This is a genomic window from Streptosporangium sp. NPDC023825 (assembly GCF_040639575.1).
Taxonomy (GTDB): domain Bacteria; phylum Actinomycetota; class Actinomycetes; order Streptosporangiales; family Streptosporangiaceae; genus Streptosporangium.
Map to the genome: position 1 here is coordinate 170712 of NZ_JBFAAE010000006.1, position 91605 is coordinate 262316.

At 71.2% G+C, this 91605-nt stretch carries 78 protein-coding genes, 2 rRNA genes and 1 pseudogene; 27 read left to right on the plus strand and 54 right to left on the minus strand.

Going from position 1 to position 91605, the window contains the following annotated elements; all coding sequences use genetic code 11:
• Positions 1-112: 112 nt before the first annotated feature.
• From AB0G15_RS08280 to AB0G15_RS08290, 3 genes are all read left to right on the plus strand, one after another.
• Positions 113-880: an ABC transporter permease gene (locus tag AB0G15_RS08280; RefSeq protein ID WP_362836601.1), complete on the plus strand. Its 768-nt coding sequence runs from the start codon at positions 113-115 to the stop codon at positions 878-880.
• Positions 881-1058: 178 nt separating this feature from the next.
• Positions 1059-2462, plus strand: coding sequence for a glycosyltransferase family 39 protein (locus tag AB0G15_RS08285; protein ID WP_362836603.1), 1404 nt, complete (start codon positions 1059-1061; stop codon positions 2460-2462).
• Positions 2463-2717: 255 nt separating this feature from the next.
• Positions 2718-3635, plus strand: coding sequence for an EamA family transporter (locus AB0G15_RS08290; protein ID WP_362836605.1), 918 nt, complete (start codon positions 2718-2720; stop codon positions 3633-3635).
• A gap of 21 nt (positions 3636-3656) precedes the next feature.
• Here AB0G15_RS08290 and AB0G15_RS08295 read toward each other — a convergent pair whose 3' ends face one another.
• The 11 genes from AB0G15_RS08295 to AB0G15_RS08345 all read right to left on the minus strand — a co-directional run bounded on the left by AB0G15_RS08295 (position 3657) and on the right by AB0G15_RS08345 (position 14681).
• Positions 3657-4337 carry a GntR family transcriptional regulator gene (locus AB0G15_RS08295; protein WP_362836607.1) on the minus strand — a complete coding sequence of 227 codons (681 nt, stop codon included), beginning with the start codon at positions 4335-4337 and terminating at the stop codon, positions 3657-3659.
• A 138-nt stretch (positions 4338-4475) separates the two neighbouring features.
• Positions 4476-5201, minus strand: coding sequence for an ABC transporter ATP-binding protein (locus tag AB0G15_RS08300; protein WP_362685794.1), 726 nt, complete (start codon positions 5199-5201; stop codon positions 4476-4478).
• Positions 5194-6183, minus strand: a complete 990-nt coding sequence (locus AB0G15_RS08305; protein WP_362836609.1) for an ABC transporter ATP-binding protein — start codon at positions 6181-6183, stop codon at positions 5194-5196. Before AB0G15_RS08305 ends, AB0G15_RS08300 begins: the two co-directional genes overlap by 8 nt.
• Positions 6180-7193, minus strand: a complete 1014-nt coding sequence (locus AB0G15_RS08310; RefSeq protein ID WP_362836611.1) for a branched-chain amino acid ABC transporter permease — start codon at positions 7191-7193, stop codon at positions 6180-6182. The genes AB0G15_RS08305 and AB0G15_RS08310 overlap by 4 nt, the downstream gene beginning before the upstream one ends.
• A complete protein-coding gene (locus AB0G15_RS08315; RefSeq protein WP_362685785.1) occupies positions 7190-8083 on the minus strand; it encodes a branched-chain amino acid ABC transporter permease in 894 nt (297 codons plus the stop codon). The genes AB0G15_RS08310 and AB0G15_RS08315 overlap by 4 nt, the downstream gene beginning before the upstream one ends.
• The gene (locus AB0G15_RS08320) at positions 8080-9252 is read right to left on the minus strand and encodes a branched-chain amino acid ABC transporter substrate-binding protein (RefSeq protein WP_362836613.1); all 1173 of its coding nucleotides are present in this window, start codon (positions 9250-9252) and stop codon (positions 8080-8082) included. The genes AB0G15_RS08315 and AB0G15_RS08320 overlap by 4 nt, the downstream gene beginning before the upstream one ends.
• A 292-nt stretch (positions 9253-9544) precedes the next feature.
• Entirely contained in the window at positions 9545-10546 is a 1002-nt protein-coding gene (locus tag AB0G15_RS08325; protein ID WP_362836615.1) for a proline racemase family protein, read from the minus strand.
• Between the two features lie 34 nt (positions 10547-10580).
• Complete coding sequence (locus AB0G15_RS08330) at positions 10581-11474, minus strand: dihydrodipicolinate synthase family protein (RefSeq protein ID WP_362836617.1); 894 nt, start codon at positions 11472-11474, stop codon at positions 10581-10583.
• Positions 11471-13078 carry an FAD-dependent oxidoreductase gene (locus AB0G15_RS08335; protein WP_362836619.1) on the minus strand — a complete coding sequence of 536 codons (1608 nt, stop codon included), beginning with the start codon at positions 13076-13078 and terminating at the stop codon, positions 11471-11473. Before AB0G15_RS08335 ends, AB0G15_RS08330 begins: the two co-directional genes overlap by 4 nt.
• Before the next feature lie 7 nt (positions 13079-13085).
• Positions 13086-13382 carry a (2Fe-2S)-binding protein gene (locus AB0G15_RS08340; RefSeq protein WP_362836621.1) on the minus strand — a complete coding sequence of 99 codons (297 nt, stop codon included), beginning with the start codon at positions 13380-13382 and terminating at the stop codon, positions 13086-13088.
• Positions 13383-13460: 78 nt separating this feature from the next.
• A complete protein-coding gene (locus AB0G15_RS08345; protein ID WP_362836623.1) occupies positions 13461-14681 on the minus strand; it encodes an FAD-binding oxidoreductase in 1221 nt (406 codons plus the stop codon).
• 221 nt (positions 14682-14902) lie between these two features.
• On the opposite strand from AB0G15_RS08345, the gene AB0G15_RS08350 reads away from it, so the two are divergent.
• The gene (locus AB0G15_RS08350; RefSeq protein ID WP_362836625.1) at positions 14903-15913 is read left to right on the plus strand and encodes a COX15/CtaA family protein; all 1011 of its coding nucleotides are present in this window, start codon (positions 14903-14905) and stop codon (positions 15911-15913) included.
• Positions 15914-15966: 53 nt separating this feature from the next.
• Here the strand turns inward: AB0G15_RS08350 and AB0G15_RS08355 are convergent, their stop codons facing one another.
• The gene (locus AB0G15_RS08355; RefSeq protein ID WP_362836747.1) at positions 15967-16683 is read right to left on the minus strand and encodes a hypothetical protein; all 717 of its coding nucleotides are present in this window, start codon (positions 16681-16683) and stop codon (positions 15967-15969) included.
• A gap of 15 nt (positions 16684-16698) precedes the next feature.
• On the opposite strand from AB0G15_RS08355, the gene tnpA reads away from it, so the two are divergent.
• Both tnpA and AB0G15_RS08365 read left to right on the plus strand, forming a co-directional pair.
• Positions 16699-17127, plus strand: coding sequence for an IS200/IS605 family transposase (gene tnpA / locus AB0G15_RS08360; protein ID WP_362836740.1), 429 nt, complete (start codon positions 16699-16701; stop codon positions 17125-17127).
• A gap of 189 nt (positions 17128-17316) precedes the next feature.
• Positions 17317-17997: an ElyC/SanA/YdcF family protein gene (locus AB0G15_RS08365; protein ID WP_362836627.1), complete on the plus strand. Its 681-nt coding sequence runs from the start codon at positions 17317-17319 to the stop codon at positions 17995-17997.
• 17 nt (positions 17998-18014) lie between these two features.
• Here the strand turns inward: AB0G15_RS08365 and AB0G15_RS08370 are convergent, their stop codons facing one another.
• Positions 18015-19274 (minus strand): PrsW family intramembrane metalloprotease, encoded by a 1260-nt coding sequence (locus AB0G15_RS08370; RefSeq protein WP_362836629.1) that lies wholly within the window; start codon positions 19272-19274, stop codon positions 18015-18017.
• 406 nt (positions 19275-19680) lie between these two features.
• Positions 19681-20634 (minus strand): heme o synthase, encoded by a 954-nt coding sequence (locus tag AB0G15_RS08375; RefSeq protein WP_362836631.1) that lies wholly within the window; start codon positions 20632-20634, stop codon positions 19681-19683.
• Positions 20635-21017: 383 nt separating this feature from the next.
• Between AB0G15_RS08375 and tkt the strand changes: the two genes are divergently transcribed.
• The 8 genes from tkt (at position 21018) to AB0G15_RS08415 (ending at position 30246) form a co-directional block, all read left to right on the plus strand.
• Positions 21018-23051, plus strand: a complete 2034-nt coding sequence (tkt, locus tag AB0G15_RS08380) for a transketolase (protein ID WP_362836742.1) — start codon at positions 21018-21020, stop codon at positions 23049-23051.
• Positions 23052-23053: 2 nt separating this feature from the next.
• Positions 23054-24157, plus strand: a complete 1104-nt coding sequence (gene tal / locus AB0G15_RS08385) for a transaldolase (protein WP_362836633.1) — start codon at positions 23054-23056, stop codon at positions 24155-24157.
• A gap of 7 nt (positions 24158-24164) precedes the next feature.
• A complete protein-coding gene (locus tag AB0G15_RS08390) occupies positions 24165-25793 on the plus strand; it encodes a glucose-6-phosphate isomerase (protein ID WP_362836635.1) in 1629 nt (542 codons plus the stop codon).
• Positions 25794-25812: 19 nt separating this feature from the next.
• Positions 25813-27537 (plus strand): glucose-6-phosphate dehydrogenase, encoded by a 1725-nt coding sequence (gene zwf, locus AB0G15_RS08395; protein ID WP_362836637.1) that lies wholly within the window; start codon positions 25813-25815, stop codon positions 27535-27537.
• Positions 27538-28449 carry a glucose-6-phosphate dehydrogenase assembly protein OpcA gene (locus AB0G15_RS08400; protein WP_362685742.1) on the plus strand — a complete coding sequence of 304 codons (912 nt, stop codon included), beginning with the start codon at positions 27538-27540 and terminating at the stop codon, positions 28447-28449. It begins immediately after the preceding gene.
• A 57-nt stretch (positions 28450-28506) separates the two neighbouring features.
• Complete coding sequence (pgl, locus tag AB0G15_RS08405) at positions 28507-29280, plus strand: 6-phosphogluconolactonase (protein ID WP_362836639.1); 774 nt, start codon at positions 28507-28509, stop codon at positions 29278-29280.
• Between the two features lie 196 nt (positions 29281-29476).
• Complete coding sequence (locus tag AB0G15_RS08410; RefSeq protein WP_362836641.1) at positions 29477-29749, plus strand: DUF1778 domain-containing protein; 273 nt, start codon at positions 29477-29479, stop codon at positions 29747-29749.
• Positions 29746-30246: a GNAT family N-acetyltransferase gene (locus AB0G15_RS08415; protein ID WP_362836643.1), complete on the plus strand. Its 501-nt coding sequence runs from the start codon at positions 29746-29748 to the stop codon at positions 30244-30246. The genes AB0G15_RS08410 and AB0G15_RS08415 overlap by 4 nt, the downstream gene beginning before the upstream one ends.
• 74 nt (positions 30247-30320) lie before the next feature.
• On the opposite strand, the gene add is transcribed toward AB0G15_RS08415, so the two are convergent.
• Positions 30321-31355 carry an adenosine deaminase gene (gene add, locus AB0G15_RS08420; RefSeq protein ID WP_362836645.1) on the minus strand — a complete coding sequence of 345 codons (1035 nt, stop codon included), beginning with the start codon at positions 31353-31355 and terminating at the stop codon, positions 30321-30323.
• A gap of 185 nt (positions 31356-31540) precedes the next feature.
• Between add and AB0G15_RS08425 the strand changes: the two are divergent.
• A pseudogene (locus tag AB0G15_RS08425) lies at positions 31541-31984 on the plus strand (Clp protease N-terminal domain-containing protein); the annotation flags it as partial.
• A gap of 367 nt (positions 31985-32351) precedes the next feature.
• Here the strand turns inward: AB0G15_RS08425 and AB0G15_RS08430 are convergent.
• Entirely contained in the window at positions 32352-33383 is a 1032-nt protein-coding gene (locus AB0G15_RS08430; RefSeq protein ID WP_362836647.1) for a GNAT family N-acetyltransferase, read from the minus strand.
• A 178-nt stretch (positions 33384-33561) separates the two neighbouring features.
• On the opposite strand from AB0G15_RS08430, the gene AB0G15_RS08435 reads away from it, so the two are divergent.
• The 3 genes from AB0G15_RS08435 (at position 33562) to AB0G15_RS08445 (ending at position 37228) form a co-directional block, all read left to right on the plus strand.
• A complete protein-coding gene (locus tag AB0G15_RS08435; protein WP_362836649.1) occupies positions 33562-34962 on the plus strand; it encodes an FAD-binding oxidoreductase in 1401 nt (466 codons plus the stop codon).
• Positions 34963-35140: 178 nt separating this feature from the next.
• Positions 35141-36754 (plus strand): amidohydrolase, encoded by a 1614-nt coding sequence (locus AB0G15_RS08440; protein WP_362836651.1) that lies wholly within the window; start codon positions 35141-35143, stop codon positions 36752-36754.
• Positions 36755-36814: 60 nt separating this feature from the next.
• Positions 36815-37228, plus strand: coding sequence for an Imm10 family immunity protein (locus AB0G15_RS08445; RefSeq protein WP_362836653.1), 414 nt, complete (start codon positions 36815-36817; stop codon positions 37226-37228).
• A gap of 81 nt (positions 37229-37309) precedes the next feature.
• Here AB0G15_RS08445 and AB0G15_RS08450 read toward each other — a convergent pair whose 3' ends face one another.
• From AB0G15_RS08450 to AB0G15_RS08470, 5 genes are all read right to left on the minus strand, one after another.
• Entirely contained in the window at positions 37310-38524 is a 1215-nt protein-coding gene (locus AB0G15_RS08450) for a cytochrome P450 (RefSeq protein WP_362836655.1), read from the minus strand.
• A 97-nt stretch (positions 38525-38621) separates the two neighbouring features.
• Positions 38622-40244, minus strand: a complete 1623-nt coding sequence (locus AB0G15_RS08455) for an acyl-CoA reductase (protein ID WP_362836657.1) — start codon at positions 40242-40244, stop codon at positions 38622-38624.
• Positions 40241-41635: a hypothetical protein gene (locus AB0G15_RS08460; RefSeq protein ID WP_362836659.1), complete on the minus strand. Its 1395-nt coding sequence runs from the start codon at positions 41633-41635 to the stop codon at positions 40241-40243. Before AB0G15_RS08460 ends, AB0G15_RS08455 begins: the two co-directional genes overlap by 4 nt.
• Positions 41632-47211: a type I polyketide synthase gene (locus AB0G15_RS08465; protein WP_362836661.1), complete on the minus strand. Its 5580-nt coding sequence runs from the start codon at positions 47209-47211 to the stop codon at positions 41632-41634. The genes AB0G15_RS08460 and AB0G15_RS08465 overlap by 4 nt, the downstream gene beginning before the upstream one ends.
• A gap of 130 nt (positions 47212-47341) precedes the next feature.
• Entirely contained in the window at positions 47342-47938 is a 597-nt protein-coding gene (locus tag AB0G15_RS08470) for a hypothetical protein (RefSeq protein WP_362836663.1), read from the minus strand.
• Between AB0G15_RS08470 and AB0G15_RS08475 the strand changes: the two genes are divergently transcribed.
• Complete coding sequence (locus AB0G15_RS08475) at positions 47924-48115, plus strand: hypothetical protein (protein ID WP_362836665.1); 192 nt, start codon at positions 47924-47926, stop codon at positions 48113-48115. The two genes, AB0G15_RS08470 and AB0G15_RS08475, sit on opposite strands and share 15 nt — an antisense overlap.
• Before the next feature lie 236 nt (positions 48116-48351).
• The gene (locus tag AB0G15_RS08480) at positions 48352-49167 is read left to right on the plus strand and encodes an MBL fold metallo-hydrolase (protein ID WP_362836667.1); all 816 of its coding nucleotides are present in this window, start codon (positions 48352-48354) and stop codon (positions 49165-49167) included.
• A gap of 137 nt (positions 49168-49304) precedes the next feature.
• Here the strand turns inward: AB0G15_RS08480 and AB0G15_RS08485 are convergent, their stop codons facing one another.
• Both AB0G15_RS08485 and AB0G15_RS08490 read right to left on the minus strand, forming a co-directional pair.
• The gene (locus AB0G15_RS08485) at positions 49305-50582 is read right to left on the minus strand and encodes a serine hydrolase domain-containing protein (protein ID WP_362836669.1); all 1278 of its coding nucleotides are present in this window, start codon (positions 50580-50582) and stop codon (positions 49305-49307) included.
• 280 nt (positions 50583-50862) lie between these two features.
• Complete coding sequence (locus tag AB0G15_RS08490; RefSeq protein WP_362836671.1) at positions 50863-51105, minus strand: DUF6343 family protein; 243 nt, start codon at positions 51103-51105, stop codon at positions 50863-50865.
• 331 nt (positions 51106-51436) lie between these two features.
• Between AB0G15_RS08490 and AB0G15_RS08495 the strand changes: the two genes are divergently transcribed.
• Positions 51437-51943 (plus strand): SPW repeat protein, encoded by a 507-nt coding sequence (locus AB0G15_RS08495; protein ID WP_362836673.1) that lies wholly within the window; start codon positions 51437-51439, stop codon positions 51941-51943.
• A 167-nt stretch (positions 51944-52110) separates the two neighbouring features.
• Here AB0G15_RS08495 and AB0G15_RS08500 read toward each other — a convergent pair whose 3' ends face one another.
• The 5 genes from AB0G15_RS08500 to gap form a co-directional block, all read right to left on the minus strand.
• Positions 52111-52458: an RNA polymerase-binding protein RbpA gene (locus AB0G15_RS08500; protein ID WP_012892502.1), complete on the minus strand. Its 348-nt coding sequence runs from the start codon at positions 52456-52458 to the stop codon at positions 52111-52113.
• A gap of 77 nt (positions 52459-52535) precedes the next feature.
• Positions 52536-52766: a preprotein translocase subunit SecG gene (secG, locus tag AB0G15_RS08505; protein WP_030905020.1), complete on the minus strand. Its 231-nt coding sequence runs from the start codon at positions 52764-52766 to the stop codon at positions 52536-52538.
• 133 nt (positions 52767-52899) lie between these two features.
• Complete coding sequence (tpiA, locus tag AB0G15_RS08510; RefSeq protein WP_362836676.1) at positions 52900-53685, minus strand: triose-phosphate isomerase; 786 nt, start codon at positions 53683-53685, stop codon at positions 52900-52902.
• A 75-nt stretch (positions 53686-53760) separates the two neighbouring features.
• Positions 53761-54954 carry a phosphoglycerate kinase gene (locus AB0G15_RS08515; RefSeq protein ID WP_362836678.1) on the minus strand — a complete coding sequence of 398 codons (1194 nt, stop codon included), beginning with the start codon at positions 54952-54954 and terminating at the stop codon, positions 53761-53763.
• Positions 54954-55958: a type I glyceraldehyde-3-phosphate dehydrogenase gene (gene gap / locus AB0G15_RS08520; protein ID WP_362685673.1), complete on the minus strand. Its 1005-nt coding sequence runs from the start codon at positions 55956-55958 to the stop codon at positions 54954-54956. Before gap ends, AB0G15_RS08515 begins: the two co-directional genes overlap by 1 nt.
• 215 nt (positions 55959-56173) lie before the next feature.
• Between gap and AB0G15_RS08525 the strand changes: the two genes are divergently transcribed.
• Complete coding sequence (locus AB0G15_RS08525; protein ID WP_362836680.1) at positions 56174-56686, plus strand: hypothetical protein; 513 nt, start codon at positions 56174-56176, stop codon at positions 56684-56686.
• A gap of 36 nt (positions 56687-56722) precedes the next feature.
• Here the strand turns inward: AB0G15_RS08525 and whiA are convergent, their stop codons facing one another.
• The 7 genes from whiA to uvrA form a co-directional block, all read right to left on the minus strand.
• On the minus strand, positions 56723-57703 hold the full coding sequence (gene whiA / locus AB0G15_RS08530) for a DNA-binding protein WhiA (RefSeq protein WP_329079024.1): 981 nt from the start codon (positions 57701-57703) through the stop codon (positions 56723-56725).
• 93 nt (positions 57704-57796) lie between these two features.
• On the minus strand, positions 57797-58714 hold the full coding sequence (yvcK, locus tag AB0G15_RS08535) for a uridine diphosphate-N-acetylglucosamine-binding protein YvcK (RefSeq protein ID WP_350967978.1): 918 nt from the start codon (positions 58712-58714) through the stop codon (positions 57797-57799).
• Positions 58715-58728: 14 nt separating this feature from the next.
• Positions 58729-59601 (minus strand): RNase adapter RapZ, encoded by an 873-nt coding sequence (rapZ, locus tag AB0G15_RS08540; RefSeq protein ID WP_344920849.1) that lies wholly within the window; start codon positions 59599-59601, stop codon positions 58729-58731.
• Positions 59598-61556 carry an excinuclease ABC subunit UvrC gene (gene uvrC, locus AB0G15_RS08545; RefSeq protein ID WP_362836745.1) on the minus strand — a complete coding sequence of 653 codons (1959 nt, stop codon included), beginning with the start codon at positions 61554-61556 and terminating at the stop codon, positions 59598-59600. Before uvrC ends, rapZ begins: the two co-directional genes overlap by 4 nt.
• Before the next feature lie 242 nt (positions 61557-61798).
• Positions 61799-62269, minus strand: coding sequence for a Rieske (2Fe-2S) protein (locus tag AB0G15_RS08550; protein WP_362836682.1), 471 nt, complete (start codon positions 62267-62269; stop codon positions 61799-61801).
• A 246-nt stretch (positions 62270-62515) separates the two neighbouring features.
• Positions 62516-62941 (minus strand): Rieske (2Fe-2S) protein, encoded by a 426-nt coding sequence (locus AB0G15_RS08555; RefSeq protein WP_362836684.1) that lies wholly within the window; start codon positions 62939-62941, stop codon positions 62516-62518.
• A gap of 89 nt (positions 62942-63030) precedes the next feature.
• Positions 63031-65871, minus strand: coding sequence for an excinuclease ABC subunit UvrA (gene uvrA / locus AB0G15_RS08560; protein WP_362836686.1), 2841 nt, complete (start codon positions 65869-65871; stop codon positions 63031-63033).
• A gap of 269 nt (positions 65872-66140) precedes the next feature.
• Between uvrA and AB0G15_RS08565 the strand changes: the two genes are divergently transcribed.
• Positions 66141-66782, plus strand: coding sequence for an MBL fold metallo-hydrolase (locus tag AB0G15_RS08565; RefSeq protein WP_362836688.1), 642 nt, complete (start codon positions 66141-66143; stop codon positions 66780-66782).
• A gap of 76 nt (positions 66783-66858) precedes the next feature.
• Here the strand turns inward: AB0G15_RS08565 and AB0G15_RS08570 are convergent, their stop codons facing one another.
• From AB0G15_RS08570 to AB0G15_RS08630, 13 genes are all read right to left on the minus strand, one after another.
• Positions 66859-67128, minus strand: a complete 270-nt coding sequence (locus tag AB0G15_RS08570; protein WP_362685654.1) for a hypothetical protein — start codon at positions 67126-67128, stop codon at positions 66859-66861.
• A 135-nt stretch (positions 67129-67263) separates the two neighbouring features.
• Complete coding sequence (pssA, locus tag AB0G15_RS08575; protein ID WP_362685651.1) at positions 67264-68097, minus strand: CDP-diacylglycerol--serine O-phosphatidyltransferase; 834 nt, start codon at positions 68095-68097, stop codon at positions 67264-67266.
• A complete protein-coding gene (locus AB0G15_RS08580; protein ID WP_362836690.1) occupies positions 68084-68707 on the minus strand; it encodes a phosphatidylserine decarboxylase in 624 nt (207 codons plus the stop codon). The genes pssA and AB0G15_RS08580 overlap by 14 nt, the downstream gene beginning before the upstream one ends.
• Positions 68708-68858: 151 nt before the next feature.
• Positions 68859-69848: a TerC family protein gene (locus tag AB0G15_RS08585; RefSeq protein ID WP_362836692.1), complete on the minus strand. Its 990-nt coding sequence runs from the start codon at positions 69846-69848 to the stop codon at positions 68859-68861.
• A 410-nt stretch (positions 69849-70258) separates the two neighbouring features.
• Entirely contained in the window at positions 70259-71419 is a 1161-nt protein-coding gene (locus tag AB0G15_RS08590) for a glycosyltransferase family 4 protein (protein ID WP_362836694.1), read from the minus strand.
• Positions 71420-71439: 20 nt separating this feature from the next.
• Entirely contained in the window at positions 71440-73098 is a 1659-nt protein-coding gene (locus AB0G15_RS08595) for a lipid II flippase MurJ (protein WP_362836696.1), read from the minus strand.
• Positions 73095-74015, minus strand: coding sequence for a hypothetical protein (locus AB0G15_RS08600; protein ID WP_362836698.1), 921 nt, complete (start codon positions 74013-74015; stop codon positions 73095-73097). The genes AB0G15_RS08595 and AB0G15_RS08600 overlap by 4 nt, the downstream gene beginning before the upstream one ends.
• 4 nt (positions 74016-74019) lie before the next feature.
• A complete protein-coding gene (locus tag AB0G15_RS08605) occupies positions 74020-75006 on the minus strand; it encodes a copper transporter (protein WP_362836700.1) in 987 nt (328 codons plus the stop codon).
• Positions 75003-76214: a putative cytokinetic ring protein SteA gene (steA, locus tag AB0G15_RS08610; RefSeq protein ID WP_362836702.1), complete on the minus strand. Its 1212-nt coding sequence runs from the start codon at positions 76212-76214 to the stop codon at positions 75003-75005. Before steA ends, AB0G15_RS08605 begins: the two co-directional genes overlap by 4 nt.
• Before the next feature lie 176 nt (positions 76215-76390).
• A complete protein-coding gene (gene recN, locus AB0G15_RS08615) occupies positions 76391-78103 on the minus strand; it encodes a DNA repair protein RecN (protein ID WP_362836704.1) in 1713 nt (570 codons plus the stop codon).
• A 90-nt stretch (positions 78104-78193) separates the two neighbouring features.
• Positions 78194-79099, minus strand: a complete 906-nt coding sequence (locus tag AB0G15_RS08620) for an NAD kinase (protein WP_362836706.1) — start codon at positions 79097-79099, stop codon at positions 78194-78196.
• A gap of 501 nt (positions 79100-79600) precedes the next feature.
• A complete protein-coding gene (locus AB0G15_RS08625) occupies positions 79601-80419 on the minus strand; it encodes a TlyA family RNA methyltransferase (protein WP_362698629.1) in 819 nt (272 codons plus the stop codon).
• A complete protein-coding gene (locus tag AB0G15_RS08630) occupies positions 80416-80817 on the minus strand; it encodes a hypothetical protein (protein WP_362836708.1) in 402 nt (133 codons plus the stop codon). Before AB0G15_RS08630 ends, AB0G15_RS08625 begins: the two co-directional genes overlap by 4 nt.
• A gap of 568 nt (positions 80818-81385) precedes the next feature.
• On the opposite strand from AB0G15_RS08630, the gene AB0G15_RS08635 reads away from it, so the two are divergent.
• Positions 81386-81733, plus strand: a complete 348-nt coding sequence (locus tag AB0G15_RS08635; RefSeq protein ID WP_362836710.1) for an SCP2 sterol-binding domain-containing protein — start codon at positions 81386-81388, stop codon at positions 81731-81733.
• A gap of 352 nt (positions 81734-82085) precedes the next feature.
• Here AB0G15_RS08635 and AB0G15_RS08640 read toward each other — a convergent pair whose 3' ends face one another.
• Positions 82086-83105: an HAD-IIA family hydrolase gene (locus AB0G15_RS08640; RefSeq protein ID WP_362836712.1), complete on the minus strand. Its 1020-nt coding sequence runs from the start codon at positions 83103-83105 to the stop codon at positions 82086-82088.
• Between the two features lie 393 nt (positions 83106-83498).
• The gene (locus tag AB0G15_RS08645) at positions 83499-83930 is read right to left on the minus strand and encodes a tetratricopeptide repeat protein (RefSeq protein WP_362836714.1); all 432 of its coding nucleotides are present in this window, start codon (positions 83928-83930) and stop codon (positions 83499-83501) included.
• Between the two features lie 117 nt (positions 83931-84047).
• Between AB0G15_RS08645 and AB0G15_RS08650 the strand changes: the two genes are divergently transcribed.
• Entirely contained in the window at positions 84048-85463 is a 1416-nt protein-coding gene (locus tag AB0G15_RS08650; RefSeq protein ID WP_362836716.1) for a DUF1015 domain-containing protein, read from the plus strand.
• Positions 85464-85576: 113 nt separating this feature from the next.
• On the opposite strand, the gene AB0G15_RS08655 is transcribed toward AB0G15_RS08650, so the two are convergent.
• Entirely contained in the window at positions 85577-86500 is a 924-nt protein-coding gene (locus AB0G15_RS08655) for a hypothetical protein (RefSeq protein ID WP_362836718.1), read from the minus strand.
• On the opposite strand from AB0G15_RS08655, the gene AB0G15_RS08660 reads away from it, so the two are divergent.
• Positions 86490-87416: an MBL fold metallo-hydrolase gene (locus AB0G15_RS08660; protein WP_362836720.1), complete on the plus strand. Its 927-nt coding sequence runs from the start codon at positions 86490-86492 to the stop codon at positions 87414-87416. The genes AB0G15_RS08655 and AB0G15_RS08660 overlap by 11 nt on opposite strands.
• Before the next feature lie 96 nt (positions 87417-87512).
• Here the strand turns inward: AB0G15_RS08660 and AB0G15_RS08665 are convergent, their stop codons facing one another.
• Positions 87513-88091: a hypothetical protein gene (locus AB0G15_RS08665; RefSeq protein ID WP_362836722.1), complete on the minus strand. Its 579-nt coding sequence runs from the start codon at positions 88089-88091 to the stop codon at positions 87513-87515.
• 33 nt (positions 88092-88124) lie between these two features.
• On the opposite strand from AB0G15_RS08665, the gene AB0G15_RS08670 reads away from it, so the two are divergent.
• Positions 88125-90068, plus strand: coding sequence for a hypothetical protein (locus tag AB0G15_RS08670; protein WP_362836724.1), 1944 nt, complete (start codon positions 88125-88127; stop codon positions 90066-90068).
• A 1263-nt stretch (positions 90069-91331) separates the two neighbouring features.
• Here AB0G15_RS08670 and rrf read toward each other — a convergent pair.
• Together rrf and AB0G15_RS08680 are read right to left on the minus strand one after the other, a co-directional pair.
• Positions 91332-91448 (minus strand): 5S ribosomal RNA (rrf, locus tag AB0G15_RS08675).
• Between the two features lie 68 nt (positions 91449-91516).
• Positions 91517-91605 (minus strand): 23S ribosomal RNA (locus AB0G15_RS08680); the annotation flags it as partial.

A 91605-nucleotide genomic window follows, 5' to 3' on the forward strand; every position in this document is an offset into this window, starting at 1 on the left:
CGGTGACGCTCCCGGAGCCTCTCGCAGCACCCTCGAAACCCCCTCGCCACCGCCCCGCGCGCGTCCGGGTGCGGTCCCGGCCGGAGCGCGGGCCAGACCGCAGGAGAGCCCCATGACGACCCTGGACCTCACGCCGGCTCCCGGAGCCGCGCCGCTGGGCCGGATGGTGGCGGCCCAGACGGGCGCGGAGATCCGGGCGATGCTGCGCAACGGCGAGCAGCTGCTGCTCACGATGATCATCCCGGTGCTGCTGCTCGTCGGCCTCTCCTCCGCCCCGATCATCGACGTGGGCGGCGGTTCCCGGGTCGGCTTCATGACCCCCGGGGTGCTCGCGCTGGCCGTGATGTCCACCGCCTTCACCGGGCAGGCCATCGCGACGGGCTTCGAGCGCCGTTACGGCGTGCTGAAGCGGCTGGGCGCGACCCCGCTGTCGCGGACCGGGCTGATGCTGTCCAAGACGCTCGCGGTGATCGCCGTGGAGGTCGTCCAGGTGGCGGTCATCTGCGCGGTGGCGCTCGCCCTGGGCTGGCGCCCCACGGGCTCGCCGCTCGCGGCGCTGCTGCTGGTCGTGCTGGGCACCGCCGCGTTCAGCGGGCTCGGCCTGCTGATGGCGGGAACGCTGCGCGCCGAGGCCACGCTCGCCGCGGCGAACCTCGTCTACCTGCTCCTGCTCGCCTGCGGCGGGGTCGCCTTCCCGCTGGCGAAATTCCCCGAGGCGGTACGGCCGGTGCTGGAGCTGCTGCCGATCTCGGCGCTGACCGGAGGGCTCCGCGCGGTCCTGAGCGACGGCGCGGGACTCCCGCTCGTCGCCGTGGCGATCCTCGCGGCGTGGGCGGCGGTGTCGCTCCTCCTGACCTCCCGGACGTTCCGCTGGGAATGACCAGGCCGTAAACCCCGTACCGGGAACCACTTAACCGGAAATATCCGCTCTTTTCATCACAAAAGATCAACGAGGGTGATCGGCACCACCTACCATCCTCCAGGTGATCATTACCGGAACGCGGTCTTCGTCCCGTCCGGCGACACGACATACGGGGCAAATCTGGCCAAGTTTGGCCATGGGGATCGTCGCCACGCTTGTCGCCGTCGCAGGCTCGTCCACGGTCTCCCAGTCGGGGGACGAGCTCGCCACCCTCAGCGCGGCCCGCCGCGGCGCCGGAGGACTCTGGGAGCTGGCCCAGCACATCGACGGGCACTTCCTGCCCTACTACGCGTTCATGCACCTGTGGCTGGAGTTCGGGCAGGCCGAGTGGTGGATGCGCCTGCCCTCGGCGCTCGCGACGGGCGCGGCCACCGCGCTCATCGCCGACCTGGGACGCCGGCTCAGCTCGCAGCCCGCCGGGCTGGCCGCCGCCGCCGTCTACGTCTTCCTGCCCTCGGTCTCCTACCACGGGCAGAACATCCGCTCCTACGCGTTCGCCGCCGCCGCCGCGGTCCTGGCCACCTGGACGCTGTACCGGGCGATCGAGGAGCCCGGACGGCGCGGCGGCTGGTGGAGGTACGCGGCCGCCGTCGCGCTGCTGGGCTGCACGCAGGTGTTCGCGCTGCTCGTGCTGGCCGCGCACCTGCTCGCGATCACACTGTACGGGCGGGGCGTCCTGCCCAGGGTGCTGGCCTGCATGGCCCTGGGGTGTGTTCCGGGGACCGTCTGGGCGGCGGTCGGCTTCGCCGAGCGGCACGCGATCAGCTGGATCACCATGCCGGGACCCGACGTGTTCCTGGCACTGCCCAAGATGGCCGGGGGCACCGCCCTGGCGGGGTGCGCGGTGCTGGTCATCGCGGCGGCGGCCCCCTTCCTGCGCCGGCGACACGGCGCCGACCGGCTCTGGATCGTCCTGCTGGGCGCCTGGGCGCTCCTGCCGCCCCTGCTGCTGTTCGCCCTGTCCCACCTGGTCTCGCCGGTCTACGTCGACCGCTACCTGTTCGCGACGGTGCCCGCGTACGCGCTGCTGGCCGGGCTCGCGCTCACCGCGCTGCCCCGCCTGCCCGCCCTGCTCGCGCTGGCGGGCGTGCTGGCGGCCGGGTTCCCCGGCCAGCTGGACTTCCGCAGGGAGGACGGGCACCACGAGAACTTCCCCCGGGCGGTACGGATCCTCGCGAGCGAGGGCCGGCCCGGCGACGCCATCGTCTACGGCCGCTCCTCCCTGCGCGAGGGCTTCCGCTACTACGACGGGACGCGGCACGGCGGGAAGGGGCTGCCCGACGACGTGCTGCTCGCCGGGCCCGGCCCCCTGCCGGACTCCTTCGGCTACCCGGAGCGCTCCGACGTGGCCGCCGCTGTGGCCGGGCGCGAGCGGGTCTGGATGGTCTGGCGCGGCGGATCGGAGGCGGCCTCGCGCGTCGGCCGGGTCACCGCCCTGACCAAGGAGGGATTCGTCCGGGCCAAGGCATGGCGGACGGGCCGCGTACCCGGTATGACCGTGGCGCTCTACACCCGCGAACCCGCGCCGGACGCCGGATAGACGGCGAGGCTCTCCCTCCGGCGGGGGACGATCCGCCGGAGGGCCGCCCTCGCCGCCGGGGCGCGGCCCCCTCGTGAAGCCACCTCCCGCGGGGCCGCGCCGCCCCTTACGGAGCCACCGCTCCCCCCGGAGCCACCACCTCCTGCGGAGCCGTGGCCTTCCGCGGAGTCGTCTCGCATCGCGGACGTCCCGGAAAACGGGCACCCCGATCGGTAAGGTGCCATCTACTAGTTTGCACCTGGCTTGAGGAGAGTCGTGACCGCCGAAGCCCTGCACGGGCCCGCCGAGCCGAACAAGCTGGGGCTGTCCGGGCCCGGAGCGCTGCTGAGAGCGGCCTCCGACGCCATCCCACCCTCGGGGCTGGTGCTGCTGGCCATCATGTCGGTGCAGGTGGGCGCGGGTTTCGCCAAGGACCTGTTCGCCCAGCTGCCGCCGAGCGCCGTGGTGTTCCTGCGGATCGCGACGGGCGCGCTGATCATGGGCGCGGTCGCCCGCCCCCGGCTGCGCGGGCTGTCCAGGGCGGACGTCGGAGCGGGGGTGGCGTTCGGCGTGACACTGGGCGTGATGAACCTGTCGTTCTACGAGGCGCTGGCCCGGCTGCCCATGGGCATCGCGGTGGCGATCGAGTTCCTCGGCCCGCTCGGTGTCGCGGTGGCGGCCTCGCGCCGCCGCCTCGACCTGCTCTGGGTCGCGCTCGCCGGGTCGGGCGTGGTGCTGCTGGCCCCGTGGGGCACGGCCCCGTCCAGGATCAGCTGGGCCGGGATCGCCTTCGCCCTGGTGGCGGCGGTCTGCTGGGCCGGCTACATCCTGCTGTCCGCCTCGGTCGGCCGCCGCTTCCCCGGGACGAGCGGCCTCGCCCTGGCGATGATCGTCTCCTGCGTGCTGGTCGCCCCCGTCGGGATCGCCTCGGGCGGCGCCGACCTGCTCCAGCCCGAGCTGCTGCTGATCGGGCTCGGGGTGGGCCTGCTGTCGTCGGTCATCCCCTACTCGATCGAACTGGAGGCGCTGCGCAGGATGCCCAAGCGGGTCTTCGGCATCCTGATGAGCCTGGAGCCCGCGATGGCGGCTCTGGTCGGGCTGCTGGTGCTGGGCGAGGTGCTCCAGATGCGGGAGTGGGCCGCCATCGGCTGCGTGGTCGTCGCCAGCGTGGGCGCCACCCGCGGCAGCGGCTGACGCCGCCCACCCGGGCCGCCGCTACTCGGGCCGGCTGGCCCAGATGCCGCGGACGTGGTGGATGTGGGCGCGCATCAGCCGCTCGGCACCGGCCGCGTCGCCCTCGGAGAGCAGTTCGAGCAGCGCGAGGTGCTCGCGGGCGGAGTCGGCGAGGGTACCCCGCCGGTGCAGGGAGGACAGGCCGTACAGGCGGGCCCGGTTGCGCAGGTCGCGGACCACCTCCACGAGGTGGGAGTTGCCCGCCAGGGCGAGCAGGTCCAGGTGGAAGCGGATGTCGGCGTCGACGTACGCGAGCAGGTCGCCGCGCTCGGCGGCGTCGACGATCGCCTGGGCCAGCGGGCGCAGCGTCTCGAAGCTCGGCGCGCGCCCGGCGTCGGCCAGTTGCGCCACCGTGGGCACCTCGATGAGCCTGCGGATCTCGGTCAGCTCGTCCAGGTCCCGGTCGGACAGCTCGGTGACCCGAAAGCCCTTGTTGCGCACCGCCTCGACCAGGCCCTCCTTGGCCAGGTCGAGCATGGCCTCGCGCACCGGGGTCGCCGAGACCCCGAACTGGGCGGCGAGGACCGGGGCGGAGTAGACCATGCCGGGCCTCATCTCACCGGTGATGAGGGCCGCCCTGAGCGCGTGGGCCACCTGCTCACGCAGGCTCTGCCGCTCGCTCACGGCCGGCAGGTCGAGCCGGCCGTCCGCCCTAGGAGCCATACCGGAGCCTCTCGTGTCGCTCGCGTCCGCGCCCGATCGGCGGAACCCGCCACTCCCTCATCCTCCCAGGCCATGCGTGCGTCCCCGAACACCCGGGGGCCGATCCGGAGGGCACGACGCCGGTGACGGGTCCGCCGGTCATCCCCCCTCGCTCCCCCGGACCCCGCCGAGGTAGGCCTCGACCACCCGGGCGTCCCGGCGGAGCTCGGCGGCGGGCCCGTCGAGGACGCACTCGCCGTTCTCGATCACGTAGCCGCGGTGCGCGATCCCCAGGGCGGCCACGGCGTTCTGCTCGACGAGCAGGACCGAGGTGCCCTCGGCGTTGATCCCCGCGATGAGCTCCATGACCGAGGCGACCACCAGGGGCGCCAGGCCCATGGACGGCTCGTCGAGCAACAGCAGCCGGGGCCCGGTGACCAGCGCCCTGCCGATGGCGAGCATCTGCTGCTCGCCGCCCGACAGCGTGCCGCCCTGCTGGGCGCGCCGCTCCGCCAGGCGGGGCAGCAGCTCGTAGACCCGCTCGATCCGCGCGCGGATCTCCGCCTGGTCGCGGACCAGGTAGCCGCCCAGCTGGAGGTTCTCGTGCACGCTGAGCGTGCTGAAGATCCTGCGGCCCTCCGGGACGTGCACCAGGCCGCGCGCGGTGATCCGGTGCGGCTTCTCCCTGGTGATCGCCTTCCCGTCGAAGACCACCGTCCCGCCGGAGGGCCTCAGCAGCCCCGAGACCGCCGACAGCGTGGTGGTCTTGCCCGCGCCATTGTTGCCGAGCAGGGCCACGATCTCCCCCTCGGCGACGCCGAGCGACAGGCCCCGCAGGGCGTGCACGCCGCCGTAGTGGACGTCCAGCCCGTCGATGTCAAGCATTGGCGTCTCCCCCGGCCGTGCCGTCGTCCCCCGCGGTCTCTTCTCCGGCTTTCCCGGCTTTCTTGGCTTTTTCGGCTTCTCCGGCGCCGTCGTCTCGCCTTTCGCCGTATCTTTCGCCGTATCTTTCGCCGTGTCTCGCCGCGGCCTCCTCGCCCGAGCCGCCTTCCCCGGTGCCGCCCTTCCCCGCCGTCGCGGTCCCACCGGCCTCGTCCCCCGCGGCGGTGGGGTCGCCGCCGAGGTAGGCCTCGATGACGGCCGGGTCGCGCCGGACGTCCTCGGGACGGCCGTCGGCGATCTCCCTGCCGAAGTTGAGCACGACCACGCGCTCGGAGACCTCCATGACCAGGCCCATGTCGTGCTCGATGAGCACGATGGCCACCCCCAGCGCCTGGATGCGCCGGATCAGGTCGAGCATCTCGGCCTTCTCACCGTGGTTGAGCCCTGCCGCGGGCTCGTCCAGCAGCAGCAGGTCGGGGCGGCGGGCCAGGGCACGGGCGATCTCCGTACGGCGCTGCTCACCGTAGGGAAGGTTGCGTGCCTGCCCGTACCGGTCGCCGCGCAGGCCGACGAAGTCCAGCCAGTGGTGGGCCTGCTCGGTGCACTCGCGCTCGGAGCGCCGGTAGCGCGGGGTGTGCAGCAGCGCGTCCAGGACGCTCTGGCGCAGCCACAGGTGCGATCCGGCGCGCACGTTGTCCAGGACCGACAGCTCGCCGAACAGGCGCAGGTTCTGGAAGGTCCGCGCGACCCCCAGGCCCGCGATGGCCGAGGGCCGCATCCCCGGCAGGTCCCTGCCTCGCAGGGTGATCCGGCCGGAGGTCGGCCGGTAGAAGCCGGTGACGCAGTTGAAGGCCGACGTCTTGCCCGCCCCGTTGGGCCCGATCACCGAGACGATCTCCGCCTCGTCCACCGAGAACGACAGGCCGTCGATGGCCACCAGCCCGCCGAAGGTCAGGCGCAGGTCGGCCACGCTCAGCAGGCTCACGGGACCTCCTTGGAACGAGCCGGCCAGATCCCCTGCGGTCGCAGGAGCATGAAGACGATGAGCAGGACGCCGAACAGGAAGAACCGGTAGTCGGCGAGGTCGCGCAGGATCTCCGGCAGGATGCTGATCACGATGGCGCCGACGACGACGCCGGGCACCGATCCCATGCCGCCGAGGACCACGGCCATGAGCACCAGCGCCGACGACAGGAAGGTGAAGCTGCCCGGCGAGATGGCCGACAGCTGCGCGGCGAACAGCACCCCGGCCAGGCCGCCCCAGACCGCCCCGGCGATGTAGGCGGCGAGCTTGACCCGGTAGGTGTGCACGCCCATCGCCTCGGCGGCGTCCTCGTCCTCCCGGACGAAGCGCCAGGCCCGGCCCAGGCGGGAGCGGCCCAGCCGCGCCGCGCCGAGGACGGCCAGCGAGACGACGGCCACGGTGACGTAGTAGAAGGCCGCGGGGTGCTCGACCAGGTGCGGGATGCCGTAGATGCCGGAGGGGCCGCCGGTGACGTCCAGGTTGTTGGCGGTGATCCGGATGATCTCCCCGAATCCGAGGGTCACGATGGCGAGGTAGTCGCTGCGCAGCCGCAGGGTGGGTGCGCCGATGACGATCCCGGCGACGACCGTGACCACGAGCACGGCGGGCACCGTGGCGAGCAGCGGCAGGTCGAAGCGGGTGGCCAGCACGCCGCTGGTGTAGGCGCCGACCGCGAAGAAGGCGACGTAGCCCAGGTCGAGCAGGCCGCAGTAGCCGACCACGATGTTCAGCCCGGCGGCGAGCATCACGGCGATGGCCGCGCTGGTCATGACCGACAGCGCGTACGGCGTGGCGTTGACGAAGGGGGCCAGCAGCGCGATCAGCAGCCCGGCGATCCCGGCCCAGCGGTTCTGCAGCAGTTTCGACGCCCTGGTGGGGGGCCTGCCGGCGCCGCGGCGGCGGACCTTGGTACCGGTACCGGTGGCTCCGGCGGGCGCGGTTGCTCCGGTGGGCCCTGCGGTCTCGTTCATACGCGCTCCGTGACGCGCTCGCCGAGCAGGCCCGTGGGCCGCACCGTCAGGAACAGGATCAGCACCCCGAAGGCGAACACGTCGCGCCACTCACCGCCCAGCCAGAACGTGCCGAAGGACTCCAGCAGCCCGAGCAGCAGGCCGCCGAGCATCGTGCCGGGGATGTTGCCGATGCCGCCGATGACGGCCGCCGTGAAGGCCTTGAGCCCGATCAGGAAGCCCATCATGAAGTCGATCTTCCCGTAGTAGGCCCCGGCCATCACCCCCGCGGCCCCCGCCAGCGCCGAGCCGATGAAGAAGGTGCGGGAGATCACCGCGTTGACGTCGATGCCCATCAGCGCGCTGGTGCGCGGGTCGAGCGCGATGGCCCGCATGGCCCGGCCCTCACGGGTGCGGGTGACCAGCAGGTTGAGCCCGGCCATGAGCAGCACCGCCACGCCGACCAGGACGACCTGCTGCACGGTGAGCCGGGCCCCGAGGATCTCCAGCGAGGTGCCGCCCAGCCGCACCGGGTAGACGCGCGGATCGGCCCCGGCCACCGCGCGCATGCCGTACTCCAGGGCGAAGGAGGCCCCGACCGCGGTGATCAGCAGGGACAGCCGTGGGGCGCGGCGGAGCGGCCGGTAGGCGATCCGCTCCAGCGCCACCCCGGCCAGGCCGGTGACGACCATGGTCGCCAGGAGCACCGCGAGCAGCAGCGGCAGGGCCATCGAGGAGGACACGCCGCCGACCGCGCCGAGGATGGCGAAACCGGCGAACGCGCCCAGCATGTACAGGTCGCCGTGGGCGAAGTTGAGCAGTTTGATGATCCCGTAGACCATGCTGTAGCCCAGGGCCACCAGAGCGTAGAACGAGCCGACGAACAATCCGTTCCAGACGAGCTGCGTCACTGGAGGGCGTCCTGCAGGGCGAATTTGTCGTCCTTGACGACAAGGATCTGGAAGCCGCCGTTCGCCAGGGTGTGCTCGGGGGTGAACTTCAGCGGCCCGGAGAACATCGAGAAGCCGTCGATCGCCTCGAGCGCCGCGATGACCTTGTCACCGTCGGTGGCACCCGCCTTGGTGATCGCCTCTGCGGCCAGCCGCACCGCGTCGTAGGCCTGGTTGGAGTACGGGCCGGGCTCGGAGGAGTACTTCTTCTTGTACGCCTCGATCCAGCCCTCGGCGCCCTCGAGGGTGTCGGGGGTCTGGGTCATCGTGGCGTAGAGGCCCTCGGCGGCCTCGTCTCCGGCGATCTCGATCAGCTTGGGGGAGACCGAGCCGTCGCCGACCATGATGGAGCCCTTGTATCCGGCCTGCCGTAGCTGGCGCGCGATCAGGCCGCCCTCCTGGAAGTAACCGGTCCAGTAGACGAAGTCGGGCTTCTTGGCCAGCACGTTGGTGATGTTGGCGCTGTAGTCGCTCTCCTTCGGGGTGACCGCCTCGGTGATCGCGGCCTCGGCTCCGTCGGGGGCCTCCAGGAGGGCCTGGGTGCGCAGCGCGATGTCCTTGGAGTAGCTGGTGTTGTCGTGCATCAGCGCGACGCTCTTGGACCCCTGCTTGGCGATCCACTTCTCGGCGGCCGCGGCCTGCTGGGAACCGGTGCCGTTGATCAGGAAGACGTGCTTGAGCTTCTGGTCGACCAGTTCCTGGGAGTTGGCGGCCGGGATGATCATCGGGATTCCGGCCTTGCCGAAGATCGGCAGGGTGGGTAGCGTCGCCCCGGAGCAATAGCCGCCCACGGAGACGTCGACCCCCTCGGTGACCAGCTTGTTGGCGCCCGCCGCCGCGGACTGGGCGTCGCAGGCGTCGTCGGCGGTCCTCAGCTCCAGCTTGCGGCCGAGCACACCGCCCTTGGCGTTGATCTCGTCGATCGCGAGCTGCGCCGCGTTGCTCATGTAGGGACCTATGGCGGCCTCGCTGCCCGACTGCGGGATCAGCATGCCGAGGACGATCGGCTCGTCCTTCGCGGCGGCCGTCTGGCCCCCGCCGCCGTCACCGAGCAGTCCCTGGCCACATCCGGTGACCATGAGACCGAGAACGGCCAGCGAGGTGAAGCACTTCAGGGGGGTGGCACGCATGCGCAGCTCCTCACGTCCGGTGGTGTGTGATATTGCACGTGCAATGCCGGTGCGCGTCAAGGGCCGAAACAAGACCGTTAGCGTTAAGACGCCGTTTCCCCGCGAGCCGCGGCCCACCGGGGTCGCCCCCCGGGGAGGCCGGCGTGTTCGCAGCTCGGAGAGGGGCGGACGGCGCCGGGAACGGCCTCCCGCGAGGATTCTCCGGCGCCGGGGTTGCGGTCGCGGGCCCGCGCGGGAAACGGTCCCGGCCGCCCGGCCGGAAACCGGGGCATCGGCGGCCCGGCGACCGGAGTCAGAGGAGGAAACCTCCCGGGAACGGGTCGCGGGGGTCGAGGAAGTACTGGGCGGTGCCGGTGACCCACGCCCGCCCGGTGATGGCCGGAACCACCGCGGGCAGGCCCGCCACCTCCGTCTCCTCCGTGAGCCGCCCGACGAAGCGGGTGCCGATGAACGACTCGTTCACGAAGGCGGTGTCCAGCGGAAGCTCGCCCCTGGCGTGCAACTGGGCCATCCGGGCGCTGGTACCGGTGCCGCACGGCGAGCGGTCGAACCAGCCGGGATGGATCGCCATCGCGTGCCGCGAGTGCCGGGCGCCGGAACCGGGCGCGGTGAACTGCACGTGGTGGCAGCCCCGGATGCCGGGGTCCAGCGGATGGACGGGCTCGTCCTGCTCGTTGATCGCCCCCATGATCGCCAGACCGGCGTCGAGGATCGCCTGCTTGTGCGACCGCTCGAACGGCAGGCCCACCGACTCGATCGGCAGGATCGCGTAGTAGTTGCCGCCGTAGGCGAGGTCGTAGGAGACCTCCCCGAAACCGGGCACCTTGACCACGCGGTCCAGCCCGGCGCCGAAGGAGGGCACGTTGGTGATGGTCACCTCCGCGGCGGCGCCGTCCTCGACCCGGACCTCGGCGACGACCAGGCCCGCGGGGGTGTCCAGCCGGATGGTGGTGACCGGCTCGGCGACCTCGACCATCCCGGTCTCGACGAGGACCGTGGCGACGCCGATGGTGCCGTGCCCGCACATGGGCAGGCAGCCGGAGACCTCGATGAAGAGCACGCCGTAGTCGGCGTCGGGCCGGGTGGGCGGTTGCAGGATGGCCCCGCTCATCGCCGAGTGGCCCCGCGGCTCGTACATGAGCAGGGTGCGGACGTGGTCCATCTCGGCCAGGAAGTGCTCACGCCGCTCGGCCATGGTGGAGCCGGGGATGACCCCCACTCCCCCGGTGATCACCCGGGTGGGCATGCCCTCGGTGTGGGAGTCCACCGCGTGGAAGACCCTCTTCGTTCTCATCGACTCTCCTCACGGGGAAGGGTAGGGGGTGGATCTACCGCAGGCCCTCGGCCAGCGCCTTCTCCGTGGCGGCGCGCACGGCGGCCTCCTGCTCGGGGGCGAGGCCGAGCCTGGGCGGGCGGCACGGGCCGCCGTTGCGCCCGGCCAGGTCCATGGAGAGCTTGATGGCCTGGACGAACACCGGCCTGGAGTCCCAGCGAAGCAGCGGGTGCAGCGCGCGGTAGAGCGGCAGCGCGGTGGCCGTGTCCCCCGCGGCGGCCGCGCGGTACAGGGCCACGGTCGACTCGGGCAGCGCGTTGGGGAAGCCGGCCACCCAGCCGACCGCCCCGGCGGTGACCAGTTCCAGCAGCACGTCGTCGGCCCCGGCCAGCACGTCCAGCCCGGGGGCGAGTTCGGCGATCTCGTAGATGCGGCGGACGTCCCCGCTGAACTCCTTGACCCCGGCGATCAGACCCTCGGCGTGGAGGGTGGCCAGCAGCCGGGGGGTGAGGTCCACCCGGGTGTCGAAGGGGTTGTTGTAGGCCACCACCGGCAGGCCGGCCCGGGCCACCTCCCGGTAGTGCTCCACCACGGTCCTGTCGTCGGCGCGGTAGGCGTTCGGCGGGAGCAGCATCACCGCGCGGCACCCGGCCTCGGCGGCCTGCTCGGCCCAGCGCCGGGCCTCCAGGGCGCCGTAGGCGGCGACCCCCGGCATGACGCGGTCGCCGCCGACGGCCGCGACCGCGGTCTCCACGACCGAGGCCCGCTCCTCGGGGGTCAGCGTCTGGTACTCGCCCAGCGACCCGTTCGGCACGACGCCGTCGCACCCGGAGGCGACCAGCCACCGGCAGTGCTCGGCGTAACCGTCCAGGTCGACGGAGAGGTCCGCGCCCAGGGGCAGCGCGGTGGCCACGGTCACACCGTGCCAGGGCTTCGCGGGGGTCGTCATGGTTCGTCCTTCCGAGGGTTTTCCAGCCGGTACGGGTCCGGGGGAGATCCCGTACGGTCCCGGCGCGGGGGAGGCTCAGACCCGCCCGGGTCCGGGGAGGTCTCCTGCCGATCCGGGTCCGGCTCCAGATCCGGTTCCGGCTTCGGGTCCGGCTCCAGGTCCATGTCCAGCTCCAGGTCGAGGTCCAGGTCCAGGAGGGTTTCCGGCCCTTCCGCCGCCGGGCGGCCCTCCCGCCGTTCCGGGGCGGACGACGGCCGCGCGGCGAGGTCGCCGAGCCTGACGGGCTGGGCGATCGGGCGCCGGGGCGGCGCGGGGTCCTCCCCCGCGAGGCACGCGACCGCGTAGCCGCACATCCTGCCCTGGCACCACCCCATCCCCGGGCGGGCCAGAAGCTTGACGGAACGCGCGTCGACGGCCCCCATCGCCTGGGCCTCCCGCACGGCCGACAGGGGCACCTCCTCGCAGCGGCAGACGAGCGTGTCGTCGCGCAGCCACTCCCGCCAGCCCGGCCGTACCGGGTAGGCCTCCTGCAGGGCGCGGGCGAAGGCGGCGAGCCGGTCCCTGCGCCGGGACAGGGCCGGGTCGGGCGGCACGGGACGGCCCAGGTCCGCGGCGGCGGACCGGCCCGCGATGCGGCCCTCCACCTCGGCGAGCGCGGCCCCGCCGACGCCGGTGGGCTCCCCCGCCGCGTAGACGCCGGGCACGCTGGTGCGCATGCCCGCGTCGACCGCGACGACCGGGCCGCCGTCGGGGTCGCGGCGGGTGTCGCAGTCCAGCTGGACCGGCAGGTCGAGCTGGGGGACGAATCCGTAGCCGAAGGCGAGGGTGTCGCACTCGACGGTCCTCGTCGAGACCGGCCGCCAGTCCCCGTCCAGTCTCGCCACGGTGACGTGGGTCAGCGCGGTGTCGCCGTGCGCGGCGACCACCGCCTCGCGGACGCGGTACGGGATCCGGTGCCGGGCCAGGCGCGCTCCGTACCCGAGGGCCTCCCCGGCCCGTCCCGCCGCGAGCAGCGGGTGCCTGGCGAGCCCGAACCCGCTGCCGGCCTCGTGGACGCCGAGCACCCGGGCCCCCGCGTCGGCCAGGCCCGCGGCGACGGGGAGCAGGAACGGGCCGGTGCCGGAGACCACGATCCTGCTCCCCGCGAGGACCAGGTCACCCTTGAGCAGCGCCTGCGCGCCGCCCGCGGTGAGCACCCCCGGCAGGTCCCAGCCGGGGAACGGCAGCGGCCGGTCGTGCGCGCCGGTGGCGATCAGCAGCCCGCGCGCGGTCACCGCGCGGGGCCGCTCCTCACGGTCTCCCTCCAGGCACCGTACGGTGATCGCCCCGTCCGCGCGCTCGACCGCCCAGACCCGGTGGCGCAGGAGCACCTCGGCGCGCTCGCGGAGCGTCTCCCACTGGCGGGTGAACCGGTCGAGCCCGTGGTGGAGCGCGCCGGGCCGCGCGGCGCGGAAACCCTCGGCGGGATGCCGGAAATACTGGCCGCCCGGCCTGGCGGCCCCGTCGATCAGTACGACGTCCAGCCCGGACAGGGCCGCGGTGAGCGCGCCCGCGACCCCCGCGGGGCCCGCGCCGACGACGGCGAGGTCGTGGATCCGCGTCATCGGCCGTTCATCCCTCTCCCTCGTCGCCGGTGGTCACCAGGTCTCCCGGGAGGGCCTCGGTCAGGCAGGCGCGCAGGGACGGGGTCCCGTTCACCGTGACCAGGCAGTCGAAACAGACCCCGATGCCGCAGAACAGCCCGCGCGGGCGGCCGCCGAACCTGGTGGTGCGCCAGGAGCGGATGCCCGCGCCGTGCATGGCGGCGCCGACGGTCTGGCCGGGGACCACCGGGACGGGGACGCCGTCCACGCTGATCTCGAACCCCGGCTCGGGCCGCGCCCCCACCAGGCGGTACGGATCCCTCATCGGGCACCTCCGTCCCTCATAGGGCACCTCCGCCGAAAGGATTCCGGTTCCGGCTCCGGCTCCGGCTCCGAGAGAAGGTCAAGACGCCTCCTCGGCGAAGCGGTCCGGGCGGAAGGGGGCGAGGTCCAGGTCGGGGCGGAGCCCGGCCAGGAGCTGGGCGATCAGGTGGCCGGTGGCCGGGGCCAGGCCGATGCCCGCCCCCTCGTGGCCGCAGGCGTGGTAGAGCCCGGGTGCCCGGGGATCCTCCCCGATCACCGGAAGGTGGTCCGGGCAGTAGGGGCGGAAACCGCAGTAGGCGCGGATCGCCCGGTACGCCGCCAGGGCGGGGAACAGCTCCACGGCCTGGCGGGCGAGACGTTCGAGCACCGGGACGGAGACCGTGCGGTCGAAGCCGACCCGCTCGCGGCTGGCGCCGATGAGCACCGGCCCCGACGGGGTGCTCTCCACGACGGCCGACGTCTCCAGCCCCTCCGAGTCGCTGGCCACCGCGGTGACGTAGGCGGCGGTGTAGACCTTGTGCCTGACGAGCGGCCCGGCGAGAGGCTCGGTGACCAGGATGAAGCCGCGCCTGGGCAGGATCGGGACGCGCACGCCGGCCAGCGCGGCGATCTCCCCGCCCCAGGTGCCCGCGGCGTTGACGACGGCTCCGGCGAGGATGTCGCCGTGGTCGGTGGTGACGCCGGTGACCCGGCCGCCGGCACGGACGAAGCCGGTCACCGTGACGCCGGTCCGCAGCATCAGGGCGCCGTGGCCGAACCGCTCGGCGCCCCTCCGGATGAGCCCGGCCGCCGCCAGCATGGGCTGGACCTGGGCGTCCTGCGGGTAGAACACGCCTCCGGCGAGCCCCCTGGCCAGGTGGGGCTCGTAGTCGCCGAGTTCCCCGGAGGCGACGGCGACGTGCTCGACGCCCTGCTTGGCCGCCAGGCCGGTGAGCGCCGCCAGGATCTCGTCCGTCTCGGCGACCACCAGGCCGCCCTTGGCCTCGAACTCGAACCCCCCGCCCGGCTCGAACCCCCCGCCGCCCGCCGTGCCGGCCCCGCCGGCCCCGTCAGCGCTGCCGTCACCGCTGTCACCGCCGGCCCCGGCCAGGTCTCGCCAGAGCCGGTTGGAGAGCAGCGCCAGGTCCAGCTCGGGTCCCGGTTCCTTGTCGGAGACCAGGATGTTGCCCTCACCCGCACCCGTCGTGCCGCCCGCCACCGCGCCCCGGTCGACGACCACCACGTCCAGTCCCGCGCGGGCGGCGTAGTAGGCGCAGGCGGCACCGACGACTCCGGCGCCGATGACCACGACGTCCGGCATGTCCCACCTCGCTCCCGCGCCTCGGACTCGCCAGTACTATGTCACATACCCTCTATCGGATCAATGCACCAAAACAGGCGTGGCAGGCGTGCCGCCGGCTCGAGCGCACCCCTACCCACCGGCCCGGACGGCACGCCGTCTCGCGGCGGGCCGCCCGCTCCGGCGGCCGGTACCCGGGGTCCGCGGTGGGACCGCCCACCTCGCCACCTAGCATGTGAGCCGTGAACCACCTCCTTGACCGGACCCGCCGGCACGCCGTGAAGTCGGCGCGGATCGTGGGGCCGCCGACCCTCCTCACGCTGCGCCGCTGGGCGCTGGCGGCGGTCGTCGTCAACATCGGGATCACGGTGACGGGCGCCGCGGTACGGGTCAGCGGGTCGGGCCTGGGCTGCCCCACCTGGCCCCGGTGCACGCCGGAGAGCTTCACCCCGGTGGCCCACGCCGAGATCTCCCCGGTGAACATGGCGATCGAGTTCGGCAACCGGATGCTGACCTTCCTGGTGCTGGCCGTCGGCGTGGCCTGCCTGATCGCCGCCCTGCGGCTGCCGACCCGCCGCCCCGACCTGGTCAGGCTGGCCTGGCTGCAGCCGATCGGCGTGGCCTTCCAGGGGCTCTGGGGCGGCCTGGTCGTGCGCAGCGCGCTCAACCCGGTGACCGTGAGCGTGCACTTCCTGGTCTCCGTCGGCATGATCGCCGCGGCGTACGCGCTGTACGCCCGTGCCGGTCAGGCCCAGGACGGGAGCGTGTCCCGGCAGCCGGTCCACCGCCACGTCCGCACGCTCGCCTTCGCGCTCGTCGCCGCCGTGTTCGTCCTGCTCGTCGTGGGCGTGGTGGTGACCGGCACCGGGCCGCACTCCGGGGACGAGATGGCCTCCCGGTTCGGCTTCGACATCGAGACCGTGGCGAGGATCCACGCCGACGTCGCCTACGTGGTGGTCGGCCTCACCTTCGCGCTGGCGTTCGCGCTGCACATCACCGACGCGCCCGGGTACGCCCGGCGGGCCGCGTGGACGTTGCTGGCCGTGGAGGCGTCGCAGGGGGTCGTCGGATACGTCCAGTACTTCCTGGGCGTGCCCGCGGCCCTGGTCAACCTGCACGTGCTCGGCGCGACCCTGGTCTGGCTCTGCGCGCTGCGGGTGCTGTTCGCGACCGGCCCGCGCGGGCCGCGCGACCTCCCGGAGGCGGTCGCCGGCGACCGCGACGCCGTCCGCGTGTCAGCTTCTCGGCCGTGAACGACCGAGCTCGCAGCTCCTCGACGTCGATGGCTTCGACGGTCCGGTCCGCGTCAGGCAGCGTGACTCACTGCCCAGCCCGTCTCACCGCGTGCGGCGATGTTGCGGGCTGCGTTGACGGGCTCCGTCGCTGGTGGTGGCGAGGTTGACGATGCCCAGATCCACCCCGGGAAGGCGTCTGGGTCCTTGACGCCGGGGGTGGGCATGTCGCAGGTCGCGATCAGGAACCACATGCCGTCGCGGTAGGCCAGATCTGACTCGCCCTTGCGGCGTGCCGACAGGGTCTTGAGCTGTTGGGCGGAGGCGGTGAACGTGAGGTTCTTCAGCCTCCCGGCCACCGACCAGATCGACACCGTCCGCGCGTCGATCTGCCAGGACAGGCAGCGGTCGTCGAACGGCTGGGCGGCTTCGGCGCGGAAGGCGATCGGCGTGGATTCGGCCCGTACCCGGCGGGCAGGGCCCGCTTTGCCCAGGTTCCTGGCTCGGATGTTGGCGTGCAGGGTGGTGTAGGCGTCGGCGACCTTCTTGATGACGTGCTGCGCGGCTTGATGACGTGCTGCGCGGCCTGGGCGGCCAGCCCGTACTCGTCCTTGATCTGCGTGTAGGTGTGTTTGCGCAGGTCGTAGTTGCGAAACGTGCGGTGCTCGTGGACGTGGCGGGAGACCTGGCAGGCGGCCGTGTTGACCGCGCGCAAGGTTGCCTCCAGCGCCGTCGCCTGCTCGGGTCTCGGCAGGAGTTTCACCTGCACCACCAGTTTCACAATCGAACACATTGTCGTCCGGTCCATGTCACCGCGGCGGGAATCTGATCCTGATGTTCGCAGGGGCCGCGCTGTGGTCTGCCGCCTCCATGCCCATGTGGTCTTCATCCCCAGATACCGGCGGAAGGTGTTCACCGACGAGATGCGGCGCCGCTGCGAAGCCATCATGATCGAGGTATGCGACGACTTCGGCGCCGTCCTGGTCGAGTTCAACGGCGAGCACGATCATGTGCACCCGCTGGTCCGCCACCCGCCCAAAGTGGCGCTGCCGGTCCTGGTCAACTCCCTCAAGGGCGTCTCGGCCCGGCTCCTTCGCAAAGAGTTCGGCCCGCACGTGCGTCAATATCTGTGGGGCGGACGCTTTTGGTCCCCGTCCTCCTGCGGCGGCGCCTCACTGTCGATCGTCAAGGAGTACGTCGAACACCGAAACGGCCGGACTGATCCGCTCACATGAACCGGCCATCACGGCACCGATCGGGCCTGGAGGCCCTCCCGCGCTGTCGTTTCCTCCCGGGCGTAAACGCCCGGGGTTCCACGCCGGATTCCGCTGAACCCCAGTCCGCACGCCTCCCTCACGCCTCCCGGACGCCTCCGGGAGCCGGCCGCGCTCGACGCGGTCCCGGCACGGCCGGACAATGGCCGGATGTCGTTGTCACGCACGATCATGCGGCGTTGCTACCAGGGCGTCGTGCTGCTGAGCGTCCTGGCCGTCACCCCGATCACCTGGGCCTGGCTGTCCAGCTCCGGCCACCGGGCGGTCGCCGACTCCTCCCCCGGCTGGGTGGCCGGGGTTCCCGAGGCCCCGGTGGCGCTGGTGCTGGGGGCGGGCGTCGTCGGGGACGCCCCCTCCCCCATGCTGGCCAGGCGCCTGGACATCTCCGCGCAGCTCTACCGGGCGGGCAGGGTCGAGGCGATCCTGCTCTCCGGGGACAACAGCCGCAGGGAGTACGACGAGCCGACCGTGATGCGCGACTACCTGCTGGCGAGCGGCGTGCCGGCCGGGGCGCTGGTCCTGGACTACGCGGGCTTCGACACCTGGGACTCGTGCGTCCGGGCCCGTACGGTGTTCGGCGCCACCAAGGTCACCGTGGTCACCCAGGTGTTCCACCTGCCCAGGGCGGTCACCCTGTGCCGCACGGCGGGCCTGGACACCTTCGGCGTGGGCGACGACTCGTCCAAGCGGTGGGTGTCCACCTACGGCCTCGCCGCCCGTGAGTTCCTCGCCTCGGCGAAAGGGCTCGTCGACTCCGTGCTCCTCGACTCGCCGCCCGTTTTCCCCGGGCCCCGCGAGACCACCCTGGAGACCGTGCTCCGGCGGGGGTGAACCCCGGCCAGGACGCCCTACAGGCGGAACGCCCCGCCCTGCGGCGGGTGACCGGGACCGGGGTCACCGGCGGAGCCGCCCTGCGGCCAGGGGGAACCGCCCGCGCGGCCGGGGCCGCCGGAGGTGTGGCCCGCCGTGGCGTTCCCGGCCGCGGACGGCGCGGGGAACCGGGCGCGGGCGCCGGCCATGCACTCCAGCAGCGCCCGCTGCTCCTCGTTGAACGTGCGCTCGTCGATCACGTGGCCCCTGGCCCGCTCGTGGAGCAGGCCGAGTTCGGTGGCCGCCAGCTGGTAGTCGCTCATCGCCCGCAGGGCCGTCCTGCCCCCGTGGTTCCTGGCCCACTGCCGGGCCTGGCGGCGGCTGGGCAGGGAGGAGAGCATCGCGACGTCGCCCGAGGAGACCAGCCCCGTCGCCCAGTAGGCGGGCAGGTAGGTCTGGATGAGCCCGATGATGCGCTTGCGGTCGCGGAAGATGATCCAGATCAGCGCGAACAGCACGGTCATCAGCAGCAGGTAGGCGACGGCCAGGCCGCCGATGCCGACGTAGGAGGCGAAGCCGTTCCAGATGCCGTGCAGCAGCATCGCGCCGATCCACCCGGCGGCGATGACGAAGATCCGGCCCGGTCCCCGGCGCTGCGCCGCGTAGGCCACCGCGACACCGATCATGGAGGTGAACAGCGGGTGCGCGAACGGCGAGAGGATCCCGCGCAGCACGACGGTCACCGCCAGGCCCTGCGCGCCCAGCTCGTCGAGCGCGGCCACGTAGTAGCTGACGTTCTCGCTCATGGCGAAGCCGAGGCCGACCATGCTGGCGTAGATGATGCCGTCGGTGGGCCCGTCCAGCTCGGCGCGCTTGAACCTGAGCAGGCCCAGCAGGACCAGGCCCTTCATCGTCTCCTCGACCACCGGGGCGCCGAACGTGGCGGTGATGTTGCGCGCGTAGTCGTAGCCCAGCTGGACGGTGTTCTCGATGTAGAGCAGGTTGAAGGAGTTGATCACCCCCGCGACCAGGACCGCCACGCCCGCGCCCCAGGCGAACGCGAAGAGCAGGTTGGCGCGCGGCTCGGGCTCGATGCGGTCGAGCGCCAGCACCGCGGCCAGCAACACCGGGACGGGCGCCAGCGCGAGGCCCAGGGCGATGAAGAAGTAGACCGGGTCGCCGTTCAGCACGTCGAAGGAGAACGACACCAGGGCGCACAGGCCCGCCAGGACGAGCCCGACGATCAGCGTGACCGACGGACGGTCCCTGAGCACCCAGCGGGGGTCATGGCCGGCCATGTGGCCACCGTAACCGCTGGTACCCGCCCCACGGTTGGAACCGGGAGATTACCGCTCGAAGGTTGACGAACCCCGCGCCGGTACCGGACCGCCCCCCGCCGCCGGACCGCGGCCACGCCCCGCCGGCCACCCCGCGACCCCCGCGAATCCGTCCGGCCGCCGCGAATCCCGGGACCATACCGAGTGATGGGCCGCCCCCGCGGCCGGAGCCGGAATCCGGCTCCCAGGATTTCCCGAAGACCACGAATCACCCTCCCCACGACCAGGCCCGCCCCGGGCCGGTCAAGAAAACGTCTTCCCCCCGGGAGACGTCTCCCCCGTGGCCGGGGCGCGGAAACGGGCGCACCGGGGGAGAACGTACGTGTGAGATGACTCAGACGGGTGTCGGATGAGCCTCAGGCCGACATCAGACGAACATCGAGTCGATGGCGACGGCCAGGAACAGCAGCGCCAGGTAGGCGTTGGACCAGTGGAAGAAGCGCATCGGGCGCAGGTCGACGCCGGTCTTGCCCGCGTTGACCCGGCCGAGGAGGCGGTGGACCTCCCACAGGCAGGCGGCGCCCAGGACGGCGGCCACGGCGGGATAGAGCAGCGTGGTCCCGGCGATCGGCCACAGCAGCAGCGAGCAGAGCACCGTGGCCCAGGTGTAGGCGATGCTCTCCAGCACCACGCGGCGCTCGGTGGCCACCACCGGGAGCATCGGGACCTTCGCCGCCGCGTAGTCCTCCTTGTAGCGCATCGCCAGGGTCCAGGTGTGCGGGGGCGTCCAGAAGAACACCACGCCGAAGAGCACCACGGGGGCCCAGTCGAGGCTGCCGGTGATACCCGCCCAGCCGATCAGCACCGGCATGCAGCCGGCGATGCCGCCCCACACCACGTTCTGCGAGGTCCGCCGCTTGAGGATCATCGAGTAGACGAGCACGTAGAACAGGTTCGCGCCCAGCGACAGGCCCGCGGCGAGCCAATTCACCGTCAAGCCGAGTCCAAGAGTGGACAGTGCGCCGAGGATGATCCCGAAGATCAGCGCGTTCGTCGGCGGCACCAGGTCGCGGGCGAGCGGGCGGCGCCGGGTGCGGCGCATGGCCGCGTCGATGTCACGGTCGATGTAGCAGTTCAGCGCGTTCGCGCTGCCGGCCGACAGGGTGCCGAACACCAGCGTGTTGACGGCGATCCACAGCGGCGGCAGGCCCTTGGCCGCCAGGAACATCACCGGCAGCGTCGTGATCAGCAGCAGCTCGATGATCCGCGGCTTCGTGAGGGCGACGTACGCCTTCACGACATCGCCGAAGGAGCGCGGCCCGGCCTCGGGGACCGTGCCCCCCTCGGGCGGGGCCGTCGATTGCTTGTCGGTGAGCACCATCTAAGGCGCTTCCAGCACGTGCGGGGTCAACGCGTAACCTCTGATTAGAGCGGATCCGTGAATGCGGGCACCAGCCAGCCTTGAGGACTCACTGTAGTTGCAGGGGGGGCCGGTCCCGGCACGGGGTGCGGAAGCGGCGCGAGGGGGCTCCCATCCGGGAGGCGCGCGCCGCCTGCGGATCCCGCGGACCCGCCCCGGGTCGGCCTGCGCCACGGTGGCCAGGTCGAACCCGTTAGGGTCCGGTGTGGGCGGGAAATACCAGACCGGCGCCACCAATCAGACGATTAGATCCGGAGATCGAGCACTTGAGCAGTGAACTCGTGCCAGCCCTCGAATGGAGCGACCTGGACCGCCGTGCGGTCGACGTCGTACGGGCCCTGGCCATGGACGCGGTAGAGAAGGCGGGATCGGGTCACCCCGGCACCGCGATGAGCCTGGCGCCGGCCGCCTACCTGCTGTTCCAGCGGGTGATGCGACATGACCCGTCAGACCCCACGTGGGCGGGCCGCGACAGGTTCGTCCTTTCCGCGGGTCACAGCAGCCTGACCCTCTACATCCAGCTCTTCCTGTCGGGGTACGGCCTCAGCCTGGACGACCTCAAGGGGTTGCGCCAGTGGGACAGCCTGACCCCGGCCCACCCCGAGCACGGTCACACCGTCGGTGTCGAGACCACCACGGGCCCGCTCGGCCAGGGGATCGGCAACGCGGTCGGCATGGCGATGGCCGCCCGCCGCGAGCGCGGCCTGTTCGACCCGGACGCCGCCGCGGGCGCGAGCCCGTTCGACCACAACATCTGGTGCATCGCCTCCGAGGGCGACATCGAGGAGGGCATCAGCCACGAGGTGAGCGCCCTCGCGGCCCACCAGAGGCTGGGCAACCTGACCGTCGTCTTCGACAGCAACCACATCTCGATCGAGGACGACACCCAGATCGCGCTGAGCGAGGACGTCGTCGCGCGCTACGAGGCGTACGGCTGGCACACCCAGACCGTCGACTGGACTCAGACGGGCGACTACGTCGAGGACGTCGAGGCGCTGCACCAGGCCCTGGAGGCCGCCCGCGCCGAGACCGGCAGGCCGTCGTTCATCCGGCTGCGCACGATCATCGGCTGGCCCGCCCCCAACAAGCAGAACACCGGCAAGATCCACGGCTCGGCGCTGGGCGCCGACGAGGTCGCCGCGACCAAGAAGGTCATGGGCTTCGACGTCGAGAAGAGCTTCGACGTCCCCGCCGAGGTCCTGGAGCACGCCCGCGAGGTCGTCAAGCGCGGCCGGGCCGAGCGCGCCGAGTGGGACAAGCTCTACGAGAGCTGGCGCGAGGCCAACCCCGAGCGCGCCGCCGAGTTCGACCGCATCTCCGCGCGAAAGCTCCCGGCGGACTGGGCCGAGGCGCTGCCGTCCTTCGAGGTCGGCTCCTCCGTCGCCACCCGCAAGGCCTCCGGCGAGGTGCTCAGCGCCCTCGCGCCGGTGCTGCCCGAGTTGTGGGGCGGCTCGGCCGACCTGGCCGAGTCCAACAACACCACGATGAAGGGCGAGCCGTCCTTCATCCCCGAGGAGTTCCAGACCAAGGAGTTCCCCGGCGGCCCCTACGGCCGCACGCTGCACTTCGGCATCCGCGAGCACGGCATGGGCGCGATCCTCAACGGCATCGCGCTGCACGGCGGCACCCGCCCGTACGGCGGCACGTTCCTGGTGTTCAGCGACTACATGCGCCCGGCCGTGCGGCTGGCGGCGCTGATGAGGCTGCCGGTCACCTACGTGTGGACGCACGACTCCATCGGCCTGGGCGAGGACGGCCCCACGCACCAGCCCGTCGAGCACCTGTGGTCGCTGCGCGCCATCCCCGGCCTCGACGTGGTCCGCCCCGCCGACGCCAACGAGACGGCCGCCGCCTGGCAGGTCGTGCTCGAGCACAACGACCGCCCGGCCGCGCTGGCGCTGACCCGCCAGAACCTGCCGGTCTTCGAGGGCACCGGCGACGCGGAGAAGGTCGCCCGCGGCGGTTACATCCTGCGGGACGCCTCCGACGGGCAACCCTCGGTGGTCCTGATCGGCACCGGCTCCGAAGTCGAGATCGCCCTCGGTGCCCGCGAGATCCTCGAGGCGCAGGGCATCGCGACCCGGGTCGTGTCGATGCCGTGCGTGGAGTGGTTCCAGGCCCAGGACGCGGCCTACCGGCAGAGGGTGCTGCCCACCTCGGTGCGCGCCCGCGTGGCCGTGGAGGCGGGAATCTCGCTGGGCTGGCGGGAGTTCGTGGGAGACGAGGGTGTGGTGGTCGGCCTGGAGCACTTCGGTGCCTCGGCCCCCTACAAGACCCTCTACGAGCAGTTCGGCCTGACCGCCGAGCGCGTGGCCGCCGCCGCCAAGGCGAGCCTCGCCAAGACCGGAGCCGACAAGGGCGAGACGACGGGAAACTGATCATGAGTGAGATCCTGAAGAAGCTCTCCGAGCAGGGCGTCTCCATCTGGCTGGACGACATCAGCCGCGAGCGCCTGCGTACGGGCAACCTGCAGTCGCTGATCCGCGACAAGCACGTGGTCGGCGTCACCTCCAACCCGACGATCTTCGCGTCGGCGCTGAGCAAGGGCGACGCCTACGACGGCCAGCTGCACGACCTGAAGATCCGCGGCGTCGACGTCGAGGAGGCCGTGCGGGCCATCACCACGTACGACATCCGCTGGGCCGCCGACGTGCTGAGGCCGGTCTACGACGCCAGCGGCCGGGTGGACGGCCGGGTGTCGATCGAGGTCGACCCGCGCCTGTCCAGGGAGACCGACAAGACCGTCGCCGAGGCGCGCGCGCTGTGGTGGCTGGTCGACCGGCCCAACCTGTTCATCAAGATCCCCGCCACCGTCGAGGGCCTGCCCGCGATCACCCAGGCGATCTCCGAGGGCATCAGCGTCAACGTCACGCTGATCTTCTCCCTGGAGCGCTACCGCGCCGTGATGGACGCCTGGCTGACCGGCCTGGAGCAGGCGAAGGCCAACGGCCTCGACCTGTCGGCCATCGAGTCGGTCGCCTCGTTCTTCGTCAGCCGGGTGGACGGCGAGATCGACAAGCGCCTGGACAAGATCGGCACCCCCGAGGCCCTCGCGCTGAGGGGCAAGGCCGCGGTCGCCAACGCCCGCCTCGCCTTCGCCGCCTTCGAGGAGGTCGTCGAGTCCTCGCGCTGGCAGGCGCTGGCCGCGGCCGGCGCCCGGCCGCAGCGCCCGCTGTGGGCCTCCACCGGAACGAAGAACCCCGACTACCCCGACACCCTCTACGTCGACCAGCTGGTCACCTCCGGCACGGTCAACACGATGCCGGAGAAGACCCTCGACGCGACGGCCGACCACGGCGGCATCACCGGTGACACGGTCCGCTCCTCCTACGAGGAGGCCTGGAACACCATGGCCGCGCTCAAGGAGGCCGGCATCGACTACGACGACGTCGTGCGGTTCCTGGAGGTCGACGGCCTGGACAAGTTCGAGGCCTCCTGGAAAGAGCTGCTGGAGACCGTCTCCTCCGAGCTGAAGAAGGCGTGAGGAACATATGTCAGTGTCCGTAACGTTCGGCGACGACGACCTCACCGATCAGGCCGGGGAGACCGCCGGGCAGCTCGCCTCCGAGGGGGTCCCCCAGGCCCTGGCCTCCGGCGACTCCACGCTGTGGGGCACCGAGGCCCAGGCCGAGGCGGCCGTCCGCCTCGGCTGGCTCAACCTCCCGGCGACGAGCAGGCAGCTGCTTCCCGAGATCGGCGCGCTGGTGGAGCGGGCCCGCGCCGAGGGCCTGGACCACGTGGTCCTGGCGGGCATGGGCGGCTCCTCCCTCGCCCCCGAGGTCATCACCGCCTCCGCCGACATGCCGTTGACCGTGCTCGACACCACCGACCCCGGCCAGGTGCGCCGCGCGCTGGAGGACCGGCTGGAGAGCACGATCCTGGTCGTCGCCAGCAAGAGCGGCGGCACGGTCGAGACCGACAGCCACCGGCGGATCTACGAGAAGGCCTTCCGCGACGCCGGGATCGACCCGGCGAGCAGGATCGTCGTCGTCACCGACCCCGGCTCGCCGCTGGAGCTCAGCGCTCGCGAGGCGGGCTACCAGGTGATCCTGGCCGACCCGAACGTGGGCGGCCGCTACAGCGCCCTGACGGCGTTCGGCCTGGTGCCCAGCGCGCTGGCGGGCGTCGACGTCGAGCGGCTGCTCGACGACGCGGCCGAGGTGGCGCCGCTGCTGTCGCGGACCGAGGGCAACCCCGGCCTCGACCTCGGCGCCGCCCTGGGCGCCGCCGCGGCGGCCGGTCGCGACAAGCTCGTGATCGAGGACAGCCTGTCGGAGATCAACGGCCTGCCCGACTGGATCGAGCAGCTGGTCGCCGAGTCCACCGGCAAGTCCGGCAAGGGCATCCTGCCCGTCGTGGGCGCCGACCCGGGTGACGCCGACGACGAGCTGCTCGCCGGGATCGACACCGACGCCACCGTGACCGTCGTCGGCCCGCTGGGCGCGCAGTTCCTCGTCTGGGAGTACGCCACGGCCGTCGCGGGCCGCGTCCTCGGCATCGACCCGTTCAACCAGCCGAACGTGGCCGAGTCCAAGGAGAACACCGCCAAGCTGCTCGACCGGGCAGAGCTGCCGGTCGGCACGCCGCTCCTGGTCGACGGCCCGGTGGAGGTGTACGGCGAGTTCCCCGGCTCCGAGGACGTCAAGGACCTGTCGGACGTGCTCACCCGGCTGCTGGAGTCGATCCCCGACCGCGGCTACCTCGCGGTGATGGCCTACCTCGACCGTGAGGCGGCCTTCGACGCCCCGTACCCCGAGGGCGCCTCGTTCGAGGAGATGACGGACGTGTGGAGCGGGGCCGACCCGGCCACGCTGCGCGGGATGCTCGCGCTCCGCACCGAACGCCCGGTCACCTTCGGCTGGGGCCCCCGCTTCCTGCACTCCACCGGCCAGTACCACAAGGGCGGCCCGCAGAACGGGGTGTTCCTGCAGATCACCGGGGCCGTCGAGAACGACCTCGAGGTCCCCGGCAAGCCCTACACGCTGGGCCGCCTCCAGCTCGCCCAGGCACTGGGCGACCAGGGCGCGCTGGCCAGCCGCGGGCGTCCCACCGTACGGCTGCACCTGACCGACCGCGCCGCCGGAGTCGCGCGGCTGCTCGCCGCCGCGCGGGAGGTCTGATGGGCCGCTGGAGGTTCGCATGAGTAAGGGGAACTCCCGGACGAGCGCCGAGGAGAACGTCACGACGGGCGCCTCCACGGGCACGACGGACGCCGTCGCCGTCACGACGGACACCGCGACGGCGGGCACGACGGACGCCTCGGCGGCGGGCGCGCCGGAGAAGGTGACGCCCACGGCGACCACGGCCACCGCCGCCGCGACCGTCGGCATCACCGAGGCCCTGGTCGACGCCAACCCGCTGCGCGACCCGCGCGACAAGCGCCTGCCGCGCGTGGCGGGGCCGTGCGTGCTGGTGCTGTTCGGCGTGACCGGCGACCTGGCGCGCAAGAAGCTGCTGCCGGCGATCTACGACCTGGCGAACCGCGGGCTGCTGCCCCCGGGCTTCTCCCTGGTCGGCTTCGCCCGCCGCGACTGGAAGGACCAGGACTTCGCGCAGCTGGCGCACGACGCCGTCAAGGAGCACGCGCGGACGCCGTTCCGCGAGGAGGTCTGGAAGCAGCTGTCGGAGGGCATCTTCTTCTGCCGGGGCGAGTTCACCGACGACGGCGCGTTCGACGCGCTGTCGATGATGCTCAAGGAGATCGACCAGACCCGGGGCACCGGCGGCAACTACGGCTTCTACCTGTCGGTGCCGCCGAAGTTCTTCCCGGTCGTGGTCCAGCAGCTGAAGCGGACCGGCCTGGCCGACGGCCCCGCCGGATCCTGGCGCCGGGTGGTGATCGAGAAGCCCTTCGGGCACGACCTGCGGAGCGCCCAGGAGCTCAACGCGATCACCAGCGCGGTCTTCCCGGAGAGCTCGGTGTTCCGCATCGACCACTACCTGGGCAAGGAGACGGTCCAGAACATCCTGGCGCTGCGCTTCGCCAACAACCTGTTCGAGCCGATCTGGAACCGCAGTTACGTCGACCACGTGCAGATCACGATGGCCGAGGACATCGGCATCGGCGGCCGGGCGGGTTACTACGACGGCATCGGCGCGGCCCGCGACGTGATCCAGAACCACCTGCTGCAGCTGCTGGCCCTGGTCGGCATGGAGGATCCGACGTCGTTCGGGGCCGACTCGCTGCGCAGGGAGAAGGAGAAGGTCCTCAAGGCGCTGCGGCTGCCGTCGGACCTGTCGCTGGCCACCGCGCGCGGCCGCTACGGGTCCGGCTGGCAGGGCGGCGAGCCGGTCATCGGCTACACCCAGGAGGAGGGCATCCCGCCCGACTCGATCACCGAGACGTACGCCGCCATCAAGGTGGAGATCGCCAACCGGCGCTGGGCCGGGGTGCCGTTCTACCTGCGCACCGGCAAGCGGCTCGGCCGCCGGGTCACCGAGGTGGCCGTGGTGTTCCAGCGGGCGCCGCACCTGCCGTTCAGCAAGGACGACACCGAGATCCTGGGGCAGAACGCCCTGGTCATCCGGGTGCAGCCGGACGAGGGCATCACGGTGCGGTTCGGCTCCAAGGTGCCCGGCACCGCGATGGAGGTCAGGGACGTCTCGATGGACTTCGCTTACGGCGAGTCGTTCATGGAGTCCTCCCCCGAGGCCTACGAGCGGCTGCTGCTGGACGTGCTGATCGGCGACCCGCCGCTCTTCCCGCACCAGCGCGAGGTCGAGCTGTCATGGATGATCCTCGACCCGATCGAGGAGTTCTGGAGCACCCAGGGCCCGCCGGAGGAATATCCGGCGGGCACGTGGGGGCCGGCCTCGGCCGACGAGATGATGGCCCGTGACGGGCGCGCCTGGAGGCGGCTGTAGATGACCAGTTTCATGCTCAGCGGCACGAACGCCTCGAAGATCTCCTCGCAGCTCACCCACCTGCGTCACCAGATGGGCACCCCGGCGGTCGGCATGGTGCTGACCCTGGTGGTGGTCTGCGGCGAGAGCGACCAGTACGACGCGGTCCGGGCCGCGACCGAGGCGGCCAGGGAGCACCCCTCCCGGATACTGGTCGTCATCCCCCGCGACTCGGAGGAGCCCAACCGGCTCGACGCCGAGATCCGGTTCGGTGAGTCGACCCCGGGTGAGGTGATCCTGCTCCGCCTGTACGGGGAGCTGACCAGGCACGCCGACTCGGTGGTCAGCCCGCTGCTGCTCACCGACACCCCGGTGGTGGCCTGGTGGCCCAGCGACTGTCCCGAGGTTCCGTCCAAGGACCCGATCGGCATGCTGGCCCAGCGCCGCATCATCGACGCGCGGTCGGCGGCCGACTCGGTCAAGGCGATCACCGACCGGGCCCGCGGTTACGTGCCCGGCGACACCGACCTGGCCTGGACCCGGCTGACGACGTGGCGGAGCCTGCTGGCCGCCGCGTTCGACCAGCCGGTGGGCAAGGTCAAGCGGGGCACCGTGGAGGCCGTGTCCGGCCATGCCAGCGCCCTGCTGCTGGCGGCCTGGCTCGGCGACCGCCTCGGCGCCTCCGTGAAGGTCTCCGAGTCCCCCGGGCCCGGCCTGACCGCGGTCAAGCTGGTCTCGGCCGAGGGTGACATCACCGTCGTCCGGAGCGACGGCCGCATGGCCACGCTGTCGCGTCCCGGCCAGCCGGACCGCAGGGTCGCCCTGACCCGGCGCCCGACGTCGGAGCTGCTCGCCGAGGAGCTGCGACGGCTGGACCCCGACGAGATCTACGCGGCCGCGATCAAGCGACTCGCCCAGACCAAGAAGTCCTGAGCCGCGAGTGCCCCGCGGCCACGGCCGCGGGGCACCTCCTTTCGAAAGAGAAGTCCCGTGAGCGTTCCCACCGTGATCACCCACCGCGACGCCGACATGCTCGCCAAGGCCGTCGCCGCCCGGGTGATCGTCCGAGCCGTCGACGCCCAGTCGGCCAAGGGCTCGGCCCATCTGGTCCTGACCGGCGGGACCGTCGGCATCGCCACCCTCGCCGAGATCGCCGCCTCCCCCGCCAGGGACGCCGTCGACTGGCGCAAGGTGGACATCTGGTGGGGTGACGAGCGTTTCCTGCCGAGCGGCGACGCCGAGCGCAACGAGACCGGTGCCCGCAAGGCCCTGCTCGACCACCTCGACCTCGACCCCGAGCGGGTCCACGTGATGCGCGGCCCCGACTCCGGCATGACCGCCGAGGAGTCGGCCGAGGCGTACGCCGAGGAGCTGCGCCGGGCGGCGCGCCCCGAGGACCACGGCCCGGCCCCGTCGTTCGACCTCATGATGCTGGGCATGGGCCCGGACGGCCACATCGCCTCGCTGTTCCCCGGCCTGCCCGCCCTCTACGACACCCGCCCGGTGGTGGCGGTGCACGGCTCGCCCAAGCCTCCGCCCATCCGCGTCTCGCTGACGCTGCCGGTCATCCAGGCCTCCCGCGAGGTGTGGGTGATCGCCGCCGGCGAGGAGAAGGCGGGAGCGGTACGGCTGGCGCTGTCGGACTCGGGGACCATGCAGGTCCCGGCCGCCGGGGCCCGGGGTCGTCAGCGCACCCTCTTCCTCCTGGACAGGGCGGCGGCCTCCAAGATCCCTTCTTCCCTGAGCCGGATCTCCTCTCCTTGAACCGGTGGGCACGCTCGTAGGCCACTTCCCTTGAGCAGGTGGCGCAAGAAATCCTCGCAAACGAGTTTTCGTTTGCGAGGATTTCTCATATGACGTGATCACGGTGTGCGATCAGATAATCACCGATACGGTATGTCGCGGCAGGAGGCCTGCCGTACAAACACCGTACGATGGAGAGGAGGTGGAGGTGATGGTGATGACCGCCAAGACACACCGCATCGAGATGCGCGCGGACGCGGCGACCGAAGGGCTCATCGTGCAGGCCGCACAGGCTCTGGGAGAGTCCATCTCCTCGTTCGTCCTGCGCGCGGCCCGTGCGGAGGCCAGCCGGGTGCTCGCCCGGCCCGATGTCACGCTGATGCCCGCCGAGCAGTTCGACGAGCTGCTCGCGTCGCTGGACGAGCCCGACGAGGCACCCGCGCTCCGCAGGGCCGCACAGCGACAGCGCCGCTATCACGAATCGACGTGACCTGGCGATCGCAGCCCCTGCACGAGGAGCACGATCCCAGCGCCTTCGACTGCTCGGTCCCGGTCATGAACGAATGGCTGGCCAGGATGGCGCTTCGCGCCCAGCGGTCGGACACGGCACGCACCTATGTGTGGTCTGTCCCCGGCTCCCACCATGTCGTCGGGTATTTTTCCGTCACCCCCACCGAGGTACGGCGAGCGGAGGTCGGCGGCTCGCTCTCCGGCGGGGTGAGCATCGTGCCCGGCTACCTCCTGGCGAGACTCGCTCTCGACCGCCACCTCCACGGCCAGGGTCTCGGTGCGGAACTACTGGTGAACGCGGTCTCAAAGATCGTGTCTGCCTCGGAAACAGCAGGGGGCCGCGTCATCGTGGTCGACGCGATCGACGGCCGCGCCGCCGATTTCTACGCCTCCCACGGGTTCACGCCGGTCAAGAACGACCCGCACCGGCTGGTGATGAAGATGGCCACGGCACGGGCCTCGCTTGCCGCTTCCTGATCTCCAAAACCCGCAGCGAATCTCCAAAACCCGCAGCGACGTGAGAGCCCGTATGCGATGAGCCCCCGAACGGATCAGGAGGCCGTCCCTGAGTGCCGGGCGGCGACGGTGTCGATCTCGGCGTGGAGTTCCTTCTTGTCCGCCGGGCTCATGGACGAGGCCTCGACGGCGTTGCGGGCCAGGGTGACGAGGGTCTCGCGGCCCAGGCCCAGCCGGTCGGCGGCGACGCGATACTCGCGGCTCAGGGTGGTGGCGAACATGGGCGGGTCGTCGCTGTTGAGGGTGACGAACAGGCCCTCCTCGATCATGCGGGGCAGCGGGTGCTCCTCGACGCGGGCGACCTGGCCGGTGCAGACGTTGGAGGTGGGGCAGACCTCCAGGGGGATCTGGGTCTCGCGCAGGTGGGCGACGAGGCGGGGGTCGTCCACGCAGGAGGTGCCGTGGCCGATCCGCTCGGCGCCCAGGAGGTCGAGGGCCTCCCAGATGGTCTCGGGGCCGGTCATCTCCCCGGCGTGGGGCAGGCTGCGCAGCCCGGCGGCGGTGGCGGCGCGGAAGGCGTCCGCGAAGACGTCGCGATACTTCGGGCGTTCCTGCTCGATTCCAGCCAGTCCAAAACCTACCAATGCCTGGGGAGGTTCCTGCAGCGCGTGGTCCAGGGTGACCCGGGCCGCCTCGGCCCCGTACTCGCCGGGGATGTCGAACACGTACGCCATCCGCACCCCGTGCTCCTCGCGGGAGCGCCGGGCGGCCAGGTCGAGCGCCTCGGTGACCTCCCGCATCGGCATGCCGACGACGTGGTGGGCGTACGGCGTGACGGTCAGCTCGGCGTAGCGGCCGTTCTGCCCGGCGAGGTCGGCGGCCAGGCCGAGCACCAGGGTCGCCACGTCCTCCGGCTCGCGGACCAAAGCGTTGACCGCCTGGTAGATCCGGGCGAAGTGCGGGAAGTCCGTGAACCTGTAGAAGGCGCGCAGTTTCTCCTCGTCCGTGGGGACGCCCCCGTCGGGGTGGCGGCGGGCGAGCTCCAGCACGGTGGGGACCGAGGCGGAGCCGATCAGGTGGACGTGGAGCTCGACCTTGGGCAGGGCGTCGATGAAGGCGTCGATCGTCATGTGGGGACACTACGCACGCCACCCCGGGACACGGAAGCCATTTTCCCCGAATCTAACTCTAAAATGTAAGCTTTTATCGGCAAGGGAAGCGAGGCGGGAATTGCCCGGGGAGATGTCCTCCCGCTCACCGGCCGTCTGGCGCATAGTGGGGGCAGGCATCTCGACACCCCTCACGGAGGCTTCCCGTGTTCGAGCGCTTCACCGACCGTGCCCGCCGTGTCGTGGTCCTGGCGCAGGAGGAGGCCAGGAGGCTCAGCCACGGCCACATCGGCACCGAGCACATCCTGCTCGGGCTGATCCTCGAGGAGGACGGTGTCGCCGGCCGCGCGCTGCGGGCCTTCGGCATCGGCGGCGAGCGCGTCAGGAACGCCGTCGAGGAGATCATCGGCAGGGGCGACGAGAGTCCCGGCGGCCACATCCCGTTCACCCCGCGCGCCAAGAAGGTGCTCGAACTGTCCCTGCGCGAGGCGCTCGGCCTGCACCACACCTACATCGGCACCGAGCACATCCTGCTCGGGCTGCTCCGCGAGGGTGAGGGCGTGGCCGCCCAGGTGCTGACCGAGCAGGGAGCGCGCCTCGAGGCCGTACGCGCCCAGGTGATCACGCTGCTCGGGCGGCGCGGACCCGAGCGCGCGGTGACGGCGGAGGAGGGCTTCCACGTCATGGGAGCGGCGTTCTCCGCCAGGCTGGAGCGCATCCAGGAGAGCCTGGACCGGATCGAGCGCAGGCTGGACGCCATCGAGACCTCCCGCGGCGACGCCGCGGCCCACGGAGACATCGGAGACACCGGAGACACCGCGACCCACGAAGACAGCGGGGACATCGGCGATACCGCGGGCACGCCCCGGGACGATGGCGACGCCTCCGGCGCGCCCCGCGCCCCGGAGCCCCCGTCCCAGGAGGGGCGGGCCTCCTGAGGCGGGAACGCGGATGAATGCGGCCTCCCCGCTTCGGGACCCCTGAGCGATCTCGAAACGGGAAGGCCACGTGACGGGGTCAGCTCGGGGATGCCGTCGCCATCACGCCCACGGCCAGCCTGGCCTCCACCACGCCGGGGTCCTCGGTGTAGCTCAGGGTCGCGCCGAGCGAGACCAGGAGCCTGCGCATGCGCACGTTGTCGGACAGCAGGGTCGCCCTGACCTCGGCGAAGCCCAGGTCGCGGGCCTGGCGGACGAGCATCCCGGCCAGAGCCGTCCCCAGCCCCCTGCCCTGCCAGCGGTCCTCGACCAGGAACGCCATCTCGGCGATGCCCGGATCCGGGGTGAACATCAGGTTGGCGAGACCGACGACCTGGCCGTCGTGCCCGGCGACGATCGAGTGGCCCCGGCTGCGGTCGCAGAGCCGGTCGAAGACCTTCGGCGGCAGCACCGGCATCGAGGTGAAGTAGCGGAACCTGCGGGCCTCCGGCGAGCAGCGGTCGTGCAGGTCGCGTACGGCCTCGCGGTAGAGCCGGGTGAGCGGGCGGACACTGACCTCGACGCCGTCGGAGAGCGTGATCTCGCGGTCGGTCCCGGACTGCTCGACCGGGGGCTGCGCGAGGCGGACGAAGGAGGCCGCGCGGGCGGCCTCGGTCAGGGTGAACGGCAGCTCGGCCCGGCGGACCCTGATCGCGCGGCGCGGTGCCACGGGCACGGTCAGCAGGGTCGGGTCCGGAAGATCGCTCATCTCAGCACCGTAGACCCAGCGGGAGTCGTCGGCGCGCAGCAGCTCCCCCAGCAACTCGGGCAGGCGCCAGGGCGCCATGCGCAGCCGGGAGGCGAGCAGCAGGACGCGGGTGGGCTCGTCGGTCAGCTCGTGGGCGGTGGCGGTGACGACCTGGACCCGGCGTCCGCCGGCGGCCTCCAGTGCCTCGCGCACCGCCTCGGCCCCGGCGGGGATGTCCGTGACGAACTCGTCGACCGTGCCGTCCGCGTCGGTCTGCACGCTCAGGCCCAGGATGTTGCCACCCTTGGCGGCGAGTGCGGCGGCCAGCGAGGCGAGCCGCCCCGGCCGCTCGTCAACGGTCGTACGAATCCTCAGAAACCCCATCAGAATGCTCCCTCTGTTGAGGGATAGCCTTTCCTGACACTGTTACGGGACTGCTACACATGAGTGAGCCCATCGTTACGTCTGGGAAGATCACTTGTTACGCGGCAGTACGGCGTTTCTGCAACGGTTTCCGTTGACAGGCACACCCAGATAGACGGATATAGCAGGATATGAGGCCATGAGCACGCGCGTTCCCCTGGCTGGGGACTTCGTCAACGGAGACGTCTCCTTCTGGTACCGCTCCCTCGGCATCCCCTCCCCCGGCGCCCCCCTCGCCGGAGACCTCGACGCCGACGTGGCCATCGTCGGTGCCGGCTACACCGGCCTGTGGACCGCCTACTACCTGAAGAAGGCGAGCCCCGGCCTGCGGATCGTCGTGCTGGAGAAGGAGTTCGCCGGGTACGGCGCCTCCGGGCGCAACGGCGGCTGGCTGGTCGGCGAGCTGGCGGGCACCCCCGAGCGCTACGCCAGGACGCACGGCGCGGACGCGGCCAGGCGGCTGCAGCGGGTGATGTTCGAGACCATCGACGAGGTCGTCGCCGTCGCCGAGGACGAGAAGATCGACGCCGACATCGTCAAGGGCGGCGTCACCACGGTCGCCACCAACACCGCCCAGGACCGGCGGCTGCACCAGCTGCTCGCCCACGAGCGCCACTGGGGCTGGACCGAGGAGGACGTGCGGCTGCTCGACCCCGCCGAGCGGGATGAGCGCCTGCGGGTGGACGGCGCGGTCAGCGCGATCTGGAGCCCGCACTGCGCCAGGATCCAGCCCGCCAAGCTCGCCAGGGGCCTGGCCGAGACCGTGCGGAACCTCGGGGTGGACATCTTCGAACGCACTCCGGTCACCGAGATCGCCCCGCGCGAGGCCCGCACGCCGTACGGCACCGTCCGCGCCGAGTACGTCATCCGCGCCACCGAGGGCTTCACCGCCGAGCTGAAGCAGTACCACCGGACCTGGTTGCCGATGAACAGCTCGATGATCGTCACCGAGCCGCTGGGCGCGCTGTGGGACGAGATCGGCTGGGCGGGACACGAGCTGCTCGGCGACATGGCGCACTACTACATGTACGCCCAGCGCACCGCCGACGGCCGGATCGCGTTCGGCGGGCGCGGCAAGCCCTACCTGTACGGATCCCGGGTGGACGACCGGGGCCACACCCACGAGTGGACGATCGAGGCGCTCTGGGAGCTGCTGACCGGGATGTTCCCCGCGCTCCGGGCCTCCCGGGTGGCGCACGCCTGGTCCGGGGTGCTCGGCGTGCCCCGCGACTGGTGCGCCACCGTGCACGTCGACCACACCACCGGCATCGGCTGGGCGGGCGGCTACACCGGCCACGGGGTGACCACGGCCAACCTCGCAGGCCGTACCCTGCGCGACCTGATCCTGCGCGAGGACACCGAGCTGGCGTCCCTGCCCTGGGTGGACCGCAAGGTGCGAGGCTGGGAGGTGGAACCGCTGCGGTGGATCGGCGTGCACGCCATGTACGACCTCTACCGCCGGGCCGACGCCAGGGAGAAGGCCGGGCTCGGCCGCACCTCGGTGCTGGCCCGCGTCGCCGACTCCATCACCGGACGCTGAACCGACCCCGCCACCGGACACTGAACCGCCTCCATCACCGGACGCTGAACCGGCCCCGTCGCCGGACGCCGAACCGACCCCCTTACCGGACACTGAACCGACCCCGCCACCGGACACTGAGACCACGGACGCCGAGGAGAGCCATGACCTGCCCGCCCGCCACCCGAGTGGGAACCGAGTGAACGACATCCTCTTCCGCGGCGGCCGGGTCTTCCTCGCCGCCGACGCCTTCGCCGAGGCGGTGCTGGTCCGGGACGGCCGTGTCGCCGCCGTGGGCGCGGAGTCCGACGTCGCACGACTGGCCTCCCCCGGTCACGAGACCGTCGACCTGGACGGCGGGCTGCTCACCCCCGGCTTCACCGACGCGCACCTCCACCCGGTGCAGGCGGGCCTGGAGCGGGCCAGGTGCGACCTGTCCGCGGTCTACGGCCTGCCGGAGTACCTGGAGCGGATCACCGCCTACGCCGCCTCCCACCCCGGCCACGAGTGGATCGACGGCGGCGGCTGGGACATGTCGGCCTTCCCCGGCGGCCTGCCGCACCGCTCCCAGCTCGACGTCGTCGACCGGCCGGTCTACCTGATCCAGCGCGACCACCACGCCGCCTGGGTGAACAGCCGGGCCCTGGAACTGGCCGGGATCACCCGCGACACCCCCGACCCCGCCGACGGCAGGATCGAGCGCGACGCCGACGGCACGCCGAGCGGCGTGCTGCACGAGGGCGCGATGGACCTGGTCGGCCTGCTCACCCCGCGCCCCACCGCGAGGGACCTGCACGACGCGCTGATGGAGGCCCAGGACCACCTGTTCTCCCTCGGCGTCACCGGCTGGCAGGACGCCATCGTCGGCTCCTACGCGGGCTCCGACGACCAGCTGCCCACGTACGTCTCGGCGGCGGCCTCCGGCGCGCTGCGGGCCCGCGTGGTGGGCGCGCTGTGGTGGGACCGGGCGCGCGGCGCCGAGCAGATCCCCGAGCTGCTGGAACGGCGCCGCTCCGCCGAGGGCCTGGAGCGGTTCCGCGCCACCTCGGTGAAGATCATGCAGGACGGCATCGCCGAGAACTTCACCGCCGCGGTGATCGAGCCCTACTGCCGCTGCGGCGGCACCGGCCTGTCGTACGTCGACCCGGCGCTGCTGAGGGAGTACGTCGCCGAACTGGACCGGCACGGCTTCCAGGTGCACTTCCACGCCATCGGCGAGCGGGCCGTCCGCGAGGCGCTGGACAGCTTCGAGGGGACCGACCCGGCCAACCGGCACCACATCGCGCACCTGCAGATCGTCGAGCCGTCCGACGTGCCGCGCTTCGCCGAACTCGGCGTGACCGCCAACCTGCAGCCGCTCTGGGCCACCCACCACGCCCAGATGGACGAGCTCACCCTCCCCTTCCTGGGCGAGGAGCGCTCCGCCTGGCAGTACCCGTTCGCCGACCTGCGGCGCAACGGCACCCTGTTCTGCGCGGGCAGCGACTGGCCGGTCTCCGACGCCGACCCGATCCAGGGCATGCACGTGGCCGTCAACCGCACCGAACCCGGTGGCTCGGTGCACGCGGGCTACCCGACGGCGCAGACCCCGTTCCTGCCCGGCCAGAGCCTCACCCTGGCCACCGCGCTGACGGCCTACACCGCGGGCTCGGCCCGGATCAACCACGACGACGACGCGGGCACCATCGTCCCCGGCAACCGCGCCGACCTCGTCGTCCTGGACCGCGACCCGTTCACCGAACCGGCCGCCGACATCTGGCGCACCAGGGTCGCCATGACCTTCCTCGACGGCCAGGAGGTCTACCGCCGCTGACCTCTCCCAGCGATGAGCAATGCGCCGGAATTGTCGCGATGGCCCGTTACGATCCGCGGCATGACCATTCGGTTCACGGCCCGGGTCACGGGAGTGGCGGAAGACCACGATCTGGAGTGCCTGTCCGCCGGTGTCGCCGAAAGCGACGACGGCGACGGCATGGAGCTGATCTTCACGTGCGGCCTGTCCGAGGACGAGGAGGAAGACGTCGAGAAGTCGGAGATGGACAGCCACTGCCTGGTCACCGCCGGCCAGGCGACCGCGTACGGGGCCGTCAGCGAGATCACCCTTCGCGACGGGGTGCTTCGCGTCGTCATCGCTCCGCACGCGCTGGAAGAGCTGGGTCTTGACGACCCCGAGATCGAGGCGGTCCTCGAAGTCGAGGATGAGGTGATCGGCCGACTCCGGCTCGCCCTGCGACGCATCATGGCCTACGGCCCGGTTGACGCCCGCCCGGCAGTCGTTCAGCGGTGACGGTGCCCTCCGAGCTTGCTTGGCCTGCCCGCCGCTCGGCTCGTCTCCTCCAGGAGCCCTGAGCACCCGAGGACGACGGAGCTATCGCCGGTGACCGAGCTGCGCCCGGAACCGTACGGGAAGCCGGTCGAAGCAGATGTGGCGGCCGTTCTCGTAGAAGCGGCGGGGTTCGCCGAAGAGCTCGTAGCCGGGGTGGCGGGCCAGCTCGCGCAGGACCACGAGGAACTCGGTGCGCGCGAGCTGGGCCCCGATGCAGAAGTGCACGCCCGTCCCGAAACCGAGGTGGCGTACGAGGCCCCGGTCGAGCCGGAACCGCTCCGGGTCGGGAAACTCGGCGGGGTCGCGGTTGGCGGCCCCGGCGAGCAGGATGACCCGCGATCCCCGGGGAATGACGACGCCGCCGACCTCGACGTCCCGGGTGGTGAACCGGGTGCCGTGGTCGACCGGCGTCCAGAGCCGCAGCGTCTCCTCGACGGCGGCGGGCATCAGCTCGGGCCGCTTGCTCAGCCGGTCCTGCAGGCCGGGTTCGCGGGCCAGCTGCCACAGCAGGTGCGACAGGGCGTTCATCGAGGTCTCGTGACCGGCGACGGCGAAGCCGACCATCATGACGTGCAGTTCCTCGTCGGTGACGGGCCTGCCGTCGATCGTCTCGCGGACCAGCGTGGACAGGTAGTCGTCGCCCGGTTGTTCCCTGGCCCGGCGGATCTCCTCCTGGAACAGCTCCGCGAACTGCGGCCAGAAGCCCTCCGCGCTCTCGTCGCTCGGCATGCGCGCCCAGGTGTTGCTCGTCAGGTCGCGGATGCGGCGCTGCGCCGCGTCGGTGAAGCCGACCGCGAGCGACACCACGGCGAGCGGCAGCGGCACCGCGAGCTCGGCGACGAGGTCGCCGCAGCCCCGCGCGACGATCGGCTCGACCAGGTCCGCGACCAGGCGGCGCAGTTCCGGTTCGAGCTGCCGCGCCCGGGCCGGGGTGAACGGGGGTTTCATCAGGGTGCGGAACGCGGTCTGCCGGGGCGGGTCGTACTCCAGCGGCGCGAAGGGCGGCGTGCCGGCGGCGCGGGGGAAGAAGACCCCCGACGCCGAGCTGAAGGTCTCGTGGTCGCGCAGCGCCGCCTCCACGTCGCGGTAGTGCGACAGGACCCACACGCCGCCGTACGCGCGGGAGAAGGCGACCCGCGACCGGTTGCGGATGCCGCGGTGGACCAGGCAGGCCAGGTCCGGGTCGAAGCGCGGATGGTGGTGGTCGAAATCGGAGATCAGCTGCTCGACGACGTCCTCTTCCCTCTCCGCCTTCACTGCCGCTCCCTCGGGTCGAAGATCATTGGATGCCGGGGACGGGAACCACGAGTCCCGCGGGGGTGCCCCCGGACACCGGCGGCGACGCGGGGACGGCTCATCGCGCGTCCCACGGGGAAGCTCCGGGGTGCAGGTGGCCGAAGGGGTGGACGTCGGCGGGGTCGTAGGTCTCGTCCACGATCCACTTGACCATCCTGCGCAGCGGCTCGATGGCGTCCTGCGGCAGCTCGGCCCGCACCCGGGTGGCGTAGCCGAGGGACACCAGCCGCTGGGCGCCGTAGAGCGGCACGACGTCGCGCAGTTCCCGCTTGAGCGCCTCGGGATAGACGCCCACGGTCTGCGTGTAGGCGTTCATGCCGCGCACCGCGTCCCAGGCCGAGTCGACGGGCACCACGTTGACCACCCGGCCCGACAGCGAGGGGTGGAACTCCACCGGCTCGGGCAGCCGCGAGACGATGACCGCGCCCTCGTCGCGGCGCCCGCCGATCACGTCGTACCAGTCGGCGCTCGCCCGGATCGCGAGCAGGTCGGCGCGCAGCCCCGGGTCGAACCGCCTAGCCGCCGTGCTGACCTGCTCGGGGAGCCGGAGGATCTCCTCGTACAGCAACCTGCCCCAGCGGGCGGCCCGGTCGACGTCGGTGACGGCGTAGACGACGCGGGCGTTGAAGCAGCCGAGCTGGTTGAGCGCGCCGACGTCCACCGCCGCCAGCCGGGCGGTCTCGGCCATCCGCTCGTCGTCGGCGAACGCCTCGGGGCCGATGACGGTGGCGCTCAGCTTCGGGTCGAGGGAGATCAGCTCCAGGCCCGGCCTGACGTAGCCGGTGACGTGCCGGATGGAGGCCAGCCCGCCCCAGGCCACGATCTTCTCGACGTGGGCCGGCTGGTAGAGCCGCCGCTCGAACGCCTCGGAGCCGCCCTTCCAGTAGACGACCGCGAGATGGCGGGTGAGCGGGTGGCCGGGGGCCATCTCGGCCATGGTCCGCGCGATCGCGAGCGCGGTCAGCGGGTCGTTCGACGGCGACTTGACGATGGCGTCGCCGCGGGTGACGGCGTTGCGGATCACGGTGAGCGCGGCGATGATCGGGCTGTTGCCGGCGATGACGTGCACGGTCCGCGCACCGAGGGCGCGGACCGCCGCGCGGCCCCCGTCCGCGGTGGCCACCTCGTGCCACCCGTCCAGGTACCCGGCCCCGACGGTCCGCTCCACCACCGCCCGCACCGCGTCCGGGCGGAACAGGCCGGGAAGCTGCTCGTACGACGCGGCGAGCAGCGGCGGGGTCATGTCCGACCACGCGGCCGACCGTTCGAGGGCCTCCCTCAGCAGCGCGTTGCGCGACAGCGCGAGACGCGGCCCGAGCTCGGCGAGGAAGCCGACGACGTCGTCGACGCGCAGCGCGTTCAGGTCCCGCATGCGCGCCGGGTCGCCCAGCGGCAGCCGGTCGAGCAGGCCCATCGGATCGGGGGCGAGGAAGGACGCCCCCGGTCCCCGGCCGGTGAAGGGGACCAGGCCGGTGTCGACCGTCTCACCCCTGATGAAGGCCGGGATCGTCAGCTCGGCCCCCACGGCCTCCCGCCGTGCCCGCTCGTTCCCGGCCCGCGTCTCCCCTCGCGTCCTGTCGTCTTCGAGCCGGTCCTCCTGCCATGCCCCGTCGCCGCCGACCCGGGTCTCCCGCCGCGCCCCGTCGTTCCCGGCGAGGGTCTTCTCCCATCTCGCGCTCATGCCAGCGCCCCGTTGAGGAACTCCAGGGCCTCGGTGAGCGCCTCCGGGGTCGCGGCACACGTGATCTTGTCGTCGCCGCCGTTGCCGCCGAACCTGCCGATGGCGGTCGACAGGCCCGGCGTGGTGCGCCCGCACCGGCACGCCGACCAGTCGACCGTGACCTCGTCGCCGGAGACGAACCCGCCCCAGTGCACGTCGGCCATGAGGTCGAGGAAGGCCGCCCGGCCCGTCCGCACCCCGCTGCGCGGCAGAGGATCCCCGGTCTCCGGGTCGAGGACGTAGAGGATCACCCAGGGCTCGATGTGGTAGCGCTCCGCGTCGCAGAGCAGGTTGACCGCCATCACCTCGGTCATCGCATAGCAGAGTCGCACCCGCGGCACCCCGAAGAAGCGACCGACCGGCTCCGCCCAGTCGGCGGGCAGCGCCGTGCCCTTCGCTCCCCCGCCGGAGAAGACGAACGAGTCCGGCGCGAAGACGGCCTCGATACCCCGGACCAGCCCGGCGGTCGCCATGGCGTGGTGGACGCTCCACAGGCCGAGCGACGCCACGCGGCGCCCGCCGAGCGTGTCGGCCAGTTCCTCGACGAACCGCGCCATCCCCGCGCCGGTGGCCCGCTGCGCCTCCTCGAACTCCGCGCGGCGCGCCTTCAGCGCCGGCGGGATCTCCAGCCGGTCGACCTCGCCCCTGGCCGCCGCGGCGCGCAACCGGCCGGCGAGGAACATGACGTCGGCGCTGAGCGGGCCGGGGTGCAGGGCGTGGAACCGGTCGGGGGTGTCCGCCATCTGCTCCGCCATCGCGCCCGCGTGCCGGTCGATCCCGCCGCGCCCGGTACGGAATCCCGGCCAGACCACGTCCATGGGTTCCCGCCACGACACGCCGTCGGGGAGCGCGTCCAGGCGCACCGTGCGGTACAGGGCCGCGTACTCCTGGCGGGTGTGCGGGACGAACGACATCGTGCCGGACGTGCCGGAGGAGTGGGCCGGCCGCAGGTCGGTCCGGGCGTCGAGGAGGTCCAGCCACGCGTCGATCGAGTCGCAGCCGGAAAAGTCGACGCCGCCGAGGTCGACGGTGGTGAGCCTGCCGAGCCAGGTCGCCAGCTGGTCGAACCGGTTGTCCAGGAGCAGGGAGACGGGATACGACTTGTAGACCGTGTGCGGGAAGAGCAGGGGCGCCGCGTCGTCCAGCGTCCCGATCTCCCCGATGCGCTGCTCGTCGGCGATGGTGCGCAGCACCGGGATCCGGTCGCGGAGCTCGGCGTAGCGCATCCGCAGCGCGGCGAGCTGCAGAGCGGCCAGCCGGTCGGGGGCGAGCGTGTGCATCCGCCATCGCGAGGGCCCGAAGAAACCGACGGGATCCTCCGCGAACAGGCGTACCTCGGTGTCCGCCGTCATGGGTCGCTCCTTCGCTGCTCGGCCAGATAGTCGGTGATGTCGGAGACCGTGGGACGGTTCCACAGCAGGCTCATCGGCAGGCTGATCCGCAGCCGCTCGGAGAGCGTCCGGCGCAGCATGACCGCCAGCAGCGAGTCGACGCCGATCTCCGCGAGCGGGCGCGCCACGTCCACCGCCTCGGGGTCGGTGCGCAGGGCGGCCGCGACCGCCCGCCGTACCTCGCCCCGCAGCAGGTCGGTGAGGGGGGCGCCGGACAGGTCCCGCCAGCCGGGGCCCTCGTCCGCGCCGGGGGCCGGGGGCGGGCCGGGGTCGCCGGCCAGGTCGCGCAGCAGCGGCGGCCGGAGGATGCCGGGGGTGACGGGCAGGACCCGCAGCACCGCCAGGTCGGCGTTGCCGGCCGGCCCGCCCGCGACCAGCGACTCCCACGCCAGGAGCGCCTCCGCCGGGGTGATGTCCGCCGTGCCCCGGGCGCGCAGCTCCGCGTCGACGACCGCCGAGGAGACCGACATGCCCAGGCCTCGCCAGCTCGTCCAGGCGAGGGAGAGGACCGCCTCGTCTCCCCCGGCCCGCCGGTGCCTGGCCAGGCCGGACAGGAAGGCGTTCGCCGCCGCGTACGAGGCCTGCCCCGGGAGGCCCAGAAGCTGCCCGGCGGAGGAGAAGAGCACCAGGAAGTCCAGCGTCCCCGGCGGGAACACCTCGTGGAGCGCGAGCGCCCCGGCCACCTTGGGCCGCATCACCGCCCGCAGCGCCTCCTCGTCGTACGCGCGCAGCAGCCGGTTGTCGACCACGCCCGCCGCGTGCACCACCCCGCGGACCGGCGGCAGGCCGAGCGCGCCGGGATCGGCCAGCCGGGCGAGGGCGGCGGTGTCCGCCACGTCCGCGGCGACCGTCCGCACGGTGACGCCCCTCGCCTCCAGGGACCTGACCGCGTCGATCGCGCGCCGCGTCACCGGCTCGCGGACGGCGTCCCACCGGTTCCTGGGAGGCAGGGCGGTACGGCCCAGCAGGAGCAGCCTGCGGGCCCCCCGGCCGGCCAGCCATCCCGCGACGTGCAGGCCGAGGGCGCCCAGGCCCCCGGTGACCAGGTAGGTGGCCCCGGCCCGGCAGAACGGACCCGGCCGCGCGGGCCGCCGCCCCGTGACACGCTCTCGCGCCTCGGGGCGGTAGGGCACCAGGCGGGCACCGCTCGCGGCACCGTCCTCGACGGCGACGACGTCCTCCCGGCACCGGCTCCCCAGCAGCCGGACCAGGGCCGAGAGGTCGTCGTCGCCCGGTTTCCCCGGCAGGTCGACGAGACCGCCCCACACCTCGGAGTACTCCGTGGCGGCCACCCGCGCCAGTCCCCACAGCGCCGTCTGCGCCAGCCCCGCCGCGCTCTGCGGCTCCCTGGCCGAGGAGGTGACGCACCACAGCCGGGCCCGGCCCGCCTCGCCCAGCAGCCGCGCGGTCTCCGCCAGGCGCGCGGCCAGCCGGGTCGCGGTCGCCACGATGTCCTGACCGGTCTCCATCGAGTCCGTCACGGACGGCGCGGGCGGCAGCAGGACGACCGCGTCGTCCTCCGTCAGGCCGGGAAGCAGCTCGCGGAGCCCGTCGAGCCCGTCGAGCCCGTGGGGTCCGGCGCGTCCGACGGGCCCATCGGAGCCGTCACTCCCGTCGTACCCGTCACGCCCGGGGACCGTGTCGAACCGGATGCCCCGCCGCGCGAGAAGCCCGCCGAGAGCGTGCGCGAGGTCGTCCTCGTCGCCCGGCGCCGTGCTCGTGCCTGTTCCGACCAGTACCACCCGGTGCGGCGTCACGCCGGACGCGCCGTCCGGTGACAGGGTCAGCGGTTTCCAGACCACCTCGTGCAGGAGGTCGCCCGTCCCCGCTCCGGCCGCCGGGTCCGGCTCGGGCTCGGGGGTGGTGTAGCGCACCCCGCGCAGGACGGCCACCGTCCGTCCGCCGAGGGTGGCGACGCGGATGTCGACGGTGTCCGGTCCGGTGGTGGTCACGCCGACCAGGACCCTCTCCTCCGCGGGCGGGTCCGTGGCCAGGGTCGCCTCGGCGATCCGCGCCGGCATGCGCAGCTCGGCGCGGCCCGCCGCCGCGACTGCCGCGACGCCTCCGGCCGAGAACGCGGCGTCCAGGATCGACGCCCAGGTCGGCCGGGGCAGGGTGCCCTCCGGGTCCGCCGCCACCAGGGCCGTCAGCGTGCGCGGGCCGCGGCGCAGTTCCTCGATCCGCCAGGGGAAGCCCATCGCCGCCACACCGACCCCGGCGAGCGTGTCCATCACCCAGCCTGCATCGACGACCTCGTCGTCCGGCCTCTCGTCCGGCTCGCCACCCGGCGCGCCCGCCGGTCCGTTCTCCGGCCCGTCACCCCGCCGGGCCACCTCCACGTCGCCGGCCGCCTCGATCCCGTCGCCGAGCAGGGCGGCGCAGTGGGTGAGCCATCCTTCGCCGGGATCCCGGTGGCCGTGGTCCGCGCCGGGTCCCGGAGGGTGTTCCCGGCGGCCGGCGGTGAGGCGGGAGGAGAGCCTGAGCGTCCCGTCCTGGTGAACCACCTGGAGCTCGCGCGACACGGCCGTGGTGATGGGAACCCGCATCTCCACCTCGCGCAGGGTGCCCGCCCCGCCCCGCCCGCCCCCCTCGGCCTCGCGGATCGCCGTGGCCGCCTCGAGAAAGGTGTTCAGCAGCACGGCGGCGGGCACGATCTCCGTACCGCGCACGGGATGGGCGCCGGGGAACGGCCGGGTGGGGCGGTCCAGCGCCGTCCGCCACACATCGGCCCGGGAGGTGGCGAACACCGCCGTCCGCGCCCCCAGCAGGGTGTGACTCTCCGGGACGTGAGGCCTCCCGGCCGTCTCGGGAAGCTCGTGCCCGGCCCAGTGGCGCACGTGCAGCCAGGCGTTCGCCGGCAGGTCGACGAGCTCGCCCGCCCCCTGGAGCGCGCTCCAGTCCACCGGTACGCCATGGCAGTGCAGCAGGGCGACATTGCCCGCCATGGCGCGGAGCCCGTCCTCGCCACGACGGAGGCTGTGCGCCACGACGGCGTCCTGGATCCCCGCCGACCCGAGCGTCTCCACGATCGAGTGGCACACCACCGGGTGCGCGGAGACCTCCAGGAACGTCCGGTGGCCGTCCTCGGCCGCGGCGAGGACGGCGCCCGCGAAGAGCACCGGGTCGCGCAGGTTGGTCTCCCAGTAGGAGGCGTCCCGCGCGGCCGGGTCGCGGGGGTCGGGCAACGCGGTCGTGTAGAGCGGGACGGCCGGCCCGGCCGGGCGGAGGCCGGCGATCGCCGCGCGCAGGCCAGCGCGGAGCGGGTCCATCTGCGGGCTGTGGAAGGCGACGTCGGAATCGACCCGCCGGACCTCGACGCCGTCGCGCGCCCAGCACGCGGCCAGCCGTTCCAGCGCCTGCGGCGTACCGGCCACCACCGTGGAGTACGGCGAGGCGGCGACGGCCGCCGACACCGTGCCGACGCCCGCCACCTGGCGGGCCACCTCCTCGTACGGCAGCGAGACCATGGCCATCGCCCCGCGTCCGGTGACCCGGGACAGCAGCCGCGAACGGCGGCAGACCAGCCGGGCCCCGTCCGCCACGTCGAGCACCCCGGCGGTCACGGCGGCGGCGATCTCCCCCACCGAGTGGCCGACCACGGCCGAGGGCCGGACACCGGCGGAACGCCAGAGCGCGGCGAGCCCCACCTGGACGGCGTACAGCAGCGACTGGACGCGCCCGGTGCCGCCCAGCTCGCCCGCCCGGAGCGCCGACACCGGGGAGAAGCCCATCTCCACCCGGTAGATCGGGTCCAGCCGTTCGATCACCTCCGCGAAGGCGGGCTCCGCGGCCAGCAGGTCCCGGCCCATGCCCGCCCACTGGGCACCGTGGCCGGAGAACACCCACACCGGGTCGCGTCTCCCCTGCGGCGGCACCCGGGCGGAGACGACGCCCCGGGGCGCGCCGGGGGTGTCGCGGGCCAGGGAGCGCAACCGGTCGACGAGCTCCGTCCGGTCCGCGGCCACCACGGCCGAGCGGGCCGGCAGGTGGGACCGGTGGCGGGCCAGCGTCCCGCCCACGGACGCCAGGTCGGCCCGCTCGTGGGCGTCGAGCCAGTCGGCGAGCCGTCCGGCGGCCAGGCGCACGGCGGCCGGGTTCGCGCTCGACAGCGGGTACACCCGCACCGGCCCGCGTCGCGGGACCGGGTCGGGGGCCGGGCCGGGGACCGGCTCGGGGGCCGGGCCGCGGGTCTCCGGGAACACGGCGAGAGCCGCGGGGACGGCGTCCTGGGCGGTGCCTTGGACGTCCTGTTGGAGAACGATGTGCGCGATCGTGCCGCCGTACCCGTATCCGGCGACTCCCGCGCGCCGGGGGCGGCCGGTGGAGGGCCACGGAGTCGTCGTGGTGACCAGCCGGAGGCCGTTGTCGCCCCATGGAATGGCCGGGTTCGGCCCGGACAGCATCGGGGTGGCCGGGATGACACCGTGCCCGATCGCGAGCACCGCCTTGATGAACCCCGCGACCCCGGCGGCGGCCTCGAGATGCCCGATGTTGGACTTCACCGAGCCGACCAGGCAGGGGCCCGCGCTCGCGCGGGCGGCGCCGAGCACCGAGGCCAGCGCGCCCGCCTCGACGGGATCGCCGACCGGCGTGCCCGTTCCGTGGGCCTCGACGTAGTCGACCGTGTCCGGGCCGGTGCCCGCGCTCCGGTAGGCGCGGCGCAGGAGATGCTCCTGGGCCTCGCGGCTGGGAGCCATGATGCCCTCGGTCCGGCCGTCCTGGTGCACGGCGCCACCGATGATCACGGCGAGGACCCGGTCCCCGTCGCGCCGGGCGTCGCCGAGCCGCTTGAGGACCACGACCCCGGCTCCCTCGCCCCGCCCGTACCCGTCGGCCCGCGCGTCGAACGCCTTCGAGCGCCCGTCGGGGGAGATCGCTCCCGCGGCGTCCAGGACCACGCTGTATCCGGGACCGGCCAGCACCACGACCCCGCCGGCGAGCGCGAGCGGGATCTCGCCGAGCCGGAGGCTCTGGCACGCCTGGTGGATCGCCACCAGGGATGACGAGCAGGCCGTGTCCAGCGCCACGCTCGGGCCGCGGAGATCGAGCGCGTGGGACACGCGGTTCGCGACGCCGCAGTGCGAGGCGCCGACCCCCGTCCACGCCTCGATCCGCGGCAGGTCCTCCAGCAACCGGCGCCCGTAGTCGTCGGCGGAGACGCCGGCGAAGACGCCCGTGTCGGATCCGGCGAGGTCAGCGGGCGGGATGCCGGCGTGCTCCAGCGCCTCCCAGGCGACTTCGAGAAGGATGCGCTGCTGGGGGTCCATCAACCGCGCCTCACGCGGCGAGATGCCGAAGAATTCACTGTCGAATCCCGATATGTCGGTCAGGAAGCATCCGCGAGCCGTGGTCCGGCGGAGGACCGCCGCGTCCTCGGGGCCGCGGTCCGCGTAGCGCGCCCACCGGCCGGCGGGAACCTCGCCGACCGCGTCTCCCCCGTCGAGCAGGAATCTCCAGAAAGCCGCCGGGGAGTCGATCCCCGCGGCGAACCGGCATCCGAGGCCGATCACCGCTATCGGTTCGCGGGCGGTGGGCACACGAGCCTCCCTTCCGGGGGTTCCGACGGAGACAAAAGGCTCCTGGCGCGGCCGGAGAATCACGCCAGGAGCCTTTTCGACGTCAACGGTTCGTCAAAACCGGACGGACCGCCGAAGGGCCGTCAACAGGTCAGAGCTTCACCCGGTTGCCGTCCCAGATGTCCTTCTCCCAGATATCGCCGAAAAGCCAGTTTCCCGGGGCGTCGGGGTCGAGGCTCGTATAGAACTCCTTCCATGCGATGACGAGTTCGTCGACCGAGAGGTTTCCGTTTCCGTTCACGTCGAGCCTCGCGAAGGAGATGCGGCTGTTCTCCTCGGATGTGCCGAACGCCTTGTGGAACCTGGCGAACTCCTCCGCTCCGACCGTGCCGTTGTCGTTCTTGTCGCAGAGGTTCCACAGGGCCTGCGCGGCCGGCCGGAACGCCGTCTCGAAGCCGTCGGGATCGTCGATCCAGGCCTGCCGCATGCCCTCCCTGAACTCCTCCGGGGTGATCTTGCCGTCGTGGTCGGCGTCGAGCTTGCCGGTGAGATGCTGCCAGAACTGGCCGAAGCTGCGGAGCAGCTCAAGGGCCTTGGGCGAGTCGAAGGGCTCCTCGAGGTAGGCGATGACGCGCGCGCCGAGCGCGATGCAGTCGGCCATCTCCAGGATGCCGTCGTCGTTCTGGTCGCCGTGTCCGAAGCACACGTCGTACTTGCGCTCGATGAGGTCGCGTTGCAGGAGTTCCACCACCGTGACACCACTTTCTCGCCGATGGCCGTGAAGAATGACGGCCGACTTGAATTCGACGACGGCTTGTCGCCGCCGGTATTGCCAGCGATGAATAATGAGCGCAGGGGGCCGGCCACGGTTCATGCCATTTCCGTGAGCATGGAGTTTCCCCTGATCAGCGGCACCTACGGTTGATTATTATTGCGTCAAACGGGCTCCGTCAAGACGGCTGATGCATTTCTTTTGCGAGCCGTAAAGACCGCGTATCACCCGATATATCACTACAAAGAATAGGAAATTAAATGGACGTTCATCGCAGCCCGCGGGCGCGCCGACCGGCCCCGCCGCCCGTACTGCCCTCACCGCCCCCGGCGGGCGCGACAGGCGCGGCGATCTTAGGGTGGGAACGAACCGCGATCCGAGGAGCCCTCGTGAACGACCTGCCCATCTGCGTCACCTGCGGGGTCCAGTACGCCGCTCCCCGGGAGAACTGCCCGATCTGCGAGGACGAGCGGCAGTACGTCGGCTGGGAGGGGCAGCGCTGGACCTCCCTGAACGAGCTGCGCGCGACCGGGCACCGCTCACTGGTCGCCGAGGAGGGCGCAGGGGTGGTCGGGGTCGGCACCGACCCCGCCACGGCCATCGGGCAGCGGGCGCTGCTGGTCCGCACGCCCGGCGGCAACGTGCTGTGGGACATGGTCACCCACCTCGACGACGAGCTGGTCGGGCAGGTCACCGAGCTCGGCGGGGTCGACGCCATCGCGATCAGCCACCCGCACTTCTACGGCTCGATGGTGGAGTGGGCGCACGCCTTCGACGCGCCGATCCACATCCACGCGGCCGACCGCGACTGGGTGGGCCGCCCCGACGACTCCGTCGTGTTCTGGGAGGGCGACACCCACGAGATCGGCGAGGGGCTGACGCTGATCAACGCGGGCGTCCACTTCGACGGCGGCCAGGTCATGCACTGGCGCGACGGCGAGGAGGGCCGGGGAGCCCTGTTCTCCGGCGACATCCTCCAGGTGGTCCAGGACCGCCGCTGGGTGAGCTTCATGTACAGCTACCCCAACCTCATCCCCGAGCGCCCCGGCACGGTCCGCCGCGCCCTGTCGCTGCTGGAGCCGTACTCCTTCGAACGCGTCTACGGCGGCTGGTGGAAGCGGATCGTGCGCACCGACGGCGCCGAGGCCGTCCGCCGCTCCGCCGGCCGCTACCTCTCCCATGTCCTGGACGACCGATCGGGATGAGACGGGCTTCTCACCGACGAGACACCGGAACGCGACCCCGGGCGAGGCGCCGGAGCAGAGCCCGCGGGGTGAGGGACCGGAAAAGGGATTCCGCTCCCTCACCACGGGGAGCTCCGGGAGAACCTCGAAGCCCGGGCTCAGAAGTACTTCGAGGTGAGGTCGGCCGTCGGCCAGGAGGTCACCGCGCGCGCCGTCTGGCTGAGGAGCGGGTCGATCACGTCGAAGTCGGGCGTTCCCTCTTCCTCGCGGCGGTTGAACGTGGCGCAGTAGGAGATCCCGCCGCTCAGCCGGGCCAGGTAGGTGAACGTGCCGGGCATCGAGCCCGAGTGCCAGGTGTTGATGCCGCTGCCCGAGGTCCGGACCCACCAGCCGCCGCCGTACCAGGACCCGCCGGAGTTGACGCCGGTCTCCGGCTTCGCGAACAGCTTCGCGATCGAGGTGGCGTTCAGGACCGGACCGGCGGCGTCGAAGATCATCGCGAACTTCACCATGTCGACCGCCGAGGCGGTCCAGCCGCCGTTGGCGTCCTGGTTGGGCATGTTGAAACCGCCGTAGGGGTACGGCACCACGGTGCCGGAGTCGTCCACGACGGATTTGTTGGTGTACTTCGAGACGTAGTTCACCTCGCCCGTGGGCGACTCCGCCCGCAGGCTGCTGCCGAGCCGCATCCTGGTGACCCCGGCGGGCGCGAGGAGTTTCTGCTTGACGTACGACTCGTAGCTCGTGCCGGAGATCTTCTCGATGATCCGCCCGAGCAGCGCGTAGCCGTAGTTGCAGTAGACCATCTTGGAACCGGGATCGAAGTCGAGGGGGCGGGCCGTGGAGTAGCGGATGATCTCGGCGTGGCCGATCGGCAGCGGCACGTCGAGCGCGGCGGAGATCGTGTGGTCCAGCCAGAGCCGGTCCTTGGAGACCGCGGTGTCCCAGCCGCCCAGGTGCTGCATGAGCCTCAGCACGGTCACCTCGGCCAGCCTGGGGTCGGCCGCCGCCGAGAGCCCGAGCAGCGTGGTGACCGGGGCCGAGAGGCTGAGCCTGCCGTCCTGGACCAGCCGCATGATCGCGGCGCAGGTGATGTGCTTGCTCAGGCTGGCCACGCGGAACAGCGAGGTCGGCTGCACGCGCGCGAGGAGCGGCACGTTCTGGGCGTTGCGCACCGAGTACGTCCCGTACCCGCGCGCCAGCAGGATCTTGCCCTTCCGCGCGACCGCGAGCTGCGCGCAGCCGATCTCGCGCTCGGTGATGTACTTCTTCATCACGTCGTCGAAGCTCTTCAGCGCCGCGGGGACGACCCCGCTGACGAGCGGCCCCCTCGCCGCCGCCCGCGCGGGCCCCGCGCCCAGGGCGAGCGCGGGAACGGCTCCGACGCCCGCCTGGAGAAGCCGCCGTCGCGTGACCCCGTTCTTACTTGCCGTCACTGGTGACCCCCACGTCACATAAGTGTCATGAAGGCCCATATATTACGGATCTTCCTCCCACCCCGTACGGGTGATCAGGACGATTCTCCGGACCGCGACCACCGCGTCCGCCCCGGGGGAGGCGTGATCAGCCGCGCGGACCCATCAGGCGTCCGTACCCGGCCGTGGCCGACGACCGGGGCCGGCGACCGGGGCCGGTTCCGCCGCGCGGACCGGCGAGACGGGCCGCCGGCCACGAACACACGCCTGCCCGCGCGGCCTCCCGCTCGAAAGCGGTCTCCTACTCGAAAAGGGTGTGCCGTTCACCGCGCCGGCGTCTGCGGGCGATCCGGATCCCGACCACCACGATGTCCACCACGGCGACGACCGCCAGCACGGCCAGGGCCACGGCGAGCGCGGTGATCCCGGCCCACGCCGACAGCAGGGCCAGAGCCGTGCACACCACCAGGCCGAAGACCGCCAGGAAGAGCCGCAGATTCAGCGCGCTCTTCGGGTGGTCGTGCGTTCCCGTCTTCTCGTCCATAAGGTCACCTCCGGGCAACCTCGCTCCCCTCGGCTCCCATGTTCGCGCGAGGGGTGTGACCCGTCTCGTACCCAGGACGTCCCGCGCCACCCGCGGCGCCGTCGTGGCGACCGCGCCGGTTCACAGCAGATCTTCCTCCGTCACGAAGAGTCATGAAGAGTCACAGCATGGCGGACCGCCGGAGCCGACCGCCGGATTCCATGTCCCGACGATGTCATTAGACAATCTTGTCCCATTTTGGGCTGTTTGGAGCTTATGTCGGGTATATCAGCATAAATTCGTTTTGGCGGGACATCGAAAACTACGGGAGACCGGCAAGGGGGAATGGGGCATGACGAGACCCACAAGTCTGGAACACCACCCCGATCTCATCGAGATGCGGGAAAGGTACGAACGAGCGGGCTCCAGTTCGATAGCCCAGGTCATCGAGGGCCTGAGCCTCCTGGCGGGCCTGTATCTGGCGATCTCACCCTGGGTGGTCGGCTTCAACGGCCTGTCCAGGCTCACCGTGAGCAACCTCGTCACCGGTATCGCGGTCGCCGCCCTGGCCCTCGCCTTCGCGTCCGCCTACGGCCGGACGTACGGGATCAGCTGGGTCGCGCCGGTCATCGGGATCTGGACCATCCTGGCTCCCTGGATCACCGGCTCGGCGACGAGAGGGAGCATCTGGAACAACGTCATCACCGGCATCGTCATCCTGCTGCTCGGCCTGGGGGCCGCGGCGATGGCCTCCAAGAAGATGACCAACATGTCACAGAGAAGAGGCATGTCTCACATGGGCGATACATCCAACAGGTCGGACATGCCACACAGGCCCGACATGCCCAACAGGCCCTAGTCAAGGCGCGGCGCGCGGCGGAGGCCGCCCCGGGAGCGCCCGGCCCCGCCCCTCGGGCTCCCGGCGAACCACGGCCACGGCACGCGAAAGACCCCCGTGAGGATCTCCCACGGGGGCCTTTCAGGCGTGCGTCTCGGTGCCGCCGGACCGTACGGGCGAGGACCCGGCTAGTAGATCGGGCGCGAGGAGGAGCGCAGCCGCTCCAGGGCCTCGGCCAGGATCTGCGCGCCGTCCTTGTCGCTGCGGCGTTCCTTCACGTACGCGAGGTGCGTCTTGTAAGGCTCGTTGCGCGGCGGCGCGGGAGGGTTGGCCTCGTCCTGACCGGCGGGGAGGCCACACCGGGGGCAGTCCCAGAACTCGGGAACGGCCGCGTCGCTGGCGAAACTGGGGCGCGTCTCATGCATGTTCGCGCACCAGAAAGGCACCCGAACACGGGGGGCCGCCTCGCCGCGCTCCGCCTCCCCCATCGGGCCGGCCCCGACGCGGCTGCCACGGATCGCGTTGCCACTACCCACGGATGAACTCCTTGCTCGATGGCCCCGACGCTTGGGGATGCGGGGACTGAACCACTGTCACGCCTGTCGAAACCGGGTCAGGGCCGCAGAAGCAGGCCCAGCGCGATGATGCAGACGAACCAGACGACACCGGTGATGACGGTGAGCCTGTCAAGGTTGCGCTCCACCACGGAGGAGCCTCCGAACGACGACGAGAAACCGCCACCGAACAGATCCGAGAGACCACCGCCCTTGCCCTTGTGGAGCAGGACGAGCAGCATCATCAGCAAGCTCGACAGGATGAGGGCGATGGAGATTCCGATTGTCACCGTTGACCTGTTCCCTATGTGCGCGTGACCCGCGTCCGGGCACGACCCGTGATGTACGCCGAAGGCGCGACGATTCAAACTTGCTCTAAGAGGGTATGACGTGCTGTCAAGTCGTACCCACCGAATGGCTCAGTCAGCTCGACAATTCGCCAAAACGGCAAATCTTGACGAACTCCCCGGGGTCGAGGCTCGCGCCACCGATCAGGGCACCGTCGACGTCAGGCTGGGCCATGATGCCGGCGATGTTGTCAGACTTGACCGACCCACCGTAAAGGATACGGACACCGGCGGCCACTTCGGCGTCGTACAGCTCGGCGAGTCGCGCCCGGAGTGCCCCGCAGACCTCCTGCGCGTCGTCCGGGGTGGCCACCTCGCCGGTGCCGATCGCCCACACCGGCTCGTAGGCGAGCACGACGGAGGCGGCCTGCTCGGCGCTGACCTTGCGGAGCCCGCCGTCGAGCTGGGCGACGCTGTGGGCCACCTGGCCACCGGCCCGGCGGACCTCCAGGCCCTCCCCCACGCACAGGATGGGGGTGAGCGAGTGCCGGTAGGCCGCCTGCACCTTGGCGTTGACGACGTCGTCGTCCTCGCCGTGGTACTGGCGGCGCTCGGAGTGCCCGGCGAGCACGAAGGTGCAGCCGATCTTGGCGAGCATGGTCCCGGAGATCTCGCCGGTGTAGGCGCCTCCGTCGTGCTCGGACAGGTCCTGCGCGCCGTAGACGATCCGCAGCTTGTCGCCGTCCACCAGGGTCTGCACGCTGCGCAGGTCGGTGAACGGCGGCAGCACGGCCACCTCGACCCGGTCGAAGTCCTTGTCGTTCAGCCCGAAGGCGAGCTTCTGGGTGTGCGCGATGGCCTCGAGGTGGTTGAGGTTCATCTTCCAGTTGCCTGCCATGAGCGGCTTGCGAGGTGTGCTCATCGTTCGCTCACCACTCCCTGTTGACTACGCGGACGGCGTCGGTCGTCGACCGGCCACTCCGCTCACCGCGTGGGTTCACTTCTGCCGCTCCAGCGCCACGAGTCCGGGGAGGGTCTTGCCCTCCAGGTATTCGAGGCTGGCCCCGCCACCGGTGGAGATGTGCGAGAACCCGTCCTCGGCCAGGCCGAGCCTGCGCACGGCGGCGGCCGAGTCCCCACCGCCGACGACGGTGAAGGCCTCAGAGGCGATCAACGCCTCGGCGACCGCGCGAGTTCCGCCGGAGAAGGCCTCGAACTCGAAGACGCCCATCGGGCCGTTCCAGAACACCGTCCTGGCGTCGGCCAGCTTGCCCGCGAACAGCTCGCGGGTGCGCGGGCCGATGTCGAGTCCCTCGCGGTCGGCCGGGATCGCGGTGGCGTCGACCACCTCGTACTCGGCGTCCTCGGCGAACTCGACGGCCGCCAGGATGTCGACCGGGAGGACGATCTCCACGTCGCGCTTGCCCGCCTCGTCGAGGAAGCCGCGCACCTTGTCGAGCTGGTCCTCCTGGAGCAGCGACCTGCCGACCTCGTAGCCCTGGGCCTTCAGGAAGGTGTAGGCCATGCCGCCGCCGATGAGGAGCCGGTCGACCTTGGTGAGCAGGTTGCCGATGACGCCGAGCTTGTCGGAGACCTTGGCACCGCCGAGCACCACGGCGTACGGCCGCTCGGTGTCGTCGGTCAGCTTCCTGAGCACCTCGACCTCGGCCAGGACCAGCCGGCCCGCGGCGTGCGGCAGCAGGCCGGGCACGTCGTAGACGCTGGCGTGCTTGCGGTGCACCGCGCCGAAGCCGTCGCCCACGTAGACGTCGGCGAAGGCGGCGAGCTTCGCGGCGAAGGCGGCCCGCTCCGCGTCGTCCTTGGACTCCTCGCCCGGCTCGAAGCGCAGGTTCTCCAGGAGGGCCACCTGGCCGTCCTGCAGGGCCTCCACGACCTCCTGGGCGGAGGTGCCGACCACATCGGTCGCGAAGGCGACGTCGGCGCCCAGGAGCTCGCCCAGCCGCTTGGCGACGGGGGCCAGGGAGTATTCCGGGTTCGGCTTGCCCTTGGGGCGTCCCAGGTGCGCGACGACGACCACGCGGGCACCCCGGCCCGCGAGCTCCTTGATCGTCGGCACCGAGGCGCGGATGCGGCCGTCGTCGGTGATGACGTCCCCCTCCAGGGGGACGTTGAGGTCGGCGCGCACCAGGACGCGCCGACCGTCCACGTCGAACTCGGAGATGTCCTTCATCAGAGGTCGGCGCCGACCAGCTCGATGAGGTCGACGAGACGGTTGGAGTAACCCCACTCGTTGTCGTACCAGCCGACGACCTTGACCTGGTTGCCGATCACCTTGGTGAGGGGCGCGTCGAAGATGCAGGACGACGGGTCGGTGACGATGTCGGAGGAGACGATCGGGTCCTCGCTGTAGGTGAGGTAGCCCTTGAGCTCGCCCTCGGCCGCGGCCTTGAGCGCGGCGTTGACCTCCTCGACGGTGGTCTCGCGGCCGACCTCGACGGTGAGGTCGGTGGCCGAGCCCGTGGGGATCGGCACGCGCAGCGCGAAGCCGTCGAGCTTGCCCTTGAGCTCGGGCAGCACCAGGCCGATGGCCTTGGCGGCGCCGGTCGAGGTCGGCACGATGTTGATCGCGGCGGCGCGGGCACGGCGCAGGTCGCTGTGCGGGGCGTCCTGCAGGTTCTGGTCCTGCGTGTAGGCGTGGATCGTGGTCATCAGACCCTTCTCGATACCGAAGGTGTCGTTGAGGACCTTGGCCATCGGCGCCAGGCAGTTGGTGGTGCAGGAGGCGTTGGAGATGACCGTGTGGCTGGCCGGGTCGTACTTGTCGTGGTTGACGCCCATCACCACGGTGACGTCCTCGTTCTTGGCCGGAGCCGAGATGATGACCTTCTTGGCGCCGTTCTCGGCGTGCACGCGGGCCTTGTTGGCGTCGGTGAAGAAGCCGGTCGACTCGACGACGACGTCCACGCCCAGGTCGCCCCAGGGCAGCTTGGCGGGGTCGCGCTCGGCGAACGCCTTGATCGTCTTGCCGTCCACGATGATCTCGTCGGCGGTGCTCTTCACCTCGTACGGCAGGCGGCCGAGGATGCTGTCGTACTTCAGCAGGTGGGCGAGCGTGGCATTGTCGGTCAGGTCGTTGACCGCGACGATCTCGATGTCCTTGCCGCTGGCAGCGACCGCGCGCCAGAAGTTGCGGCCGATGCGGCCAAATCCGTTGACGCCTACGCGGATGGTCACGGTGCCGATCTCCTCGTACGTCGGTGCGCCGGTCTCTCGGACCGGCGACTTGGGGCGGGCTGAAACCTCAACCACGAACCTTATCGGACCCAAATTGGCCTAGACCACTTGAGGGGGTGCTCCGTTATTCGTTAACCCACGAACAGGTATCGCACCATTCAAGTAAAGTGCCCGACTCGTCACCGTAAATACCTCCAACCCCAAGAGGAACTGCCATGACAGACAACGATCCGCACCTGGCGAATGGGCTCCTACCAGGCATTATCGCCGGTCTCCTGGCCACCGTCGCCGGTGCCGCGGCCTACGGCGCGCTCATCGCCTTCAGCGGGTACGAGATCGGATTCGCCGCGATCGGCGTCGGTCTCCTCGTCGGTCTCGCCATGATCGCGGTCAGGCCGACCAGCCCGGTACTGCCGCCGCTGGCCGCCTTCCTCTCCCTCGCCGGCGCCGCGCTCGGCCAGATCGCCGGGGCCGTCATCGTCTGGGTGCGGCTGTCCGGCGAGGACTACGGCCCCGCTGTCGTCCGGGTCCTCGACGCCTTCCCCGAGGCGCTCGGGAGCGACCCCGTGGCGCTGCTGTTCTGGGTGGTCGCCGCCTACGCGGGCTTCAGCTTCGTGAACAGGCGCGTCAAGGCCGCCCGCGAGGCCCACGACGCCCGCGCCTCGTCCGTCCCGCAGCCGGACGAGGCCGACCGGGTGAACTACTTCGAGCCCAAGAAGCAGCCCTGAGCGGCGGGCCTTTCCTCGGCCCGATCCGGAAGGGGACTACGGGGCCAGCATGTCGACGGTGAGATTGGCCTCGGTGTTGGGGATGCCGATGTCCTGGGCGCGCTTGTCGGCCATGGCCAGCAGGCGGCGGATCCGGCCGGCGATGGCGTCCTTGGTCAGGGGCGGGTCCGCGAGCTGACCGAGCTCCTCCAGGGAGGCCTGCTTGTGCTCCACCCGCAGGCGGCCGGCGATCACCAGGTGCTCGGGGGCCTCCTCCCCGAGGATCTCCAGGGCCCGCTGCACTCTGGCCCCCGCGGCGACCGCGGCGCGGGCCGAACGGCGCAGGTTGGCGTCGTCGAAGTTGGCCAGCCGGTTGGCCGTCGCACGGACCTCGCGGCGCATCCGCCGCTCCTCCCAGGCCAGCACGCTGTCGTGGGCGCCCAGCCTGGTCAGCAGCGCGCCGATGGCGTCGCCGTCACGGACCACCACCCGGTCGACGCCGCGCACCTCGCGGGCCTTGGCGTGGATCTTCAACCGCCGCGCGGACCCGACCAGCGCGAGCGCCGCCTCCGGCCCGGGACAGGTGACCTCCAGCGACATCGAGCGTCCCGGCTCGGTGAGCGAGCCGTGCGCCAGGAACGCCCCCCGCCAGGCCGCCTCGGCGTCGCAGGTCGCCCCTGCGACGACCTGGCGGGGCAGGCCGCGGACCGGGCGCCCGTGGTTGTCGATCAGACCGGTCTGGCGGGCGAGCGCCTCCCCGTCGCGGTAGACCCGCACGAGGTAACGCGAGCCCTTGCGCAGTCCGGCGGGGGCCAGGACGAGCACCTCCGCCTTGTGCCCGAAAACCTCACCGATGTCCTTGATCAGCCGCCGGGCGGTGACGTTGGTGTCAAGCTCGGCCTCGATCACGATCCGGCCGCTCACCAGATGCAACCCGCTCGCGAACCGCAGCAGCGTCGACACCTCGGCCTTACGGCAGCAAGGCTTCAGGACCGGCAGCCTGCTCAGCTCGTCCTTGACCACACCTGTCATCGCCATGCGCGTTCGTCCTCCCCCATACAGACCCCATGCGGCCCGAGATAAATCAGGCTCACAGAAGTTTCTCGCACTCCTGAGCACCGCTGACCAGGATCAACGCTTCTCACGGAAAATCTCGTCCAGGACGGAGGCAAGACGTTGTGCATCGTGTCGCGGGGAGCCGTCCTCGTCCGCCACGGAGGCGAGGACCAGCCTGCCGCCGAGGTCGGCCGCGGCCTTCTCCAGCTCGTCGCGGTCCTCGATCACCCCGGTGTCGGCGACGACGACGTCGATCTCCAGGGAGGGCGCGTGCTGGCGCAGCACCTCCAGGTGCTTCTGGGGGGAGAAGCCGTCGGTCTCCCCCGGCTGCGGGGCGAGGTTCAGCGCGACCAGGCGGCGCGCGCGGGTGGTGTGCAGCGCCTCGGCCAGCTCGGGCACCTTCAGGTGGGGCAGCACGCTGGTGAACCAGGATCCGGGGCCGAACACCACCCAGTCGGCGTCGAGGACCGCCTGGACGGCCTCGGGGCACGCCGGCGGATCCTCGGGAAGCAGCGAGATGGCCCGGACCCTGCCGGGGGTGAGGGCACAGGCCACCTGGCCGCGTACCGTGCTCACCTCGCCGTCCAGCTCGACCTCGGCGGCGATGTCGAGCGGCACCGAGGACATCGGCAGCACCCGCCCGTGCGCGCCGAGCAGCCGCCCGAGCCAGTCGAGCCCGGAGACCGTGTCGCCGAGCCGCTCCCACAGCGCCACGATCAGCAGGTTGCCGATCGCGTGGCCGTGCAGGTCGCCCTCGCTGCGGAAGCGGTGCTGAACGACCTCGCTCCAGGTGCGCCCCCACTCGTCGTCACCGCACAGGGCCGCCAGGGCCATCCTCAGGTCTCCCGGGGGGAGCACGCCGAGCTCACGGCGAAGACGGCCGCTCGACCCCCCGTCGTCGGCGACGGTGACCACCGCCGTCAGCCGGGAGGTGACCCTCCGCAACGCCGACAGCGAGGCGTACAGCCCGTGTCCCCCACCCAGTGCGACGATCTTGAGACCTTCGTTCACTCCCGGCCCACATCCCGATGGCTCACCTGCACCTCCATGCCACCCCTATCGCGCAGCCGGCCGCCGATCTGCTCGGCCATGGCGACACTGCGATGCTTGCCGCCGGTGCAGCCGACGGCGAGCGTGGCGTAGCTCTTGCCCTCGCGGGTGTAGCCGGAGGCGATGATGGCGAACACCTCCTCGTAGGCGTCGAGGAGTTCCTTCGCACCCGCTTGGTTGAGAACGTACTCCCGTACGGGAGCGTCCAGTCCGTTCATGGGGCGAAGTTCGGGAACCCAGTGGGGATTGGGCAGGAACCGGCAGTCGACGACCAGGTCCGCGTCGACGGGCAGGCCGTACTTGTAGCCGAAGGAGACGACGTTGACCCGCAGGCCGGGGCGGTCCTCGCCGCCGAAGAAGGCGACGATCTTCCCGCGGAGCTCGTGGACGTTGAGGTTGGAGGTGTCGATCACCAGATCGGCGTTGGCCCGGACCTCGCGCAGGATGCCGCGCTCGCGGGCGATCCCGTCGACCAGGCGGCCGTCGCCCTGCAGCGGGTGCGGGCGGCGGACGTTCTCGAACCTGCGGACCAGTTCCTCGTCGCTGGCCTCCAGGAACACCACGCGTACGGCGACGCCGCGCCCCTCCAGCTCCTCGATCGCGCTGTTGAGGTCACTGGTGAAGGCCAGGCTGCGCACGTCGACCACCGCGGCCACCTTGTCGGCGGCCAGCTTGACCCGCCCCGCCTCCTCGGCCATGGCGAACAGCAGTCCGGGCGGCAGGTTGTCGATGACGAACCACCCCAGGTCCTCCAGGGCCTTGGCGGCGGTGCTCCGCCCCGCCCCCGACATTCCGGTGACGAGGACGAACGCGGGCTCTCTTTCGCTCATGGGTTCTGCCCCTTCAAGACCGACACGATCGTCTCGGCCGTTGAGGGGCCGATCCCGGGAACCTCGCAGATCTGCGCCGCGGTCGCCTCCCGCAGCCGCTTCACCGATCCGAAATGCTTGATCAACGCCTGCCTGCGGGCCGGCCCGAGACCGGGGACCTCGTCCAGAGCGCTTTCCTTGACGCTCTTCGACCGTTTGGATCGATGGTAGGCGATGGCGAAGCGATGGGCCTCGTCGCGTACCCGCTGGAGAAGGTAAAGGGCCTCGCTGGAGCGGGCGAGGATCACCGGCAGGTCCTCGCCGGGCAGCCAGACCTCCTCCAGCCGCTTGGCCAGGCCGCACACCGCCACGTCGTCCACGCCCAGCTCGTCGAGCGCCCTGCGGGCCGCCGCGGCCTGCGCGGGACCGCCGTCGACGACGACCAGGTTGGGCGGGTAGGCGAACTTGCGCGGCTTGCCGGTCTCCGGGTCGATGCCCGGTGTCCGCAACCCCTCCCCCGGCTCTTCGGCGGCCTCCTCCGCGGGATCGGCCCCGGCCGCCGCGTCGAGCTCCCCGGTGGCGGAGCGCTCCTCCAGATAGCGCTTGAACCGGCGGGAGATCACCTCGTGGATGGAGGCGACGTCACCCTCGGTGGAACGCACGGAGAACCTGCGGTACTCGCTCTTGCGGGCCAGGCCGTCCTCGAATACCACCATGGAGGCCACCACGTTGGTGCCCTGGATGTGGGAGACGTCGTAGCACTCGATGCGCAGCGGCACCTGGTCGAGGTCGAGTGCGTCGGCGACCTCCTGCAGCGCCCTGCTGCGCGCGGTCAGGTCGCTGGCCCGCTTCAGCTTGTGCTGCTTCAGGGACTCGACGGCGTTGCGCTCGACGGTCTCCATCAGCGACCTCTTGTCGCCGCGCTGGGGGACCCTGATCTCCACCCGTGCCCCGCGGTGCTCGCCGAGCAGCTCGGTGACCGCCTCGGCGTCGGGGGGCAGGACGGGCACCAGCACCTCCCTGGGCAGCGCCTCGGCGGCCGCGTCGCCGTACATCTGCAGCAGGAACTGCTCGACCAGCTCGCCCGGCGCGACCTCCTCGACCTTGTCGACCACCCAGCCGCGCTGTCCCCTGATCCGCCCGCTGCGAACGTAGAACACCTGGACGGCGGCCTCCAGCGGATCCTCCGCCAGGGCGACCACGTCGCAGTCGGTGTTGTCGCCGAGGACCACGGCCTGCTTCTCCATCGCCCGCTGCAGCGCCTGGACGTCGTCACGCAGCCTGGCGGCCCGCTCGTACTCCTGCGCGACGGCGGCCTCGCGCATCTCGCGCTCCAGCCGCTTGATGAACCGGCCGGTGTTGCCGGCCATGAACTCGCAGAAGTCGTCGGCCAGGTCCCGGTGCTCCTCGGCGGTGACCCTGCCGACGCAGGGGGCCGAGCACTTGTCGATGTAGCCCAGCAGGCAGGGGCGGCCGATCTGCGCGGCCCGCTTGAACACCCCGCCCGAGCAGCTCCTGATCGGGAAGACCCGCAGCAGCAGGTCGACGGTCTCCCTGATCGCCCAGGCGTGGGAGTAGGGGCCGAAGTAGCGGGTGCCCCTGCGCTTGGCGCCGCGCAGCACCTGGACCCGGGGGAACTCCTCCCCCATGGTGACCGCGAGGTAGGGGTAGGACTTGTCGTCGCGGTACTTGACGTTGAACCGGGGGTCGTACTCCTTGATCCAGGAGTATTCGAGCTGGAGCGCCTCGACCTCGGTGCCGACGACCGTCCAGTCGACGTCCACGGCCGTCGTGAGCATGGTCTGGGTGCGCGGGTGCAGGCCCGCGAAGTCGGCGAAGTAGGAGTTGAGCCGCTGGCGCAGGCTCTTGGCCTTGCCGACGTAGATGACCCGGCCCTCGGCGTCCTTGAACCGGTAGACGCCCGGGGACTCGGGGATGGACCCCGGCTTCGGCCGGAAACTCACCGGACCACCCACAGATCTCGCCACACGGAAAGACTATCGGCCCGGACCGACAGGTTTCCTTACAGCTTTCCTCGCCGGTCCTCCCGCCCGGGCCCTCGTCGCGGTTTCTCCCGCCCGGCCGGCCGGACGGGCCACACCCTCATGCGGCGCCCGTCGCCGCGCGAGGTGACCCGGGCCGGGCCGTACGGGGGCCGCCGCGTGGCACCCGGCCCCCCGCCGGAACGTTCCTCCCGGCGGCGGGCCCGCGGCCGGATTCAGGCGAGGACGATGGAGTCGCCGTCCACCTTGATCGCCTTCTCCTCCAGAGGCTTGTCGGCCGGGCCGTTCGCCACGGAACCGTCAGTGATCTTGAACTTGCTGCCGTGGCACGGGCAGTCGATGGTGCCGTCCGCGATCTTGTCGACGTCACACCCCTGGTGGGTGCAGACGGAGCTGAACGCCTTGAACTCCCCCGCGGTCGGCTGGGTGATCACGATCTTCTCGTCCTTGAAGACCTTGCCGCCCCCCTCGGGGATGTCCGCGGTCTTGGCCAAAGCGTTCGCCCCGGAGCTCCCCTCGGCACCCGCGCCCGTCTCGGCCGCCTCGGGCGCCTGCGAGGCGGCGGTCGCGGACGTGTCCGCGCCGTCCGCCGCGGGCTCTCCGTATCCCGCGCACGCGGTCAGCACCGCGGCCATCCCGGCCCCTCCGGCGCTCAATATCACGGTACGACGTGTCGTCTCAGTCATGAATATCCTCCAGAATCATCATCTTCAGGTACGGCTGGAACCCCGATGACGGTTCAGCATGCCGTACGTCATGTCAGAAGACTGTGAAGAATTACCGCCTCGGCCATCTTTCCGGGCCATCCGGAGGATCGCCTGGAAACCGTCGGGGCGGGCTTCGCCCCCGGCGAACCGGCTCCGGCGCTCCCGAGCCCGCGCCTCCCCTGAGAGGCGCCCGCGCCTCCCCGGAAAGGAGGACGGCGCGAACCGTCAGACCATGACGATCCCGTCGCCCTCGACCCTCAGCGCGTACTGGACCAGCGGCGCCTCCGCCGGGCCCTTGAGACACTTGCCGGAGTCGGCGGCGAACTCGCTGCCGTGGCAGGGGCAGCGGATCACGCCGTCCCCGACCCTGCCGACCGCGCACCCCCGGTGCGGGCAGCTCGCCGTGAACGCCCTGAACACCCCCGAGGACGGCTGGGTGATCACGATTTTCCACTTGGTGATCACCTTGCCACCGCCCACCGGGATGTCGGCGGTCCGCGCGATGACCTTCCCCTTGATCCCCGGCGGCACGATGGCGGCGGCGGACTCCCCGCCGCCGCACCCGGCCAGCGCCGCCCCGCACGCCACGGCTCCCGCGGCGGCGATCACCTGCCTGCGCGCGGGCATGGCGGAGGCCTCCTGCGTGCTCATCTCGGCCCTTCTCGCAACGTCGTCCCCGGATCGGAACCGGGCTCCGCGTCAAGGGTATTGACGGGGCGGCCCGGTCCGGAATCCGGCCTTCAGCTGCCGAGGATCTTGCGCAGGAAGCGGCCGGTGTGGCTCTCGTCGACCAGCGCGACCTCCTCGGGCGTGCCGACGGCGAGCACGCTGCCGCCCCGGGAACCACCCTCGGGGCCCATGTCGATCAGCCAGTCGGCGGTCTTGATCACGTCGAGGTTGTGCTCGATGACGATGACCGTGTTGCCCCCGTCGACGAGTTTGCCCAGGACGCCCAGCAGCCTGCGGATGTCCTCGAAGTGCAGGCCGGTGGTGGGCTCGTCGAGCACGTAGATCGTCCGCCCGGTGGAGCGGCGCTGCAGCTCGGAGGCGAGCTTGACGCGCTGGGCCTCGCCGCCGGACAGGGTCGTGGCGGGCTGGCCGAGCCTGACGTAGCCCAGGCCGACGTCGTTGAGCGTCTTCAGGTAGCGCTTGATGGCCGGGATGGAGTCGAAGAAGTCCAGGGCCTCCTCGATCGGCATGTCGAGCACCTCGGAGATCGTCTTGCCCTTGTAGTGGACCTCCAGGGTCTCCCGGTTGTAGCGCGCCCCGTGGCAGACCTCGCAGGGCACGTAGACGTCCGGCAGGAAGTTCATCTCGATCTTGAGGGTGCCGTCTCCCGAGCAGGCCTCGCACCGGCCGCCCTTGACGTTGAAGCTGAACCGGCCCTTCTGGTAACCGCGGACCTTGGCCTCGGTGGTCTGCGCGAACAGGTCGCGGACCTTGTCGAAGACACCGGTGTAGGTCGCCGGGTTGGACCGGGGCGTGCGGCCGATCGCCGACTGGTCGACGTGCACGACCTTGTCGACCAGGTCCATCCCGTTGACCCGCGCGTGGCGGCCGGGGACGGTGCGCGCGCCGTTCAGCTCCTTGGCCAGCGCGTTGTAGAGGATGTCGTTGACCAGGGTGGACTTACCCGACCCCGAGACCCCGGTGACCGCGGTCAGCAGCCCCAGCGGGAACTCCACGTCGACGCCCTTGAGGTTGTGCTCGCGGGCGCCCTTCACGGTGATCTGCCGCTTCTTGTCACGCTTGCGGCGGGTGGCCGGGATCGCGATCGTCTTGCGGCCGGACAGGTAGGCGCCGGTCATCGAGTTCTCCGAGGCCAGCAGGTCGGCCACGGTGCCCGAGACGACGACCTGGCCGCCGTGCTCACCCGCTCCGGGGCCGATGTCGACCACCCAGTCGGCGGCGGCGATGGTGTCCTCGTCGTGCTCGACCACGATGAGCGTGTTGCCCATGTCGCGCAGCCTGATCAGGGTCTCCAGCAGCCGCTGGTTGTCCCGCTGGTGCAGGCCGATGGAGGGCTCGTCCAGCACGTACAGCACTCCGACCAGGCCCGAGCCGATCTGGGTGGCGAGCCGGATGCGCTGCGCCTCGCCACCGGCGAGGGTGCCGGAGGCCCGGTCCATGGTCAGGTAGTCGAGACCCACGTCGAGCAGGAAGCCCATCCGGGCGTTGATCTCCTTGACCACCCGCTCGGCGATGTGCATGTCGCGGTCGGACAGCTTCAGCCCCGCCAGGAACTTCGCGCAGTCGCCGATCGACATCGACGAGACGTCGGCGATCGAGCGGCCGTCGACCGTGACGGCGAGCGAGACCGGCTTGAGCCTGGCCCCCTCGCAGGCCGGGCACGGGATCTCCCGCATGTAGCCTTCGTACTTCTCGCGCATGCCGTCGCTGTCGGACTCGCCGTGGCGGCGCTGCACCCAGGGGATGACCCCCTCGAAGGTGGTGTAGTAGGAGCGCTGGCGGCCGTAGCGGTTGCTGTAGCGGACGTGGACCTGCTCGTCGTGGCCGTACAGCAGGGCCTTCTGCGCCTTCTTGGGCAGCCGCTCCCACGGGGTGTCGAGACCGAAGCCCATGGTCAGGCCGAGCGCCTCGACCAGGCGTACGAAGTAGTCGCTGGTGTGGCCGCCGGCCCACGGGGAGAGCGCGCCCTCGCCCAGCGGCCTCTCCGGGTCGGGTACGACCAGGTCGGGGTCGACCTCCATCCGGACGCCAAGGCCCGTGCACTCCGGGCAGGCGCCGAAGGGCGAGTTGAACGAGAACGAGCGAGGCTCCAGCTCCTCGAACGACAGGTCGTCGTAGGGGCAGTAGAGGTGCTCTGAGTAGAAGCGCTCGCGGTTGGGGTCGTCCTCGGGCAGGTCGACGAACTCCAGGGTGATCGTCCCGCCCGACAGGCTCAGGGCGGTCTCCACCGAGCCGGTCAGGCGGCTGCTCGCGCCCTCCTTCACGGCCAGCCGGTCGACGATCACCTCGATGTCGTGCTTCTCCTGCTTCTTCAGCGTCGGCGGCTCGTCCAGCCGGACCACCGTGCCGTCGACGCGGGCGCGGGCGAAGCCCTTCGCCTGGAGCTGGGTGAACAGCTCGGCGTACTCGCCCTTGCGGCCGCGGACCACCGGGGCGAGCACCTGGAAGCGGGTGCCCTCCTCCAGCTCCATGACCCGGTCGACGATCTGCTCGGGGCTCTGCCTGGCGATCGCCCGCCCGCACTGCGGGCAGTGCGGCTTGCCGATCCGCGCCCAGAGCAGGCGCAGGTAGTCGTACACCTCGGTGATCGTGCCGACGGTGGAACGAGGGTTGCGGCTCGTCGACTTCTGGTCGATCGACACCGCGGGCGAGAGCCCCTCGATGAAGTCGACGTCGGGCTTGTCCATCTGCCCGAGGAACTGCCGCGCGTACGCCGACAGCGATTCGACATAGCGGCGCTGGCCTTCGGCGAAGATCGTGTCGAAGGCCAGGCTGGACTTGCCCGAGCCGGACAGTCCGGTGAAGACGATCAGAGAGTCTCGCGGCAGGTCCAGCGAGACGTCCTTGAGGTTGTGTTCACGTGCACCACGCACGATGAGGCGGTCAGCCACAGCAGTCCCGACGTCGTTGATAGAGGGTTGGAAGCGGTCGCGGGAAGACTAGCGAGAGGGGCCGACAATTTTCCGGACCGGCGTCCGGAGTCGTTTTCCCGCCCTCTCCAGCCTACGGCCTTCGCCCGGACATGGCAGGTGGCCCACGGTTTCAACGATGTGAACACCCCTGCTTATGCCCCAACCGGCCCGCCGGGCGGAATGATGAGGGTGACGAGGGCAGGGCGCGCGCCGCCCGGCCCTCCCGCGACCCCGTCCGAGGAGAATCCGTGACGTACACCGGTGATGTTCAGGTCGGCGGCCCCGCCGACCTGCGCGAGCTGCCCGCCCTGACGATCGCCAAGCTGGCCGTCGGCCCGTTCGACAACAACGCCTACCTGGTCCGGTGCACCCAGACCGGCGACGGCGCGCTCATCGACGCGGCCGCCGAGCCCGACCGGCTGCTCGAACTCATCGGCGACCGGCCGATCAGCAAGATCGTCACCACCCACCAGCACGGCGACCACTGGCAGGCCCTGGAGGAGGTCGCCAGGGCGACCGGCGCCTCGGTGATCGCCCACCCGCTCGACGCGGGGGCACTGCCGGTACCGGTGGACCTGGAGGTGGAGGACGGCGACGGGATCACCGTCGGCGTGGTCAGCCTGGAGGTGATCCACCTGCGCGGGCACACCCCCGGCTCGATCGCCCTGCACTATCCGGGCCACCTGTTCACCGGCGACTCGCTCTTCCCCGGCGGCGTCGGCAACACCAACAAGGATCCCGAACGGTTCGCCCAGCTCTTCGCCGACGTGTCGGAGCGGATCTTCGACCGGTTGCCGGACGACACCTGGGTCTACCCGGGCCACGGCAAGGACACCACGCTCGGCGCCGAGCGCCCCTCGCTGCCCGAGTGGCGCGAGCGCGGCTGGTGACACACCCCCGGGGGCGGGGAGGCCGGGCCCGTACGGCCGGGCTCCCCGCCGCCCGGGCGCGGCACGAAGGCGGCCCTCAGCCGCCGAAGACCCGGAGGATCCGATCCGCCGCCTTGGCCGGATCCTCCACCCGCTCCACCAGGTCGCCCCAGGACCAGCGGTAGAACCAGCCCTCGGCCAGCGGGACGCAGTCGAGGGTCTCGTTGAACATCGCCGCCTCGGGATCGCTGACCCGCAGCGACGGCGGGCTCCGCCTGAGCGTCACGCTCATGCCCCTCAGCTCCAGCTCACGGGCGAGCATGCCGAGGAAGTAGGTACGGGTGTGCTCATGCGGCTCAGCTCCCATGAGGCAATTGAACGCAGCCACGCCGGACATGGGAAGCGTGCCGGGGCATTCCGGGACGAGAACGGGTCCGGGCATGGCGTACCGGCGACCATTCGCCATGCCCGCGGGGAGACGGCGTGAGCGCGCCGCGGGCGGTCAGCCGACCCCGGCGGACGCCTTGCGCTGCTCCTTGCGCTTCTCCCGCTTGAACATCAGGACCCGCAGCGGGATGGCCGCCACGATCGTCATCTGCATGACCGCCCCGACCTTGATCAGCGTGTCGCCACCGGCCAGGCCCGCGACCCAGATGGTGAGGCAGGCGACGTTGATCATCATCCAGGCGAGCACCGCGGCGGCCAGGTTGCCCTTGGGCTTGGGATACTCGATGCGGCTCACCATGAGGTACGCCACCCCGAAGACGGGCAGGATCGTCCAGATCGACGGGGGGAACAGCAGCACGATCGAGACCACGGTCATCGCGCCCATCGGGATGGGCAGCCCCATGAAGTCGCCGCTCTTGGTCTTCACACAGGCGAAGCGCGCGAGCCGGACGACCCCGGCCAGCAACACCGAAGACGCCGCGGCCATCACCAGCAGAAAGGGAATCTGCTGGTTGAAACCCGCCCAGATGACCACCATGAAGGCGGGCGCGAAGCCAAAGCTGATCACATCGGCGAGGTTGTCCAGCTCGGCGCCCATGGCCGAGGCGCGGAACTTGCGGGCCACCAGGCCGTCGAACAGGTCGCAGGTGGCGCCGATCAGCAGGAGCACCACCGCGGTGCCGAAGAAGCGAGGATCGGCCGCGAAGGGCTTGTCCTGCTGCAGCGCGCTGATGGCCGACCAGGCGAGCACGCAGACCGCGAGGAAGCCGCAGAGGGCGTTGCCGAGAGACAGGGAGTCCGCGGCCGACAGCCGGAACGCCTTGCCCACGGGTCCTCGTGGCTCGTCGTCCGTCTCGTCCATCGGCCAGCTCGCGTCAGCCGTGGTCAAGACCCGTCACCCCCGCGACCGTCTTCTGGCCCACGGAGACGGCCGGGGCGATCCCCTCGGGAAGGTAGACGTCGACCCGCGAGCCGAGCCTGATCAGGCCGATCCGCTGGCCCTTGGCGACCTTCGCCCCCTCGGCCACGTAGGGCACGATGCGGCGCGCGACCGCGCCGGCGATCTGGACCAGCTCGATGTCGCCGAGCGCGGTGTCCAGGTGCCAGACGACCCGCTCGTTGGTGTCGCTGTCCTTGTTGAACGCGGGCAGGTACCCCCCGGACACGTGTTCCATCGAGGTGACCGTGCAGGCCAGCGGCGCCCGGTTGACGTGTACGTCGAGCGGGCTCATGAAGATCGCGACCCGGGTGCGGCCGTCCGGCCACGGGTCGATGCTCTGCACCACGCCGTCCGCGGGCGACAGGATCCGCCCGGTGCCCGGAGTGCGATCCGGATCGCGGAAGAACCAGAGCATCCCGCCGGTGAGCGCGGTCAGCGGGACCGCCGCCAGCGCCCAGCGCCGGTCACGACGGCTGAGCAGGGAGGTCACGGCGGCGGCGGCCACGGTCGGGAGCAACCACGGGGAGACGCCACGTGCCAGGCCCAGCGGGCCTGGCATGTGGCTTGCTGAATCGTGGGACACAGGGAACCTTTGTGATGTCTTGCGGCATTAGACCGGTATGTCTACCCGCTCTGGGGCAGGATGTTACCCATCTCTCAGCCCTTATAAGGCGCAATGAGACAAGCAAAGCGCCTCACACGCCGATTCGCTAGCCCTGCTCGACACTCGCCGGGGTGGTGTTTTCCTTGCCCGCGCGGATGTCACGCCGGGCCTTGATCAAGCTGACCACGGTGGTGACGATCATCGTGACGACGATGACCGACAGCGACAACCAGATCGGCACCGCGGGGGCCCAGGAGACACCGCTGGAGTGCAGGGCCTCGAGGATCAGCTTAACCCCGATGAAACCGAGGATGAACGCAAGACCGAAGCTGAGGTAGACCAGCTTCTGGAGCAGGCCGCCCAGCAGGAAGTACAGCTGGCGCAGGCCCATCAGGGCGAACGCGTTCGCGGTGAAGACGATGAATGCGTCGGTGGTCAGGCCGAAGATCGCCGGAATCGAGTCGAGCGCGAACAGCAGGTCGGTGGTGCCGATGGCGATCATGACGATCAGCAGCGGGGTGACCAGGCGCCTGCCGTCGACCTTTACGATGATCTTGGAGCCCACGTAGTCGTCGGTGTGCGGCAGCACCCGCCGCGCCCAGCGCAGCACCGCGTTCTCCTCGAGGTGCTCCTCCTGGCCGAACTGGCGGACGAGCTGGACCGCCGTGTAGATCAGGAACAGGCCGAAGACGTAGAACAGCCAGCCGAAGTTGGCCAGGGCCGCGGCGCCGATCGCGATGAAGATGCCGCGCATGACCAGCGCCATCAGGATGCCGATCAGCAGCACCTTGTGCTGGTACACCTTCGGCACCGCGAAGCGGGTCATGATGATGTAGAAAACGAAGAGGTTGTCGATGCTCAGGCTGTACTCGGTGAGATACCCGGCGATGAACTGGCCCGCGGGGGTGGGGCCCGCGAAGACCCACAGCCCGATGCCGAAGAGCACGGCGAGGGTGACGTAGAAGCCGACCCAGAACCCGGCCTGCTTGAGGGAGAACTCTCGGGCCTCGCCTCGATCGACGATCCAAAGGTCGAAGGCGAGGACGACCAGGAGCCCGCCGATGACGGCGAACCATGCCCAGACAGGAACATTCACAACTGATAAACCTCCGGCGGCGCGCGCGACAGACTGCCGGAGGTCTCTCCCGCCCGCGTGAGGACAGGTCGACGTGAAGCGGGTCGACAACGCGGACCGACAGCCCCGGGGGCCTCGTGGAGCGAGGCAACACCGTGATGACGAGACTGTCGCGAAGGGATACTCCCCCCCTAACCACGCCAGTATAGGTGTCCGGCATGGCGGCGCCTAATCCAACATCGCGACGCCCCCGCTTGTTCCCCCCGGCCCCGGAACCGCCCGCCACCGGCCCCTCGAACCTCTCCAGTCCTCCGGAAAACCACGGGAACTCCCCCTCCGAGGTCAGGGAGAAATCCGGCACAAGCCGCGAATCTCTGCACAGTCCTGGGAAAACCCGGACGGCCCGCTCAGGGAAGTCCGGTCACCAGCGCTCAGGAAAGCCCGATGTAGGCAGCGAGCACCGCCGCGAGCGCCTCCTGCTCGCCCGGCAGCCCACGGCCCCGCCTGGCCGCGGCCGCGGCCAGTTCCCCGGCGAGACCGTCGTCGGCGAGCACCCTCGCGACCGCGTCGCGCATCGCGGCGATGTCCCCGTACGGCACCAGCAGCCCGGCCTCGCCCACCATCGCCGGGATGCCCCCCACCGCGGTGGCGATGACCGCCGTGCCCGCCCTCAGGGCCTCCTGCACGGTGAGCGGCTGTCCCTCCCAGCGGCTCGGCACCACCAGCGCCCTCGCCACCCCGAGCAGATCCCCCACGTCGGCCCGGTCGCCGAGCAGCCGTACCGGCAGGTTCTCCCGGTCGATCCGCCCCTGCAACTCCCCTCGCAGCGGCCCCTCCCCCGCCACCAGGAACACCGCCTCCGACGCCCGCTCCCCCGGGCCCCGGCCGCCCGCGGGTTCGGCGGACACCCGGCCCGGGACGGGTCCCGGGCCCCCGCGAGCCTCCCGCAGGGCCTTCACGACGTCGAGCAGGGTCTCCAGCCCCTTCTGCTGGGCGAGTCTCGCGACCGTCAGGAAGATCACCCGATCACCCGTGCCGAGCTCTCGCCGTACGTCGCCGGGCTCGCGCCCCGACGGGGGCAGCGAGGGCGCCGGAACGACGGCGGCCTCGACCCGCCCGGCGCCCAGGCGGGTCATCCGCTCCCCCAGGTCGGGGGAGACGACCAGGATCCGGTCGGCGCGGCGGGCCACGATCCGTTCCAGGAGACCGTAAACGGCACCGACGGCGCCGCCCGCGGTGGCGGCGTTGTGCAGGGTCACCACCAGGCCGGTCCCGGTCCCGGCCAGCGCGATCGCCGCCAGCGCCCCGGCCCGCAGCCCGTGGGCGTGCACCGCGTGCGCCCCGCGCAGCGCCCGGAGCGCCAGGATCGCCCGCAGGTCCCCGATCGGGCGGGGCCGGTCGGAGATCGGCACGGGCGTGAAGCGCGCGCCGAGGGCCGCGAAGCCGAAGGCCCGCTCCGTGCTCGGCGGACCCGCCACGACCACCCGGTGGCCTCCGCGCACCAGCCCCCCGGCCAGCATGGCGACGTGCCGGCCGACCCCTCCCGCGCTCGTCCCCAGCACGAGTGCCACGCGCCTGCCCTGGTCAGCCATCGGAACGGCTCCCCTGCCTCTCATCCCTCACGGCCCCCGGCGGAGCTCTCATCCCTCACAGCCCCCCGGCGGAGCCTCGCCGGCAGCGCCCGGGCGTCCTTCCCGTCGATCACCACCGCCACGGCCGCGAACGCGGCCGTCCCGGCCACGCCTGCGGCCAGCCCGGCCACCACGGACATCCACTTCGACACCGCGCCGAAGGCCTCGACCAGGAACAGCCCCGCCCCCCAGGCCGCGGCGCCCCCGGCCAGGGTCGCCAGCAGGGTGCGCGGCGTCCCCGCCAGCGCGGCCGCCCCCCTGCTACGGAGCACCGCGACGGCCAGGAGCAATCCGCCGACGGTCATGCCGACGGTGCTGCCCAGTGCCAGCTGCCCGACCACGTCGGGCCGGTCCCCCGCGGCGTGGGCGAGCACGATCTGGGCCAGCAGCGCCACGGCCCAGCCGGTCACCGAGGCGACGGCCGCCGACCGGCCCCGCCCGCAGGCGTACAGGATGCGGGCGAGGTGCAGCATGAGCGCGTACCCGACCAGGCCCGGCGCGAACAGCGCGACGGCCCTCGCCATCTCGGCGGGCTCGCCGCCCGGGGTGTCCTCCAGGAACACCCTCGACACCGGTACGGCCACCGCCGCCATCACCCCGGCCGCGAGCCCCGTCATCAGGAGCACCGCCCGGGTGGTGGAGGCGGTCAGGGCGTCGAAGCCCGGCGTGTCCCCCTCGGCCGCCCGGGTGGACAGCACCGGGAACGAGCTGGTGGCGATCGGCATCACGAGCACCGCGTACGGCAGCTGGTACAGCGCCCAGGCGTAGGTGTAGACGGCGACCGCGCCCTCGCCGCCCAGGCCGTTGGCCAGGCGGATGACGACGATCAGCGCGACCTGCTGGGCGACCAGCACGGCGAGACCCGCGGTGGCGAGCCTCCGCGCCTTGATCGCGACGCCCGGCGGGAACGACAGCGTGGGCCGCAGCCGCAACCGCAGCCGGGACACCGGGCCGACGACGGTGAGCACCATCGCGGCGGCGGCGACGGTCGCGCCGAGGGAGAGCGACAGCTGCCCGGCGCCGCTGAGCTGCGACAGGTCTTCGGCGGCCTCCTCGTTGACCGCCTCGAACAGCAGGTTGGAGGTGACGATGAGCAGGCTGGAGACCAGCGGCGCCAGGGCCGGGCCCATGAACCGCCGGTGGGCCTGGAGCACCCCGTACAGCACCACGGCCAGCCCGAAGAAGATCATCCGAGGAGCGAAGACGACGAGCATGCCGGTGCCGGCCTCGACGACGCCGGCCGGTTCGCATCCGTGCGGATCGCCCATGAGCAGCGCGACGATCGGCCCGGCGAACGCGACGATGAGCAGCGTCAGCGGCACCAGGACGAGCATCGCCCAGGTGAGCAGCGCCGAGGTGGTCCGGCTCACCTCGGCCCTGGCCTCGGGGTCGTCGTCGGACCTCGCGGCCGCCGAGGCCAGCACCGGCACCACCATCCCGGCCAGCACGCCACCCGCGACCAGCTCGAAGACGATGTTGGGCACGTAGTTGGCGGTGTTGTAGGCGGTGCCCAGGCAGCTGTTGCCGACGCTCTGCGACTGGACGAGATACCGGCCGAACCCGACGAGCCGGGCCAGGACGGTCACGACTCCGATGAGGAGTGCCGCTCCCGCGACCCCCCGCGCGATCCTCGTGCTCATCGGGGGGTGGGTGCCTGCTCCACAGGGCGACGGCCGAGCATGTCGACGCGGTGCAGGAGGGAGTTGCCCGCGATCACCTTGGTGAAGCTGATCCTCTCCGAGGCCGCGGTCAGCGCGACCACGGTGCCGAGCACGGCGAGCCGTCCGGGACGGCCCAGGGTGACGGCGGCGGCCAGGCCGAGGAGCGCGCCCAGCGCGTTGGCCCCCGCGTCGCCGAGCATCGCCCGCTCGCCGAGGTCCTCGGGCAGCAGCGCGGCGGCGGCCCCCATGGGGAGCGCGGCCAGGGTGGCCGGGACCGGGTCGTTCTTGAGCAGTCCCGCGGCGAGCAGGGGCGCCCCTGCGAGCAGGCCCACCTTCACAGCACGCCCTGGCCGCAGGTCGAAGAGGTTGGCCAGATTGGCGCTCCCGGCGATCAGCCCGCCGTTGACGACGACATCAAAAAAGGCGCGGGGGACATCAAAAGAAGCGCGGGGGACGTCGAAGCGGTCGCGGGAGATGACGGCGGCGGCGGCCAGGCCGGTCGCGCCGATGCCGAGGATCTTCACGGCCCCGCTGGTGACCTCGCCCTTGGCCAGGGCGCTCAGATGCCCCTTGAACCCCTTGGACGAGGTCGCGCCGTACAGGTCGTCGTAGGCTCCGAGGCCACCGCCGCCCGCCACCGCCAGCAGCGCCGCCACCCGGACCCCACCGGGCAGCCCGGGAATCACGGCCGCGGCGGCCCCGGCGCCGGCCACGAACGCCGGGCCCTCCAGCAGGGTGATCGGCTCGCCCCGGTGGTTCGTCCGGGTCCAGGTCTCCGCGTCGCCTACCGGCGGCCTGCGGGTGAAGGCGGCGTACGCGGCACGCGCGGCGACCGCGCCGAGGAACGCGCCGGCGAGGGCACCCGCGAGGGCGCGGGGGAAAGCGCGACGAGCCATCGGGTCATCCTCCGGAGGTGGCCGTGGCGGCCGTGGGGGCGGCCGTGGGGGTCGGCGTCGCACTGGGCTCGATGCCGGAGACGCCGGGGCCGATGCCGTACTGGCCGGCCAGCCCGGTGAGTTGCTCTCGGAGAGCGTAGACCACCACGACCCGTCCCGCGGGCATATCGGCGGTGTCGACGCTGGAGACCTTCTCGGTGAGAGCCGCGTCCTCGCGGAGCGCGGCGATGACCCCGCCGGTCGCGACCGAGGTCTGCGTACCGGCCAGCACGGTGCCCTGGCCCGCGTCGTCCAGGCCGACCGCCAGCGTCACGAGCGCGCTCGCCTGCTCGCCCGCGGTCTCCCCGGTGTACGCCTCCGCCGGGGCGATCACCAGGGCCACCTCGGCGCGCTTGGCGGGTTCGCCGGTGACGGTGAGCAGTCCGCCGCGCTGGAAGGCGTCGAGGATGCCGGCCCCGGCCGGGTGCTCCTTGCCCACCTGGCTGGAGTCACTGGTCAGGATCGCGCCGGCGAGCACCTCGGCCGCCTTGTCGTACGCCGTGTCCTCGACGGAGAAGACGGTCTCGGGGGCCTTGGCGCCGACGGCCAGCTTGTCGAGGAAGCCCGCCTGGGCGGGATCGGTGTACCGCTCGGCGAGGGTGATCCGGCCGGTCACGGTCGCCCCCGCCTCCTCGATCACCTGCTGCGCCGCCTCACGCACGCTCGCCGTGCTGCCCGGGGCCTCGACGATCACGACGCTCTCGCCGGCGAGAGCGTCCTGGACCAGCCGGGGGGTGTCGGCGGCCACGAACGCGTCGTTGGCGGCCTCACGCTTCTGCAGGGCCTCGACCTGGTCGCGGAGCTCGTTGTTGCCCTCGCGGAACTGGTTGACGGCCAGCTCGCTCGCCTTGATGACGGGGTCTTCGAGCAGGGTGGTGCCCAGCACGATGCCCACCGACAGCGCGAGGAAGATCGCGACGATGGAGACGAGGTGATAGCGGAAATCGATCACGAGAAGAGTCCGACCAGCCAGAAGATGAAGCCGCTCCAGACGTCGCGCATGCTGTCCAGCCAGATCTTGCCCACCGGGGAGACGACGATCGCCACCCCCATGGTGATCAGCGTGGTGGCGACGAGCAGGAGCAGGGACGGTGTGGAGATCCGGCTGCGGTAGAGCCGGCTGACGCCTTTCGCGTCGATGAGCTTGCTGCCCACCCGCAGGCGGGTGAGGAAGGTGCTGGCCATGCCTGAGCGGCCCTTGTCGAGGAACTCCACCAGGGTCGCGTGGGTGCCGACGGCGACGATGAGATCGGCGCCCTTGTCGTCGGCGAGCAGCATCGCGATGTCCTCGCTGGTGCCGATCGCCGGGAAGAGCACCGCGGTGCGGCCCAGCTGCTGGACCCGCTCCAGCCCCGGCGCCCGGCCGTCGCGGTAGGCGTGCACGACCAGCTCGGCGCCGGTGGTGAGCGCCTTGGTGGAGACCGAGTCGAAGTCTCCGACGATGATGTCGGGCAGGTATCCGGCCTCCAGCAGCGCGTCCGCGCCCCCGTCCACCCCGATCATGACCGGACGGTACTCGCGGATGTAGGGACGGAGGGCGGCGATGTCCTCCTTGTAGTGGTAACCGCGCACCACGATGAGGACGTGCCTGCCCTCCATGACGGTCCGGACGTCGGGAACGCCGATCCCGTCGATGAGGAGGTCGCGCTCGCGGCGGACGTACTCCATGGTGTTGGCCGCGAACGCCTCGATCTGCACCGTCAGCCCGGCCCGCGCCTCGCTCATCGCGGCCTCGACGGACTCGGCCGTCTGCACGTCGCCCTTGCCGACCACCTCGTCGTCGAGGTGAACGACGCCCTCGTGCAGCCTGACCAGGTCGCCGTCCTTGATCCGCTCGAACAGCTCGGGGGTGGCGTTGTCGACGAACGGCACCCCGGCGTCGACGATGATCTGCGGGCCCAGATTGGGATAGCGGCCGCTGATGCCGGAGGCGACGTTGACGACACCTGCCGCGCCGCACGCGACAAGCGCCTCCGCGCTCACCCGGTCAACGTCAACGTGATCGATAATCGCGATTTCCCCGGCCCTGAGGCGCTTGGTCAGCCTCTTGGTCCGCCGATCGATTCTCGCCACTGCCGTCACCCCGGGAAGGTCAGTGACCTTCCTGCGGCGGAGGTACCCGGTGAGCCCGTTTTTCAGCCCGTCAATCGGCACCTTCATCACGACCATCCTGCCAGAGGGAACGACCGGGAGAGCCAAACAGCCGGCAGCGTGTCAGATCCGTCACCCGAAATCCCTGGCACCTACTCCCCCGGACCATACGAATTACTCCTTCAACCCGTCACGCGCTCCATTACCCCTTTATCCGGCCTATTCGGCCCGTTTCAACTGTCCGGTCACGCCTTGTCGGCGGCGGCGATCGACAGCAGTTCCTCGGCGTGCGCGCGGCCCAGCTCGGAGTCCTCGAGCCCGGCGAGCATGCGGGAGAGCTCGCGCGCCCGGCCGTCCTTGTCGAGGGCGATCACGCCGCTGCGCACCACGCTCCCGTCATCGGCCTTCTCCACGACGAGATGCTGGTCGGCGAAGGCCGCGACCTGCGGGAGATGGGTGACGACGATCACCTGGGAGGTGCGGGCCAGCCGCGCCAGCCTGCGGCCGATCTCCACCGCTGCCTTGCCGCCCACGCCCGCGTCGACCTCGTCGAAGACGAACGTCGGGACCGGGTCGGCACCGGCGAACACCACCTCGATGGCGAGCATCACCCGGCTCAGCTCGCCTCCGGAGGCGCCCTTGTTCAGCGGCAGGAGCGGCGAGGCCGGGTGCGGCGCCATGCGCAGCTCGACCTCGTCGACGCCCTGCGGGCCGAACTCGGGGGCGGCGGCGATGGTGACCACCACCCTGGCGTGCGGCATGGCCAGCGCGGTGAGCTCCTCGGTCACGGCCCGCCCAAACCGCTCCGCGGCCGCCGTCCTGATCCGGGTCAGCTCGGCGGCCAGCTCGGTGAGGCGCTCGGTGAGCTCCTCGTGCTCGCGGGTGAGCTCGCCGATGCGATCGTCGTCGCCGTCGAGCTCCGCCACCCGGGCGGCGGCCCGCGCCGCCCAGGCGAGCACCTCCGCGGTGTCCTGGCCGTACCTGCGGATGACGTGGATGAGCACGGCCCGCCGCTCCTGCACGACCGCGAGCCGGCCCGGGTCGGCGTCGACCGACTCGAAGTACGCGGCCAGCTCGGTGGCGACGTCGGAGATCAGATAGCCCGCCTCCGCGAGCCGGTCGGCGATCCCGGCGAGCGCGGGGTCGAAGTCGCGCACCGCCTCGACGGCCGCGCGGGCCTCGCCGACCAGCGCGATGGCGTCCGGCATGGCCTGCTCGCCGGACAGCGGGTCACCGAGCAGCGCCCGGTGCGCCGCCTCCGCGGCGCCCCTGAGGGAGTCGGCGTGGGAGAGCCGCTCCTCCTCCTCGCGCAGCTCGATCTCCTCGCCGGGCTTGGGGTCGGCCTTCTCGATCTCGCCGAGCCCGAACCTGAGCTGGTCGGCCTCCTGGGCGCGTTCCCTGGCCCTGGTGGTCAGCTCCTCCAGCTGCTCCGCGATCTTCCTGTGCCGTTTGTAGGCCTGCTCGTAGGCGCGCAGCGGCTTGACCAGTTCCTCGCCGGCGTAGCGGTCGAGGGCGGCCCGCTGGCGGCCCGGCTGCAGCAGCCGCTGCTGGTCCATCTGGCCGTGCACGGCCACCAGGTCCTCGGCCAGGTAGGTGAGGGTGCCGACGGGAACGGTGCGCCCGCCCAGCCAGGCGCGGCTGCGCCCCTCGACGGAGACCGTCCGCGAGATGATCAGCTCGCCGTCCTCGACCACGCCGCCCACGTCCTGCACCTGCTGGGCGACCCGTCCCGCCGGGTCGACGATCAGCGTGCCCTCGATGGTGGTCTTGCCGGAGCCGGGGCGGACCCGGGCGGGGTCGGCACGGCCGCCGAACAGCAGCCCCAGGCCGGTCACCACCATGGTCTTACCCGCGCCCGTCTCGCCCGTGACCACGGTGAATCCCGGCGCCAGCTCCAGGACGGCCTCGTCGATCACGCCGAGCCCCTGGATGCGGACCTCCTCGACTCTAGGTCGCACTGGTCCCTCCCGTCACATCGAATTCACCGAACATCAGTGCGGTGCGCGGGCACGATCCTACGCGCTTGAGGCGTCGCCCGCCCGGACGAACTAGGGCCTTACACGGCCACGCCACCCCTGCACGGGGAGATCGAACTTGGCGACCAGCCTGTCGGTGAACGGCGCCCCGGTGTCCTCCAGACCGTGCAGCCGCGCCAGCCGTACCGGCAGCGCGGCCCGCCTGAGCTCCACCCTCGCCCCGGCGGGCAGGTCGAACCTGCGTCGGCCGTCGCACCACAGCACCGCGCCCGCCGTCTCCGGCTGGATCTCCAGTGCCAGCTTCGAGCGGGGCGAGACCACCAGTGCGCGGGCGAACAGGGCGTGGGCGCTGATGGGCACCAGCAGCAAAGCCTCCACCTCGGGCCACACGACCGGGCCCCCGGCGGAGAAGGCGTACGCGGTCGAGCCGGTCGGCGTGGCGCAGATCACCCCGTCGCACCCCCAGCGCGACAGCGGGCGCCCGTCGATCTCGGCGACCACCTCGAGCATCCGCTCGCTCTTCTCGACGGTGGCCTCGTTCAGCGCCCAGCTGTCGGCCAGCAGCTTGCCGTTGAGGCGGGCGGTGACCTCGATGGTCATCCGCTCCTCGACGTCGTAACGGCCGTCCACCACGCTGTCGACCGCGTCCGCCAGGTCCTCCACCTCCGCCTCGGCCAGGAAGCCCACGTGGCCGAGGTTGACCCCCAGCAGCGGCACTCCCGCCGGGCGGGCGAGCTCGGCGGCCCTCAGGAGGCTGCCGTCCCCGCCGAGCACGATCATCATCTCGGCGGCGTCGACCGCCGCCGAACCGGCGGGCACCACGTCGGCCCCCGCGCAGGCGATCTCGTCGGCCTCGGCACTGAGAACGCGCACGTTCAGCCCGGCGTCCACGAACCGCTGGATCACCATCCGGGCGCTGTCGACGGCCGCCGCCCGCCCGGTGTGCGCGGTGACCAGCACGGTGCGCTTGGCAGTCATCGATTCTCCTTGAACGTGGAGACCCTCGCCCCGAGGTGGGACCCGAGGTGGGAGAGGAGACGCGGCGCGGCGCCGCGCGTTTCGGTACCGTGCCCGGCGATGACCGGGCCGGTACGAGTGTGCCCGGCGGTGTCCCCGCCGGACCTGCGAAGAGGTGAAACGCCTGTGGAGCTGGAGTAGGACCTCAAGGAATTTCTCCTGGCGGGCGACCGGCGGTGAATCGGGAACTCTCATGGATGATCGCGGGAATCCCCTCCGTCCGGACGGTGCGTTCCGGGGAGGGGACTCCGGGGACGGTGAGGAGGATGTCAAGTCTCCACTCTCCCGGGTCGCCAGGCACCGAGGGCGCCCGGGTAGCCGGAAGTTCGGGAGGCCCGGAAGCCTGGGAGGCGGAGCCCGGGAGCCTGGGAGGCGGAGCCCGGGAGCCTGGGAGGCGGAGCCCGGGAGCCTGGGAGGCGGAGCCCGGGAGGCAGAGCCTCGGAGCCCGGGGCCGAGAAGGACCTACCGGGGGCCTTCGGCCACCGCCCGCTCGATCTCCGCGTCAAGGTCGGGGACCGGCGGAGCGCCCTCTCCCTTGCCCAGCCAGATGACGTACTCGACGTTGCCGGACGGACCCGGCAGCGGGCTCGCGGTGACCCCCCGCACGCTCAGGCCGAGGGTTCGCGCGGCTTCGGCCACATCCCGTACGGCCCCTGCGCGAAGTTCCGGGTCGCGGACGACCCCGCCCGCGCCGACCCGCTCCCTGCCGACCTCGAACTGGGGTTTGACCAGCATCGCGAAATCGGCCCGCCCGGCGGCGCACAGGGCCAGGGCGGGCAACACCAGACGCAGGGAGATGAAAGAGAGATCGCCGACGATCAGCGTGGGAGCCTCGCCGACCATGTCGGGTTTCAGGTCCCTGACGTTGACCCGCTCCATGACCGTGACCCTGTCGTCGGTCCGCAGCGACCAGGCGAGCTGGCCGTACCCGACGTCGACGGCCAGCACGTGGGCCGCTCCGGCGCGCAGCAGCACGTCGGTGAAGCCTCCGGTCGAGGCACCCGCGTCCAGGCAACGACGTCCTTCCACAGTGAGGCCCAGGGGTCCGAAGGCCTCCAGCGCGCCGAGGAGCTTGTGCGCGCCCCGCGAGACGTAGTCGGGTCCCTCCGCCGCCTCCGCGACCACGATCGCCGAGGCCGTGTCGACCTGGGTCGCGGGCTTGGCGGCGACCTGGCCGCCGACGCTGACCCGGCCGGCCTCGATGAGCTGGGCCGCCTGTTCCCGGGACCGCGCCAGTTTCCGGCGGACGAGCTCGCTGTCGAGACGTGTCCGCCGGCTCACGGGCGCCGGTCCAGGGTGCCGTCCGCCTGGGCCGTCTCCGGCCCGGAGACACCGTACGCCGAGGCCGGCCCCTGTCCTGAAAGGCCGTCCGCTCCCGGAAGGCCGTCCGCTCCCGAAACAGCATCCGCTCCCGAAACAGCGTCCGCCAGGACCGGCCCCCGCCCCGAGACACCGTAGGCCGGGGTGATCACCCGCCCCGGGATGTCGCCGGCCGCGACGAGCTCCCGCCCTGAGACGTCGTTCACCGCGGCGAGCGCCTGCTCCAGTCCGGTGAACACCTCCTCGAAGACGTCCGCGTGCGCCGAGACGGGCAGGGCGCCGAGACGGGTGAGCCCGCCCAGCGCGGCCTCCACCCGCTCGTCGCCCGTCTCGCCCGTCTCTTCCAGCAGGTCCGTCATGCGCCCCCTCCGGCACCGCTCCTGGCCGCCTCGGCCCTCGTGGCCGTCTCCGCGGCCCTTCCTCCGTACGAACACGGCCGCCGCCGCACGAGCACGATGCTCTCCGGCCTCGCGCCCGTGGATTCCCCGACCGTATCGGAACCCGCGTTCCTCGTCGCCTCGGCGGGCTTTCCCCCTTCTCCGGTTCTCCGGCTTTGCCGCGCTCGCGGCCTCCCCACCTCCGTACCCGGGTTCCCCACGCCACCCGGGGGCACCCGGACGCCGCCGCCCCGCCTGCTCGGGCCGGTCCCGCACAGAGCGATCCGACGCCGGCCCGTCCAGCGTGGGCCGGCAGGGAAGGGGTTCTCCAAAAATGGGTAAACCGTGAACTATCACGGGGGGCTCGCTCGTTGTCATCCCATTAAGGTCGGCGACCGCCAACGCATACCCGCGTGACGTTCGACGCCATGGCAGAAGCCTCTTTCTCCGGCACCCCCGCGCCGGATTGCATGCCGTACCCATGTGGAACGCTACCGTCCGTACCTGAAAAGAATTCGGATCGGTCAGGAAGAGAAGGGAGCGCCACGCGATGGCGACCGTCGACGAGTGCCGGGTGGCACTGCGCAAACTCGGCGAGCAGTTCGACGAGGTTGACCAGGAAAGCCGCGCCAAGCACGTGGTCGAGCGCAGCATCAGCTGCCATGTCAAGGATCTCGACGTCACCTTCTACGGCCGCATCCACCATGGTGGCCTCGGCCCCTTCGAAGATCTGTCCGCGAACGACGGCAGGCAGGCCGACGTGAAACTGACCATCGGCAGCGACGATCTCATCTCCCTGGTCAACGGGGAACTCGACATGGGACGGGCCGTCTTCAGCGGGAGGGTCAAGGTCGACGCCAGCTTCAGCGACCTTCTTCGCCTGCGCAAGCTTCTTTGAGGAGCCCGCCCTCGGGCGGGATCACGCGGGAGGCTCAGGCGGAATCACGCGGGACCACGCGGGAGGCTCAGGCGAGATCATGCGGGACCACGCGAGAGATTCAGGCGAGATCACGCGGGACCACGCGGGAGATTCAGGCGAGATCACGCGGGAGGAGCGTCGCCGACGCCGACGGCGGCCGATCCGGCTACGGTCTCCCGGTCATCGAGGCGACGTCGCCCGGGATCCACGCGGATCCCGGGCAAGATCCACGTGGATCCACACGGGAGTGGTCAGAGGGCGCGGGCGGTCGTCCCGGCCGGAGCGCGGGGTGGGCTGCGCGGGTCAGTGCGGAGTTGGTGAAGCGACCGTCTCAGCCGGAGTGCGAGGTGGGCGACGAGAACACGAAGTCGAGTGCCGCCTTCACCGCGTCCTCGTCCGCCCGGTCCTCGCCCGCCGCCTCCCAGGTCGCGGCGGATGCGGCGCGGAGCCCGTCGAGCGGCTCACCTCCGCCCTCGATGGTGAGCGCACCCCCCTCCCAGCGGGCCGTCCACCCCTCGCAGGTCCACCCGTTCCCGGTCCGCCGCACCTCGGGGTAGGACCGGTGCAGGCCTGACAGATCCCCGGCGATGTAGGTGGGCCGGTGCCGTGGAACGGCGGTCAGCACGTCGAGCGGGCTCGCCACCCCGGTCAGGACCAACAGGCTGTCCACCCCGGCGTTGTTCGCCCCCTCGATGTCGGTGTCGAGCCGGTCACCGACCACCAGAGGCCGCCGCGATCCGGTACGGAGCATCGACTCGCGGTGCAGCGGCGGCTCGGGCTTTCCCGCGACGATCGGCTCCACCCCGGTCGCCGTGGCGATGACCCTGATCATCGCGCCGTTGCCGGGAAGCTCGCCCCTGCCGGTCGGCATGGTCGAGTCGGCGTTGGCGGCGACGAAGAGGGCTCCCTCCCTCACCGCGAGTGTTCCCTCGGCCAGCAGGCCGTAGGACAGGTCGGGAGCGATGCCCTGGACGACCGCGGCCGGCGCGTCCAGGGCGGTGCTGACCGGACGCAGTCCGTGGGCGCGCAGGGCGGAGCGCAGGCCCATCCCGCCGACCACCAGCACCGCGGCGCCCGGTTCGACCCGCTCGGCCACGAGCCGCGCGGCGGCCTGGGCGGAGGTCACGACATCCTCGGCGGCCGCCGGAGCGCCCAGTGCACGCAGGTGCTGGGCGATGGCGGCGGGGGTGCGTGAGGCGTTGTTGGTGACGTAGGCGAGACGCACACCACGCTCCGCCGCCCGGCTCAGCGCCTCGGGAGCCGCCGGTACGGCATCGCGCCCGAGATACACCACCCCGTCGAGGTCAAGGAGAAGAGTGTCGTACGGGTCGATCAGCGTATTCGTGTCCACTGGCCCATTTCATCACCCGCGTTCCACCACCCGCACGGGTCCATGGGACGGAGCGGTCTGAATCACATCCGGCGAACCCCTCCAGATCACATCAGGCGAGCACCCGTGGGCCGCGCCGGCAGACCGGTATGGATTCACACGCGACGGACACCTGCGGCCACCTTGGCACTCTCGCATGGACCGCATGGACCGCATGGACCACATGGACCACATGGACCACATACGGCGAACACCCGCGACCACACCGGCGAGCCCGCGCAGATCACGCGATGTCCATCCTCATTTCACGGCGCTACGCCTGCTGCCTGGGAAAACTCGTACACCACCTCTGCGGAGGCAGCCACGGATCACATCCCGCGCACGCGGGATCGCGGCGGTGCACTCGCATGGATCTCACATCCTGCGGGCGCGCAGCGTGGCACGAACGCTTTTCAGCGCGGAAACGTAGTGCCGCAGGTCGGGTCGCATCGCGACGGCGATGGCCAGGGGCTCCTGAGCCCCCTCCATGTCCCCGGTACGCCAAAGCGCGAGTCCGAGCCCGAAATACGCATAGTCCTCAGCCGGATTGGCATCGATGATCAAGCGAAAACTGTCGACGGCGTCGGCGTACTGCCGGGAGTTGAACTGCGCTCTGGCGAGAGCCTCCCGGATGCTCCGTGACTCCGGCTCCGCGTCGGCCGCCCGTTCCAGCAGCGCGGCCGCCGCCGCCGGACTGCCCTCGGCCAGCAGCCTCATCCCTCGTTGAAACCATTCGTAGACGTCCCCGACCGGAGCGCCCGTCTCGGGGTTGGGGGAATCAGACGGACCGCCACGTCCTTGGACCATTGTGTGAGGCCTCCTTCATCGACAGACGACAGATCTGGCCGATTCCCTGACGGACCGGGCACCACGGACTTGAAGCGGCCCCCAGCCGTTTCAGGCCTTTATGGCAGCATGCCCTCTATGGCGAATCCTGAACTGCCGATACCCGGCGGGCTGGTGCTACGCCCGTTTCGTGGCGTACGGTTCACGGTCGACGATCTGGCCGGGGTCACCTCACCGCCTTACGACCTCATTGACGAGGCCGGCGTGCGAAAGCTGCTCGACACCCATCCCAACAACGTGGTGCGTTTGATCCTTCCCGGCACCGACCAGCACAGATACGCCGAGGCGCGAGAGACGCTTCACCAATGGCTGGCCTCCGGGGTGCTGGCCGCCGACGAGACGCCCGCGGTCTACGTCTATGAGCAGTCGGGTCCCGGGGTCCTGCAGCGCGGAATCATCGGCGACGTGGGCCTGGCCGGTCCGGAACTGCACATCGTCCTGCCCCACGAGGACGTGATGCCCGGGCCTGTCGCCGACCGGCTGGCGCTGATGAGCACCACTGAGGCCAACTTCGAGCCCATCTTCCTGCTCTACGACGGCGCGGGCGGCGCCACCACCCGCCTCGTCGACCGTATCGCCGCGTCCCGGCCCCCGCTGGCGGAGGCGAAGACCGAAGACGAGGTCAGGCACCGGATATGGGCCGTCACCGACAGTGAGGAACTCGCCTCCATCGACGCCGACCTTCGCCCCCACCAGGCCCTCATCGCCGACGGGCACCATCGTTACGCCACCTACCTCGCGCTCCAGCGGGAACACCGTGCCGTCACCACACGTGGTGCGGCCGTCACTCCCGATACGGCCGACACGGCGGGGACCGCGGGGACGGCCGTGGGGCGGGCGGAGACCGTGAAATCGGTGACGCCGGCGAGTCCCGTGGAGCCTGAACCATGGGACTTCGGTCTCGCGCTCCTGGTGGACTCCAGCGCCTACCCGCCGGATCTGAAGGCCATCCACCGGGTCATTCCCGAACTGCCGCTTGAAGAGGCGCTGGCCAAGGCCAAGGGTTCGTGGCGGGTACAGGAGTACGCGGACCTGGCCGAAGGCCTGGCCGCGTTGGACGAGACCAGCGGACCGGCCTATCTGCTGTCCTCCGGCGGGCTCACCCACCTTCTCACCGACCCTGACCCCACTCAGCTGGAACACGCCATGCCGTCCGAGCGCTCGGCCGGGTGGCGAGCGCTGAACACCTCCATCCTCGCGGAGTTTCTCCTGCCGAAGGTTTGGGGGATGCGGGACGACGAGCTGTCGGTGCGCATCGTCCACCACGACCCGGAGGCCGCCGTACGGCTCGCCCAGGCCTCCGGGGGGACCGCGGTGCTGTTGCGCCCGCTCGCCGTCGACGATGTGCTCGCGGTCGCGGCCCAGGGAGAGCGGGTGCCCCGCAAATCCACTTCCTTCGGCCCTAAGCCCAGGACCGGCCTGGTCCTGCGCCTGCTCACCCCGGCTGGGACATCGTCCACGAACAACCCGCCCTTCGAGAATCCCGGCTCCTGAGTGAGAGTTCGAGGAGACCGAATCTGAGAGGAAGCCAGGTCTCTGGGAGACTCCGCGATCCCGGGGTGCTGGACACGTGAAGGGCGCTGGACACGCGAAGGGAAGGACACCGCTCACCTTCCCGGTCCGGAGACCGCGCCTGCGCGCGTCACCGGGTGAGGTATCTGCGAACGACCAGAAATCGACGCCTTCACGGCTCGTGGAACCGGTTCCGGTTCTCGCACATCTTCCGGAGCGAGGTCCGGTCGGGCCAAGGTGAGGTGGTCAGGCTCGGCCGAGGCGAGATCCCGCCCGACCGAGGTGAGATCCGGACCGATCGGAGCCGAACCCCGCCCGACCGGAACAAGCCCCGGCCCGATCGGGACCGAATCCAGCCCGATGAGATCCGGTCCCGCCGGGGAGGAACCCACTCCTCCGACCGAGGTGACACCTGGTCCGCTCGGAGCAAGGCTCGGCCCGGATGAGGTGAGGTCAGGCTTGACCGGGATGAGCCGCGGCTCCGCGAGCTGCCCGGTATCCACCTGCTCCACGTGCATCAGTGAGCACACCGAACGAGGCGGGGCGGGCGCCGGAACCCCCTCCTCGCCGGTCAGGACCATGGTGACCTTGCGCTCGATACGTCTCACCGAACGCACCTCGACCTCGTACCCGAACGATTTGGCCCCCTCGCTTCCCCACCAGCGGCGGCGCAGCGAACCCGTCACCTCGACGATGTCATCGGGCAGCCAACCGGCCACGGCCTCGATCACCTCGAGCTCGAACGACGCGCACGGAATGGTGTCGACCCGGCCACCACGCCCGCGGTGCTGCCGCCGGACGATCAGGCGCCAGGTGCCGAGCCTGCTCCCGCTCTGCAACGACCTGATGTGGGCCGCCTCAGGTAGGCGGCCCACGAGAATGACCTCGTTACGATCCATGCGATCCTCCTCGATCCTGCCGGTCGAGAAGGACTCTCTACGATGTTGAGCCGCACCGAAGTGGCCGAATACTGTTCTGTGGACGCCGGTTCCAGTTATGAGGTGGCCTGTGGAAAACATCACCGCCCTCGGTGGGGACGTCTATGAGATCGACACGAGGATGGCCGGATACTCGAGCATCACGGCCGGATACCTGATCCTCGGAGACCGTCCCTGCCTGGTGGAGACCGGCACCTCCACCTCCGCTCCCGTGGTGCGCGACGCCCTGACCTCGTTGGGCGTCGGCCCAGGGGATCTCGCCACGGTCGTTGTCACGCACATCCACCTGGACCACGCGGGCGGGGTCGGCGACATCGCCGGTTTCTACCCGGATGCGGAGATCGTGGTTCACGAGAAGGGTGCCCGGCATCTCGCCGATCCCTCCAGGCTGATGGCCAGCGCGCGGATGGTCTGGGGCGACAAACTGGACACCTTGTTCGGCGAGCTCTCCCCCACGGAAGCCTCGCGGATCCGCGCCCTCGGCGACACCGACACGATCGACCTCGGCAACGGACGCACTCTGAACAGCCATTACTCACCGGGCCACGCCAAACACCATGTGGGACTCATCGACTCCGGCACCGGAGACCTCTACGTCGGCGACGCGGCCGGGGTCTACCTTCCGGAGACGGGCGACCTGCGCCCCGCCACGCCCCCGCCGGACTTCGACCTGCGTACCGCGCTGGACTCGATCGCCCTGTTCAAGGCACTGGGCCCGCAGCGGCTGCTCTTCAGCCACTACGGACCGGTCGCGGATGTGGAGGAGATCCTGGGACGCTCCGCCGAGGAGCTTCGTGTCTGGGTCGATCTGACCCGTCAGGCCCACACGGAGGGCATGGATCTGGATCACGCTGTCGCCATGGTCAGGGATCGCACCCGCGACCGCTACGCGGCCCTGAAAACGGACGAGGCGACCGCGGAGCAGTTCGAACTGCTGAGCGGCGCCCCGTCCAACGTGGCCGGCATCCTGCACTGGCTGAACCGGGTCCAGCCGTAGGAGGTGCCCTGTGAAGTCCAGGATCATCCTGGAGGCGCCCTTCGCATTCCGGGTGCACAGCTCGCCCACCCGGAACGCGGTGAAGGCCCCTGGGAACTACTTCTTCTCGGACTTGCCCTGGCGATCCCGGCCCTGCTCGCCGCCATCCTGATTTTCGTCCAGGTCGTCGTCTCCGTCGGAGTCGACATCGGGGGCGTCACTGAGAATGTCGCCGAAGTCAGGCTCGATGAAGGCCGGGCCGACGGCGCGCTCCACCTTGCCGGGCTTCTCCTCGACCTTCCGCTCGGCATCGACCGTCTCGTTCCCGGAAGAGCCGATCTTGGAGGAGACGTTCTCGGATGAGTCCTCTTCGTCGGAAGAGCCGTTGTCAGGAGCATCGCCGGCGACGGGCCGGTTCGCGCTGAACTCATCGTCAAAGAGATCGTCTTCGTCTTCGATCTCCGCGTCCAGAGCCGCGACGTCGTCGATGTCGGCGTCGTCAACATGGACGACGTCGCCGACATCTCCGTCACCGGTGTCATCGGTGTCGATCTCGTCATCGCCCCGAGGGTGGAGGTCGTCGGCGATGACTTCCTCGTCCTCGTCGTCGTCCTCTTCCAGATCCTCGATGACAGCGCCCGTCAGCTCCGCGTAACGCTCGGCCGCGTCAGTCTCACCGTCCTCGTCGAAGGCCATCGCCCGGCCGAACCACTCGGTGGCGGGTCCTTCGTGACCGGCCACCGACAGCGCGTCGGCGTAGGCGAAGGCAAGACGGGCCGACCAGGGCTGGGGACGGGTGTCACGCAGCTCAGGAAGGCGCTGGAGGGTGATGACCGCGGCGTCGTTCTGGCCGAGATCCCTCCGGGCACCGGACTCCACGATGGCGAGTTCGATCTTGCCGACGCGGTCGAGCCGCTCGGCCTCCTTGGAGCGGACCAGATCAAGGGCACGCTCGGGACGGCCAAGGCCACGCTCGCAGTCCGCCATGATCGGCAGGAACGAGTCGGAACCCGTCATCCGGCGAGCCGCGCGCAGATCGCTGAGCGCCTCGGAGAAATGGCCGGCGCGGTAGGCCGCGATGCCGACGGCCTCGCGGATCACCCCGATCCTGGCCGCGAAGCGACGTGCGACCTTCGTGTGCTCGTACGCCCGCTCCGCGTCGTCCTCGCCGAGAGCCCTCTCGGCCGCCACCAGGTGGCGGGAGATCAGCTCCGCGAGGTCGAGGGGAAGGGAACGCAGTTCCTCGCGGATCTCCTTGTCGAGCTCCTCCGCGGTGATGTCCGGGGCGAGCTCCGGCAGTTCCTCACGCTGGCCGCTGGGAGCCTCGTCACGGCCACCGGACCGGTCATCCCGGCCGTAGCGGGTACGGGACCCCTCACCGTCGCGGTCGCGGTTCCCGAAGGGGCGCCCTCCGCCGGGACGGTCGTCGCGGTTGAACGGCCTGCGCTCACCACGGTCGTCGCGGTTGAACGACGGACGGTCACCACCGCGATCGTCACGGTTGAAGCCGGGACGGTCGCCACGGTAGCCACCACCGGGACGGTCATCGCGGTTGAACGGCCTGCGCTCACCGTCCGGGCGCGAACCGTAACGGCTACGGGTCTGGTCGCGGTCACCGTACGAACGACGCTCACCACCGCGGTCATCACGGTTGAACGACGGACGATCACCGCGGTCATCGCGATTGAAGGGAGGACGACCCGAACCACGATCATCACGGTTGAACGACGGACGATCACCACCACGACTGTCACGGTTGAAACCGGGACGGTCGCCACGGTAGCCACCACCGGGACGGTCATCGCGATTGAACGGCGGACGCCCCCCACCGGGACGATCGTCACGGTTGAACGGCCTGCGCTCACCACGATCGTCGCGGTTGAACGGCGGACGGTCACCACCGCGATCGTCACGGTTGAACGACGGACGATCACCGCGGTAGCCACCACCGGGACGGTCATCACGATTGAACGGCGGACGCCCCCCACCGGGACGATCGTCACGGTTGAACGGCCTGCGCTCACCACTGTCAGGACGCGAACCGTACTGACCGCGCGACTGGTCGCGGTCACCGTACGAACGACGCTCACCACCGCGGTCATCACGGTTGAACGGCGGACGACCCGAACCACGATCATCACGATTGAACGGCGGACGATCACCACCGCGACTGTCACGGTTGAACGAAGGACGATCACCGCGATCACCGCGGTAGCCACCACCAGGACGGTCATCGCGATTGAACGGCGGACGCCCCCCACCGGGACGATCGTCACGGTTGAACGGCCTGCGCTCACCACTGTCAGGACGCGAACCGTACTGACCGCGCGACTGGTCGCGGTCACCGTACGAACGACGCTCACCACCGCGGTCATCACGGTTGAACGGCGGACGACCCGAACCACGATCATCACGATTGAACGCCGGACGATCACCACCACGACTGTCACGGTTGAACGAAGGACGATCACCGCGATACCCGCCGCCGGAGCGGTCGTCTCGGTTGAACGGCCTGCGCTCACCGCGGTCGTCACGGTTGGACGGGGGGCGGCCGGAACCACGGTCGTCACGGTTGTAGGACGGCCGGTCTCCACGGTCACGGGCTCCATAGGAACCACCGCGGGACTGGTCTCGGTCACCATAAGAACGCTGGCCCTCGCCACGCGGCCCTGAGGGCCTCTGCCCGCCACTCGGACGATCGTCCCGGTTGAACGCGGGACGCGGACGGTCGTCGCGGTTGAACGCAGGGCGGCCGGAACCACGGTCGTCACGGTTGTAAGACGGCCGGTCTCCACGATCACGAGAGCCGTAAGAACCACTCGGGCGCCCCTCTCGGCGCTCACCGTATCGGGGACCGTCACCCGGACGTCCCCTGTCACCACCTGCGCGATCGCTGCGGTGGCCTCCCTGGCCACCAGATCCGCGGTTTTCGCCCTCTTCGCGTCGGCCGGCGCCCTCAGGCCCGTTGTCACTGTTCACTTCTGGTCCATTCGTTGGCTCACTCTGCGAGCGCGTCCCGTCTCTTCGATCGGATGGGACGATTCGCTGTGCGGGCGGTCTCCGGCCGCGGGGTGCGCCCCGTTCGCTATCGCTGCCCCGCCCTATCGTGGTCTGGCGCGACGAAGGCCACCCGCAGGTGGGGTGGCCCGGCCTCTCCAGCCTAGCAAGCCCCTGAAAGTCCACACGCCCTTCCCTCTGCACCCATAAATGATCATGGCCACAGCGATGAAGCCTTTGTGCGTGGTTCTTGAGAGAACCAGACAGCCGTCTGACCCGAGGGTCTCGGCATTGCCATGAGGACCGAGACAGAGCCGAAGATGGCCCAGAGAACGCCTCCACATCGCGAAAAAGGGCTTCCACCTGTGGTGGAAGCCCTTCCCGGACATACCGGAAACCTCGAAACCAGGAAAGCCTGGCCTCCTGGAACTCCCTGGAAAACCAGGAACCCCCGAGAAGCCAACGCCTCGGGTGAGCCTCTTGGCAGCGCCTTGGGTGAGCCTCTTGGCAATCAAGGAACCTCGGAGAAAAGCGAGAGGCCTCGAGACTCTCTCCCGATGGGGTTTCCCGTTGGCAAGGCCCCTGACCGGGCCGCGCACCGTCCCCCGCACCGACCCATGAGCAGGGCCGGGAACCGGATCCGGGACGGGCCCCGACAGATCCGGAAAGGATCCCGGCAAACCCCGGAAAACAGGAGAAGCTCCCAGAAAACAGGTCCGGAATCCCCTAGGAAACGGGAGAAACCCCCAGGACACCAGGCTCGGGAAGTTTCCAGAAAAAGAAGTCGGAAAGCTCCCGGAAACGTCGGGAAGCTCCCGGAAACGAGGCCCGGAAAACACCGGGAAAAGGGGTCCGGGAACTCCCGGGAAAAGAAGTCCCAGAAACGGGTCTGGAAATGCCTGAGGGCCCCCACCCAACGGTGGAGGCCCTCAAAAGATTGTCCGGCGGTGACCTACTCTCCCACACCGTCCCCGGTGCAGTACCATCGGCGCTGAAGAGCTTAACTTCCGGGTTCGGAATGTAACCGGGTGTTTCCCCTTCGCCATAACCGCCGTAACCCTATGAAACACACAAACACTGTTTGTTGTCTCAGAATTGCCTAGTGGACGCGAGCATTATGCTTTGTGGTCAAGTCCTCGGCCTATTAGTACTGGTCAGCTCCACACATTACTGCGCTTCCACTTCCAGCCTATCAACCCGGTCGTCTCCCGGG

What these genes read in the sequence shown, in the direction of transcription:
- AB0G15_RS08460 (WP_362836659.1), bottom strand. Translation starts at nt 41,635, where the DNA reads ATGACGGCGGACACCGAGGTACGCCTGTTCGCGGAGGATCCCGTCGGT.
- AB0G15_RS08455 (WP_362836657.1), bottom strand. Translation starts at nt 40,244, where the DNA reads ATGAGCGCGAGATGGGAGAAGACCCTCGCCGGGAACGACGGGGCGCGG.
- AB0G15_RS08320 (WP_362836613.1), bottom strand. Translation starts at nt 9,252, where the DNA reads ATGCGTGCCACCCCCCTGAAGTGCTTCACCTCGCTGGCCGTTCTCGGT.
- AB0G15_RS08650 (WP_362836716.1), top strand. Translation starts at nt 84,048, where the DNA reads ATGGCGAATCCTGAACTGCCGATACCCGGCGGGCTGGTGCTACGCCCG.
- AB0G15_RS08645 (WP_362836714.1), bottom strand. Translation starts at nt 83,930, where the DNA reads ATGGTCCAAGGACGTGGCGGTCCGTCTGATTCCCCCAACCCCGAGACG.
- steA (WP_362836702.1), bottom strand. Translation starts at nt 76,214, where the DNA reads ATGAAGGTGCCGATTGACGGGCTGAAAAACGGGCTCACCGGGTACCTC.
- AB0G15_RS08390 (WP_362836635.1), top strand. Translation starts at nt 24,165, where the DNA reads ATGTCAGTGTCCGTAACGTTCGGCGACGACGACCTCACCGATCAGGCC.
- AB0G15_RS08340 (WP_362836621.1), bottom strand. Translation starts at nt 13,382, where the DNA reads ATGAGGGATCCGTACCGCCTGGTGGGGGCGCGGCCCGAGCCGGGGTTC.
- tnpA (WP_362836740.1), top strand. Translation starts at nt 16,699, where the DNA reads ATGTCACCGCGGCGGGAATCTGATCCTGATGTTCGCAGGGGCCGCGCT.
- AB0G15_RS08630 (WP_362836708.1), bottom strand. Translation starts at nt 80,817, where the DNA reads ATGACGGACCTGCTGGAAGAGACGGGCGAGACGGGCGACGAGCGGGTG.
- AB0G15_RS08400 (WP_362685742.1), top strand. Translation starts at nt 27,538, where the DNA reads ATGACCAGTTTCATGCTCAGCGGCACGAACGCCTCGAAGATCTCCTCG.
- AB0G15_RS08280 (WP_362836601.1), top strand. Translation starts at nt 113, where the DNA reads ATGACGACCCTGGACCTCACGCCGGCTCCCGGAGCCGCGCCGCTGGGC.
- zwf (WP_362836637.1), top strand. Translation starts at nt 25,813, where the DNA reads ATGAGTAAGGGGAACTCCCGGACGAGCGCCGAGGAGAACGTCACGACG.
- AB0G15_RS08550 (WP_362836682.1), bottom strand. Translation starts at nt 62,269, where the DNA reads ATGACTGAGACGACACGTCGTACCGTGATATTGAGCGCCGGAGGGGCC.
- AB0G15_RS08285 (WP_362836603.1), top strand. Translation starts at nt 1,059, where the DNA reads ATGGGGATCGTCGCCACGCTTGTCGCCGTCGCAGGCTCGTCCACGGTC.
- AB0G15_RS08345 (WP_362836623.1), bottom strand. Translation starts at nt 14,681, where the DNA reads ATGCCGGACGTCGTGGTCATCGGCGCCGGAGTCGTCGGTGCCGCCTGC.
- AB0G15_RS08365 (WP_362836627.1), top strand. Translation starts at nt 17,317, where the DNA reads ATGTCGTTGTCACGCACGATCATGCGGCGTTGCTACCAGGGCGTCGTG.
- AB0G15_RS08310 (WP_362836611.1), bottom strand. Translation starts at nt 7,193, where the DNA reads ATGAACGAGACCGCAGGGCCCACCGGAGCAACCGCGCCCGCCGGAGCC.
- AB0G15_RS08635 (WP_362836710.1), top strand. Translation starts at nt 81,386, where the DNA reads ATGGCGACCGTCGACGAGTGCCGGGTGGCACTGCGCAAACTCGGCGAG.
- tpiA (WP_362836676.1), bottom strand. Translation starts at nt 53,685, where the DNA reads ATGAGCACACCTCGCAAGCCGCTCATGGCAGGCAACTGGAAGATGAAC.
- AB0G15_RS08410 (WP_362836641.1), top strand. Translation starts at nt 29,477, where the DNA reads ATGACCGCCAAGACACACCGCATCGAGATGCGCGCGGACGCGGCGACC.
- AB0G15_RS08490 (WP_362836671.1), bottom strand. Translation starts at nt 51,105, where the DNA reads ATGGACGAGAAGACGGGAACGCACGACCACCCGAAGAGCGCGCTGAAT.
- AB0G15_RS08330 (WP_362836617.1), bottom strand. Translation starts at nt 11,474, where the DNA reads ATGACGACCCCCGCGAAGCCCTGGCACGGTGTGACCGTGGCCACCGCG.
- AB0G15_RS08655 (WP_362836718.1), bottom strand. Translation starts at nt 86,500, where the DNA reads ATGTTTTCCACAGGCCACCTCATAACTGGAACCGGCGTCCACAGAACA.
- AB0G15_RS08325 (WP_362836615.1), bottom strand. Translation starts at nt 10,546, where the DNA reads ATGAGAACGAAGAGGGTCTTCCACGCGGTGGACTCCCACACCGAGGGC.
- AB0G15_RS08335 (WP_362836619.1), bottom strand. Translation starts at nt 13,078, where the DNA reads ATGACGCGGATCCACGACCTCGCCGTCGTCGGCGCGGGCCCCGCGGGG.
- whiA (WP_329079024.1), bottom strand. Translation starts at nt 57,703, where the DNA reads ATGGCGATGACAGGTGTGGTCAAGGACGAGCTGAGCAGGCTGCCGGTC.
- AB0G15_RS08525 (WP_362836680.1), top strand. Translation starts at nt 56,174, where the DNA reads ATGACAGACAACGATCCGCACCTGGCGAATGGGCTCCTACCAGGCATT.
- AB0G15_RS08295 (WP_362836607.1), bottom strand. Translation starts at nt 4,337, where the DNA reads ATGGCTCCTAGGGCGGACGGCCGGCTCGACCTGCCGGCCGTGAGCGAG.
- AB0G15_RS08580 (WP_362836690.1), bottom strand. Translation starts at nt 68,707, where the DNA reads ATGCCAGGCCCGCTGGGCCTGGCACGTGGCGTCTCCCCGTGGTTGCTC.
- AB0G15_RS08445 (WP_362836653.1), top strand. Translation starts at nt 36,815, where the DNA reads ATGACCATTCGGTTCACGGCCCGGGTCACGGGAGTGGCGGAAGACCAC.
- AB0G15_RS08435 (WP_362836649.1), top strand. Translation starts at nt 33,562, where the DNA reads ATGAGCACGCGCGTTCCCCTGGCTGGGGACTTCGTCAACGGAGACGTC.
- AB0G15_RS08430 (WP_362836647.1), bottom strand. Translation starts at nt 33,383, where the DNA reads ATGGGGTTTCTGAGGATTCGTACGACCGTTGACGAGCGGCCGGGGCGG.
- AB0G15_RS08555 (WP_362836684.1), bottom strand. Translation starts at nt 62,941, where the DNA reads ATGAGCACGCAGGAGGCCTCCGCCATGCCCGCGCGCAGGCAGGTGATC.
- AB0G15_RS08665 (WP_362836722.1), bottom strand. Translation starts at nt 88,091, where the DNA reads ATGGCCTTCGACGAGGACGGTGAGACTGACGCGGCCGAGCGTTACGCG.
- AB0G15_RS08595 (WP_362836696.1), bottom strand. Translation starts at nt 73,098, where the DNA reads ATGAGCACGAGGATCGCGCGGGGGGTCGCGGGAGCGGCACTCCTCATC.
- AB0G15_RS08600 (WP_362836698.1), bottom strand. Translation starts at nt 74,015, where the DNA reads ATGGCTCGTCGCGCTTTCCCCCGCGCCCTCGCGGGTGCCCTCGCCGGC.
- AB0G15_RS08495 (WP_362836673.1), top strand. Translation starts at nt 51,437, where the DNA reads ATGACGAGACCCACAAGTCTGGAACACCACCCCGATCTCATCGAGATG.
- AB0G15_RS08370 (WP_362836629.1), bottom strand. Translation starts at nt 19,274, where the DNA reads ATGGCCGGCCATGACCCCCGCTGGGTGCTCAGGGACCGTCCGTCGGTC.
- AB0G15_RS08570 (WP_362685654.1), bottom strand. Translation starts at nt 67,128, where the DNA reads ATGGGAGCTGAGCCGCATGAGCACACCCGTACCTACTTCCTCGGCATG.
- rapZ (WP_344920849.1), bottom strand. Translation starts at nt 59,601, where the DNA reads ATGAGCGAAAGAGAGCCCGCGTTCGTCCTCGTCACCGGAATGTCGGGG.
- AB0G15_RS08375 (WP_362836631.1), bottom strand. Translation starts at nt 20,634, where the DNA reads ATGGTGCTCACCGACAAGCAATCGACGGCCCCGCCCGAGGGGGGCACG.
- AB0G15_RS08590 (WP_362836694.1), bottom strand. Translation starts at nt 71,419, where the DNA reads ATGGCTGACCAGGGCAGGCGCGTGGCACTCGTGCTGGGGACGAGCGCG.
- AB0G15_RS08515 (WP_362836678.1), bottom strand. Translation starts at nt 54,954, where the DNA reads ATGAAGGACATCTCCGAGTTCGACGTGGACGGTCGGCGCGTCCTGGTG.
- add (WP_362836645.1), bottom strand. Translation starts at nt 31,355, where the DNA reads ATGACGATCGACGCCTTCATCGACGCCCTGCCCAAGGTCGAGCTCCAC.
- AB0G15_RS08300 (WP_362685794.1), bottom strand. Translation starts at nt 5,201, where the DNA reads ATGCTTGACATCGACGGGCTGGACGTCCACTACGGCGGCGTGCACGCC.
- tal (WP_362836633.1), top strand. Translation starts at nt 23,054, where the DNA reads ATGAGTGAGATCCTGAAGAAGCTCTCCGAGCAGGGCGTCTCCATCTGG.
- AB0G15_RS08620 (WP_362836706.1), bottom strand. Translation starts at nt 79,099, where the DNA reads ATGACTGCCAAGCGCACCGTGCTGGTCACCGCGCACACCGGGCGGGCG.
- tkt (WP_362836742.1), top strand. Translation starts at nt 21,018, where the DNA reads ATGGACGCGGTAGAGAAGGCGGGATCGGGTCACCCCGGCACCGCGATG.